Source organism: Acinetobacter sp. 1542444 (assembly GCF_000581835.1).
Taxonomy (GTDB): Bacteria; Pseudomonadota; Gammaproteobacteria; order Pseudomonadales; family Moraxellaceae; genus Acinetobacter; species Acinetobacter pittii.
Genome location: NZ_JEYA01000002.1, coordinates 57,672 through 169,994, shown reverse-complemented (window position 1 = coordinate 169,994; position 112,323 = coordinate 57,672). Strand labels below are relative to the sequence as shown.

General features: G+C 38.3%; 127 protein-coding genes, 1 tRNA gene and 3 pseudogenes (2 of these 131 running past the window's edge). 88 read left to right on the top strand and 43 right to left on the bottom strand.

The features are described from left to right. Window positions 1-1,405, top strand: the 3' portion of a protein-coding gene (gene clpB, locus J580_RS09830; protein WP_005070314.1) for an ATP-dependent chaperone ClpB. It extends 1,175 nt beyond the left edge of the window; the window shows 1,405 of its 2,580 coding nt (coding positions 1,176-2,580); the start codon falls outside the window, past its left edge; its stop codon occupies window positions 1,403-1,405. Between the two features lie 50 nt (window positions 1,406-1,455). On the opposite strand, the gene J580_RS09825 is transcribed toward clpB, so the two are convergent. Further along, window positions 1,456-1,950, bottom strand: coding sequence for a CinA family protein (locus J580_RS09825; RefSeq protein ID WP_032004027.1), 495 nt, complete (start codon window positions 1,948-1,950; stop codon window positions 1,456-1,458). 268 nt (window positions 1,951-2,218) lie between these two features. Here J580_RS09825 and J580_RS09820 point away from each other — a divergent pair, with 268 nt between their 5' ends. Beyond that, window positions 2,219-2,635, top strand: a complete 417-nt coding sequence (locus J580_RS09820; protein ID WP_017386366.1) for a hypothetical protein — start codon at window positions 2,219-2,221, stop codon at window positions 2,633-2,635. 18 nt (window positions 2,636-2,653) lie between these two features. Here the strand turns inward: J580_RS09820 and rlmKL are convergent, their stop codons facing one another. Then, window positions 2,654-4,864, bottom strand: coding sequence for a bifunctional 23S rRNA (guanine(2069)-N(7))-methyltransferase RlmK/23S rRNA (guanine(2445)-N(2))-methyltransferase RlmL (gene rlmKL / locus J580_RS09815; RefSeq protein WP_032004025.1), 2,211 nt, complete (start codon window positions 4,862-4,864; stop codon window positions 2,654-2,656). 239 nt (window positions 4,865-5,103) lie between these two features. Between rlmKL and J580_RS09810 the strand changes: the two genes are divergently transcribed. The 5 genes from J580_RS09810 to J580_RS09790 all read left to right on the top strand — a co-directional run bounded on the left by J580_RS09810 (window position 5,104) and on the right by J580_RS09790 (window position 10,351). Next, entirely contained in the window at window positions 5,104-5,448 is a 345-nt protein-coding gene (locus J580_RS09810; protein WP_032004024.1) for a hypothetical protein, read from the top strand. A gap of 124 nt (window positions 5,449-5,572) precedes the next feature. Further along, on the top strand, window positions 5,573-6,589 hold the full coding sequence (locus J580_RS09805) for an aspartate carbamoyltransferase catalytic subunit (RefSeq protein ID WP_032004023.1): 1,017 nt from the start codon (window positions 5,573-5,575) through the stop codon (window positions 6,587-6,589). A 12-nt stretch (window positions 6,590-6,601) separates the two neighbouring features. Next, entirely contained in the window at window positions 6,602-7,837 is a 1,236-nt protein-coding gene (locus tag J580_RS09800; RefSeq protein WP_032004022.1) for a dihydroorotase, read from the top strand. Window positions 7,838-8,050: 213 nt separating this feature from the next. Further along, the gene (locus J580_RS09795; protein ID WP_032004021.1) at window positions 8,051-9,478 is read left to right on the top strand and encodes an OmpA family protein; all 1,428 of its coding nucleotides are present in this window, start codon (window positions 8,051-8,053) and stop codon (window positions 9,476-9,478) included. Between the two features lie 93 nt (window positions 9,479-9,571). After that, a complete protein-coding gene (locus J580_RS09790; protein ID WP_032004020.1) occupies window positions 9,572-10,351 on the top strand; it encodes a Rossmann-like and DUF2520 domain-containing protein in 780 nt (259 codons plus the stop codon). A gap of 14 nt (window positions 10,352-10,365) precedes the next feature. Here J580_RS09790 and J580_RS09785 read toward each other — a convergent pair whose 3' ends face one another. From J580_RS09785 to trmB, 3 genes are all read right to left on the bottom strand, one after another. Further along, a complete protein-coding gene (locus J580_RS09785) occupies window positions 10,366-10,992 on the bottom strand; it encodes a glutathione S-transferase family protein (protein WP_017399349.1) in 627 nt (208 codons plus the stop codon). A 292-nt stretch (window positions 10,993-11,284) separates the two neighbouring features. Beyond that, complete coding sequence (locus tag J580_RS09780; protein ID WP_017399348.1) at window positions 11,285-11,659, bottom strand: hypothetical protein; 375 nt, start codon at window positions 11,657-11,659, stop codon at window positions 11,285-11,287. A 172-nt stretch (window positions 11,660-11,831) separates the two neighbouring features. Then, window positions 11,832-12,548, bottom strand: a complete 717-nt coding sequence (gene trmB, locus J580_RS09775; RefSeq protein WP_032004018.1) for a tRNA (guanosine(46)-N7)-methyltransferase TrmB — start codon at window positions 12,546-12,548, stop codon at window positions 11,832-11,834. 145 nt (window positions 12,549-12,693) lie between these two features. Here trmB and J580_RS09770 point away from each other — a divergent pair, with 145 nt between their 5' ends. After that, entirely contained in the window at window positions 12,694-15,132 is a 2,439-nt protein-coding gene (locus tag J580_RS09770; RefSeq protein WP_032004017.1) for an ExeM/NucH family extracellular endonuclease, read from the top strand. Between the two features lie 207 nt (window positions 15,133-15,339). Next, complete coding sequence (locus tag J580_RS09765; RefSeq protein ID WP_002121577.1) at window positions 15,340-15,951, top strand: glutathione binding-like protein; 612 nt, start codon at window positions 15,340-15,342, stop codon at window positions 15,949-15,951. Between the two features lie 60 nt (window positions 15,952-16,011). On the opposite strand, the gene J580_RS09760 is transcribed toward J580_RS09765, so the two are convergent. Both J580_RS09760 and ahpF read right to left on the bottom strand, forming a co-directional pair. After that, window positions 16,012-16,356, bottom strand: coding sequence for a hypothetical protein (locus J580_RS09760; protein ID WP_002121546.1), 345 nt, complete (start codon window positions 16,354-16,356; stop codon window positions 16,012-16,014). A 172-nt stretch (window positions 16,357-16,528) separates the two neighbouring features. Then, window positions 16,529-18,094 carry an alkyl hydroperoxide reductase subunit F gene (ahpF, locus tag J580_RS09755; RefSeq protein ID WP_031946971.1) on the bottom strand — a complete coding sequence of 522 codons (1,566 nt, stop codon included), beginning with the start codon at window positions 18,092-18,094 and terminating at the stop codon, window positions 16,529-16,531. Window positions 18,095-18,350: 256 nt separating this feature from the next. On the opposite strand from ahpF, the gene J580_RS09750 reads away from it, so the two are divergent. Both J580_RS09750 and J580_RS09745 read left to right on the top strand, forming a co-directional pair. Beyond that, the gene (locus tag J580_RS09750; protein WP_032004016.1) at window positions 18,351-18,569 is read left to right on the top strand and encodes a DUF1653 domain-containing protein; all 219 of its coding nucleotides are present in this window, start codon (window positions 18,351-18,353) and stop codon (window positions 18,567-18,569) included. 45 nt (window positions 18,570-18,614) lie between these two features. Then, on the top strand, window positions 18,615-19,202 hold the full coding sequence (locus J580_RS09745; protein ID WP_014206205.1) for an O-methyltransferase: 588 nt from the start codon (window positions 18,615-18,617) through the stop codon (window positions 19,200-19,202). Between the two features lie 65 nt (window positions 19,203-19,267). Here J580_RS09745 and J580_RS09740 read toward each other — a convergent pair whose 3' ends face one another. Both J580_RS09740 and ahpC read right to left on the bottom strand, forming a co-directional pair. Continuing rightward, window positions 19,268-19,483, bottom strand: a complete 216-nt coding sequence (locus tag J580_RS09740; RefSeq protein WP_005070287.1) for a KTSC domain-containing protein — start codon at window positions 19,481-19,483, stop codon at window positions 19,268-19,270. A gap of 194 nt (window positions 19,484-19,677) precedes the next feature. Next, window positions 19,678-20,241: an alkyl hydroperoxide reductase subunit C gene (ahpC, locus tag J580_RS09735; RefSeq protein ID WP_003652649.1), complete on the bottom strand. Its 564-nt coding sequence runs from the start codon at window positions 20,239-20,241 to the stop codon at window positions 19,678-19,680. A 352-nt stretch (window positions 20,242-20,593) separates the two neighbouring features. On the opposite strand from ahpC, the gene hrpA reads away from it, so the two are divergent. Beyond that, window positions 20,594-24,451, top strand: coding sequence for an ATP-dependent RNA helicase HrpA (gene hrpA / locus J580_RS09730; RefSeq protein WP_032004014.1), 3,858 nt, complete (start codon window positions 20,594-20,596; stop codon window positions 24,449-24,451). A 95-nt stretch (window positions 24,452-24,546) separates the two neighbouring features. After that, complete coding sequence (locus J580_RS09725) at window positions 24,547-25,653, top strand: beta-ketoacyl-ACP synthase III (protein ID WP_032004013.1); 1,107 nt, start codon at window positions 24,547-24,549, stop codon at window positions 25,651-25,653. A 100-nt stretch (window positions 25,654-25,753) separates the two neighbouring features. Here the strand turns inward: J580_RS09725 and J580_RS09720 are convergent, their stop codons facing one another. The 7 genes and pseudogenes from J580_RS09720 to benA all read right to left on the bottom strand — a co-directional run bounded on the left by J580_RS09720 (window position 25,754) and on the right by benA (window position 33,913). After that, window positions 25,754-27,010 (bottom strand): OprD family outer membrane porin, encoded by a 1,257-nt coding sequence (locus tag J580_RS09720; protein WP_032004012.1) that lies wholly within the window; start codon window positions 27,008-27,010, stop codon window positions 25,754-25,756. Window positions 27,011-27,054: 44 nt separating this feature from the next. Further along, window positions 27,055-28,413, bottom strand: coding sequence for an aromatic acid/H+ symport family MFS transporter (locus tag J580_RS09715; protein WP_032004010.1), 1,359 nt, complete (start codon window positions 28,411-28,413; stop codon window positions 27,055-27,057). 477 nt (window positions 28,414-28,890) lie between these two features. After that, on the bottom strand, window positions 28,891-30,084 hold the full coding sequence (gene benE, locus J580_RS09710) for a benzoate/H(+) symporter BenE (protein WP_032004008.1): 1,194 nt from the start codon (window positions 30,082-30,084) through the stop codon (window positions 28,891-28,893). Window positions 30,085-30,141: 57 nt separating this feature from the next. After that, window positions 30,142-30,927: a 1,6-dihydroxycyclohexa-2,4-diene-1-carboxylate dehydrogenase gene (locus J580_RS09705; RefSeq protein ID WP_032004007.1), complete on the bottom strand. Its 786-nt coding sequence runs from the start codon at window positions 30,925-30,927 to the stop codon at window positions 30,142-30,144. An 18-nt stretch (window positions 30,928-30,945) separates the two neighbouring features. Then, a complete protein-coding gene (gene benC, locus J580_RS09700; RefSeq protein WP_032004006.1) occupies window positions 30,946-31,962 on the bottom strand; it encodes a benzoate 1,2-dioxygenase electron transfer component BenC in 1,017 nt (338 codons plus the stop codon). 52 nt (window positions 31,963-32,014) lie between these two features. Continuing rightward, window positions 32,015-32,534, bottom strand: a pseudogene (gene benB, locus J580_RS09695) (benzoate 1,2-dioxygenase small subunit). Then, complete coding sequence (benA, locus tag J580_RS09690; RefSeq protein ID WP_002119889.1) at window positions 32,531-33,913, bottom strand: benzoate 1,2-dioxygenase large subunit; 1,383 nt, start codon at window positions 33,911-33,913, stop codon at window positions 32,531-32,533. Before benA ends, benB begins: the two are co-directional and overlap by 4 nt. A 106-nt stretch (window positions 33,914-34,019) precedes the next feature. On the opposite strand from benA, the pseudogene J580_RS23030 reads away from it, so the two are divergent. Both J580_RS23030 and J580_RS09685 read left to right on the top strand, forming a co-directional pair. Beyond that, window positions 34,020-34,149, top strand: a pseudogene (locus J580_RS23030) (hypothetical protein). Between the two features lie 44 nt (window positions 34,150-34,193). Further along, a complete protein-coding gene (locus J580_RS09685; RefSeq protein ID WP_000423274.1) occupies window positions 34,194-35,153 on the top strand; it encodes a LysR family transcriptional regulator in 960 nt (319 codons plus the stop codon). 49 nt (window positions 35,154-35,202) lie between these two features. Here J580_RS09685 and J580_RS09680 read toward each other — a convergent pair whose 3' ends face one another. From J580_RS09680 to J580_RS09650, 7 genes are all read right to left on the bottom strand, one after another. Further along, the gene (locus J580_RS09680; RefSeq protein WP_032004005.1) at window positions 35,203-36,084 is read right to left on the bottom strand and encodes a SphA family protein; all 882 of its coding nucleotides are present in this window, start codon (window positions 36,082-36,084) and stop codon (window positions 35,203-35,205) included. Between the two features lie 185 nt (window positions 36,085-36,269). After that, the gene (locus J580_RS09675; RefSeq protein WP_032004003.1) at window positions 36,270-37,331 is read right to left on the bottom strand and encodes an NADH:ubiquinone reductase (Na(+)-transporting) subunit F; all 1,062 of its coding nucleotides are present in this window, start codon (window positions 37,329-37,331) and stop codon (window positions 36,270-36,272) included. Between the two features lie 14 nt (window positions 37,332-37,345). Continuing rightward, a complete protein-coding gene (locus tag J580_RS09670) occupies window positions 37,346-37,708 on the bottom strand; it encodes a phenol hydroxylase subunit P4 (protein WP_005070265.1) in 363 nt (120 codons plus the stop codon). Between the two features lie 59 nt (window positions 37,709-37,767). Further along, window positions 37,768-39,294, bottom strand: a complete 1,527-nt coding sequence (locus J580_RS09665) for an aromatic/alkene/methane monooxygenase hydroxylase/oxygenase subunit alpha (RefSeq protein WP_032004001.1) — start codon at window positions 39,292-39,294, stop codon at window positions 37,768-37,770. Window positions 39,295-39,339: 45 nt separating this feature from the next. Continuing rightward, window positions 39,340-39,606 carry an MmoB/DmpM family protein gene (locus J580_RS09660; protein WP_031966460.1) on the bottom strand — a complete coding sequence of 89 codons (267 nt, stop codon included), beginning with the start codon at window positions 39,604-39,606 and terminating at the stop codon, window positions 39,340-39,342. A gap of 11 nt (window positions 39,607-39,617) precedes the next feature. Then, window positions 39,618-40,619 carry an aromatic/alkene monooxygenase hydroxylase subunit beta gene (locus J580_RS09655; protein WP_032004000.1) on the bottom strand — a complete coding sequence of 334 codons (1,002 nt, stop codon included), beginning with the start codon at window positions 40,617-40,619 and terminating at the stop codon, window positions 39,618-39,620. Window positions 40,620-40,640: 21 nt separating this feature from the next. After that, entirely contained in the window at window positions 40,641-40,928 is a 288-nt protein-coding gene (locus tag J580_RS09650; protein ID WP_000193471.1) for a phenol hydroxylase subunit, read from the bottom strand. Window positions 40,929-41,297: 369 nt separating this feature from the next. On the opposite strand from J580_RS09650, the pseudogene mobR reads away from it, so the two are divergent. Then, a pseudogene (gene mobR / locus J580_RS0104150) lies at window positions 41,298-42,967 on the top strand (phenol degradation transcriptional regulator MobR). A 56-nt stretch (window positions 42,968-43,023) separates the two neighbouring features. Here the strand turns inward: mobR and J580_RS09645 are convergent. Then, window positions 43,024-43,224 (bottom strand): heavy-metal-associated domain-containing protein, encoded by a 201-nt coding sequence (locus J580_RS09645; RefSeq protein ID WP_077164555.1) that lies wholly within the window; start codon window positions 43,222-43,224, stop codon window positions 43,024-43,026. Between the two features lie 166 nt (window positions 43,225-43,390). Between J580_RS09645 and J580_RS09640 the strand changes: the two genes are divergently transcribed. From J580_RS09640 to J580_RS09630, 3 genes are all read left to right on the top strand, one after another. Then, entirely contained in the window at window positions 43,391-45,862 is a 2,472-nt protein-coding gene (locus tag J580_RS09640; RefSeq protein ID WP_032003999.1) for a heavy metal translocating P-type ATPase, read from the top strand. Window positions 45,863-45,937: 75 nt separating this feature from the next. Then, window positions 45,938-46,339 carry a Cu(I)-responsive transcriptional regulator gene (cueR, locus tag J580_RS09635; protein WP_001020650.1) on the top strand — a complete coding sequence of 134 codons (402 nt, stop codon included), beginning with the start codon at window positions 45,938-45,940 and terminating at the stop codon, window positions 46,337-46,339. 27 nt (window positions 46,340-46,366) lie between these two features. After that, window positions 46,367-46,774 carry a GFA family protein gene (locus tag J580_RS09630; RefSeq protein ID WP_032003997.1) on the top strand — a complete coding sequence of 136 codons (408 nt, stop codon included), beginning with the start codon at window positions 46,367-46,369 and terminating at the stop codon, window positions 46,772-46,774. Between the two features lie 608 nt (window positions 46,775-47,382). Here J580_RS09630 and J580_RS09625 read toward each other — a convergent pair. Both J580_RS09625 and J580_RS09620 read right to left on the bottom strand, forming a co-directional pair. Further along, entirely contained in the window at window positions 47,383-47,739 is a 357-nt protein-coding gene (locus J580_RS09625) for a four-helix bundle copper-binding protein (RefSeq protein WP_017403103.1), read from the bottom strand. Between the two features lie 459 nt (window positions 47,740-48,198). Beyond that, window positions 48,199-48,528: a hypothetical protein gene (locus J580_RS09620; protein WP_005070242.1), complete on the bottom strand. Its 330-nt coding sequence runs from the start codon at window positions 48,526-48,528 to the stop codon at window positions 48,199-48,201. Between the two features lie 440 nt (window positions 48,529-48,968). Between J580_RS09620 and J580_RS09615 the strand changes: the two genes are divergently transcribed. After that, a complete protein-coding gene (locus tag J580_RS09615; protein WP_005802640.1) occupies window positions 48,969-49,562 on the top strand; it encodes a LysE family translocator in 594 nt (197 codons plus the stop codon). 48 nt (window positions 49,563-49,610) lie between these two features. Beyond that, window positions 49,611-49,829 (top strand): hypothetical protein, encoded by a 219-nt coding sequence (locus J580_RS09610; RefSeq protein WP_016141649.1) that lies wholly within the window; start codon window positions 49,611-49,613, stop codon window positions 49,827-49,829. Between the two features lie 253 nt (window positions 49,830-50,082). On the opposite strand, the gene xseB is transcribed toward J580_RS09610, so the two are convergent. Both xseB and xseA read right to left on the bottom strand, forming a co-directional pair. Next, window positions 50,083-50,277 carry an exodeoxyribonuclease VII small subunit gene (xseB, locus tag J580_RS09605; RefSeq protein ID WP_032003995.1) on the bottom strand — a complete coding sequence of 65 codons (195 nt, stop codon included), beginning with the start codon at window positions 50,275-50,277 and terminating at the stop codon, window positions 50,083-50,085. Continuing rightward, window positions 50,267-51,532, bottom strand: a complete 1,266-nt coding sequence (xseA, locus tag J580_RS09600) for an exodeoxyribonuclease VII large subunit (protein WP_032003993.1) — start codon at window positions 51,530-51,532, stop codon at window positions 50,267-50,269. Before xseA ends, xseB begins: the two co-directional genes overlap by 11 nt. A 255-nt stretch (window positions 51,533-51,787) precedes the next feature. Between xseA and J580_RS09595 the strand changes: the two genes are divergently transcribed. Together J580_RS09595 and J580_RS09590 are read left to right on the top strand one after the other, a co-directional pair. Then, a tRNA-Met gene (locus J580_RS09595) sits at window positions 51,788-51,864 on the top strand. Between the two features lie 175 nt (window positions 51,865-52,039). Then, on the top strand, window positions 52,040-52,273 hold the full coding sequence (locus J580_RS09590) for a hypothetical protein (protein WP_005070233.1): 234 nt from the start codon (window positions 52,040-52,042) through the stop codon (window positions 52,271-52,273). 166 nt (window positions 52,274-52,439) lie between these two features. Here J580_RS09590 and J580_RS09585 read toward each other — a convergent pair whose 3' ends face one another. After that, window positions 52,440-53,111 carry an XRE family transcriptional regulator gene (locus J580_RS09585; RefSeq protein WP_032003991.1) on the bottom strand — a complete coding sequence of 224 codons (672 nt, stop codon included), beginning with the start codon at window positions 53,109-53,111 and terminating at the stop codon, window positions 52,440-52,442. Between the two features lie 673 nt (window positions 53,112-53,784). On the opposite strand from J580_RS09585, the gene J580_RS09580 reads away from it, so the two are divergent. The 3 genes from J580_RS09580 (at window position 53,785) to J580_RS09570 (ending at window position 55,214) form a co-directional block, all read left to right on the top strand. After that, on the top strand, window positions 53,785-54,039 hold the full coding sequence (locus J580_RS09580) for a hypothetical protein (RefSeq protein WP_002119927.1): 255 nt from the start codon (window positions 53,785-53,787) through the stop codon (window positions 54,037-54,039). 209 nt (window positions 54,040-54,248) lie between these two features. Further along, the gene (locus tag J580_RS09575) at window positions 54,249-54,638 is read left to right on the top strand and encodes a hypothetical protein (protein ID WP_002119864.1); all 390 of its coding nucleotides are present in this window, start codon (window positions 54,249-54,251) and stop codon (window positions 54,636-54,638) included. 30 nt (window positions 54,639-54,668) lie between these two features. Next, window positions 54,669-55,214, top strand: a complete 546-nt coding sequence (locus J580_RS09570; RefSeq protein ID WP_032003990.1) for a glycoside hydrolase family 108 protein — start codon at window positions 54,669-54,671, stop codon at window positions 55,212-55,214. Window positions 55,215-55,309: 95 nt separating this feature from the next. On the opposite strand, the gene J580_RS09565 is transcribed toward J580_RS09570, so the two are convergent. Then, the gene (locus tag J580_RS09565) at window positions 55,310-55,927 is read right to left on the bottom strand and encodes a LysE family translocator (protein ID WP_032003989.1); all 618 of its coding nucleotides are present in this window, start codon (window positions 55,925-55,927) and stop codon (window positions 55,310-55,312) included. A gap of 239 nt (window positions 55,928-56,166) precedes the next feature. Here J580_RS09565 and J580_RS09560 point away from each other — a divergent pair, with 239 nt between their 5' ends. The 4 genes from J580_RS09560 (at window position 56,167) to J580_RS09545 (ending at window position 59,268) form a co-directional block, all read left to right on the top strand. Continuing rightward, window positions 56,167-57,099 (top strand): lauroyl acyltransferase, encoded by a 933-nt coding sequence (locus J580_RS09560; protein WP_032003988.1) that lies wholly within the window; start codon window positions 56,167-56,169, stop codon window positions 57,097-57,099. A gap of 343 nt (window positions 57,100-57,442) precedes the next feature. Next, window positions 57,443-57,658, top strand: coding sequence for a cold-shock protein (locus J580_RS09555; protein ID WP_005070223.1), 216 nt, complete (start codon window positions 57,443-57,445; stop codon window positions 57,656-57,658). Window positions 57,659-57,879: 221 nt separating this feature from the next. Continuing rightward, window positions 57,880-58,104: a hypothetical protein gene (locus J580_RS09550; RefSeq protein WP_005076883.1), complete on the top strand. Its 225-nt coding sequence runs from the start codon at window positions 57,880-57,882 to the stop codon at window positions 58,102-58,104. Window positions 58,105-58,458: 354 nt separating this feature from the next. Continuing rightward, on the top strand, window positions 58,459-59,268 hold the full coding sequence (locus J580_RS09545) for a pyrroline-5-carboxylate reductase family protein (RefSeq protein ID WP_032003987.1): 810 nt from the start codon (window positions 58,459-58,461) through the stop codon (window positions 59,266-59,268). Window positions 59,269-59,283: 15 nt separating this feature from the next. Here J580_RS09545 and J580_RS23015 read toward each other — a convergent pair whose 3' ends face one another. Both J580_RS23015 and J580_RS09540 read right to left on the bottom strand, forming a co-directional pair. After that, complete coding sequence (locus J580_RS23015; RefSeq protein WP_002117441.1) at window positions 59,284-59,400, bottom strand: hypothetical protein; 117 nt, start codon at window positions 59,398-59,400, stop codon at window positions 59,284-59,286. Between the two features lie 178 nt (window positions 59,401-59,578). Continuing rightward, window positions 59,579-60,064 (bottom strand): Lrp/AsnC family transcriptional regulator, encoded by a 486-nt coding sequence (locus tag J580_RS09540; protein ID WP_031944142.1) that lies wholly within the window; start codon window positions 60,062-60,064, stop codon window positions 59,579-59,581. Window positions 60,065-60,428: 364 nt separating this feature from the next. Between J580_RS09540 and J580_RS09535 the strand changes: the two genes are divergently transcribed. After that, window positions 60,429-61,196 carry a class I SAM-dependent methyltransferase gene (locus J580_RS09535; RefSeq protein WP_032003986.1) on the top strand — a complete coding sequence of 256 codons (768 nt, stop codon included), beginning with the start codon at window positions 60,429-60,431 and terminating at the stop codon, window positions 61,194-61,196. 284 nt (window positions 61,197-61,480) lie between these two features. Continuing rightward, the gene (locus J580_RS09530) at window positions 61,481-61,819 is read left to right on the top strand and encodes a hypothetical protein (RefSeq protein WP_002117449.1); all 339 of its coding nucleotides are present in this window, start codon (window positions 61,481-61,483) and stop codon (window positions 61,817-61,819) included. 262 nt (window positions 61,820-62,081) lie between these two features. Here J580_RS09530 and J580_RS09525 read toward each other — a convergent pair whose 3' ends face one another. Then, entirely contained in the window at window positions 62,082-62,585 is a 504-nt protein-coding gene (locus J580_RS09525; RefSeq protein ID WP_032003984.1) for an AAA family ATPase, read from the bottom strand. Window positions 62,586-62,739: 154 nt separating this feature from the next. On the opposite strand from J580_RS09525, the gene J580_RS23985 reads away from it, so the two are divergent. The 3 genes from J580_RS23985 to J580_RS09510 all read left to right on the top strand — a co-directional run bounded on the left by J580_RS23985 (window position 62,740) and on the right by J580_RS09510 (window position 64,577). Then, window positions 62,740-62,865 carry a YHYH domain-containing protein gene (locus J580_RS23985; RefSeq protein ID WP_005076872.1) on the top strand — a complete coding sequence of 42 codons (126 nt, stop codon included), beginning with the start codon at window positions 62,740-62,742 and terminating at the stop codon, window positions 62,863-62,865. A 90-nt stretch (window positions 62,866-62,955) separates the two neighbouring features. Further along, window positions 62,956-63,378: a hypothetical protein gene (locus J580_RS09520; protein WP_032003983.1), complete on the top strand. Its 423-nt coding sequence runs from the start codon at window positions 62,956-62,958 to the stop codon at window positions 63,376-63,378. Between the two features lie 638 nt (window positions 63,379-64,016). Beyond that, window positions 64,017-64,577 (top strand): TetR/AcrR family transcriptional regulator, encoded by a 561-nt coding sequence (locus J580_RS09510; RefSeq protein WP_032003982.1) that lies wholly within the window; start codon window positions 64,017-64,019, stop codon window positions 64,575-64,577. A 67-nt stretch (window positions 64,578-64,644) separates the two neighbouring features. On the opposite strand, the gene J580_RS09505 is transcribed toward J580_RS09510, so the two are convergent. Both J580_RS09505 and J580_RS09500 read right to left on the bottom strand, forming a co-directional pair. After that, complete coding sequence (locus J580_RS09505) at window positions 64,645-65,580, bottom strand: metal-dependent hydrolase (protein WP_017481400.1); 936 nt, start codon at window positions 65,578-65,580, stop codon at window positions 64,645-64,647. 300 nt (window positions 65,581-65,880) lie between these two features. Beyond that, entirely contained in the window at window positions 65,881-66,114 is a 234-nt protein-coding gene (locus J580_RS09500) for a DUF2171 domain-containing protein (protein WP_014206240.1), read from the bottom strand. Window positions 66,115-66,363: 249 nt separating this feature from the next. Here J580_RS09500 and J580_RS09495 point away from each other — a divergent pair, with 249 nt between their 5' ends. Genes J580_RS09495 through J580_RS09480 form a run of 4 tightly spaced genes read left to right on the top strand, consistent with a single transcriptional unit; the run spans window position 66,364 to window position 69,374 of the window. Continuing rightward, window positions 66,364-67,377 carry an acyl-CoA dehydrogenase gene (locus tag J580_RS09495; protein ID WP_050675751.1) on the top strand — a complete coding sequence of 338 codons (1,014 nt, stop codon included), beginning with the start codon at window positions 66,364-66,366 and terminating at the stop codon, window positions 67,375-67,377. After that, window positions 67,365-68,159 carry a PIG-L deacetylase family protein gene (locus tag J580_RS09490; RefSeq protein WP_032003979.1) on the top strand — a complete coding sequence of 265 codons (795 nt, stop codon included), beginning with the start codon at window positions 67,365-67,367 and terminating at the stop codon, window positions 68,157-68,159. The genes J580_RS09495 and J580_RS09490 overlap by 13 nt, the downstream gene beginning before the upstream one ends. After that, window positions 68,134-68,733: a class I SAM-dependent methyltransferase gene (locus tag J580_RS09485; RefSeq protein WP_032003977.1), complete on the top strand. Its 600-nt coding sequence runs from the start codon at window positions 68,134-68,136 to the stop codon at window positions 68,731-68,733. Before J580_RS09490 ends, J580_RS09485 begins: the two co-directional genes overlap by 26 nt. Beyond that, window positions 68,730-69,374 carry a glycosyltransferase gene (locus J580_RS09480; RefSeq protein ID WP_032003976.1) on the top strand — a complete coding sequence of 215 codons (645 nt, stop codon included), beginning with the start codon at window positions 68,730-68,732 and terminating at the stop codon, window positions 69,372-69,374. Before J580_RS09485 ends, J580_RS09480 begins: the two co-directional genes overlap by 4 nt. A 4-nt stretch (window positions 69,375-69,378) precedes the next feature. Here the strand turns inward: J580_RS09480 and J580_RS0104140 are convergent, their stop codons facing one another. Further along, window positions 69,379-69,741: a DUF3592 domain-containing protein gene (locus J580_RS0104140; protein WP_050675750.1), complete on the bottom strand. Its 363-nt coding sequence runs from the start codon at window positions 69,739-69,741 to the stop codon at window positions 69,379-69,381. A 241-nt stretch (window positions 69,742-69,982) separates the two neighbouring features. Here J580_RS0104140 and J580_RS09475 point away from each other — a divergent pair, with 241 nt between their 5' ends. Continuing rightward, window positions 69,983-71,230, top strand: coding sequence for a mechanosensitive ion channel family protein (locus J580_RS09475; RefSeq protein ID WP_032003974.1), 1,248 nt, complete (start codon window positions 69,983-69,985; stop codon window positions 71,228-71,230). 86 nt (window positions 71,231-71,316) lie between these two features. On the opposite strand, the gene J580_RS09470 is transcribed toward J580_RS09475, so the two are convergent. Both J580_RS09470 and J580_RS09465 read right to left on the bottom strand, forming a co-directional pair. Next, window positions 71,317-71,721 carry a hypothetical protein gene (locus tag J580_RS09470; RefSeq protein WP_032003972.1) on the bottom strand — a complete coding sequence of 135 codons (405 nt, stop codon included), beginning with the start codon at window positions 71,719-71,721 and terminating at the stop codon, window positions 71,317-71,319. 148 nt (window positions 71,722-71,869) lie between these two features. Beyond that, the gene (locus J580_RS09465; protein ID WP_032003971.1) at window positions 71,870-73,120 is read right to left on the bottom strand and encodes an MFS transporter; all 1,251 of its coding nucleotides are present in this window, start codon (window positions 73,118-73,120) and stop codon (window positions 71,870-71,872) included. A gap of 111 nt (window positions 73,121-73,231) precedes the next feature. Between J580_RS09465 and J580_RS09460 the strand changes: the two genes are divergently transcribed. The 5 genes from J580_RS09460 (at window position 73,232) to J580_RS09440 (ending at window position 75,734) form a co-directional block, all read left to right on the top strand. Further along, the gene (locus J580_RS09460; protein WP_017481410.1) at window positions 73,232-73,678 is read left to right on the top strand and encodes a winged helix-turn-helix transcriptional regulator; all 447 of its coding nucleotides are present in this window, start codon (window positions 73,232-73,234) and stop codon (window positions 73,676-73,678) included. 85 nt (window positions 73,679-73,763) lie between these two features. Then, the gene (locus J580_RS09455) at window positions 73,764-74,093 is read left to right on the top strand and encodes a hypothetical protein (RefSeq protein ID WP_001210984.1); all 330 of its coding nucleotides are present in this window, start codon (window positions 73,764-73,766) and stop codon (window positions 74,091-74,093) included. A gap of 420 nt (window positions 74,094-74,513) precedes the next feature. Continuing rightward, a complete protein-coding gene (locus J580_RS09450; protein ID WP_032003969.1) occupies window positions 74,514-74,720 on the top strand; it encodes a hypothetical protein in 207 nt (68 codons plus the stop codon). After that, window positions 74,720-75,307: a hypothetical protein gene (locus J580_RS09445; protein ID WP_050675749.1), complete on the top strand. Its 588-nt coding sequence runs from the start codon at window positions 74,720-74,722 to the stop codon at window positions 75,305-75,307. The genes J580_RS09450 and J580_RS09445 overlap by 1 nt, the downstream gene beginning before the upstream one ends. 97 nt (window positions 75,308-75,404) lie before the next feature. Further along, the gene (locus tag J580_RS09440) at window positions 75,405-75,734 is read left to right on the top strand and encodes a hypothetical protein (protein ID WP_032003967.1); all 330 of its coding nucleotides are present in this window, start codon (window positions 75,405-75,407) and stop codon (window positions 75,732-75,734) included. A gap of 6 nt (window positions 75,735-75,740) precedes the next feature. On the opposite strand, the gene J580_RS09435 is transcribed toward J580_RS09440, so the two are convergent. Then, window positions 75,741-76,217: a hypothetical protein gene (locus tag J580_RS09435; protein ID WP_032003966.1), complete on the bottom strand. Its 477-nt coding sequence runs from the start codon at window positions 76,215-76,217 to the stop codon at window positions 75,741-75,743. 147 nt (window positions 76,218-76,364) lie between these two features. On the opposite strand from J580_RS09435, the gene J580_RS09430 reads away from it, so the two are divergent. Next, window positions 76,365-76,583: a YodC family protein gene (locus J580_RS09430; protein WP_032003965.1), complete on the top strand. Its 219-nt coding sequence runs from the start codon at window positions 76,365-76,367 to the stop codon at window positions 76,581-76,583. Here J580_RS09430 and J580_RS09425 read toward each other — a convergent pair whose 3' ends face one another. Next, window positions 76,584-77,090 (bottom strand): hypothetical protein, encoded by a 507-nt coding sequence (locus tag J580_RS09425; RefSeq protein WP_032003964.1) that lies wholly within the window; start codon window positions 77,088-77,090, stop codon window positions 76,584-76,586. It lies immediately after the preceding gene. 207 nt (window positions 77,091-77,297) lie between these two features. On the opposite strand from J580_RS09425, the gene J580_RS09420 reads away from it, so the two are divergent. Beyond that, a complete protein-coding gene (locus tag J580_RS09420) occupies window positions 77,298-78,176 on the top strand; it encodes a hypothetical protein (RefSeq protein ID WP_032003963.1) in 879 nt (292 codons plus the stop codon). A 93-nt stretch (window positions 78,177-78,269) separates the two neighbouring features. On the opposite strand, the gene J580_RS23800 is transcribed toward J580_RS09420, so the two are convergent. Next, the gene (locus J580_RS23800) at window positions 78,270-78,638 is read right to left on the bottom strand and encodes an Arc family DNA-binding protein (protein WP_050675748.1); all 369 of its coding nucleotides are present in this window, start codon (window positions 78,636-78,638) and stop codon (window positions 78,270-78,272) included. Window positions 78,639-78,751: 113 nt separating this feature from the next. Here J580_RS23800 and J580_RS09410 point away from each other — a divergent pair, with 113 nt between their 5' ends. The 40 genes from J580_RS09410 (at window position 78,752) to J580_RS09215 (ending at window position 110,572) form a co-directional block, all read left to right on the top strand. After that, a complete protein-coding gene (locus J580_RS09410; RefSeq protein ID WP_155762374.1) occupies window positions 78,752-78,907 on the top strand; it encodes a toxin-antitoxin system HicB family antitoxin in 156 nt (51 codons plus the stop codon). Next, a complete protein-coding gene (locus J580_RS09405; protein ID WP_032003962.1) occupies window positions 78,904-79,629 on the top strand; it encodes a phage antirepressor KilAC domain-containing protein in 726 nt (241 codons plus the stop codon). The genes J580_RS09410 and J580_RS09405 overlap by 4 nt, the downstream gene beginning before the upstream one ends. 80 nt (window positions 79,630-79,709) lie before the next feature. Further along, window positions 79,710-80,027, top strand: coding sequence for a hypothetical protein (locus J580_RS09400; RefSeq protein ID WP_032003960.1), 318 nt, complete (start codon window positions 79,710-79,712; stop codon window positions 80,025-80,027). Continuing rightward, entirely contained in the window at window positions 80,024-80,275 is a 252-nt protein-coding gene (locus J580_RS09395; RefSeq protein WP_032003959.1) for a hypothetical protein, read from the top strand. The genes J580_RS09400 and J580_RS09395 overlap by 4 nt, the downstream gene beginning before the upstream one ends. Window positions 80,276-80,363: 88 nt before the next feature. Further along, a complete protein-coding gene (locus J580_RS09390; RefSeq protein ID WP_032003958.1) occupies window positions 80,364-80,591 on the top strand; it encodes a hypothetical protein in 228 nt (75 codons plus the stop codon). After that, on the top strand, window positions 80,588-81,037 hold the full coding sequence (locus tag J580_RS09385) for a hypothetical protein (protein WP_032003957.1): 450 nt from the start codon (window positions 80,588-80,590) through the stop codon (window positions 81,035-81,037). The genes J580_RS09390 and J580_RS09385 overlap by 4 nt, the downstream gene beginning before the upstream one ends. A gap of 221 nt (window positions 81,038-81,258) precedes the next feature. After that, window positions 81,259-81,888, top strand: coding sequence for a hypothetical protein (locus J580_RS09380; RefSeq protein ID WP_032003956.1), 630 nt, complete (start codon window positions 81,259-81,261; stop codon window positions 81,886-81,888). Window positions 81,889-82,009: 121 nt separating this feature from the next. Then, window positions 82,010-82,321 (top strand): hypothetical protein, encoded by a 312-nt coding sequence (locus J580_RS09375; RefSeq protein ID WP_032003955.1) that lies wholly within the window; start codon window positions 82,010-82,012, stop codon window positions 82,319-82,321. Window positions 82,322-82,361: 40 nt separating this feature from the next. Next, window positions 82,362-83,009, top strand: coding sequence for a putative metallopeptidase (locus J580_RS09370; protein WP_032003952.1), 648 nt, complete (start codon window positions 82,362-82,364; stop codon window positions 83,007-83,009). A 46-nt stretch (window positions 83,010-83,055) separates the two neighbouring features. Continuing rightward, window positions 83,056-83,538 (top strand): DUF2280 domain-containing protein, encoded by a 483-nt coding sequence (locus J580_RS09365; protein WP_032003951.1) that lies wholly within the window; start codon window positions 83,056-83,058, stop codon window positions 83,536-83,538. Continuing rightward, complete coding sequence (terL, locus tag J580_RS09360; protein WP_032003950.1) at window positions 83,516-85,042, top strand: phage terminase large subunit; 1,527 nt, start codon at window positions 83,516-83,518, stop codon at window positions 85,040-85,042. Before J580_RS09365 ends, terL begins: the two co-directional genes overlap by 23 nt. 8 nt (window positions 85,043-85,050) lie before the next feature. After that, window positions 85,051-86,385, top strand: a complete 1,335-nt coding sequence (locus J580_RS09355) for a DUF1073 domain-containing protein (protein WP_032003949.1) — start codon at window positions 85,051-85,053, stop codon at window positions 86,383-86,385. Continuing rightward, on the top strand, window positions 86,330-87,145 hold the full coding sequence (locus J580_RS09350) for a phage minor head protein (RefSeq protein ID WP_032003948.1): 816 nt from the start codon (window positions 86,330-86,332) through the stop codon (window positions 87,143-87,145). The genes J580_RS09355 and J580_RS09350 overlap by 56 nt, the downstream gene beginning before the upstream one ends. Before the next feature lie 60 nt (window positions 87,146-87,205). Next, window positions 87,206-87,457, top strand: coding sequence for a hypothetical protein (locus J580_RS09345; protein ID WP_032003947.1), 252 nt, complete (start codon window positions 87,206-87,208; stop codon window positions 87,455-87,457). Window positions 87,458-87,523: 66 nt separating this feature from the next. Next, window positions 87,524-88,222, top strand: a complete 699-nt coding sequence (locus J580_RS09340) for a hypothetical protein (RefSeq protein ID WP_032003945.1) — start codon at window positions 87,524-87,526, stop codon at window positions 88,220-88,222. A gap of 62 nt (window positions 88,223-88,284) precedes the next feature. Further along, a complete protein-coding gene (locus tag J580_RS09335; protein WP_032003943.1) occupies window positions 88,285-89,481 on the top strand; it encodes a DUF2213 domain-containing protein in 1,197 nt (398 codons plus the stop codon). A gap of 18 nt (window positions 89,482-89,499) precedes the next feature. Beyond that, window positions 89,500-89,970 carry a hypothetical protein gene (locus tag J580_RS09330; RefSeq protein WP_032003942.1) on the top strand — a complete coding sequence of 157 codons (471 nt, stop codon included), beginning with the start codon at window positions 89,500-89,502 and terminating at the stop codon, window positions 89,968-89,970. A 3-nt stretch (window positions 89,971-89,973) separates the two neighbouring features. Beyond that, window positions 89,974-90,954, top strand: a complete 981-nt coding sequence (locus J580_RS09325) for a major capsid family protein (RefSeq protein ID WP_032003941.1) — start codon at window positions 89,974-89,976, stop codon at window positions 90,952-90,954. A 12-nt stretch (window positions 90,955-90,966) separates the two neighbouring features. After that, entirely contained in the window at window positions 90,967-91,341 is a 375-nt protein-coding gene (locus tag J580_RS09320; RefSeq protein ID WP_032003940.1) for a hypothetical protein, read from the top strand. 9 nt (window positions 91,342-91,350) lie between these two features. After that, window positions 91,351-91,734, top strand: a complete 384-nt coding sequence (locus tag J580_RS09315) for a DUF4054 domain-containing protein (RefSeq protein ID WP_032003939.1) — start codon at window positions 91,351-91,353, stop codon at window positions 91,732-91,734. A gap of 9 nt (window positions 91,735-91,743) precedes the next feature. Further along, window positions 91,744-91,935 (top strand): hypothetical protein, encoded by a 192-nt coding sequence (locus tag J580_RS09310; RefSeq protein ID WP_032003938.1) that lies wholly within the window; start codon window positions 91,744-91,746, stop codon window positions 91,933-91,935. Window positions 91,936-91,942: 7 nt separating this feature from the next. Further along, window positions 91,943-92,425 carry a hypothetical protein gene (locus J580_RS09305; RefSeq protein WP_032003937.1) on the top strand — a complete coding sequence of 161 codons (483 nt, stop codon included), beginning with the start codon at window positions 91,943-91,945 and terminating at the stop codon, window positions 92,423-92,425. After that, window positions 92,418-92,861 (top strand): hypothetical protein, encoded by a 444-nt coding sequence (locus tag J580_RS09300; RefSeq protein ID WP_032003935.1) that lies wholly within the window; start codon window positions 92,418-92,420, stop codon window positions 92,859-92,861. The genes J580_RS09305 and J580_RS09300 overlap by 8 nt, the downstream gene beginning before the upstream one ends. A 62-nt stretch (window positions 92,862-92,923) precedes the next feature. Continuing rightward, entirely contained in the window at window positions 92,924-93,691 is a 768-nt protein-coding gene (locus J580_RS09295) for a hypothetical protein (protein WP_032003934.1), read from the top strand. A 5-nt stretch (window positions 93,692-93,696) separates the two neighbouring features. Next, a complete protein-coding gene (locus J580_RS09290; RefSeq protein WP_032003932.1) occupies window positions 93,697-94,017 on the top strand; it encodes a hypothetical protein in 321 nt (106 codons plus the stop codon). Between the two features lie 35 nt (window positions 94,018-94,052). Beyond that, window positions 94,053-94,277 carry a hypothetical protein gene (locus J580_RS09285; protein WP_031380325.1) on the top strand — a complete coding sequence of 75 codons (225 nt, stop codon included), beginning with the start codon at window positions 94,053-94,055 and terminating at the stop codon, window positions 94,275-94,277. A 76-nt stretch (window positions 94,278-94,353) separates the two neighbouring features. Continuing rightward, window positions 94,354-94,929 carry a hypothetical protein gene (locus J580_RS09280; RefSeq protein WP_032003931.1) on the top strand — a complete coding sequence of 192 codons (576 nt, stop codon included), beginning with the start codon at window positions 94,354-94,356 and terminating at the stop codon, window positions 94,927-94,929. A 68-nt stretch (window positions 94,930-94,997) separates the two neighbouring features. After that, on the top strand, window positions 94,998-97,772 hold the full coding sequence (locus J580_RS09275) for a tail protein (protein WP_032003930.1): 2,775 nt from the start codon (window positions 94,998-95,000) through the stop codon (window positions 97,770-97,772). Window positions 97,773-97,782: 10 nt separating this feature from the next. Then, on the top strand, window positions 97,783-98,436 hold the full coding sequence (locus J580_RS09270) for a DUF2460 domain-containing protein (protein ID WP_032003929.1): 654 nt from the start codon (window positions 97,783-97,785) through the stop codon (window positions 98,434-98,436). Continuing rightward, window positions 98,433-99,290 (top strand): DUF2163 domain-containing protein, encoded by an 858-nt coding sequence (locus J580_RS09265; protein ID WP_032003928.1) that lies wholly within the window; start codon window positions 98,433-98,435, stop codon window positions 99,288-99,290. The genes J580_RS09270 and J580_RS09265 overlap by 4 nt, the downstream gene beginning before the upstream one ends. Before the next feature lie 60 nt (window positions 99,291-99,350). Beyond that, on the top strand, window positions 99,351-100,058 hold the full coding sequence (locus tag J580_RS23795) for a hypothetical protein (RefSeq protein ID WP_032003927.1): 708 nt from the start codon (window positions 99,351-99,353) through the stop codon (window positions 100,056-100,058). A gap of 15 nt (window positions 100,059-100,073) precedes the next feature. Then, complete coding sequence (locus tag J580_RS09255) at window positions 100,074-101,123, top strand: exo-alpha-sialidase (protein WP_032003925.1); 1,050 nt, start codon at window positions 100,074-100,076, stop codon at window positions 101,121-101,123. Beyond that, on the top strand, window positions 101,116-102,033 hold the full coding sequence (locus tag J580_RS09250) for a hypothetical protein (RefSeq protein ID WP_032003924.1): 918 nt from the start codon (window positions 101,116-101,118) through the stop codon (window positions 102,031-102,033). Before J580_RS09255 ends, J580_RS09250 begins: the two co-directional genes overlap by 8 nt. Window positions 102,034-102,484: 451 nt before the next feature. Continuing rightward, complete coding sequence (locus J580_RS09245) at window positions 102,485-102,910, top strand: C40 family peptidase (protein ID WP_032003923.1); 426 nt, start codon at window positions 102,485-102,487, stop codon at window positions 102,908-102,910. Further along, the gene (locus tag J580_RS09240) at window positions 102,907-105,396 is read left to right on the top strand and encodes a phage tail protein (protein WP_032003922.1); all 2,490 of its coding nucleotides are present in this window, start codon (window positions 102,907-102,909) and stop codon (window positions 105,394-105,396) included. Before J580_RS09245 ends, J580_RS09240 begins: the two co-directional genes overlap by 4 nt. Window positions 105,397-105,718: 322 nt before the next feature. Next, entirely contained in the window at window positions 105,719-106,777 is a 1,059-nt protein-coding gene (locus J580_RS09235) for an acyltransferase family protein (protein WP_032003921.1), read from the top strand. Between the two features lie 325 nt (window positions 106,778-107,102). Further along, window positions 107,103-108,281: a hypothetical protein gene (locus tag J580_RS09230; RefSeq protein WP_032003920.1), complete on the top strand. Its 1,179-nt coding sequence runs from the start codon at window positions 107,103-107,105 to the stop codon at window positions 108,279-108,281. Window positions 108,282-108,350: 69 nt separating this feature from the next. Then, a complete protein-coding gene (locus J580_RS09225) occupies window positions 108,351-108,740 on the top strand; it encodes a hypothetical protein (RefSeq protein WP_032003919.1) in 390 nt (129 codons plus the stop codon). Between the two features lie 118 nt (window positions 108,741-108,858). Further along, window positions 108,859-109,632, top strand: coding sequence for a DUF4882 family protein (locus tag J580_RS09220; protein WP_032003918.1), 774 nt, complete (start codon window positions 108,859-108,861; stop codon window positions 109,630-109,632). A gap of 394 nt (window positions 109,633-110,026) precedes the next feature. Then, a complete protein-coding gene (locus J580_RS09215; RefSeq protein ID WP_032003917.1) occupies window positions 110,027-110,572 on the top strand; it encodes a glycoside hydrolase family 108 protein in 546 nt (181 codons plus the stop codon). A gap of 196 nt (window positions 110,573-110,768) precedes the next feature. On the opposite strand, the gene J580_RS09210 is transcribed toward J580_RS09215, so the two are convergent. Continuing rightward, window positions 110,769-111,188 (bottom strand): hypothetical protein, encoded by a 420-nt coding sequence (locus J580_RS09210; RefSeq protein WP_032003916.1) that lies wholly within the window; start codon window positions 111,186-111,188, stop codon window positions 110,769-110,771. 3 nt (window positions 111,189-111,191) lie between these two features. Then, window positions 111,192-111,983 carry a hypothetical protein gene (locus J580_RS09205; protein ID WP_228131061.1) on the bottom strand — a complete coding sequence of 264 codons (792 nt, stop codon included), beginning with the start codon at window positions 111,981-111,983 and terminating at the stop codon, window positions 111,192-111,194. A 67-nt stretch (window positions 111,984-112,050) separates the two neighbouring features. Between J580_RS09205 and J580_RS09200 the strand changes: the two genes are divergently transcribed. Beyond that, window positions 112,051-112,323 carry the 5' end (the start) of an asparagine synthase C-terminal domain-containing protein gene (locus J580_RS09200; protein ID WP_081403606.1) on the top strand. It continues 378 nt past the right edge of the window, so the window shows 273 of its 651 coding nt (coding positions 1-273); the start codon lies at window positions 112,051-112,053; the stop codon falls past the right edge of the window.

The following is a 112,323-nucleotide window of genomic DNA, read 5'->3' as shown; positions in this document are numbered from 1 at the left end:
TGAGGCAGCTTCTCGTATTAAAATGGAGATTGACTCTAAACCTGAAGCACTTGATAAGCTCGATCGCCGTTTAATCCAGTTGAAAATGCAATTGGAAGCTGTGAAAAAAGATGAAGATGTCGGCAGTAAAGCTGAAGTCACTCATCTTGAAAAACAGATTGCTGAAGTCGAGAAAGAATACAACGATCTTGAAGAAATCTGGAAGTCTGAAAAAACTTTGGTAGAAGGTACTAAACAGGCTCAGGTGGAACTTGATAAAGCGCGTATTGCTTTTGAGAAAGCTCAGCGTGAAGGTGATTTGGCTGAGGCAGCACGTTTACAGTATGGCGTAATTCCAGAGTTGCAAAAACAACTGGAGCAAGATGAAGTTGCAGAGGAGAACGAAGAGCCAAAACTCATTCGTACTAAAGTGACTGAAAATGAAATTGCTGAAGTTGTGAGTGCTGCAACAGGTATTCCGGTTGCTAAAATGATGCAAGGCGAACGTGAAAAACTTCTTAATATGGAAGAGTTTTTACATGACCGTGTTGTAGGGCAAGATGAAGCAGTTGTTGCAGTGTCTAATGCCGTACGTCGTTCACGTGCAGGCTTGTCTGACCCGAATCGACCTAGTGGATCATTCTTGTTCTTGGGTCCAACAGGTGTTGGTAAAACTGAGTTGACTAAAGCACTTGCTAACTTCTTGTTTGACAGTGATGATGCCATGATTCGTATCGACATGAGTGAATTCATGGAGAAACATTCTGTTAGCCGTTTGGTTGGTGCACCTCCAGGATATGTGGGTTATGAAGAAGGCGGTGTTTTAACTGAAGCTGTTCGCCGTAAGCCATATAGTGTTGTGTTGTTTGATGAGGTTGAAAAAGCGCATCCTGATGTATTCAATATCTTGCTCCAGGTATTGGACGATGGCCGCTTAACCGATTCACAAGGTCGAGTAGTAGACTTTAAAAATACGGTAATTGTGATGACTTCGAACTTAGGTTCACAAGATGTACGTGAGCTAGGTGAGGGTGCAACAGACGATGAAGTGCGTACCATTGTAATGAATGCGGTAAGTCAGCATTTCCGTCCGGAATTTATTAACCGGATTGATGAGCTTGTGATTTTCCATTCACTCAAAAAAGCACAAATTCGTGGCATTGCCGATATTCAGTTGGATCGATTACGTTCGCGTCTTGTTGATCGTGACATGAGCCTAACTGTAGATGATACCGCTTTTGATTTATTGATTGATGCTGGTTTCGATCCTGTCTATGGCGCGCGTCCATTGAAACGTGCGATTCAACAACAGATTGAAAACACATTAGCACAAAAAATCTTGTCGGGTGATTTTGTCGCAGGTGATACTATTCTAGTTAAAGGCGAAAATGGGCATTTAGTCTTCGATAAAATGAAACTCAGCTAAGCTTTGTCTGCTAAAACCGAAAAGAGAATATGGAAACATATTCTCTTTTTTTATGGGGAATTAGTTTTTATGGTTGATGTGAGTAAAGCAATTATGGCATCGGAAACTTTCTGAGTTAATGTCTTTAACTTTTGTTCTGAGTGACCAGATAAAAAATAACGATAATGATAAATATGCTGTTGGTAAGAAATGCAAATAAAAAAGGTACCTACAGGTTTTTCTGGGGTTTCACTTCCGCCAGATTTTAATAGCCCAGTACAACTGACAATAATATTAGCTTGTTGAAATAAGCTTTGACCCAGCCTACACATTTCCTCTGTGACTTGAGGTGACTCTGCTGTGTAAGTCTCTATTAACTTTGGATCGATATTTAAAATACTAATTTTAATGCTTGGGTCGTAGCTAATTAAGCCACCCAGTAAAATATCTGCACCACTATTTTTGTGAATAGAAAACTGACTTGTTAAATAACCCGAACTCGCACTTTCAATAAAAGCAATTTTGAGCTGGCGATCTTCTAATAGTTGGCAGCACTGCTGAAGCATTATTTCACCTCGAATGGTGTTTATTTATAAATAAAATCAATTTACAGATAAATTTTAAAATTACAGTAAGTGATTTAGCAGTGTCGTACAAGTCTGAGATAAAAATCTATAAAACAACTTGAATATTCACTAAATGCTTGTGAAATATTTCAGGTTTTAAAATGATCAATGTTAATTGTCGGGAAGTCTATTTATAACATTGCGACATGTTTAAAAAATTGTTAATTTTGTTCGATATAACGAACAATAACAATTTAGGATAAATGCAATGAACAATAAACAAGGACCTGCGCTGTGTATTTTAGGTTTTATTTCGCTAATACCCATCAATGTATGGGCTGCGCAGCCTCTAAGTGAAGGGGCTTTGGCGACACAAACAGGGGCAGTAAATGCAGCTTTACCTGTGATTATTGCGAAAGCTCAAGACGATGCTAAGAAACCAATGATAGAACAACAACAAGCACGTCAGGTGTTAGGGGATAATTATTTACAACAAGTTCGATGGGATGCACTTAGAACAAGTGTACTTTCACCTTATCAAGAACAAAAACAAAATCATGTTATCGATAGTAAGGAAAAGAAGAAACTGGAAATGATGGCATTACCAGAAAGAGCAGATCGATTTACCAAATATGATTTTGAATCAAAAAATGTTCATGGCGAGGTTATTATTACCGTGAAGTAATAATAACCCCTAGTCTTATTAATATTGATCTAGGCCAGGATGTTGAATTTTCCATGCACGGTGGATTTTTTGATTACGTTTAAAATCAGGGCCAATGGTTTCAGAGGTGATTTCTTCAACCTGAAAAATAGCTTCGATTTCTTCGTCCATTTCAAAACCACGATAGTTGTTTGAGAAATAGAGCGTTCCTTCACTATTTAAACGGTTCATTGCACGTTTAATGAGTGAAACATGGTCACGTTGGACGTCGAAAGTACCATAGAACTTTTTAGAGTTTGAGAATGTCGGTGGATCGATAAAAATAAGGTCATATTGTTCGTGACCTTCTTTTAACCACTCAAAACAGTCGCTGGCAAAGAACATGTGCTGTTCATCTGCGTGATCTACAGTCAGGCCATTTAAAACGAAGTTTTCTTTTGACCAGCTTAAGTAAGTATTGGATAAGTCTACACTTGTCGTGCTTGCAGCACCGCCTAAAGCAGCATGTAAGCTTGCTGTAGAGGTATAGCTATATAAGTTCAAGAAGTGCTTACCACGAGCTTCTTGTGCGATACGTAAACGCATTTGACGGTGGTCAAGGAATAAACCTGTATCTAGGTAATCTGTCAGGTTAACTAAAATTTTAGCTTTACCTTCCTGAACGATAAAACGTTTTGAAGCTGTGCTTTGTTTTGTATATTGATTTGTACCAGTTTGGCGCGCACGTGTCTTAATAAAGATAGCATCGCGGTTTAAACCAGTAACTGCACGAATTGCAGCGAGTGCTAAATTAAAACGTTTTTTTGCTTTTTCAGGATCGATTGTTTTTGGTGGTGCATATTCCTGAACATGTAAGCGATCGCCATATAAATCTACAGCGACATTAAAGTCAGGTAAGTCTGCATCATACAAACGTAAGCAATAAACATTTTCTTTCGTTGCCCATTTTTTCAAGGCAGTCATATTTTTTTGCAAACGGTTAGCAAAATCTTGAGCTTCTTCCATTTCAATAGGTTGAGCTTGCCATGTTGCTAAGAATGGCTGAGTTACTTTTTCTGGCTTAATTGAACCAAAACGAATGTAAATTGGTAACTTACCATTCATTAAACGTAAGGTTTCAGGTGCTTCAAACGCTAAAACATCGGCTTTTTCAATTTGCGCTGCAATAATTGCTGCATATTGATTTGGGAAATGTTTTTGTAGAAGTGCAGATAAACCTAAGTAAAGAGAGCGGTTAGATGCTTTATCACCTAAACGTTCACCATATGGAGGGTTAGTCACAATAAATGCAGTTTTGCCTTCAGCTGAAAAATCAGGCCAGTCCGCTAAAGTACGTTCTTCAATTTGAATTTGACCTAATACTTTTTCAAAGCCTGCCGCAATAATATTTTCACGGGTGGCTTTTACAGCTTCCCAGTCTGCATCGTAGGCATAAAACTTAGGTAAAGGTAATTCAAGCGCCTTTTCATGACGTTCTGCTGCTTCAGCTTTGAGTGAAAGCCAAAGCTCGCGGTCATGACCATGCCAACCATTAAAACCAAAACGGCGAACAAGGCCTGGTGCACGGTCAGTCAAAATCATTAATGCTTCAATAATAAATGTACCTGAACCGCACATCGGGTCGAGCACAATCTCTGGCTTACGTTGTTGAAGCTGAGCTTTTTGTAAAATTGCCGCAGCAAGGTTTTCTTTAATTGGTGCATCCGTCATATAACGACGGTAACCACGTTTATGTAATGAATCACCTGATAAATCTAGGCAATATGTATGCTCAGTTTTACCTGCTAAAACATACAACGTAATTTCTGGTTGTTTAGTATCAATGCTCGGACGACGACCTACAGCTTCCATAAAGGAATCTACAACACCATCTTTTGCTCTAAGTGTTGCAAATTGAGTGTTAACCTTAATTTCACGTTCAGCATGTAAGCGAATAGCGAAGGTACTTTGTGGTGCAAAAATAAGTGACCAATCAAAGCTAATCGCACCTTCATAAAGCTCTTCTGCTACATCACGTGCATCGTGTGTATGTTCAAGTTCATAAGTATGAATCGGAAGTAAAACACGAGAAGCAAGACGCGACCACATACAGATGCGGTAAGCATGTTCAAGCGTTCCTTCAATGATTAAACGTCCTGCTTTACGTTCTGTCACTTTGGTGCCAAGCTGTTCTATTTCTTCTTGTAAGAGGGCTTCTAAACCATCAGCACAAGTAATCCAATAGTGGTTTAAACGTAAAGAGGTATTCATAAACTCGATTGACCAAAACATATAAATATTAACGATGCAAAGTTTAACTTATTTTGATGTGTAAAGGTTTTTAAATTATTGCAACCTATCATAATCCAACCAATAAACTGATTTTTAAAGATTAAAACAATTAAAGTGGTATGTATTTTGCTAACTCAATCCTATCAATGGTTATTTAATTAACAAACATAGCCAGTTTTTAACCATTTTATTATTTTAAATTGATGGGGTAATTATAAATGAAAGACATGATGGGGAATGGTTTTATTGCTAATGCAGATGCTTTCTCAGTAGCGACACAAATATATGTACGCATGCGTAGGGTGACGGGGCGAGTAATTGATGCAATGTACGTTGTCCAAAATAAAGATTATGCAAAATATGTCATTGCGCTGGCACTAGAAACAGAGGATGACGAATTAAAACGAAGTGTTGAGCGATTGAAATCGTTGGTTGATACAATACCAGAGCCTTCTCAAAAAGAAAAAATTGCTGTTGTTAAAGTCGATGAAGAGACGGAAATTACCGCTGAGGATATTTATCGGGCTCAAGTTCCGCACCATTACATTGGTGCATTAAGGTAATTGCCAATAAGGTTCTAAATTTTCTGGTCAATTTAGGGCCTTATTCTGTAAAGTTCTTCTGCGAAAAGAGCGGAATTCAGCTACACTATGCACGTTTTCGCGATTCGACCCATAGGAATCCATTATGCATATTGCAGCGTTGCATCAACCGAGCCAGGTTCAGCTCAATCAAGACGGAAATTTAAAACATTTTTTAACGATTGAGGGACTTTCAAAAGAAAACCTCACCAAGATTTTAGATACCGCACAAAGCTTTTTAGATGATAATAATAATTTAATTAACCGTCCGCTCTTAGAGGGATTGACGGTTATGAATCTCTTCTTTGAAAACTCCACACGTACCCGTACTACTTTTGAAGCAGCAGCAAAACGTTTGTCTGCCAATGTACTGAACATTGATATTGCACGTTCAAGTACTTCAAAAGGTGAAACTCTGCGCGATACGCTCTGGAACCTTGAAGCAATGGCAGCGGATATCTTTGTTGTTCGCCATTCATCTTCGGGTGCTGCACATTTCATTGCTAAAGATGTATGTCCAAAGGTCGCGATTATTAATGCAGGGGATGGACGTCATGCGCATCCGACGCAAGCGATGCTTGATATGCTCACCATTCGTCGTGAAACAAAAAAACCATTTGAAGATTTAAGCGTTGCTATTATCGGGGACATTAAACACTCTCGCGTTGCACGTTCTGATGTGGCTGCATTACAAACTCTAGGTTGTAAAGATATTCGTGTGATTGCACCGAATACATTATTGCCAGTGGGCTTTTCTGAATATGGTGAGAATGTCCGCTTGTTTAACAAGATGGATGAAGGTATTACCGATTGTGATGTGATTATTGCCTTACGTATTCAAAACGAACGTATTGACTCTCCAGCGTTATCTTCACAGTCTGAATTCTACAGAATGTATGGTTTAAACAAAGAACGTCTTGGTTTAGCTAAACCAGATTGCATTGTGATGCATCCGGGACCAATGAACCGTGGTGTAGAAATTGATTCAAGTGTTGCTGATGGAGATCAGTCGGTTATTTTGAAACAAGTAACCAATGGTATTGCAGTTCGTATGGCCGTATTGGCGTTATCAATGCAAGGCCAACTCCAAGAGCAAGGTTTAATTGAAGCGATTACGTTGTAAGGAATGGATCACATGAGTATTGTAAAAATTGAAAATGTACGTGTGTTAGACCCAATCCAGAAAACAGACAGCGTACAAACTGTATATATTGAAAATGGCAAGTTGGTTGCTCCAGTTGAGCAAGTTGAGCAAACCATTGATGGCCAAGGTAAATGGTTAATGCCAACCATGGTTGATTTATGCGCGCGTTTGCGTGAACCGGGTCAACAGCAACATGGGACATTGAAATCGGAAGGTAAGGCAGCACGTGCCAATGGTATTTTGCATGTGATTACACCACCTGATTCAAAGCCGATTGTACAAGACAACGGTGCTCTCATTCATGGCTTGATTGAAAAGGCTTGGCATGATGGTGGCATTCACATGCATATCATTGGTGCTCAGACCCAAGGTTTAAATGGTAAACAACCTGCAAATATGGCAGGCCTGAAAAAAGGGGGTTGTACTGCTGTTTCTAATGCAAATGCTGCTTTTGAAAATGACGATGTAGTTATTCGTACCTTGGAATATGCAGCGGGTCTTGGTTTAACAGTCGTGTTTTATGCTGAAGAGCCACAGATTGCTAAAGATGGATGTGCACACGAAGGCTTTATTGCTTCTCGCCAAGGTTTGCCGATGATTCCTGCAATTGCTGAAACTGTAGCAATTGCAAAGTATTTGCTTATGATTGAAGCAACTGGCGTAAAAGCTCACTTTGGTTTGTTATCTTGCGGTGCATCGGTTGAATTAATTCGCGCAGCAAAAGCAAAAGGTTTACCTGTGACTGCCGATGTAGCAATGCATCAGTTGCATTTAACTGAACACTTAACTGATGGTTTCAATTCACTTGCGCATGTTCGTCCACCATTACGTTCTGAGCAAGATAAAGAACTTTTACGTCAAGGCTTAAAAGAAGGCGTGATTGATGCAATTTGTACGCATCATGAGCCTTTAAGCAGTTCAGCAAAAATGGCACCATTCGCTGAAACTCAACCGGGCATTACTGCTTTTGATACTTATGTATCTTTAGGCATTCAGCTCATTAATGAAGGTTTATTTGAACCTTTAGAGTGGGTTGAAAAAGTGACTAGCGTACCTGCGCAGGTTGCCAATATGACTACGCGTTGGGAAGATGAAGCAGGATGGGTATTAGTAGATCCTGAATTAAACTGGACAGTAAGCAAAGACACGATTTTATCGCAAGGGAAAAATACTCCATTGCTGGGTCAAAACCTTACTGGTAAAGTAGTTCAAACTTTTGCTAACTGATAAAACGGTTATTTAAAGTAAATTTAAAATATAAACAGGTAGATCAATAAGATCTGCCTGTTTTGTAAATACTAGATGGAAATTTGTATATAAATTATTTAAAAAACAACAAAAGATTGAGCGCACATTAGAATAAAAAACTATCAGCAAAGAGAAGTATTTGAATAATCAAAAGTTGCTGGTTACGACGTATAAAATTCGGGAGAATAACCAATGTCGATAAACCCTATAGAACTGCTTAAAGAAAAAGTATCATCAACAATATTAGATAATCAGGATGGATACCTAGGCGAAAAATCGAATGCTTTATCTAAGTTTTATCCAATTTTACTTTCATTATTAGCTGCTAAACCTGATCTTATTGGACAATTAAAAAACAGTTTGGCTCCTTCATTATCAGACCTTTTTTCTCATAATGACCAAATCAAGAATACTGTACTGACTCATTTAAGTGGTACAGCACCAAATAATGAAATCGAAAGCACACTCAACAGCGCAATTAAACCTAGTCTTAATGCAATTTCGGACGTTGCCGGAAATGATCAACAGAGTATTGTAAATTATTTACGTCAGCATGCAGATACTATTCGTTCGCATTTACCGGGATGGGCAGTAGGTCTATTAGCTCCTTTAGGACTTGGTGCAGGTTTATCTTCAGTTCCACATGCAACTTCAGCAGCCCCACCATTAGCTGCAGCCAGTGAAAAAACAGGCAAATCTCGTGGGTTCCTCCCTATTATTGCCTTAATTATTTTGGGCCTTATCATTGCTTGGTTATGGCGTTCTTGCCAGCATAAAGAAGCTGTACCAGCACCTGAACCAACGGCTGCCAGTGGTGTTGAAGCAACTACTGCAGCCGCACCTGCGAGTTTAACTTTAAGCACAGATGATAAAGGTGCTGTGAGCCAGTGTCAGGCAGGTATCGGCGATCAAGGATTCTTAGCGACACTACAAACCCAAGTTAAGCAGGTTTTCTCATCAACTCAATATTGTAATGTGGATACCAGTCAAACTTATGCGGCTGGATTTACAGACAAAGATGCACTTGCTGGCGTGCTTGGTGCCTTAAAAGGTGTGCCAAATGCATCTTTAGAATGGATAGGTGACAAAATTACTTTGAAAGCAGGTGATGCAGCAGCGTTAGCAGCATTAACCGCAAAAGTAAAAGCTCTTGTTCCTCACACTGAAGTTGTTTCTACTGCACCAGAAACAGCTGAGCAATCTGTAAGCAATAGCTTAACTGCTTCGCAAACTGCTTTAGGTTCAATTGACCCGAACAATGTCGATGTAAATGCATTAGTAAAAGCACTTAACTTGCAAATCATTAATTTTGCGAGTGGCTCAAGCGATATTCCAGCAGACAATAAAGCTATTCTTGATCAAGCTGCAACACTTTTAAATAAAGTCAGTGGTGTGAAATTAAATGTAGGTGGTCATACCGACTCAACAGGCAACGCTGCGGCAAATAAAGCTTTATCACAAAGCCGTGCTCAAGCAGTAGTCGACTATTTAACATCTAAAGGTGTAGACGGGTCTAAATTAGTTGCACAAGGTCATGGCTCTGATCAGCCTGTTGCAGATAACACGACAGAAGAAGGACGCTTTAAAAACCGTCGTATCGAGTTTTCAGTAGCTCAATAATATTCTGATTTATGAAAAATTAGATATTTTAATTTGAAAAAAGCTTCTCATTTTGAGAAGCTTTTTTGTTGGAACAAATAGTGTTGGATTGATATGAAAATCAGTTTGATTGGGAGTGGGCGAGTTGCCTTTCATTTAGCAAAGGTACTGTTGGCTCAAGGTCATCACATCGTACAAGTCTATGCGCGTGATTTTGAGAAAACCCAAAAGTTTGCAGAGCAGTTTCAGGCAAAAGCATGTCAGTCACTTCGAGAATTTCAACCGGCCGATCTTATCATTTTAGCGGTTTCAGACAGTGCAATTGCAGATATTGTAAAACAAGTTCATGAATTGTTTCCTGAAACACTTATGGTTCATACCTCTGGTAGTACTGATATTGAAGTCATCAGTCATGTGCATAAAAAAGCAGGGGTATTTTATCCATTACAGACATTTAGCTTTGAAAGAGACGTCGATTGGCAAGCCACACCATTATTTGTTGAAGCGGTAACAGATGCGGATCAAGCAATACTTGTAGATTTAGCAAATAGCCTAAGTAAGAGGGTATATCAATATACCTCAAAACAGCGTTTAACTTTGCATTTAGCAGCAGTATTTGCCTGTAATTTTAGTAACTATTGTTTTGATATGGCAAAGCAGGTAGTAGATAAAGAGCAGGTCGACTTTAGTTTGCTCTATCCTTTAATTTTGGAAACAGCAAAAAAAGCGACTGAAAATGATCCAAAGCAAATGCAAACAGGGCCTGCCGTAAGGGGGGATCAAAATATCTTGACAATGCATCAAGGCTTATTGGCTCAAGCAAATCAAGATGACTTAAAACAGGTCTATCAAATTTTAAGTGATGGCATCGTGAAGCGCCATCACTCGGTTTAAAGCTTATTTAAAAATTAAGGTTCGCCGTTATTACCCCATTTTAAGAAACCCGCACGTTGATTTAAACGTTCAAAATATTGGTCAACATGCTTAAGCGTTGGATGGTCAAAAGGAGTGGCTTTCCAACGTTGTACAGACAGGCCAATTGGAATATCGGCCAAGCTAAATTGTGAACCAGCAACATAGGCCTGAGTTTTTGCGAGTTGTTGATCGAGAATCTGCATATGATGATTCCAGTCATCAATACCTTGTTGTAATAAGTTTGGATCTTGATGATCTGGTGAATGTCTCAACAGAGACATAATTGTATAAGTCCAGCTGTTATTCAGCTCGATTGCTTGCCAATCAATCCACTGGTCAACAAAGAATCTTTCTTTCGCTTGAGTAGGGTAAAGCTGATGTTCTTTATCGTAAGCATTGGCCAAATAACGGATAATACTGTTGGATTGCCAAAGGACTAAATCGCCATCTATAACAACAGGAATTTGACCGTTTGGATTTAATTGCAAATATTCAGGTGATTGAGCTGAACGAAAGCCTCGTCCCCAATCTTCTCTTTCATATTCAAGATTTAGTTCTTCACACAGCCATAAGACTTTGCGAACATTGATGGAGTTCTCGCGCCCTAAAATTTTTAACATAGTGTTTTCTGACTTCTCGTGAGTTTAAGTAATTAGTTGTTGAAGCGTTCATTTTTATATGTTTAACATGATTTATGAATATTAATAAGTCTAGAGAATAGATAAAGTGACATTTAAAGAAAATTATAATGAATGAGAGCTTTTTATTTTAGGGGGGAATAAAGGAAATACCTCAAGAGGGGGATGCTGGTACTTGGAAACAAAATGAGTATCCGGTTGTTACGTTGTTTGTATCCGCTTTTAGCAGGTAATAAAAAACCGCACTTCATTTCGGCGGTTCTTTGAATTTTGTTTATTTACATTTGTTCTCTGGCTTGTCTAATTGTTCGCGTAGCCATTCAGAATCTTCTCTTAGGTTTTCTTTAGTATATCCCATTATTCGAACTTCTTCTGAGGCTGATTCATATTCTTTAAATCTACTTAAAATAAAGTCAAAAAGTTCAATATTTTCTTTCCATCCTTTGCAATCTAGAGTTTTGAGTTTATTAGACCTAACTAGATCTTCTTGCTCAGTTTTTGCCTCTGTGGAAATGACTTGATTTCTGTCCGATTGTGTTTGAATGTATCGTTCCATTAACTTGTAATATTTAAGTTCAAAGTCTTCTTGAGTTGAGGCAAAGCAGCCACTTGATACAATTACACAAATTAGAAATGCGAAAGGCTTCATTGTTATTTTCTGTCTAGTTAAAATGGTGGTTATTATTATATTTATATAACTAATAATTCAAAAGTTATTTTCATTTAAATCTTTATACTCAGTTAATTTTTAATTCTACTTATTCACTAGATTGGTTTTAAAATAAAAAAGGCCTAGTAATAAACTAGGCCTTTTTTATTATTTACTTAATCTTCTTAAAGATAAAGTCATTAATTTTATGACCTGACTCAATACCACGGCGTTCAAACTTAGTCACTGGGCGCCACTCTGGACGAGGGTAGCTGTTGCCTTTACCCGCCAAGTTTTCAAGATCTGGACGGTTATCTAAAATATCAAGCATCCATTCAGCATACGGTTCCCAGTCTGTTGCTGCGTGGAATGTACCACCAAGCTCAAGTTTTTGTTCAACCAATTGCATACGCTCGTGAATAACAAAACGACGTTTGAAATGACGTTTCTTTTGCCAAGGGTCTGGGAAGTAAAGTTGTACGCAGTTAATGCTGTTGTCTGGCATTTCACGTAAAACCTGAATCGCATCTGCATCAAGTACACGTAAGTTTTTAACTTCTGCTATACCTGCTTCATAAAGACACTGAGCAATACCAGGTACGTGGACTTCAATACCTACATAGTTGCGTTCAGGGTTGGCTTTTGCCATAAGTACTAATGAACGGCCCATACCAAAACCGATTTCAACAGTTAAAGGACGTTCTGGATGTTCAAAGTGTTGGCGTAAGTCACCAACAGGATATTCCAAAATTAAATCGCGATGTTGTTCTAATGCCGTGCGTTGAGACGTATTAAGTGGTGCTGAACGACGCATAAACGTCACAATTTCACGGTGTTCAGGCAAATTGTCTAAGTCTGCAATTTGCGTTTCTAACTGATCGATCGACATAACCTTGGCAATATTGAAATTCAAATGCGGTATTTTAAGTCTTCATGTGGTCAAGTCAAATGTTTCGGTGTTTTTCTTCATGTAGATGTCATGTTCAATATTTAATCTAAGAATCTATATAAATTTCAAATGAACATATTTACTCATGAAAACTTTTCAATTACGCACACTTTCTGTGCTATTAGGGACACTTGGTGCTTTTACATATAGTCCTTGGGCACAAGCACAGCTCATGTTTAGTCAATATGTTGACGGCAGTAGTAACCGCAAAGGTTTGGAAATTTATAATCCAGATGGGACTACAGTTAATTTAGCCGACTATGAAATTCAACAATTTAATAATGGCGGTACAGCAAAAACAGCAACTTTCCGTTTACAAGGATCGTTAACCAGTAAGCAGAAGTTTTTGGTAGGCCGTTCTGAGTTGCAGGCTGAACTTGGTAGTAAAGTCAATCAGGTCGCTGCATTATCTTTTAATGGTGATGATGCCGTTGTGCTTGTGTACAAAGGCATACCTGTAGACCGTTTTGGGCGTATTGGTGAGCGTCCGGAAGCTGGATGGGGAACAGCCGTTTCAAGCCTCGGAAATAGTTTTAAGCGTATTGAAACTGAGAACCCAGTTTTAAGTATTGATGCAACCACTACATTTGATTTGGACCGTTCATGGTTGGCTTGGACAAACCGAAATGACTTTTCAAATTTATCGGGTTCTACAACACAGCCACCTGTTGAAACGGTGAGTTGTTCAAGCTCGGATACACCAATTGCTGATTTAGCAACCGCAGCACAAAACCAGACTTATACCGTACGTGGGGTGATTACAGCTGACTATCGTTATGCCAATGGCTTCTCTGGTTTTTATGTTCAGACACCAGACACAAAAGCACGTGCAAATGTCAGTAATGCTATTTTTGTTTATGTTCCAAATAGCAGCGTTGTAAAAGGTGGTCAAGTTGGCGATGAAGTTATTTTGCGTGGTCGTTTAACGACTTATCAAAATCAGCTACAGATCGATCAATTACAACAAGATATTCAAACTTGTAATAGCAATATGGTAAATCAGGTTCAGCCGATTAGCCTCGAACTTCCGTTTACTAGTTTAACAGGTGGTTCAACCCATTCTCCGCAGCGTTATCAAGGTATGTTGGTTAAATTACCTCAGACTTTAACGGTAAGCGAGAATTACAATTATGGTCGCTATGGTGAATTATCTCTAAGCTTAGGGCGTTTATATATTCCGACTAATTTATATCCTGCACTATCTCCAGAAGCTAAAGCTCTTGCTCAGAAAAATTTATTGTCGAAAATTATTTTTGATGACGGCTATAACAACCAAAACCGTACTCCATGGTTACCGACAAATTTTAGCGCTGCTAATACGCTACGTTCGGGTTATCAACTTAAGAATGCTGAAGGTATTTTAGAGTATCGTTTTAATGGTTGGCGTGTGCAACCTGTGCCTGGACGCAATCAACCTGAAGTAATTACTCAAACAAACCCGCGTCAAAGTGTCATTACCAAAAATGCCAATCACATCCGTGTAGCTTCATTTAACGTTTTGAACTATGACAATGGTGCAACTGGTTTTCCAACAGAACGTGGTGCAACAACACAAGCTGAGTTTGATAAACAGCACCGTAAAATTGTGAGTGCGCTCAAAGCGATTGATGCCGATGTTTACGGTTTAATGGAAATTGCGAACAATGGTTATGGGCCTAATAGTGCAATTGCCAATTTGACCAAAGCTTTAGGTAGCGACTGGAAATACGTTGTTCCTGAAAACTTAGACCGTTTAGGTGGTGATGCGATTGCGGTTGCTATTATTTATAACAGCAAGCGTGTTAAACCTTTAAATAAGCCTGTTGTGCTTGATTTGGGCGACAAGAACCGAACAACATTGGCGCAAAGTTTCCAAGCAGTTCGCGGCAATAAAACGTTTACTGTTATTCCAAATCACTTGAAATCGAAAAGCTGTAGCGGGGTGGATGCTAGCTCTATTGATGCAGACCAAAAAGATGGTCAAGGCTGCTGGAACCCGACTCGTGTGAAAGCTGTTGATCAAATTGTGCAGTGGTTGGCGAAAAATCCAACTCAAGTCCCTAAGCAAAATGCTTTACTTGTAGGGGATATGAACAGCTATGCAAAAGAAGAACCTATTTTGTCATTTGAAAAAGCAAACTACAAAGTTTTGCTTAATGACGCTAAGGTAGGACAGGGTGCAGAGGCATATAGCTATGTGTTTGGTGTTGCGAGTGATGCCAACGGTAATGGTGGAGCAGGTAATTTAGACCATGCAATTGCTGACGCAGCTCTATATCCAAAAGTAGTGAGAACCTTTGCATGGCATATCAATGCAGATGAGCCAACCGTTTTAGACTACAACGAAGAATATAAAACGGATGAGCAAAAGGCATTGTTCTATGGTGAAGATGCTTATCGTTCTTCAGACCATGATCCGGTAATTGTTGATCTGGATTTAAATGGTAAAGATTCAAGCCAGCCTGATGATGATAAGAAAAATGGTATTTTTGATTTCTTAACTGAATTAATGAATTGGCTTAGTCAGCTTTTTAAACGTAATTAATGGAAAAATTGCGTGACGTAAATGTGTTTTATCATATTTTAAACAATCGTCACGCAAGACAACTTGCAAGGAATAAATTTTTCAAGAATATTAGATGGTGTAAGTATTTTATAAGTTTACGCTTTTTTACAATTAAAGAATTGTGCAAACCTTGCAGGTTTTCTAGAAGCAATTTAAAACGTTAATATGAGATAACAAGGATCAGATATGAAATTATATTATTCGCCAGGCGCATGTTCTTTAGCTGCACATATTATTTTAAATGAAATTAATGTTGATTTTGACTTAGAACGAGTAAATTTAAAAACACATAAAACAGAAAAAGGTGCAGATTATTACGAGATTAATCCAAAAGGATATGTACCAGCTTTAGAAATTAACCCTGGTTTAATGTTAACTGAGAACGTTGCGATTTTACCTTTCCTTGCTCAGCACGATCCTAAGCAGGATTTAATTCCGCCATCAGGGATGGGCCGTGCGAAAGTATTGGAATGGTTGGGTTATTTGAACTCTGAATTGCATGATGCTTATGCAGTTTTCTTTGGGGCACCGTTAACAAGTGATGAAAAAACCAAAGCTTATGCAGAAATCGACCGTCTTTTAAAATATATCGATAACTATTTGTCTGAATCTGATTACGATTATTTGGTAAATGATAATTTTGGTCCAGCAGATGCTTATCTATTTGTTTTAACAAATTGGTCAAACTCAATTGAGCACGACTTAACACCGTATAAGCACATTATTGCATTACGTAATAAAGTTGCAGAGCGTCAATCTGTACAAATTGCGATGCGTGACGAAGGCTTAATTTCATAAAAGATTTTAAGAGCCAAAAAAAGCCCCTAATCAATAGGGGCTTTTTTATACTAAAGACGATTAGTGTTGAGCGTCTTTTTTCACTTCAGCAGCGGTATTTTCAACAGCTTGAGCTGTATCAGCAGTCGCTTTACGTGCAGTCGCTTCCGTTTCAGCTGCAGCTTTAGCAGTCGCATCAGCAGCGTGATCAGTTGCAGCATCGATCTTCTCAGCAGCATTATCAGTTGCAGTTGCAATATCATCAGCAGCTTTATCACCAGCAGATTTGATATCAGCACTTGCTTGTTGAGCAGCATTTTCTAAGTGTTCACCTGTAGTCGCGCCAGTTTCTGGAGCTTTATCTTTATTACAACCAACAAGGGCAACAGTCGCAGCAAGACCTAAAGCAACAAGTAATTTATTCATTGTGTTTTTCCTTCTAATTCATGGCATCCAAATATGGATGTCTAAAATATAAACATAAAGTAAATGATTAATAAAGATCGAAAATTGTTAAAAAGTTGTAACTCTAGTATTAAAAAAGCCTAGCATTTTGTAATGCTAGGCTTGAAATAAATAATAATAATTTTGACCGATTTTACTGCCCAGAACGGATGATGTAATCAAACGCAGAGAGCGATGCTTTAGCACCTTCACCTGTAGCAATAATGATTTGCTTGTAAGGTACAGTCGTACAGTCACCCGCAGCAAATACACCTTGCACATTGGTTTCGTTGCGGTCATTCACAATGATCTCGCCACGGTTGGTTAACTCAACTTCACTATCTTTCAAGAAGTCAGTGTTTGGCAGTAAACCAATCTGTACAAAGATCCCTGCAAGCTCGACCACATGCTCTTCATCAGTCGCACGGTCTTTATATTTAAGACCAGTCACTTGTGAACCGTCGCCTAACACTTCTGTACTTAAGGCATTCATAATCACTGTTGTGTTTGGCAAGCTATGCAATTTGTTTTGCAAGACTTGGTCAGCACGTAGTTTGGTGTCAAACTCAACCAGAGTTACATGCTCAACAATCCCTGCAAGGTCAATTGCTGCCTCAACACCTGAGTTACCACCACCAATCACAGCAACACGTTTACCTTTGAACAACGGACCATCACAGTGTGGGCAGTAGGCAACACCACGGGTACGGTATTCTTGCTCACCCGGTACATTCATTTCTCTCCAACGTGCACCTGTAGAAAGGATTACAGTTTTCGATTCAAGTTTTGCACCGTTTTCAAGTTCAACTTCAACCAAGCCATTTGCAGTCTGGTTGGCACCCGTGATTTTGCTGACACGTTGCAGGTTCATGATATCGACATCATATTCACGAACATGGGCTTCCATCTCGGCAGCAAACTTAGGACCTTGAGTCTTTTGCACAGAAGTGAAGTTTTCAATGTCCATGGTGTCCATGACCTGACCACCAAAGCGTTCAGCCACGATACCCGTGTTGATACCTTTACGTGCAGCATAGATCGCAGCCGTTGCACCCGCAGGACCACCACCAATCACCAATACATCAAAAGCATCTTTAGCATTGAGTGCTGCTGCATCTTTTTCAGCAGAGTTAGTGTCAAGTTTTGCCACAATCTCTTCAAGAGTCATACGACCTTGACCAATGTGCTCGTTGTCTTGGAATACCATCGGTACAGCCATGATTTTGCGTTGTTCCACTTCGTCTTGGAAGAATGAACCATCAATCATGGTTGCCGTGGTGTTCGGGTTGTAAATCGCGATCAGGTTAAGTGCCTGTACTACATCAGGACAGTTATGACAGCTTAAGGATACAAACACATCGAAGTTTGCTTTAAGGTTTAAACCTTTAATTTGATTTAAAACTTCATCCGACACTTTAGGTGCATAGCCAGAGACCTGCAACAGTGCCAAGATCAAAGACGTAAACTCATGACCCATTGGTAAGCCTGCAAAGAACACACGAGGCTGTTCACCTGCTTTAGCCACACCAAAGCTTGGACGACGTGTATTGTTACCGTCAAAACGGGCAGTCACTTTGTCAGAAAGCTCAGCGATTTCACTTACCAACTCTTTAATTTGAGCTGCTTTATCTGATTCATCTAAAGCAGCAACTAATTCGATTGGACTTTCTAGACGTTCTAAGTAAGCTTTTAATTGAGTTTTAATGTTTTGATCTAACATCTGTTTTTACTCCAATGCATCCAAATTCTTTCAATAGATGCATAGTACGTGAAAACACAGAATAGGTGAAACAGTATGTTTTTATAGATTTAATCGGTTTTTTGAATTGTTGAGGCTATTAATAAGTAAGATCAATAATTTATCTCTAAAATGTTCTTTTTTATGTTTTGTAGTGTTTTAAAGTGAAAGTATTTAAAAATTTATATATGTTATATGGCTGTAAAGATTTTATGTCATAACATTAAAAGGTACTTTCATGTCATTGCAACGCGGCATTTATCAGCATTATAAAGGTAATTTCTATCAAGTTTTTTCTGTAGCAAAACACAGCGAGACTGAAGAAGAGTTAGTCGTTTATCAGTGTCTTTATGGTGACTATTCAACTTGGGTACGTCCGCTAGAGATGTTTACTGAAACGGTGCAAATGGCTGATGGAAGTATCGTGCCGCGTTTTAAGTTAATTCAAAGCACTTAACGCAAACGACTTTTATATAAAATAACGATTTTAAAGGGTGAATATATGCCAAATACTTTTTTCTTACAAAGAGTTGCCGATTTATATGACACCTTTAAACGACATGATGCACAGCAGACAGATCGTTTGCTGCGGTATCGTAATATTGAGGCGGAGTCTGCAAAATTACTATCGCAATTTATTCGGATGCAGCAAGCTAAATCAATTTTAGAAATTGGGACTTCAACAGGTTACTCTACTTTATGGCTTGCTGAGGCTGCTCAAGCTACTCATGGAAAAGTAACCACGCTTGAAATTGATGCCAATCGTAGTAATGAAGCTAAACGCCATGCGACTGAACTGGCATTAGAGGAATTGGTAGATTTTTGGGTGGGAGATGCAGCCGACTATTTAAAAGAAACTCAGGAAACTTTCGATTTTATTTTGTTAGATGCTGAGCGACCTGCTTACGAGAATTATTGGCCAGATTTAAAACGGCTGATGAAGCCAAAAGGTGGAGTACTCATTATTGATAATGTTATTTCACATGCGGCTGAAGTCAGCTCATTCTTAGCTTTAATTAAAAAAGATGAAAATTTTATGAGCAGTATTTTGCCTGTAGGCGCTGGTTTATGCATTGTAGTGGCAAGGTAAGCCATTTAAAAATCTGATTTATTCATTCATAAAGGCCTGTTCAAAGCAGGCCTTATTTCATTATGTTATGAAGCATTCACTAAAGATAGGCGAGTAAAGTGTAAGTCGAATTCTAAATATTTATGTACAAAAGCAGCTTTGTCTGTTGATCGTAATAAGTTGTCATAGATAAATTCTGGTACAGGATGATAAAGTTCACCTGAACCATCGCTATAAAATATTTTTAGATGACGTGAAGTCGCATTGTATTTCCATGAAGTGACTGCCACAGTATTCGCCATAAATTTTTCCCCTTTTATTTCATATTACTTAAGCTCAAAAAACATCGGTTATTTATTCGACATTACTCAAACTTCGTGTAATGGGGAAGGACATAATTGTAAAAGTATCAGTAGAAAATGTGATGTGCTTATTCAAAACAAAAGAACCATCCGATGAGGGATGGTTCTTTGAGTTTTTAAAATCTAATAAGAGATTAGATTTTACCAACTAGGTCGATAGATGGAGCAAGAGTAGCTTCGCCTTCTTTCCATTTAGCTGGGCAAACTTCACCTGGGTGAGCGTGTACGTATTGAGCAGCTTTTACTTTACGAAGAAGTTCAGATGCGTCACGGCCGATACCACCAGCGTTGAGTTCAACGATTTGGATTTTACCTTCTGGATCGATAACGAAAGTACCACGGTCAGCTAAACCTTCAGATTCGATAAGAACGTCGAAGTTTTTAGAAAGAGTCCAAGTTGGGTCACCAACTAATGGATATTGGATTTTTTTGATTTCTTCAGAAGTGTCGTGCCAAGCTTTGTGAGTGAAGTGTGTATCAGTAGATACAGCATAAATTTCAACACCAAGTTTTTGGAATTCAGCGTAGTTGTCAGCTAAGTCACCAAGTTCAGTTGGGCAAACGAAAGTGAAGTCAGCTGGATAGAAGAATACAACAGACCATTTACCTTTAAGGTTAGTTTCGTTAACTTCAACAAATTGGCCGTTGTGGTAAGCAGTTGCTTGGAATGGTTTAACTTCAGTATTAATCAAGCTCATCATTGTCTCCATGATTGAGGTTTATATTTAAACTTGTTTACGAGATGTAGAATAAATAAAAATTCTTTATTGGGGAAATAGTATTTTTACATGACTAAAATCGGAAAATCGAATAAGTGATAAATTTACGATTTTTAAGTCCCCAAACACTGTATTCGATTTGACTGCAAAAACATGTAAATCAAATGACAGTTATCGTAAAAGAAACTTGCCTAACAACATGAAGTCTCGTTAGTCAAAATTCAAGGGTAAAATTTTAAAAAATTAAAAATATATAAAAAACCAACTGTTTTACCTTATGGTCATTAGAGCGTAAAATAGAGGATTGTTGTATTTTCAGGAAAATTTGTCTGTGCAGAATGATTTAAATATTGATCAGTGGGTGATGGCAAGAGATCGTTACCGTTTAAATCGTTTGCGTAAAGATAAAAAAGCCAATACAGCAGAGATTGAAAAATTATTTGAACAATCTAATACCAAAGTAAGGCAGCGATTTGAACGTCTCCCTAAAATTAAACTGAATCAGGATTTACCTGTTTCTCAATATGCAGACCGCTTAATTGATGCGATTCAAAAGCATCAGGTAATTATTGTGGCAGGTGAGACGGGTTCAGGTAAAACCACTCAGCTTCCTCAAATTGCAATGTTAGCGGGACGTGGCTTAACGGGAATGATTGGTCATACCCAACCACGTCGTTTAGCTGCACGTAGTGTTTCTCAACGTATTGCAGAAGAAGTCGGCGAAAAGCTTGGCGAGTCTATTGGTTTTAAAATCCGCTTTAATGAACAAGGTTCGCAGGACTCTATCGTACGGTTAATGACCGACGGTATTTTGCTTGCCGAGTTAGGTAATGACCGTTATTTGTCTAAATATGACACGATCATTATTGATGAAGCGCATGAGCGCTCACTCAATATCGATTTTATTATGGGCTATTTAAAGCAGTTACTGCCAAAACGCCCAGATCTAAAAGTTATCGTGACTTCGGCAACTTTAGATGTAAATCGCTTTAGTAATTACTTTAATGACGCACCTATTTTTGAAGTAGAAGGGCGTAGTTATCCTGTCGAAGTACTTTATCGCCCAATTTCAGAAATGAATATTGGCGGCAGTGATGACGATGAGTTTGATGATTTTGAAGAAAACCTTCCTCGTGCAGTTGTACAGGCTGTAGAAGAATGCTTTGCTGACGCAGAAGCAAAAGGTCATCCTGAACATGCCGACATTTTAATTTTTTCAAGTACAGAACAAGAAATTCGTGAGTTGCAGGAAACCTTGCAAAAGTACGGGCCAAGACATACCGAGATTTTACCTTTGTATGCGCGCTTAGCTGTTTCTGAACAACAAAAGATTTTTAGTCCGGGTGGAAAAGGCCGTCGTATTATTATTGCGACCAACGTAGCCGAAACTGCACTTACGGTTCCAAATATTCGCTATGTGATTGATAGCGGTTTTGCTCGTATATCGCGTTATAATTATCGTTCACGTGTACAACGCTTACCAATTGAAGCAATTTCTCAAGCCGCAGCCAATCAGCGTAAAGGGCGTTGTGGCCGTATTGCTCCAGGTGTGTGTATCCGTTTATATAGCGAAGAAGACTTTTTAAGTCGTCCTGAATTTACCGAACCTGAAATTAAAAGAACCAACTTAGCATCTGTTATTTTGCAAATGCAGAGTTTAGGGTTAGGTGAGTTAGAAAACTTCGATTTTATTGAGCCGCCAGATTTCCGCCTTGTAAATGATGGCCGTAAGTTGCTGATTGAGTTAGGCGCACTTAACGAGAAGAAAAATGAGCTGACCAAAGTCGGGCAAATGATGGCACGTATGCCAATTGACCCACGACTCGCTCGTATGATCGTGGGTGGTGCTCATTTTGGCGTACTCAAAGAAATCTTAATTGTAGTAAGTGCTTTAGCTGTTCAGGACCCGCGTGAGCGTCCAGCAGATAAACAAATGCAAGCTGACCAAAAGCATGCTTTGTTTAAAGAAGCAGATTCAGATTTTCTGTTTTATTTAAAACTTTGGGAGACTTTAAATCCTAAAGGCGAAGCAGGAATGTCTGAAAATAAACGCCGTCAATTTGCCAAGCAGCATTTCTTAAGCTGGTTGCGTTTACGTGAATGGAAACAGACACACCAGCAATTGGTTGAGTTAGCCGAAGGCTTAAAACTCAGCTTTAATGAAAAGCCTGCGAATTATGAAAACTTGCATCGCGCGTTGCTGACAGGTTTATTATCGTTCATTGCCAATAAAACTGATGAACGAAATACTTTTATGGCAGTGCGTCAGCAAAAGGCTAAAGTTTTCCCTGCGAGTACTTTGCATAAAACCAATACCTCTTGGGTGATGGCTTTTGAGATGGTCGAAACCTCTCAAGTGTACTTACGTACTTTAGCCAAAATTGACCCTGAATGGATTTTGTTGGCTGCACGTGATTTATTGAAATATCACTATTTCGAGCCACATTGGTCTAAGAAAGCTGGGATCGTCAATGCATATGCGCAAATTTCCCTGTTTGGTTTAATTATTGAGCCAAAGCGGTTAATTAATTTTGAGAAAGTTGATCAGCCTGCTGCCCATGAGATTTTCTTACGCGATGCATTAACTACTGGTAACTTGGGTACAGTTCCACCATTTTTAAAACACAACTTACTTAAGCTTGAAGAAGTAGAGCGAGTTGAAGATAAATTGCGTCGTCGTGATTTGGTGGTGGATGAAGAAACAATTTATCAGTTTTATGCGTCGAAAATTCCTGAGGAAATCGCGAGTCGCCGTAGTTTTGAAGACTGGCGTGCAACGGTAGAAGCAAATAATCCTCGTTATTTATTTATTGACGATGATGCGCTCTGGCTAAATGACCGACCAACAACGCAGCAATTCCCAGATCATCTACACAATGGACAACTACGTTTAGCAACGACATATCATTTTGACCCTAGCCATGATGAAGATGGTGCTACTGTTCAAATTCCTGTACAGGCATTGCCTCAAGTCGATGAAAATATTTGGTCATGGGGAATTCCGGGTTGGCGCCAAGATTTAATTGAGGCTTTACTCAAAGCTTTACCTAAAGACAAGCGTCGTAATGTAGTGCCTATTCCTGATACAGCTCGTAAGCTCATGCAAGGGGTTGATGCAGTACATTTACGTGAACATATTTTTAGTTATTTAGCTTTTGCCTTGCGTGGTGAGCAAATTACTGAAAAAGATTTCTCGTTTGAACGTATTGATCCATATTTGGTGCCTTTCATTAAGGTTATTGATGAAAAAGGTAAGCTGATTGCGAAAGGGCGTGATTTACCTGAGTTAAAAGCACGTTGTCGTGTAGAAACGCATCGTCCAGTGAAACAGCAAAAAGGTGAGTTTAAGGACTTTCCTGAAAACTTTACTTTCGAGGCTTCTCATAAAGTTACGGGCGTTGTAGTAAAGCAATATCAGGCTTTAGTTCCGACCAAGGCTTTTGCTGACCTCGAAGCTAAAGATGAGTCAGGCATTGTTATTCAAACGTTTAACGATCAGGCTGAGGCGATTAAACAGCATCGTGAAGGTATTATTCGTCTAGTCCATATGCAACTTGGCGATTTGGTTCGTCAGTTGAAAAAGCAGATTTCAAAACCGCTCGCGTTGGCTTATTCACCTTTGGGCGATAAAGCTAAGCTTGAGCAGATGTTGGTCTATGCAACCTTGCAGATGGCAATTACGACTCTGCCAATTAACGCAGATGAATTTAACAAACTGCTCGAGCAAGTTAAAAAGCAATTTTTGACCCATGGTCAGCAAGCACTTGAGCAGTTAAGTGATATTTACATTCAGTGGCAGCAAATCCGTCGTCAGCTTTTAGTGCTTGATCCAAACGTATTTGGACGCAGTATTGATGATATTGAAGATCAGTTAGATTTAATGTCACTTGGTAATTTTGTTTACTGCCAACCAGTCGATCTTTGGCAGGAATATCCGCGATATTTAAAAGCGCTGCTATTGCGTTTAGATCGATTGCCAAATAATCTACAGCGAGATCATGCCGCTATTGATGATGTCGATCCATGGATGGACAAGGTATTTAAATTCAAAAATAATCCCAAAATCAAAGAATTGTATTTGATGTTGGAAGAATTCCGCATTTCTTTATTTTCTCAACCGATGAAAACCAAGATGCCTATTTCGCCAACTCGACTGCAAAAGTTATGGGATCGTTTGGGAATCAGTTAAGATAGATCGGGGTCTGTTTATGTTGTTGTTTAGCCTACAACGCAATTTATAAATGAAAGATTAACAGACCCTATTCATTTTTTTAGGAGTTTTACATGGGCATTCGTATCACAGGTACTGGGTTATTTCACCCAACAGAAATCATTTCTAATGAAGAACTGGCCGACAGTTTAAATGCTTATGTGGAACAATATAACCAAGAGAATGCAGAGAAAATTGCAGCAGGTGAACTCGAAGAATTACGTGGTTCTAGTGCTGAATTTATTGAAAAAGCGTCTGGTATTAAGCGCCGTTACGTGATTGAGAAATCAGGTATTCTCGATCCAAATCGTTTGCGTCCTCGTTTATCTGAACGTTCAAATGATGAACTTTCACTTCAAGCAGAGTGGGGCGTCATTGCTGCGAAACAGGCAATGGAAAATGCAGGCGTAACTGCTGAAGATATCGATGTTGTGATTTTGGCATGTTCAAACATGCAGCGTGCTTATCCAGCAGTTGCGATTGAAATTCAGTCGGCACTTGGCATTCAAGGTTATGCCTACGACATGAACGTTGCATGTTCAGCTGCCACTTTTGGTTTGAAACAAGCGGCAGATGCAATTCGTTCAGGCGCTCGTCGTGTTTTATTGGTGAACGTTGAGATTACATCGGGTCACTTAGATTACCGTAATCGTGATTGTCACTTCATTTTTGGCGACGTTGCAACGGCTTCTATTATTGAAGAAACCACGACTAAAACTGGTTTTGAAATTTTAGATATTCATTTATTTACTCAATTTTCAAACAACATTCGCAATAACTTCGGTTTCTTAAACCGTAGCGAAGATGCAGTGGTTGACGACAAGTTATTCCGTCAAGATGGTCGCAAAGTCTTTAAAGATGTTTGTCCGTTAGTGGCAAAAATCATTAATGCGCAGTTGGAAAAAATGCAGTTAACTGCAAACGATATTAAGCGTTTCTGGTTACACCAAGCCAATGCCAACATGAATGAACTAATCTTGAAATATGTTGCTGGTAAAGAAGCTGATTTAAGCCGTGCACCAATTATTTTAGATGAGTTTGCTAATACCTCTTCAGCAGGCGTTATTATTGCTTTACACCGTACAGGCCACGAAGTAGATGATGGCGAATATGGTGTGATTTCATCTTTCGGCGCTGGTTATTCAGTAGGTTCGATTGTTGTACAAAAGCATGTTGCTTAAGTTACTAGATTAATTAAAAACGCTCGTAAGAGCGTTTTTTTATGAGTCAAAAATAATAAAGCGGACTAAAATTAGCCCGCTTCATTTGAATCAAAAATGATTAAAACTTTTTGGTGTAGTTTACAAACAGGCGATCTTCACCAAAGTCATTGCCATGTTTTACGTTGTAATCAATACGAATGTATTGAAGAGCGACGCCTTTTAAGAATGGCTGCTGAAACGCATAATTTAAAATCACATTCGATTCGGTTTCATGGTTTTTTTCACCATTGGCTACTTTAAAGTCATGGCCGTAAACATATTTCACCATCGCATTTAGGCCCGGAACATAATCTTTAAAGTCGTAGCCATACATCACATGATAAGACTTTTCATCTTCTTTAAAGAATCCAGTGGTATTCCAGTTAATGAAATAGGTCTCTGGTAAAAAGCCATCTGGTAGAGGGTAAGCCGACGCACCCATAATTTGTTGATAACCCAAACCAAAGGTATGGTTTTTTACTTTAAGAGTCTCTAGCACCCCAATGTTTTGCGCATCAATATCAAAAGTATTGCCATCATCTTTTGCATTGAAGTACTTAAATTTAGAAGTAAGAGCGAAATTAGGTTGTTTCCAATTATGCTCAAGCCCTACATAGTGTTTATTGTAGAGGTCTTCCAAATTACCAAAGTAATATTCACCCTTAAGTGACGGCGTGAATTGATAGCGCAAGTCAATATAATTTAAGCCATCAGATTCTTTAGTAATTCCATTTGATGTGAAAGAAAACTTTTTAAAGTCCTCTTCATTGCGTGGCGACACTTTTTCCACTCGGCCAATTTCGGCATAGAGCTGATCTGAAAGTTGCGACTTAAGATTGGTTCCCCAATATGAAGCAAGCAACTGACGGCTGGCATCCACAGCCGTTACAGGCAAATCTAGCCAGAGTTCACCGACACTTAAAAGAGTTTTGTCATATCCTAGTTTTAAAGTGGCGCCGTATTTTAAGAAGTCTGATGCTTGTGACTGAGTTTCTTTATTAAAAGGCAAAACTGTGTCAGCGACATGTTTGTCTGAACTCAAGCGCACGGCGTATTGTACCGAAGCATCTGCACCAATCGTAATTGGCTTGTCTGCAATTTGCAGCGGAGTGTCATGCATTTTCGACTTATAAAATAGCGATGCTGCATGAGACCAACTACCAGTATCTTTAAGTGCATCATTATCAAAATTACGGTTGATATAGGCATTTTTTAAAGTGAATTTCCATTCATCTTCAGTTTGCTGATTTGGATTTGCGGCCCATGAGTTACTGCACATCAGTAATAAAGTGGCAACGGCTAAAGTGTGTGGTTTAAAACGGTGAAATAATTCCATAATCCATTTCCAAAAAGATGCGCCAGTCCTCGGCGCATGTATTTTTACTGCTGGGTAAGCGTGTTTTGAGGGTTAAAAGTTGATGGCGTTTGTGCGGCAACAGAGGCTTTGAGATTGACCATAAATATTGCAAGTGCAGCAATCACACCTGGAATTGCAATCGCTAAGAAATTCATTTGGTGAGGAAGCTCAAGTGTGAGTAAGGCGCCAGTTAAAACTGGTCCAATAATCGCGCCAATACGACCAATTCCAGATGCCCAGCCCATGCCAGTTGAACGAAGTGCGGTTGGATAGAACTGCGCAACAAAAGTGTAGAGTAAGATTTGCGAACCAATGGTGGCAGCGCCAGCAATTGCAATCAGGCTATATAAAATAAATTGCGGACTATTAATGCCAAGTAGAATTAAAGCTGCTGATCCCACAATAAACATGATCGTAATAACAGGTTTTAAATGGAATTTATCTGCTAAAGCACCGCCACCAATTGCACCGACCATGCCGCCAATATTAAGTGCAAAGAGGAATAACATGCTCGCACCTAATGAGTAGCCCGCTTGCAGCATGAGTTTAGGTAACCAGCTTCCTAAGGCATACACCATGAGTAAGCACATAAAGAAAGCAATCCAGAACATAAATGTGCTGAAGGTACGGCCTTGTTGGAAAAGCGCACGGACAGGTGCATCTGTGGTTGTGCTTTCGTTTAACACCAGTTGTGTATTGGCTTTTACCTGCGTTTCTGGCGCAATTTTACAAACAATACTTTTTGCCTGCTCGCTATGGTTTGATTTCACTAAAAAGGTGAGAGACTCTGGCAAAAATTTCCAGATGAGTGGGAGCAGCAACAGGGGAATACCCGCAATTAAAAACATGATTTGCCAGCCTATGTCTTTCACGAGCCATGCACCAAGTAGAGCAGATGTCATGCCGCCAATTGCATAGCCGCTAAACATAATTGCGACTAAGGTACTGCGGATTTTTTTTGGTGCGTATTCAGTCATAAGTGCGACCACATTTGGCATAACGCCACCAATCCCAAGACCTGCGATAAAGCGCAAAATAGCAAACTCTGTTGGTCCTTTGGCAAAGGCACCCATAAAGGTAAATCCGCTAAATAAGGTGACACAAATCAGGATGGTTTTTTTACGCCCCAGTTTGTCTGAAAGTGTGCCGAAAATCATGGCACCAAACATCATTCCGAATAAAGCAGCACTGGCGAGTAAACCAGCTTCTACCGCAGTTAATGACCATTGTTGCATTAACAGAGGAAGAGCAACCCCATAAATAACTAAATCATATCCATCAAAAATAATAATAAGTAAACACCAGATTAAAACTTTCCAATGAAAAGATGTAAAACTGGCTTTATCAATTAACTCATTAATATTAACCTTGCTCGTATCCATTTTCTTCACCTCCAATTTGTGAAGCATCGCGTTATTTTTTAATAAACTATTTTGTTATTGGGCTAGAGTCAAAAACCTAATTGATATATCTTTATGTCTTTAAGGTATTGTACTTTTATTGATTTAATTATTTGAAAAATATGTATTTATTTTTATTCTTTTAGTTGGCTTTGTTGTGTCTTTAAAATAGGGTTAAATATTGTATTATGAGAATTTTAAGGATTTTAGAGATGTTTTTTTATAGATTTTATTGATGATAATCACAGCTAAAAATATTGCTAAATTTATATTAAAAATTGAGGTGAAAATATAAAAACAAAATACTAAAGTCTATTGTTTAATTATTTTGGAAATTGATCTTAAAAATGAAATTTAATTTATATTAAATAAAATCGCCAAATCAGGGTTAGCGAATTATTTGCATCCTGATTTGGCGATTGAGGCTTTATTTTAGTGGTAGGCGCTTAGATAAAAAACTTAATTTGTAGTTGGCTTTGAGCGTGGTGTGAGAATGAAATGGGCGATTACACCAATACAAATACCCCAAAAGACTGAGCTTAATCCAAGGAAATGCATGCCTGATGCAGTAGCTAAAAAGGTAATAAGTGCAGCATCACGTTGATTGTCATTCTTCATGGCAACAGAAATATTGGTGGCAATAGCACCTAGCAAAGCTAACCCTGCCAGTGCTGCCACCAACTCTTTAGGAAGTAAGCTAAATAGCATGACAATACTGCCAGCAAATAAGCCTCCTAAAATATAAAAAATTCCGTTGGCGATTCCTGCGATGTAACGTTTTTCTTTAAGTTCATGTGCATCTTTGCCCATACATAAAGCAGCGGTAATTGAGGCAAGCACAATTGTAATACCGCCGATGCAGGCAACAGCTAAAGAGGCAATACTGGTAACAGTAATAATGGGTTTGGCTGGTGTGTCGTAACCGCTGAGTTTCATAATCGCCATACCCGGTAAAAATTGTCCGGTTAGGCTGACTAAAATGAGAGGAACAGCGAGGTTGAGTGTTGAGTTCCATGTCCATTCTGGGCTAATCCACTGTGGAATAGCTAAACTAAAACTCACATCAACCGGATTCATTTTTCCTAAAATAAGGCTCAATAAAACTCCAGCAGCTAACACCCAGATCATGGTGTAGCGCGGCATTAAACGTTTGGCAATTAAAAAGACAATGAGCATGCTAAAGACAATAAAAGGCATGCTATTAGACGCGGTAAATAGGCCAATACCAAATTGAAAAAGAATACCAGCCATCATGCCCGCAGCGACATCTTGCGGAATCCACTTCAGTAACTTGTCGAAATAACCTGTAACGCCAATTAAAAAAATAACGATGGCAGAAGTAATATAGGCGGCTACCGCTTCATTCAACGAGACGTTTGGAAATAAGGTAACTAACAGGGCAGTGCCTGGTGCAGACCATGCGGTTATGACAGGCGTTTTATATTTAATCGAAAGATAAATACCTGAAACGGCAGCACCAATTGAGATTCCCCAAATCCATGACACCATCATGTCGGTGGACACATGAGCACGCTGAGCAGCTTGGAAAAAAATAATCAGTGGGCCTGAGTAAGAAATTAAAACCGCAAGAAAGCCAGCAACTGTTGCTGATATGGACCAGTCATTTTTTAATGTCTTTAACAGGGTTGCCATGTCTGATTGCCTCCATGCAAATCATGTTATTTATCCAAATATATAAAAAGATCAGGGTTAACCCTGATCTCCACCTCCGACCGGAATGACCGATCCCGTCATATACGATGCGTCATCTGATGCAAGAAATAAAATTGCATTGACTTGTTCTTGAATTGTGCCATAACGGCCCATAAATGTTCGATCTATTGTTTGATCAACTACTTGCTGCATCCAGTCTTTTTCATTTTGACTTAATGGATTGGCATTGCGTGGTACTTTCCGAGGTGGTGCTTCGGTTCCACCAGTCGCAACAGCATTGACACGAATTCCGTCTTTGGCATGCTCAAAAGCAAGTGATGCCGTTAAAGCATTTACACCACCTTTAGATGCAGAGTAGGGAATACGGTTAATGCCACGGGTTGCAATTGAAGAGACATTTACAATAACACCCGATTGTTGCTTAATCATGGCGGGTAACACGGCACGGCAACACCATAACGTTGGAAACAACGAGCGATTCACTTCCTTAATGATTTCTTCTTCGGAAAACTCTTCAAAAGGTTTCATCCAGATCGCGCCACCCACATTATTAATCAGGATATCTACCCGACCAAAATGTTCGATGGCTTTTGCAACTACTGCTTGCGCGCCTGCATAGGTTTCAAGGTCAGCATTAATCGTGACAGCATCGCCACCTGCACTCTGAATTTCTTTGAGAACGTCTTCAACATATTCAGAGCGGTCCGCCATGACGACTTGTCCACCTTCAGCTGCAACTTGTAGTGCCACGCCACGGCCAATGCCTTGAGCACTACCCGTAACAATCACGACCTTATCGGTAAATCTTTGACGGTTTGACATAGATAACTTCTCCACCTGTTAATTCGCAGAGAATTTTTCAAACAAGAAATTAGCAGGTTTGATATTTTCAGTTTCTAACCAGCCACGTACAGCTTCTACCATTGGTACTGGGCCACATAGATAAACATCGACATCGCCACCATTTAGCCATTCACTTTCAATATGACCAGTGACATAGCCTTTGCGTTCATGGTTACTCTCAGGGCTTGCGACCACAGTTCGATATTCAAACCATGGGAATTTCGTCTGCAATTCATTAAGTTTATCTAAAGCAACCAAATCAAAGTCATTGGTTACGCCAAAGACTAAACGAACAGGTTGTTCTGAACCTTTTTCTTCAAGCACTTGTAACATCGACATAAATGGGGCAATGCCAGTACCGCCTGCTAGCATAAGCACAGGACGCGCTACATTACGCAAATAGAAGCTACCGAATGGACCGGTAAATGTCATTTTGTCACCAGCTTGAGCATTCTTACTCAAGAATTCACTCATTTTGCCATTCGGTACGTTACGGACCACAAAGCCCGTTAAACGGTTGCCTGGTTTTGAGCTAAATGAATATGAACGTGTTTCGCCAGTTTCAGGAATTGCAACGTTAACGTATTGGCCTGCAAGGAAATGAATATCCGGTTGGCCATCATCAAGTTGAATGTCAAAAGTGATGGTTGAATCTGATAAGTTTTCAACGCGGGCTAAGGTGCCTTGGAAGCTATGAATTTCTGTTTTGCAAACATCTGACGACGCTTGAATTTGGAATACCGCATCTGAAGTTGGGCGACATTGGCAAGCAAGAATATAGCCTTGCTCAGCTTCTTCAGGGGTTAATGCGTCTTCAATATAGGTTTCTTCTGGCATGTCATAACTACCGGACTCGCAAAATGCGCGGCAAGTTCCACATGCTCCATCACGGCAATCCAAAGGAATATTAATTTTTTGGCGATAGGCTGCGTCAGATAGGGTTTCGCCTTGAGCTACGTTAATGAAACGTGTAACACCATCTTCAAATTGAAGTGCAACATTGTGGTTTGACATGGCATGTATCCTACAAAATATTTGAAACTTTTACCCTCAGTCAACAGTCCGTTTAACTGAGGGGGTATGTCTTAAAGGTGGTAGATATCAATCACTTGATTGATGTAGTCATTTTTCAAAACGACATACTTGCTCAAGATTTTTGGTTGATCACCTGAAAAATCGATCACATAACGTGACATACCGAAATAGCTATAATTTGTCTTGTAACGGAAACTCAAGGTATTCCAGTTAAAGCGAACAGTAACTTTGTCGCCGTCGCGCTCAACCACTTCAACGTTGGCAATATTGTGGCTTGTGCGTGTGTCCGGCATGGTTGCAGATGAGCGCTCGGTTTTAATACGGAACACACGATCTTCTAAACCTTGACGGTCTGGATAATAAATAAGTGAAATTTCAGATTGTGGATCTTCAGTTAATCTATCGTCGTCGTCCCAAGCTGGCATCCAGAAAGAAGCTTCTGGTGCATAGCATTCAAGCCAGTCATCCCATTGTTCATCATCTAAAAAGCGAGCTTCACGATAGAGAAACTGAGCAATATTTTCTAAAGTTGCTTTGTCTTGAGCACTCATGCTGTTTCTCCCTGATCAGCAATTTCTTTCTCTGATGCAATCGCATGTTTCATGGTGTGTAACCAATATTGATGTTGGGCAAGATACAGGCCTTCATCTTCAGTTTTGATCCCACTTAACATGGGTTTTAAACCAATTTCATTTGCTGCATCGTCTGGTCCATAAATCCAGTGTTTTGAACCACGGCACATATCATTCCACTCAAGTGCAATCCCTGCGTAGCCTGCCTGACAAGCACGAAATTCTTCTAAATCGTCTGGTGTTGCCATGCCTGATGCATTAAAGAAATCTTCATATTGACGGATACGACGTGCACGAGCTTCAGGTGCTTCGCCTTTAGGCGCGATACAGTAAATGGTGACTTCGGTTCTATTAACCGAAAGTGGGCGAAGTACACGAATTTGCGAACCAAACTGATCCATCAAATAAACGTTTGGATAGAGACAAAGATTACGTGAACGCTCAATCATCCATTTCGACATCGCTTCGCCGTATTTTTCGGTGTATTCGTCTGCTTTCGGGAAGTTTGGACGGTCTTCTGGGTTTGCCCATTGTGTCCAAAGCAACATGTGGCCATTTTCAAAGCCATACGAGCCACCGCCTTGTTTACCCCAAGAACCTGCACTCATCGCACGGATGTTATCGGCAGCTTGAGTTTCTTTACGGTGTTGAGTCGTTGCTGCGTAGTTCCAGTGCACAGCAGAAACGTGGTAACCATCGGCACCATTTTCAGCGGTGAGTTTCCAGTTACCTTCGTAGGTATAGGTAGATGAACCACGTAAAACTTCTAAACCATGTTCAGACTGGTCAACAATCATGTCGATGATTTTGGTGGTTTCACCCAAGAATTCTTCAAGTGAAGGAACATCGGGATTTAAGCTACCAAATAAGAAACCTTTGTAGCTCTCAAAACGTGCTACTTTTTTAAGGTCATGTGAACCATCTTGGTTAAAACAGTCAGAATAGCCTGCTTCACTTGGATCTTTAACCTTAAGCAATTTACCTGAGTTGTTAAAAGTCCAGCCGTGGAAAGGGCAAGTATACGTTGCTTTATTACCACGTTTGTAACGGCAAAGTTGTGCTCCGCGGTGTGAACATGCATTGATCATGGCATTGAGTTCGCCGTTACGGTTACGTGCAATAATGACAGGCTGACGACCAATGTAAGTGGTGTAGTAGTCATTATTGTTTGGAATTTGGCTTTCGTGTGCTAAGTAAACCCAATTGCCTTCGAAGATATATTTCATTTCGAGGTCAAAAAGAGCTTCGTCAGTAAACACTGAGCGATGAAGTTTAAATTCACCTGTATCGATGTTATCGACAAGTAATTCATCAATACGGTCAAGATGGCTAGTATTGATTACAGGAATACGTGGCATGTCCGTTCTCCGACTTTCCAAAAGTGTGGAAGTCACCAAGGCCTTAGCTACGATCTACAAGGTCTTGATATCCTAATATTTTCAATGAAGCGCATGAGTGCGCTGAGTGTTTAACCGTGAATTGATGAAGATGAATCACTGGAAGATTGGCAAGGAGGCTTTTTCACAAAGCAATTCATCACTTCATCGGTTTGTTGCTTGTATATACCTTAAAAGAATGGTTAAACTGTGTCTAAGACTGAATTTGCATTTTTTTATATCTTAAAGGTATGGAAACCTTATGGAACTAAGACATTTACGGTATTTTGTTGCGGTTGTTGAAGAGCAGAGCTTTACAAAGGCAGCCGAAAAACTATTTATTGCTCAACCACCTTTGAGTCGACAGATTCAAAATCTGGAAAGCGAGCTTGGCATTCAACTGTTTGAGCGTGGAAGCCGTCCTTTACAGACAACCCCAGCCGGACATTTCTTTTATCAGCACGCCCTTAAACTTTTGTCGAATGCTGAAGAAATAAAAAGTATGACCAAACGTATTGGTCTCATTGAACGTAGTGTGACGATTGGTTTTGTCGGGTCTTTACTTTATGGTTTGCTACCTCGAATCATTTATTTATTTCGCCAGCAGCAGCCGCATTTGAATATTCAGCTCATGGAGTTAAGTACCACTGAACAACTACAGGCATTAAAAGAAGGACGTATTGATGTTGGTTTCGGGCGTTTAAGAATTAGTGATCCTGCGGTGAGACGTATTCTGCTACGTAAAGAACGCTTGGTGGTTGCTGCGCATACGAGTCATCCGATTGCTCAGCGTACGGAAGGGGTTTATCTGGCCGATCTCATTGATGAAAAGATGTTTATGTATCCCACTTCACCGAAACCCAATTTTTCGACCCAGCTTTTGAATATTTTTGCCGAGCATAGTTTGGTTCCAAAAAATATGCATGAGATACGAGAAATTCAATTGGCTTTGGGCTTAGTTGCAGCGGGAGAAGGGATCTGCATTATTCCAGCAAGTGCCGATACCATTCGATTTCCACACTTAAACTATATTCCGATTTTAGATAACGGCGCGGTCAGCCCAATTTTTATTACAGCACGGGCAATGGACCGAAGTGAAGATTTACAGTCACTATTTGATTGTATTTATCAGGTTTATGACTTAGAAGGGATACCTTATCAACGGACTGTCTTTACACTCGATCAAAACCCGATAGATGATTCAAACGGTATCGATTTTTAAATAACGGAAGTGCATAGCCTCAAAAGTTGAAGCTATGCGTTGATGTGTTTTAGAAAGCCCAAATCAGTTTTAGCCAGCTGGTATGGCCTTCGGGACGATATTCGACTTCGGTTTCTTTTAGAAATTTGGCTTCAATAGACCAGTTCTTATCGGCATATTGAATGCCTGGACCAATTGCAAAAGCCTGTCCTTTAAACCCAATGTCACTTCCGTTTACTTTGTCATCTGTGGTTTGTTTAAAAGCATAGCCTTCAACAGCCACTTTGATTTTTGGGTTAATGCGATAACCCAAGCTATAGTCACCCGCAATGTATTGTCCAGATTGGTAGTCGGTTGCATCGTTACGCGTATTCCAGCTATAAGACAGTTTGGTAGAAAGGTCTAAACCTGCTGCGTTGGCATAACTATAGGCAATAATCGGTCGAATGGTGTGATAGTTTTTCCCAAGATTAGCTTCAACTGGATGTGTTGTACTTGGAGTGTCGTATTCTCCTGTCCCGAGCACAGTTTCTAGGGCTGCAATCCAGTGATGATTTCCTTGATGCCAGCCGAGCACGCCACCCAAAATCAAGTCTCCGAGACCTTGGTTTGAGTCAGCCATTCCATTTACTTTGAGTCTTAGATCAACCAATGGCTGGGCTGCATAAAACCCGAGTTGTCCATCCATAATTTTTTGATCGGTCATCCAGACCAACCGCGGAACCACGGCGTTGACATCAACATGGAACTGGTCGGGACCATTTTGAAACTCTGATGCGTGATAATTTTGATAATAACTGAGTAGATAAACCCCAGCAGGTGGTAAGGCACCCGCCATCATACCTTCGGCACCTAAGGCAAAAGAGTCCGAGCCGTTTTCTGTCGCAAATGCAGAAGGAAGGTAAAGGGCGCTGATTACACCACATATGATTGCAGCAATTTTGTTATTCATAGAATGTCCTATTCTGTGTTGTTTGGCTTGTCACTAAAAACGTTATTCCTTAACGGTCTTTAAAAGTTTGAGTCTGTTTAACCTGTAAACTTGGAATGCAGAACTCCTATGAGCCTTGTATTTTCTTTCGCTAAAGTGCCAATACAAAGCTCATTTGAAAAAGTGGATGATTTAATGGTTTGTCTTTAAATATGTTTGAATAAGGCCGAACGCGATTGTCCAGCAGCGCCATCTGCTGCACTTAAGAACCGTTCAGTGTGAATGTCCCGTTCGAATAAGCGGCTTTGCATGAGTGTTGAAATTGCCGAGTCGATCATGATGGGTGGACCACACAAATATGCTTTGTGTCCACCACATCGATTTTCAAAGTAATCGGCAACAGCCTCGTGCACAAATCCGGTAAATCCAGTCCATTGGTCTTCTGGTTTTGGTGCATTCAGGGCAGGGATATAGCGGAAGTTCGGATAGTCTTTTACGAGCTGTTCAAACAATTCTCGGTTGTATAGCTCTGCCAAGTCTCGTGCTCCTTGGAAGAGGTAAATCGTGCGACTATCTCCAGACTCAAGCAAATCTAAAATCATCGATTGTGGACTTGAAAGACCTGAACCACCCGCAATGAAAATGGCATTTTGATCATCTGACTTGCGTACGAAAAATTGACCATAAGGGCCTGAAATATCAAGCTGATCGCCCGTGGCAAGTTGTTTATGCACATAAGTGGTCGCTGCACCGCTTTCAACTTTACGAATATGCAGCTCAACAATGCCCACTTCACTTGGTGAATTGGCAATTGAAAACGCTCGAGTTCCTTCAATGTTTGGGAACTGGACATTGATATATTGACCAGCTTGGAACTCAATTGGACGATCTAGTTGTAGTCGGATTCCTTTAATGGTTGGCGACAGGTCTTTTATTTCAATGACTGTCGCTTGATAGTCTTGAACCAAATGACCTAAGAAATCTGGGTCTTCATCAACATCGGCTTCAATGATCATGTCGGACTGTGGTTTACAGCAACAGGCAAGCACTTTATTTTCATCACGTTCAATATCCATGAGCGCAAATGGCGAGGCTTCACCAACATCGTAAAAACCGTCGGTGACTTGAACCTTACATGTCCCGCAAGTGCCATGACCACAGGCAAAGGGTAACCAAACGCCTTGACGTAAAGCGGCATCTAAAATGGTTTGGTCTTCTTCTACTTCAATCGTTGTTCCGATCGGCTCAATGGTGACTTGATAACTCATGACACACCTCCGAATTAAACGTAGCTGTCGTTATAGCCATTTAATTCTGGCGTAACGAAACGAAGCAATGACTTATGCCCAAAACCAAGCTCTGCCAAGCTTTGTGTATTCTCTGGATTGATTGTTTGACCATCTAAAGTGTATTGCACTTTTGACCAATCAATTTTGGCAAAATCTGGATGTTGGGCAAAACCACCTGTAATTTGTTGCTCAATCAACTGTCCCAAAGTTTGTTGAGGTGAGGCAAGCATGGCATGCGCTGAGCAAAAAAGTGTGTGATGATCCCAACCCACGTAAAGTAAGAATTGATCGCCATAATTTTTTTGCAGATCAAGCGGTTCAAATTGATAGTTGTTGTGTATTGCGCGAACAGTCATGTTCAATCTCCTTATTTCCGATCAGGCAGCTTGATGACTGCCTGAACAATTCCTTGTGCTTAAGCTGCGTTGCCTTTCCATTTTTTCCAGCGCTGTTGATCTGGTGAACCTTCAATATCCAGATTATCGGCACCGACATTCATGCGGTAATAATCGCGGAGCATGGTTTCGAGGTCACCGCCACCACAGTTGCCTTGCAAAATTTGATTTACAGGTAGCCATGCTTGTATATATTTCTCAGGCTCGCGTTCGAAAATGTCATGACAGCCATCTGAACAGGTGTGGTAGCGTTCGCCTTGGTAGATGCTATGGCGATAACTAAACTGAGTTGGGTCATCACCCATTTCGGTAAAGGTCATTGGAATCTGACAAACCTGACAAAGCTGTGGTAAACCTGCGCTATAGAAGCGTTTACCCTCGGCTTCCATTTTGCGAGCCAGCTCCCATTTTGGACGGTAGTATTTATCGAAAGTTTCTGGATATTTAGCCGATAACCAATCCATTTCTTCGTCAGTTGGAATCCAAGTATGGAAACCGGCAGCATGACCAAAGTTATAGAAAATCCACCATGCCTGATGTGAGACATGCTCTTTTTCTTTCACAATGACATCGCTATATTTCGGCATGCGAATGCCATAACGGCTCAAATCTTTAAATAACGCACCGCCTGCCTGTTCAAAATAAACTTCCCAAGCTTCTTTCCAAGACATCACTTTGTTTGGCAGCATGTAATCCATCATCATGCCCACAATTGAAAGCAAACGCGTCCCACGCCAGAACCATTTATCAATCCATTCCTGCACAATCGGCACATTGTCTTCATGCTGTTCGAGCAAGAATTTTACGATTTCAAGACCAAGCGTCATGTGGCGTGCTTCATCTGACTGCGCACTAAAACCAAAGGTTACGGTTGCCATATCGCCGTTATAAGCTGCCCCCGACATAAACGGCACAAATAGCAAGTTGGTAAGTACATATTCAAAAGCAAAACTAATGGCTAATAAAAACTCGAAAGGGCCAGCAGAACGGGCATCTTCAAAAAATGATTTAGGCACAGACAAATACCAAACGCGGTCATGCATGTGCGCCCAATCCTGAAAACCATCAAAGAACTTGTTGTAATGGCTCATGGCATGAATTTGAGTCTGTACATGACGCAGCTCATCAATCGACTGCATCTGAGAAGCAATACGTGCTCCAATTCCACTAAACTGGCGGCCTACATGGGCATAGCCTTGATAAGCCTGATATTCAAGTGGGGTAACCGCCGTTAAAAAGAGTTTGATCGCATTTAAGTAGCGTTCATTGCTAACATTCATCTGACCATTGTTTTGAGCAAAGGCATCAAAAATGGCATAAAGTTTTTTCTCTTTTTCTGCCTGATATTTCCAGTAAGCATCCATGGTTAAACGGAATGGATCTTCCCATTTAGACCAGTCCGTAATTTTGATGCCTTCAAACTCTTCATAAGGGAAGGCATCTTTACGGTCAGCATAGGAAAAGGCCCAGTCCAGATCACGGGTTAATGCGCGGTAACGATCTTTAGCATTTAATTTTTTGCTGGTTTCTTTCGTTTGAGTTGTCATGATTGATCATCCTTAAATCTTTGTTAAACAACGTCTATGTTGTGATTAATTCCAATGAAGGCGGAAAGTATCGTCATCTTCTTCGACGTTGCCGCCCAGCGTAATCATGTTGAGTTGTAACGATTGGATGTCCCAATCTTGGCCTAGTTTTTCAGATACGGTTTCGGCTTTAATGACCAAATCAGTTTCACTTTCAATTCGGATCATGGCGGGGAAATACTGAATTGAAGCTTCAGGGTTATCTTCTTCAATCGCTTCGATGATGTAGCGTGAAGTATCGTTGTCTTGCAATGCGAGATAGACTTTAGACATGTTGCTTCTCCTTAAGCTTTTGCCAGTTCTGGTTGTAGGCCGAGTTTTTTTGCGCGTTCAATAACGGCATGTTCTGCTTGATCGACTGCATCTGCTGTTAAGGCTGCTGATGCCCAAGGTGTAAAGGCTGCTTTCACTTGAGCTAGAGACTCAGTGAACCATTCATTTAATAGCTGTTTGTTATGATCGGATTCTGCTGCGGCAGTTTTAATGACGGTGTCTGACCACTTACGTAAATCACCTAAAGTGTCTTTCATAAACTCAGTCAGCATGGCTAAGTCGCGAGCATTTTGAGTGACTAACCACTGATCAAACTGTTGATAGACAAGCTCTGTCACAAAGCCGTCAATCACAAGGTTTTGTAATAAGAAAAGTTTGAAGTAGTCTTGCTCGGTGAGGCTTTCTTCACACAAACGTCGTAAGCCTTGCCATGCAGGATGTTGCATCCAAGCCTGTTTTGCCTGTTGTAATGAATCTCCGCTATTACCATCTAAAGCTAAGCCAATCCGTGAGATGTACTGCGCTATCCCTAAATGATCCATTGCGGCATAAATACAAGCTTGGGTTAGCACGGTGCCATAACCATAGGCACTGCCAGACATCATGTGTAAGTTTGCAGTTTGTTCAATGTGGCGAAATGGCAATAGGCACTCAATGACCTTAGCTTTGACTTCGTCAGACAAATGTTCTGCAAGCTGACGTTTTTCAAAAAAAGCAAAATTACTTTCGGCGGTGTCTTGTAACCGCGCACGGTGTTGAACATAAGTTCCATAATAGAATTGACGTGGATCTTTAAATGCATACCAATCTTGCATTTGCAGGGCAGTATGGGTTTTATCATTTAAGGTCTTTTCAGGTTTCCACAAAGGACGATAGTGAAAGTTAGTTTCTGCCTGTACATCAAAACTTACTTCTTGATATCGAGTTGCTGGCTTACTACCAAATCGTCTTTCGATATAGGCGTAGTTCTGGCGAATAGGTTCGACATTTGATGTCTTGATTTCTAAAGTCATGGCTTTATCTCCTTATATTTTTTACATTTGATCATCGTGATCGTTGCTATTACGTTGCGTGCCGACTAAGGTTGCTTCAGTGCCATAGCGCCATTTTTCTTCCTGAGCATCATTAAAAGCTTGCTGTTCTTGGGTCATTTCAACCACTTGATTGGTCTTACAAAAATCATTAAATGCATGTTTAGGCAAAACCAGTTCCACAAATAGACTTGGGTCGTGAATGGCAAAATCGAACTCAATAAACTCTGCATTTAAGTCGCCAGTGACTCGAATATATTTGGTTAATGCTTCGACTTGAGGTTGCGTCATGCTGTACTCCATCAAGACATGGTCTTGAAATTGGTGAATGCTCCTTGCTCTCGCTATAAGCTTTACAAAAGCTATGCCAACTTTATTTTTATAATTAAAAACAATTGCTTAGAATTTTTATTAAAAGTGCAGCATTTTTAAAATTCACCATTTCATTAATTTTTTTGAATGGTGAAATAGAGATATTCATGATTTGATGAAAAGGGCCGTAAAAATTTCTTTTTAGATTTTTTTAGGCTTTAAATGGAGAGATTTAGAAATACTTTTTTAGTATGAAGTTATGTCTTTAAGGTACTAGGACATTTATCTGGTTCTTCGATAAGATGAGATAAAACCCAAATGTGTTTAATGGATTAAAACAGATCACTCATGGCTCGAGTAAAATACGATACAACGGGACGATACGCAGATCATCCGCAAGAAATTCACGATTTGCTGTCTAAATTGCACTTTGATACTGCCCACGGCCAAATCTGGTTTGATGAATATCGGATGCTGCTTTTACACACCAGCATTATGGGATATTTGCGTAAAGACTTAGCGCACATGATTGGACTTGAGCGGACTAAGCGTTTCTTTATTCGTTTAGGTTATCAAGCTGGGTTAAAAGATGCAGAAGTTACAACAAAAATGCGTCCCGATTTAAATGAACACGATGCTTTTATGGCGGGGCCACAAATGCATGCGGTTCGTGGGATGGGCAAGTACAGACCAACCAGCTCAATTTAAGCCACGATAAAAAACAGTTTTATGCCGATTTAAATTGGCTCAATTCTTTTGAAGCCGATGTGCATTTAGAGCATTTTGGCCCAAGTGATGAACCTGCGTGCTGGATGCTTCTGGGTTATGCGTGCGGCTACAGTAGTTTTGCGACGGGCATGACCATTATTTATCAAGAAATAGAGTGTAAAGCTTGCGGCGATGAGCATTGCCGTATTATTGGTAAGCCTTTAGAAGAGTGGGAAAATGCTGATGAACTGATTCAGTTCATGTCTCCCGAACCCATGGAAAAAGAACTGATTGCGTTGCAGGCTGAACTTTTTGAACTTAAAAAATCAATTTATAGCGACAGTGAAGCCGATTACCAATTATTTAGTTCTGTGGGTAAGTCAGCATCTTATAAACAGGTCTGTGCATTATTAACAAAAGCAGCAGGTTCGAAAGTTTCTATTTTGCTACAAGGCGAAACCGGCGTTGGTAAAGAAGCTTTTGCTCGAGGAGTTCATGAAAATAGCCAAAGAAAAGAGCAACCTTTTATTGCAGTAAACTGTGCAGCGATTCCACCAGAGTTAATTGAGTCTGAGTTATTTGGGGTAGAAAAAGGGGCTTATACAGGAGCGCATCAATCTCGCTTGGGGAAGTTTGAACGAGCCAATGGTGGTACGATTTTTTTAGATGAAGTGATTGAGCTTTCTCCTCGTGCACAAGCAGCACTATTACGCATTTTGCAGGAAGGTGAATTTGAGCGAGTCGGAGATTCACAGACACGTATTTTAGATGTCCGTGTAATTACAGCAACCAATGAAGATCTTGAGCAGGCTGTAAAAACAGGGCGATTTCGGGCGGATTTATATTATCGCTTAAATATTTTCCCAGTGCAGATCCCGCCTTTGCGAGAGCGCCGTGAAGATATTCCTTTATTGGTTGAACACTTTCTTCATCGCTTTGAAAAAATGTACGGCAAAACCATTCAGGGTGTAAGTGAAAAGACCAAAGTTTTTATGCAGCAATATGAATGGCCGGGAAATATTCGTGAGTTGGAAAACTTATTAGAAAGGGCTGTTTTATTAACGGATGATCAGCAGCTGATTAAGTTAAATGCCATTTTCCCACAGATCAAGCATGACCCTGAGCAGGCTGTAGTTGTTGAAACTGACTTTGAGCAATTATTAAAGGCAGAGTTTAATTTAGAAGAACACGAGAAGCAGTTAATTTTAACGGCTTTAAAAAAGGCAAATCATAATGTGTCTGAAGCGGCACGTTTATTGGGAATATCTCGGGCAGCATTAGATTATCGAATTAAAAAATTTCAGCTTTGAGCCAATATCAACAAACACAAAATAAAGGCCTAACTTTAAACGTTAGGCCTTATTGATTATTGCACTTTCGCTGGGAAACCATCTTCTTCAAGTGCTTCGGTAATTTTATCAACGCTTTCACTGCTTTCAACAGTCACGATTTTGGTTGCTAAATCTACATCTACTTTTGCATTTGGGTCGATGTCTTGAATCGTCGCAGTCACGCCACGAGCGCAGCCACCACAAGTCATATTTTCAATAAGTAGTTTCATGTTCATACTCCATCAAGAATGAGATGTTTGTTTGGATAACACTGAGTCTAAACCTTGTCATGATTGTAAGGTCAAGACCAAATTTTTAAAAAAATATGCTTGACCTTCCCATGATGGGAATCTGTATGCTCAATACAGAATATTAAATTTTGCAGATTTGCAGAGGTGTTTGATGGACTCAAAAACCACAAAATTGCCAGCATATAGTGAAACGCTCTCGATTGAGGGCATGACTTGTGCCTCCTGTGTAGGACGTGTCGAAAAAGCACTTAAGAAAGTTGAAAATATTGAGATTGCCAATGTTAATTTGGCAACAGAAAAAGCGGTTGTTTATTCAAATCAACCAATCCAGCGCGAAGTACTGGTTAAAGCAGTTGAACGAGCAGGTTATGATGTTCCCAAAGCTGCGCCAGTTGAGTTGTCTATTGAGGGCATGACCTGTGCATCTTGTGTTGCACGTGTAGAAAAAGCCCTTAAAAAAGTAGACGGCGTTCAACAAGCTACGGTTAACTTAGCAACAGAGCAGGCTTGGGTACAAGCAGATGCATCAGTCAATGTTGAAGACTTAATTCGCGCTGTTAAAAAAGCAGGTTACGACGCTAAAGCATCTGAAAAAAATCAAGATGAGCAACTCGATAAAAAAGCATCAGAGTTAGATCAGCTTAAAAAAAATTTGATCATTTCGATTGTGTTGGCCTTACCTGTGTTTATTTTGGAAATGGGTTCACATCTCATTCCAGCTTTTCACATGTGGATCATGGACACGATTGGCCAATACAATAGCTGGCTTTTACAGTTTGTTTTGACCACATTAGTACTCATTTTTCCTGGTCGCCGTTTTTATCAAAAAGGGATTCCAGCCCTATGGCGTTTAGCACCAGATATGAACTCGTTGGTTGCTGTTGGCACTTTGGCTGCCTACAGTTTCTCAGTCGTAGCAACTTTTATACCGCAGGTTTTACCACAAGGCACGGTTAATGTTTACTTTGAAGCGGCTGCCGTTATTGTCAGTTTAATTTTACTCGGACGTTATTTTGAAGCCAAAGCTAAAGGACGTACTTCGCAAGCGATTCAACATTTGGTAGGAATGCAGCCTAAAACAGCCCGTATTCAACGTGACGGTCAAGTGGTTGAAGTTGCTGTTGCTGAAGTGGTCAGTGGAACTATCGTAGAAATTCGTCCGGGTGAACGTGTGCCAGTCGATGGTGAAGTGGTTGAAGGGCACAGCTACATTGATGAATCTATGATTACGGGTGAACCTGTCCCAGTCGAAAAAGTAGTGGGACAACAGGTGGTCGGTGGTACGGTCAATCAAAACGGAACACTGAACATTCGGGCAACCGCAGTGGGTAGCTCATCTGTACTTTCACAAATTATTCGTATGGTTGAACAAGCCCAAGGTTCTAAACTTCCGATTCAGGGCTTAGTCGATAAAGTCACCATGTGGTTTGTACCTGTAGTGATGTTAATTGCTGCAATTACTTTCTTGGTTTGGTTTATTTTTGGGCCAGAACCTGCGCTCACTTTTGGATTGGTGAATGCCGTTGCAGTACTGATTATTGCATGTCCTTGTGCGATGGGACTTGCAACACCAACTTCTATTATGGTCGGTACTGGACGTGGTGCCGAGTTAGGTGTCTTGTTCCGTAAAGGCGAAGCTTTGCAGCTTTTACAAGAAGCGCAAGTAGTTGCAGTTGATAAAACGGGCACACTCACCGAAGGCAAACCGACACTGACTGACTTTAATGTGCAATCTGGCTTTGAACGTAAACAAGTGCTGACTTTAGTGGCTTCGGTCGAAGCTAAGTCTGAACACCCGATTGCTCTCGCGATTGTTCAAGCAGCAGAAAATGAAGGCCTAAACCTATTACCAGTAACAGCATTTAACTCGATTACAGGTTCAGGTATTGAAGCGGAAGTTTCAGGCCAAAAAGTACAAATTGGTGCAGATCGTTATATGCACCAACTTGGTTTAGATACCAGCTCATTCCAAGCGATTGCTGCTCAGTTAGGTGAAGAAGGTAAAACACCGCTTTATGTTGCTATCGATCAGAAACTTGCAGCAATTATTGCCGTGGCAGATCCAATTAAAGAAACAACCTATGCTGCGATTGAGGCCTTGCATCAATTAGGCCTCAAGGTTGCCATGATTACAGGAGACAACCGTCATACGGCGCAAGCAATTGCCAAAAAGCTGAACATTGACGAAGTTGTGGCAGAGGTTTTACCCGAGGGCAAAGTGGACACAGTCCGCCAACTGCAAAAACAGTATGGGCGCTTAGCTTTTGTTGGTGATGGTATTAACGATGCACCAGCCTTGGCGCAAGCAGATGTCGGTTTAGCTATTGGTACAGGAACAGATGTTGCCATCGAAGCAGCTGATGTTGTGCTCATGTCAGGTAGTTTAAAAGGCGTACCGAATGCAATTGCATTAAGTAAAGCCACCATGCGAAACATACGTCAAAACCTGTTCTGGGCATTTGTATATAACGTAGCCCTAATTCCAATTGCAGCAGGGGCATTATATCCAGCATTTGGTGTGTTACTTTCACCGATGTTTGCAGCAGGCGCGATGGCACTTTCTTCGGTCTTTGTTTTAGGCAATGCATTACGCTTAAAACGCTTTCATGCGCCAGTAGAGTAAGCGTGCTGAAAATCAACTTTTGGTTTAAGATCATGACAGCAGGTCTTAAACCAAATTTAATATTTGAGGTGTGAGATGAATATCGGTCAGGCATCCAAACATTCGGGCATTTCGGCGAAAATGATTCGCTACTATGAAGAAATCGGTTTACTTGAAGCAGCTCAGCGTTCTGCTTCTGGCTATCGCATCTATTCAGAAACAGACCTTAAAACTTTAAACTTTTTAAAGCATGCTCGAGAGTTAGGTTTTTCATCTGAACAGATGAAAGAGCTTATTTCACTTTGGAAAAATACTGATCGGCATAGTGCAGAGGTGAAAGCCTTAACCGTCAAACACATTGCCGAATTAAAGCAAAAAATTGCCCACCTACAAGAAATGGTTAATATTTTGCAGGCTTCTGCCGATGATTGCTGTGGCGACCAACAGGCTTCTTGTGCCATTTTAGATCATATTGAAAAAGGGGTGGGTGTAAGCTAAATCCCATAAAAATAAAAAGGTAAAATCATGATTTATACAGCTTCTTGTCTTTGTAATGGTGTTCAACTCAGCATTAATGCTGAATTAAATCCCATTATGGTTTGTCATTGTAAGCAATGCCAAAAAGCACAAGGGGCTGCTTTTGCTGCCATCACTCAAGTACAAAAAAGTGATTTAAACATTGTGCAGGGTGAAAACCGGTTACAGGCTTATTTTGCATCACCTAATAAAAAGAGAGTGTTCTGTAAAACTTGTGGTTCACCGATCTGGAGTGAACGTCTAGATAAGCCAGAAGTGGTACGCCTGAGGGTCGGACTTATTAATGAAGAAATATCGACGCCAGTCATCTCTCATGCTTTTGTCAATTCACAAGTGAAGTGGTATCCAATTTGTGATGACGCTCGCCAATATCCAAATGGGGTAGAAAACCCTTAAATATTAAGGATAGATCGTATTTTGTTCATTTGTAAAAAAACGTGAACAAGACTAGTCATGAATAAATAATGTGCTATAACTGTACCTAAGGTAATCGTAATATCTCCTCGATCCACAGGGAAACTTGGGACAGGGCAAAAGATACGATAAGACCTTACATATAGCTAGCAAAGAGCAAACAAGAGTTGGATAGACACAACGCTTACATTGCTCACCGTTGCAGAAAAGCCCGTGAAACGGGCTTTTTTAATGCCTGTAAAAAAGCTATTTCTTATTTGGAAATATCTTATACTTTTAAACTATTTATGAAAAAGTAATGTAAAAATAATAAAATATTTCAAATATACAGACTTTTCTGTATTGCAATTTATTTTTATTAAGGGTACATTTGGTTAACGGTTTAAAGTTCAAGTTTAATAATGAACTCATGGTCGTTGTGGGAGATCTAAGAGCCTGCATTTTCCCCAAGATGCGGGTTTTTTTTATGCCTGTAAAAAAGTAAAAATTGTAATCAGCTTAAATAAAAAATATCTAATTTACTGTTATCTAAAATATTTTAATTAGCCTACGATCTAAAGATTGCGTAGGCTTAAAGTTGTGAATACCACTTAGGAACGATATGCCAGACAAGCTTGTGCGCAAGCAAGACATGCTTTAGCACAAACTTGGCAGTGTTCGTGGTCATGTTTACTGCATTCTGCTGCACAAAGTTGACAAGCGTTCGCACAAAGTTGCATGGCTGATTCTGCTAGTTCAGAGTTTCTTAGTTCTAAAGACGTACAAAGTTGGCAGGTTTCTACACATGTCATGCAATGCTTAATACATTCACGCATCATACTTACATGTTCTTCTTGCAAACATGCTGCTGCACATGTTTTGCAGGCAATCATACATTCAATGCAGGCTTGAATTGAGGTAGAGGTATTACAAAATAAAGAAGAGTTGGTTTCTTGTTGAGTTTCCATAAAAGTTCTCCTGTCGAAGACTATTATTAAAAAACAGAATATTGTTATCTCTTTTCATTTTATAAAATCATTTGTTTGCTAGGTGAGTTTGAAATGAAAGGTCTACAAACGCTCAATAGGGTTTAACCTCGTATAAGAATGTTACATCTAGCTAATTCAGTTATAAATTTCAAAACTACTTGTCTAGTATTAGATTTAAAATTTGATTCGATATAATACTTTTGGCTAATTTCTTATTGTGTGAAAATTGTGCAAATTATCAGTGTGAACTTTAAGGGCACACGAAATGGAAAACGTTAATCAATTTGCTCACGGAGCTGAGCATGAAGTCCACATACATTGCAAACGATCATTAAGCACTTTAATACTGAGTATGCTCGTATTAATTACAACTGGTCGTTAAAAGAAAAAGCACCTGAGGGTGCTTTTTCTATATGAGTTTAAAGTAAATACCTTTAATTAAGAGTCTATAAAGCCACGCCGTTTTTTGTAGGCTTTACGGTCATAAGAAGGGATGTTTGATTGCTGGAGATCAATCGCGAGTTGTTTCTTGCGTTGAAACTGGACTTCACTTAGAAGAGCAGCATAAATTTTGGGACGATCAGTTTTAAACTTTTCTACATCCAACGGAATCGTATCTTCATTCTTAACAATGTACAGCACAGAGCCATTGCCATTCGTTTCATAAACCGTCCAACCAACTCGTACGATGTAGAGTCCGGTTTTCTGATTCTTACCTAAATAAGATTTAAAACCATCTGGATGAGGGCGAACATAAGCATTCATCATGCATCCTCCATCATCTGATTTATTTGATGAAAGCGACAATCAAAGAATTGATGGGGAACGGGACATCATATTCAGTAAAATCACGATTTCTAGTTGTTTATATATTGATCAATTTCCAAATTTCAAGTCAGAAAAAAGCGTTTATTAAATAAGCTGAATAAGAAATAAATATTAAAAATAACGGCTTATTTTTCTGTGAAAAAAGCTTGATTTAATTGTTTAGCGAGCATAAAAAATAGCGCTTATTCTATGTTTCTGTGATCGATTTTGCATATTTAAAATTATTGAAATAGTAAGTGAATTTGTAGTCAGGTGGAGTTAATTGTTTGTTTTAAAATTAAAAAAATAAACTTCAATATTTCTTGTTACAACCATTATGTCGACAATAGATATTCCTTTTTGACATATTTCGCCTAGCATAATTAAAGAGTTCGTTGCCTATGGTATCATTTATGTTTATTGGACTTGTGGTCACCATTTTGTTGACTCCAGGCCCAACAAATACATTGTTAGCCTCGGCTGGAATACAAGCAGGGGTGAAGCAGTCTCTTAAACTTATTCCTGCTGAAGTGATGGGTTATCTCATTGCAATTACTTCATGGGGTGTTTTGCTTGAGTCAGTTTCACATTTTATCCCTTGGCTTCCTGCCTTATTAAAGTTAATAAGTGCAACTTTTATTCTCTACCTTGCATTTAAACTTTGGATAACATCAACAAATGACATCAAATTAGACAGCCCACTAATTACGCCTAAGGCTTTATTTGTTGCAACACTTTTAAATCCTAAAGCTTTACTCTTTGCTTCTGCTATTTTTCCACATGCAGCATGGGAAGTGCTTCACGTTTATTTTGTGCATATTGCTATTTTTTTATCATTAATTACACCCATTGCATTTTTATGGATTGCTTTTGGAACCGTATTAATTTCAAACAAAGTAACTTGGTTAAACCAACGTAATTTACAACGGACGGCTGCATTTATTTTAACTTTTTTTGCGATGCCAATCGGCTATTCTGCGATTAGCTCATTTTAAACTTAACCATTTATTTATATTAAAAAATTTATTTTTCAGGAGATTTTCATGACAAGATTAAAAGTAATTATCAAGGACCAGTTTGATAAAGAATCAATTGCTTTGGCAAAAGTTAGACCCATGAATGACCATGCGCTTGAGCTTCATAAAAGCGTTGAACATATTGAAATTAATGATGATATTATTTTACCTAATATGGATTTGCTCTATGAAAACCCTAAAGATGGCAAAATTTATCAGTTAATTGGCCCATTCAGTGAGGAATAACTCTTAAATTAAATTTAACAATAACCATGAGCAGAGTTTGTATTTTGTATGGTCTTAATAGAAGTCATTTAGTTAAGAGATGGTGAAAATTAAGCCAAACTAACGTATAGACACAATTAAAATATTGAACATCTAAAATGGTTATGGGACTATGCCTGTGTAAAAATGTGACCTAATCCACATTTTTGCATTTCAGGATTAAGTGGATTTCACTAAGCCCATTCCTTCAATGAGAAGTAGGAGTGGGCTTTTTTTATTCTTTAAATGTCTCATCTAGAGCTTGTTGAACGGCTTCAATACGTGACTTGCATGCTTTATAAGCCGTAATAGATTCTTCAACAATTTTCATTAAATTATCGATATCCGGGTTTTCCTGAGATTCAAGTAATTCGGCATTTTTCTTCAAAATGTCATGACCCTCTTTAAACGTTAATTCTTCATTCTTCATTTGGAATTACCTGCGTAATGTTGGCTTCAACCACACCATCTTGCATCTCAATAGCAAGGGCGGGGCTTGAAATTTGGTGTATAGAGCGAATCGCTTTTCCTTCTGATCTAACAATTGCATAGCCCTTGGCCTGAACCTGTTTCGGGTTTTGCAAAAGAATTTCTTTCATCAAAGATTCGATTTGGGCTAATGAAAATTTAACTTGTTGCTGAGAACTAAACTGAATACGTTCTTTCATCTGGTCAAGCAAACGATGTGCCGAGCTAAGTTGATTCTGTGCGGATGACTTAATCTGATGAAGCAGCTGATCATTCTTGCTTTGATAGGTCGTGATTTGATGCTGAGAAAGAAGCTTAATAGTTTGCAGGCTATCTACTGCTTCTTGTACGCGTTCAACAATGTGGTTTCGGATACCAGCAATCACTTTACTGGGTGTATCAAATGAGCGATGCGCAATTTCATCAAGAATAGTACGGTCTTTTTCATGCCCGATGCCTACCCAAATGGGTACAGTGCGTTTGCAAAGGAGGGCGGCAAGTTCATAATCATTTAAATAAGCTAAATCATTCACCGATCCACCACCGCGAATAATCACAATCAAATTAGGTGGAAAGCTAAACGCGCTGGCCCATTGTCTTAAACCTGAAGCTAAAGATTCAATCAAACTGGTTGCAGCCGTGTTTCCTTGAAAAGTAGCGGTGTGATACACAAAATGACAAACCCCATTTCGCTCAAGTGCATCTGCATCTTTTTTAAAGTCACCAAGGCCTGCAGCATTTTGAGGAGCAATGACTAAAACATTTTGAATATCAAAAGGAGTGGGAAGAAGTTTATTTTTATGGATTAAACCTTCTTGAGTAAGTCGTTCAATAATTTGCTGATAACGTTTAGCAATTTCACCCAATGTAAAGCTTGAGTCAATCTCTTCAATGTTGACCGAAAATCCATATTGAGGATCAAAACGTGCTCTAATTTTGATGAGTACATTTAAATCACTTGAAATCTCAATCCCAGTTTCACGTTCGAACTTTAAAACAATTTTACTCGCTGAAAATTTCCAGATTGTGGCTTTACAGCTGGCAATAACTTTATCAGTCTCTGCATCTTTTTCTGCGAGCTCTAAATAGTAATGACCGCCCTTAATATTTAAATTTCGAATTTCTGCTTTTACCCAAACTGGCTCATCAAAAGCCACACGTATGACTTCCTGAACTGTGCCGAGATATTCACTAAGGGAAAACTGAGGTTCAGACATACGAACTAAAAATTAAAGGGCCAAACTAGATAGTATAAAAGCCATCCAACCAAGGCAATTGTTGTCTATGAATATCGGGTTCTATTTAAAATAAATACAACAATTTAAAGAATTAAAAATTGAAATTGATAGGTGAATTTAGACTGAATGGTTAAAATGAAAAAATAATAAAAAGAGAATTGTTAATAATTACAACCGATTAAAAAATAAAGTTTGCTTTATAAAATATATGAGCGTATAAAGCTTACTTCCAATTGCGGGGTGGAGCAGTCTGGTAGCTCGTCGGGCTCATAACCCGAAGGTCGTTGGTTCAAATCCGACTCCCGCATCCAAAAATATTATGCTCTGTGATGTACCACTTTTCATAATACGAAAATTATGAAAAGCAATTAGCTTATAAATAACCCTATATAAAGCTAAATATTAAATTCTAGACGAAATGTCCATACCCTAAATCTAGCGTTCTAATTACATACCGTAAAATCACATGAGCTCAGTGATGAGTGAATGATTGTGAATATAGTAAATGAGTGGCACATTGCCACAGCCGTAAATGGCAACGAAATTAATGTGAGGATTGTTCCTCATGTGCGTAAACAAAACTCTCTCGATGGATATCGTTGGGTCGAAGTTGGTAAAAAAATTCAACTTCAATCTGGTGAAGAAATTGAGTTAAACCAAGATGGTAAAAGCTTCTATACCGGGTTTAATCAACTTTATCGTTTAAATACATATTGTTGATAAAACCATGGTAATAAAGCGAGAGAACCTATCTCTTTTAAAGGAGATAGGTTTTTTTATGTCTATACGTTATATAAATAATGTTATATAAATAATTAAAGTTATAAAAAGGCTGAAAGGATTAAAAAAGCTCGTATTATTATTTTAATTATATTTAATAACTAAATTAGCCTGCTCGCCAGAACTGTCGCCCCATAACCTTAAAGTTTTTACCGTTCTCTTCAGTGACACGTCGATCTCTAAATTTTTCATTTAAACTGTGCAAAATTAAAGAACCATCTGCCTCTTTAAAAATCTGTTTAATCATTCCTTCACCGGCAAAGTAAACCGCATAAATCTCGCCATCAATGACTTCAGTCTGTGAGATATCAATGCCGACCAAATCTCCATCTTTAATGTAGTCGGTCATGCTGTCGCCTTTAGCTTTAATAATACGCATGCATTCTTGTGCAACACGTTTTTCTTTAAAGAATGAAGTAGGGAATGGAATTTTTCCATTAATAGCATCAAAGTGAAATTCAATAGATTCGCCGGTCCCGCAAGAAAAGTTAGCTTCTACAACTTCAATCCAAACATATTGATCGGTAGATTCTGCACTCACCACAGTCGGGCTAAATACATCACTTTCTCTAAAAGAGTCTTCAGTATTCCCAGTCGTTAACCAATAACCATCCACTCCTAAAAATTGGGCAATTAAAGGAAGAAATGCAGATTTTAAATTTTTCCCTGACTCTAAAGCCTGATAGGCAGGTTGTGACATCTTTACAGCTTCTGCCACTTCAGCCTGAGTTTTTTTGGCTTTAATTCTAGAGTCTTTTAAACGGTCTTTAAGAGCCATAATGGTTACACCAGTAAACTTATAACAAATATATAACTTAAGTTATATAGAGTAAAACAACTATAGTTATTGACTAATAATAACTATAGTTATAATATCAGTTATATCTCAAGATGAATAGAGAAAATTTAAGTGGTGCCTAAGTCACTATTTATCGCTTTATCAAAGCTTTGAGATGGAAGCTAAATTTATTTTGTTTCTAGAGGTAGCAGAATAAAAGGGAGATAGCTGAATTATTATTTGCAAACAGGCTATCAAAACAAAAATTGGAATAAAAAAAAGCCCGATTCCGTGGATCAGGCTTAATGTTCGTCGATAAAGGGTATCAAGAACATGAAGAATTTAACAAAGATTGTGAGACCTAACAAAAGTTTCCGATATACGGCAAAGCCTTATATGAACTTTTTGGTCAAAAAATTAAGGCGTGTAAAAAGCTTAAATCCACAAAATTTAATACTTTTTTACATTTTTAGAAAAGGAAATATTTATTTATAAATTAGTGGCTTAATTGCAGATAGTTTGGTTCTTTATGATTGTTGTACCAGATGAAACGTTTTGAACACACATTTGTAGCCATAGCTTAGCTATATTGCTCAAAGAATGTATCAAAACCTCAAGAATAACAAACGATAAAGACGCCTTACTAACGAGTACATTGAGTTGGAGATAGTGAATGACTACAGCAATGCAGAACAGAGCTAAACAACTTAAAAATGCAAAACGTGGAGGGTATATCCCGACAATTGCCAAAGACGTAAACAAATATAAGGTACAAAAAATAAAAAGGGCACTTGAGGAGGCCAAGCAGATTGTAAATGAGCTTGAAGATGACGCATTCGAATTCGATGATCAAGTCTCTATGCAAAAAGCGATTGGTGCAATCACAGTGATTGAGTTGATTGAACAAGCCTTAAACGGTGCACACTAACAGGCTTTAGCATACAAACATTCTTTCTCGGACCCCTGAAATAAATGGGGTCAAGGATAAGTTCGTCTTGCAATTTAGCGCTGCTTTAAAGCGTTAGTGTTTTTTATTGACTGTAATAAAGAAAACGAAGGGATTAATAAACATTGAAAACCACAAACTAGTCAACGTAATGAGTTTTCAAGTTTTACCCTTTAGCGCAGGACAAAGTTATGGAAACAGTTTCTAGCAGTGGGTTAGCCACATTTTTAAATTTTTATAGTATTGCAATTATGGTGGCTCTGGCAGTCAGCTTAGTTGTCGCAGTTGTATTAATGATGCGTTTTCCTCGTTCTCCACAAGAATGGATTGTTGCTCTCATCTGTACAGTAGTTTCAAGCCTGACAGGCGGCTCATTCATTATTATGAAATGGAACCTGCATGAATGGGTATCCGATATTTGGGGAATGATCACCCTATCTGGATTCTTCTTCATATGTGGTTTACCGGGCTGGGCTATTGTGAGATGGATATTTAACTTCATCAATAAACAAGAAGGTAAAACGATTGTAGAGGTCATCAAAGATCTAAAAAAAGCAAAAGATGATCTTCAAAATAGCTAAAGACAGCTTTAAATATAAAGGTAGAATAAAATGAATATTGATCAATATTTAGAAAAAGTTATCAGCCGTGAAGGCGGGTATGTTAACCATCCATCAGATCATGGCCATGCGACTAAATTTGGCATTACAGAAGCAGTCGCTCGATCGAACGGATATCAAGGCAACATGCAAGACTTGCCCTTAAGCGTCGCTAAATCTATTTATAAACAAAAATACTGGCTTGAACCCCAGTTTGACCAGATTAATGCAATTAGCCCAGCTATTGCAGAAGAGTTACTGGATACAGCTATAAATTGTGGCGTCAATTTTACAAAGCCTTTATTACAACGTGCTTTAAATCTGCTGAATAAGGAGGGGAAGGAAGGTTGGCCAAACCTTGCGGTAGATGGCCAGTACGGGCCTCTAACTTTGCAAGCACTGGCGACCTACTTAAATAGACGTAATAAAGAGGGTGAAAAAGTACTCGTGCGTATTTTAAATATTATGCAAGGGCAGCATTATATTGAAATTACCGAGAACAACCCTAACTACGAAGATTTCTTTTATGGTTGGATATTAAACAGAGTAACACTCTAAAATGTATTAGAAGAGAACATGTTTAAAGATCTAATGAGTTAAAAAGCCTAACCACGAGTTAAGGCTTTTTAACAAACAATAGGTCGAGCAATGCTTTATTGTATGATGAGTAAAATGGCAAGTAGAAAGAAAATAGCACCACTAATTTTATTGAGTATCGTGAAATTATTTCCAGCTAACATTTTCTCTTTAAAAATTGAAGAGAAGTTTGCGTAAACTAAATGAATTAAAAAACCAATAAAACAAAAGGTTAAAGAAAGAATTAAAAATTGATTTAAAATCTCTTTCTTGATATCAATAAATTGAGGGAAGAGTGCGATAAAAAATACGATTGTTTTAGGATTAAGCAAAGATGCAAATAGGCCCTGATAAAACAATTTAGATTTACTTACAGCTTTATCTTTTTGTTGATCGGTCATTAACTCTTGGGTTGCAAGTTTTTTAGTGAAGTTTTTATATCCGAGATACATTAAATAAAATGCACCAATAAACTTTAAAACCGTAAAAATAGTAGGGTTGCTAGTAATAATAAGTCCTACACCGCTGGCAGAAATTACAGCAATTACAAACATACCAATAATTAAACCACTTATTCCAAACAAAGCAGTTTTAACACCATAGTTAATTGAATTTGTGACAGTAAATAAAACTCCCGGTCCTGGGCTTAATAGGGTAAGAAATGCTATTGTTATAAATACTAAAAGACCGCTCACGCTGATATATCCTATTTATCAATTGAGGCAAGATTGTGCGGTTACTTTAAATGAGAAAATAATCGTTGTATACAGAAGGTTATGTATATTTAAGCCTTAAATAGATTAAATATTTAAAATATAGATTTGTATAAATAAATAGGGCATATAAAACTATAAAAGTGAAAGCAACATAAACACACAACGTTAAAAATTGAGCATGTTAGTATACTAAGTCTATACCTCAAGAAATCTATAGTATGACGAAAAATGAACGGCAGTTTAAATCTCGCGAGTTTCAATTTTCCTTTTTAGCGTTTAAATATTGGGGTATATGGTTTTTAGCTTTTATTCTAATGTTATTTGCGATGTTACCCTGGGCTATTCAATGGCGCCTTGCTGATTTTCTATCAAAAATAGCGTGGAAATCTTTAAGTTCTCGAAGAAAAACGACACTACGTAATTTACAAGCATGTTTTCCAGAAAAAACACCTTTGCAAATTGAGGCAAAAGCTAAACAGGTTTTTGTTGATACTTTAACGGGTGTATTTGAGGCTCTAAATGCTTGGTATTGCCCAAATTGGTTTAAAAGCCGTGTCCACATAGATGGTTTAGAAAATTTAACCAATAATCAGGAAAATGGCGTACTTTTATTAGGTACCCACAGTACGCTTTTAGATGCAGGTGGAGCGGCGTGTACTTTATTCTTTAATATGGACGTGGTTTACCGACCTCAAAACAATCCGTTTTTAGATTTTCTGATTCATCGTAGTCGTGCGCGAGTGTATAAAAACCAAATTGCTCGAGACAACATGCGTGGACTCATACAAAACCTTAAACATGGTCATGCGATATGGTATAGCCCAGATCAGGATTTTGGCTTAAAACAAGGCGTAATGGCATCATTTTTCGGTATTCAGGCAGCCACTGTTACAGCGCATCGCAGACTAATGGATATCTCAAAAGCAGCAGCCGTGCCTTTATATTTTTACCGTAGTGGTGATATTCGTAATCCGCAATATCATGTTTTAGTAGAACCTAAATTAGAAAATTTCCCAAGTGGCTGTGAAGTCAGTGACGCTGAAAGGGTAAACAAGATTATTGAAAACCAAATTCGCATTGCCCCTACACAATACATGTGGTTTCACCGACGCTTTAAAACACGCCCTGCTGGTGAACAGAAATTCTATTAATGGCGTCAGTAACTCAAGAATTAAAAGTACTTCTTTCAATTAAAATATAGAATATTAGATTTTTAATTGAAAGGATCTTTAATCAAATCAAGATGAAAGATGTTGAGTCAACACTATAAAATTTTTCTTGCTTTAATTATTTTGAATATCGATTGCAAATGATTTTGAAGCGTGTATAGTCGAGCATAACTAACAAAATATTCTTGTCATCATAAATTTCTATTTCGCAGTTTTATTTATAAGTCTTCGGTTCATTCAGATATTTAAGTTTTCACGTCTATTTTTTAGTTAAATTGGTTTCCCCAATAATAAGTTATAATATTTTAAAATTTAGGATAAATATATGTCTACTTCTACTGGTACAGTAAAATGGTTCAATGAAACTAAAGGTTTTGGTTTTATTGCGGCTGATGAAGGTAAGGATATTTTCGCTCATTTTACCGATATTCAAACACAAGGTTTTAAAGTTCTCTTAGAAGGCCAACGTGTTGAGTTTACTGTAGTACAGGGTAAAAAAGGCCCACAAGCTTCAAATATTGTGATTCTTCAGAATTCATAACTTCATAGAGCGACTAGAGTTGTTTTAAATATATTATTTAAATAGAATATGTTTAAAGCTAAAGCGCTTTAGAAGAGTTTAAAAACCCACTCTATCTTGTGGGTTTTTTATAAGTTTTAATTAAACTTATCTTTAAAAATAAAAAGCAGAATAAAAATATGCTCTTAAAAGTGCTTCTAAATTTTTTTTAAAATATAAGTAATTAGGTGTATGGTACTAAAATGGATATTTGTATTGGCGGTATTTTAGACGGTCAAAAGATAGAAAATCATAATGATTTTTTTAAGATAGAAGAGCACTATTCGGACAATAGCTCTCAGTATGTTAAACAGCATTTCCACCTATTTGGAAAAATTTTTACCTTTTGGGTGTGCGAAGATATTGATTTACAACAGGCCATCAGAAAAGCCGAGAGAATTTTAGCGAACAAGAAAGAAACTCTTTAGTTGTTTGAACTAGAACACTTCAGTGTCTTGTTTTCGTTTAATGATTTTCTTATTAAGTAATAGATATTCTTTATATTAGCTTAATAAAATTCGTTACAGATTTTTTTACAATACTCTTGTATATGTTACATAGATTAACATTTTTTTAGTGGTATTTACTAACAATAGTAATACATTAGGCTTAATCTAAAGTTGTTTTATTTATTGCGCGAATAAAACAAAACCCACTTTAATAATATATTTTATTAAAGTGGGTTCTTTATTCAGACGGCCATCATTAATTCAATATACATAATTAAATTATAGATAATATTTGTTGTTATAAACCTCTCTTAAGAAAGGAAAACATTTTAAATGTTAAATGCAGTACAACCTAATATTTGTTTTATTGGCAGTAGTAATTTAGCTTTAGCGTTAATAGGAGGGTTGGTTTTAAAAGGATTTCAAAAAGAAAAAATACACCTCATTGAAGAGAAAAAGATTAATGATACAAATGCTTTGAAGCAAAAAGAAAATGGACTAAAGAAAGCTGAAATTGTTGTTTTGCTACTAGAGCCTAAACAGTTAAAAGAGATACTTATACCGCTAAAAAAATGGTTAGCCAGTAAAATCATAGTTTCTATGATGGCGGGAGTAGATATTGCAAACTTGACTCGTTTTACGGGTTCAAAAAAAATTGTTCGTGTAATTTCAAATCCACCAGTGCTGACGCATACGGGGACACATGTGCTTATTGCTTCAGAGCAAATGGACCAGCTTGATAAAGACCTAATCGAAATGCTGTACTCTGCAACGGGTCAGACTTTTTGGGCGCCGTCTGAAACGCAGTCAGACGCAATTATTGCTTTGTCTGGTTCTGGACCTGCTTACTTTTTCTATATTTTAGACAGCATGATAAAGACAGGGGTTTCTTTAGGACTTGATAAACAATTTGCTCTAGATTTAGCACTCCAAGCGGCTAGCGGCGCAGTTGAAATGGTCCGTAAAAGTAATGTCCCGCCAGCGGATCTGTGTGGTAAGGTGACCTTGGCTAACGGGATTACCGAATCAGCACTCAGAATGTTTGAACTAGGAAATCTATCTGATGATATACGTTTAGCTATGAAGGCAGCATATCATCGTAGTAAAGAAATCACTTCAGAAATTATTACTGAGGTGAGTTAAGTATTCTTTAGCAAACTAGGCTTTTAAAAAGTATTCCCAAATAACGAAGCCTAAGCCAAACCCAATAAACGAGTAGAGAGTAATAATAAAGAATACAAAACTGGCCTTATTTTTTTTCTTCAAAATGTTCATGGCGATGCCTCCAATTCAGATTAATTACATTTTGAAGAAGTGAAGGCTGTAATCATAGATACAGAATTTTTTAAAAAAAATATAACAGAGCTATCATCTGTTATATTTTCTAGGTTTTCCCTTAATAAAGATTTTAAAATCAATAGATTAAAGATTTAAATGTCAGCGTTTAACCTTTTTATTCAATTAACATTAAATCGGCTGTATTAGCAGATTTGAGAGGGCGTAGGGCAAAGGTCGAACGAGTGTGGCGTATTCCTTTAATTGAATAAAGTTTCTTTCTTAAAAATCGTTCGTAATGGTCAGCATCTTTGACTGCCACTTTAACCAGATAATCGTAGTCACCTGTGACGAGATGCGCTTCTACTACTTCAGGTATATCTGCTAATGCTTCGCTGAAATTTTCTAGCATTTCGTCATCATGGCGCTCTAAAGTAATTTCAATAAAAAAGACTTCATGAATGCCAATCGCTTTTTGGTTTACGTTTACCGTATATCCTTCAATAATTTTTAAAGTTTCCAGACGTTTCAGTCGAGTCCAGCATGGAGAAGATGAAAGACCTACTTCTTCGGCCAGTTGAGCTACAGTTAAACGGCCATTTCCACGTAATGCAGATAAAATTTTCCGATCTATACGATCTAGTGTGTATTCTGTTCTGTTCAAAATATAAACCAAAGAAGAATCTTCTGATAAAAATTAATATACTTCATTTTTATGCTGTGAATGTTTAAAAATTTTAAAAAATACAGGAAACATTTTGAGCAAAAGGTACATACACTATTTCTATGCATCGAACCTTTCTGGATAGAGGTTGGGATGGAGCAAAGAGCACTGTTTCAGTAAGGGTGACTAAACAGTGCTCTTTGCGGATTTCTTATTAATCTTTAAATCTATTTTTATTAACTGGCATGACATATCAAAACAAATCAAATAATAACTTTTATTTATCAATTGAAGAAAAACTAATCATTATTTTTTATCTAACTTTTCCTTTAATGTAATTCCATTACAAAGGAGGAGCAAGGTTATGATCACCCAGCATGATATAAATCAAAAACAATATCAAAATAAATCTCTCGACTATTTAAATAGCCAAGCTCATTCTGAAGGTATTGAATTTAATAAATTTATTAATGAAATTCAGAAAGTTGAAAAAGCTGTAGTCCTTGATTTAGGCTGTGGTGGTGGGCATGTTTCCTACAATGTTGCTCCGCATGCGGACCTTGTTTTTGCTTACGATTTATCTCATGAAATGTTAGACACTGTGTCTAAGACGGCGCGCCAACGCAAATTAAAAAATATCTTTGTGCAGCAGGGCATTGCTGAGGACATGCCTTTTAGCGATCAGCAGTTTGATGTGGTCATTAGCCGATATTCTGCGCATCACTGGCAACATGTTCCGACTGCCATGAAAGAAGTAAACCGCGTGCTTAAGCCAGATGGTATTGTTATTTTTGTAGACATTATTAGTTCTAGCTCGCCTATATTAGATACATTTTTACAGACCATCGAAACGATTCGAGACCCAAGTCATGTACGAAACTATAGTGTGAAAGAGTGGGTCTATTTTATTGAAGATGCAGGCTTTGATTTAGTCGGCCTAGACAAACAAACGCTTTCGTTAGACTTTGATAGTTGGGTAAAGCGCATGAAAACGCCTGAAGATCAAATCAAAACTTTACGTTATTTGCAGGAAGGTTCATCTGACCTTGTGAAGAAATATTTCAAAATTCAAAATGACGGTAGCTTTGAAAGCCATGTGGGTTATTTTGTCTTTAAGAAATTAGGGTTTTAACGTAGTGTTATGAATAAGGGTTTTAGTAGATTAGAAATGGATTAAATATCACTAAAACTCTTTTTCCGATTAACTCGAATAATATTAAAGATGGTTATAAAACAAATTTAATATCATTCACTTGATAAAAATTAATCACCCAATTTTATTAAGGTGATTAAGTATTCAAAAGAGAGGAGGGTTATCCCATTTTCTTTATTATTAATAGACACTTATAAATAATTATTATTTAATACGCCCGCAATATTATCACTAATACTTTTAATAACTTTGTCGGGGAAATAATGCGTAATATTTTAGTAACGATTTTCACTTTATTCTTAGCAACATCAATTTATGCTGCTCAAGAGTCTAGAAATCTTCTAGAGCAAACTCAGTGTGAGAAAGCAGTGGAACTGCATGGTTTTTTAAGCCGTGCTCAGCTTGATTGTAATTATCACTATTATTCAGAAGAGTTAAAGGATGCTGCCGCAAAATGTACTAAACATGACCTTGGTGAAAAATACGGTAGAGAGGTTATGAAATTTGGTATGAAGGAATTTGAAGAACGTAAGAAAGCGGATACACAGGGTCACTTTTGCCATAAGGTTTTAAAAGAGTTCCCAAAATATATTAAACAATAAAAAATAAGGTTTTAAAAACCGATTCTAGCAAGCCGATAAGATGGATTTAATTATCCATTTTATCGGTGTATCAACAAATATAATCTGCCAATTAAAATAGAAAATAAGTTTCAAAAAATCCACCCAATATCCGATTGACACTTGAAATCTCTCTTATTATTCTCTGCGGAGGAACGGAGGCGGGACGCTTAGTGCGTGCTAGTTCCTAGATGACTGGTCTGTCAACCCACCTCCGTTCTTTCATCATGATTTCATAAATGAATTAATTGTTTTTAAAAATAGTCTGAATAATATTTATAGCTTTTGAAAAGTTATTAAAAGGAATAGTCTTTTTAGAGAGTTGAGCATTACTACTCAGAAATTTTTCTAAACGTTTATCAAAACTATGTGAAAACCAAATCAGCTCTAATGTATTTTTTAGAGTTTCTTTGGGTTTCTTGCGTGTAACTATAGACTTTAAATAACGTTGTAAAAGCCTTATTGTTCTTAAATAAAAAGGAACTTCCATTTTTAAAATTAAAGAGCATTCAAGAAGTAATGGAAGTAAGCGTTTATCGTAAGCTCCTTCTACAATCCAGCTATCCTGTAAGGCGATTTCTTGAGTACCACTTGAGATTGCTTCTTCCGAATTCTTTATAAACTCAGTTCCACTTATATTCCAGTAGATCTCATCAAACTCATAAGTTGATATGTTTAATTCATCAGCTAATTTCTTAGTGATAGTTGTTTTACCAGCGCCAGAAGGGCCTACAATACAAATTTTCATGGTTTATCTTTTTAAAGGGATATTTCAACAAAATAGTTATAAATAGAAACTAGACTAAAGTTTATAAGTCACTCATCTGTTTTATCAAAGCTTAATAATTTTATTTTGTACAATAAAAACTCAATTATAATTCCGACTTGAAGGAAATAAACTCATGAAAAAACTTTTATTCATTTGTCTAATCGGTTTAGCAGTTACACAGGTTAATGCTCATTCTGGGGGTACAAACTCTAAAGGATGTCATACGAATAGTAAAACTGGTGACCATCATTGTCATTAAATAAGGGTATGAAAGAGTAAGCTGATTTCTGGTTTACTCTTTTTAATATCTTTAGTTTTGTATTTTTTATGAATAATAAGAGGAAAAAGAATGGAAATGATATTGGGAGTATTTGGCTTATTGGTTTTATTTTTAATATTAAGTAAAAAACATAAGAAGAAAAATCTCACTGGTGAAAGATCAATAGTCTATTTAGTTGATATTGTTGGGGAGCAATCCTATCAAGCAAATTTAAGAAAGATTGCTGGGCCTAAACAAGAAAAGTCAAAATATGTAGAAGTAATGGCTAGAGTTGTTTCTGAACCTTTTAATGCTTATGACAAGAACGCAGTTAAAATTGAAATTAACGGTTTAACAGTTGGCTATTTAAGTAGAAATGATGCCAAACTATTAGCTGGTAAAGTGATAAATAAGACTGTGCCAGCTTTAATTAATGGTGGTTGGCTTGATAACGATAGTGAAGGTAGCTATGGCGTAAAACTCGGTATTCAAAGTCTTAATGAATTAATATAACGAATTGCATTTTTAAGTTTTACTTACATTTTAAAATCTAAAAAAATAAAAGCATTCTCTAAGGTATTAATAAATCTTTTTACTCATGTTTTTAAAGCTTTATTTGTAGCCAATATCACATTGACACCTAAAACCCCTCCGATTATCCTTTGCTTGCTGGCCACATTGCCAGTCGGCTTTGACAGGCCGCATACCCAAAGCACACGAAAAAGTCTCTCTTTTTTGTGGGCATCCCTGCGTGCCCCCTCTGCGGCGGAACGGGAGGGGGACACCTTCGGGTGTGCTGATCTTTTGGGTATCAGTCTGTCAACCTTCTCTCGTTTCGCCACCATTATTTGACAGTAATGTGGTGAAGCTTCTTTATACCCAAAGGAGTCCGCTATGCGTACTATTTCTTCTTTATTGGCTTTTGCCAAAGTCTCTCTATTCATACCACTCGAGCAATCTATAAAGCGGTTCAATCGACTCTAGGTTTTCTACACCTTAAGAATCTAAAACACAGCAACTATAAAACTTGAGATAGGTCAGCACGCCATTTTGTGCGGCTTTTGCATGCCTGTTTTTAGCACTCATTTTAAGAGTGACGGCATTTCTATCTCATTTACACACAACAAAAAATTATTTTAAGCGGTATATCTATGCCAAATTTACAATCTTCCTTTAAAGCATTAAAAGTGCTTCACGTAGCAAAAGACTTATTTAATCAATATGGGTTTCATAAAGTTGGTGTCGACCGAATTATTAGTGAAGCCAAAGTTTCCAAAGCCACTTTTTATAATGCCTTTCACTCAAAAGAACGGCTAATCGAGAGGTGTATCAGTTTTCAAAAAGACACGCTAAAAGACAAAGTGTTTTCCATTCTCTATTCTTACAATGGACTTATGGTGCTGGATAAACTTAAGCAAATTTACTTTTTACATGCGAGTTTAGAAGGACCATATCATTTACCCTTTAAGGCATTGTTTGAAATTAAAAGAGTCTATCCCAAGGCCTATGGCGTTACGATTGAGTACCGAACTTGGCTCATCAATGAAATTTATAAACTGCTTTTAACCGTTAAAACTACCGCCTCAGTCGAAGACGCTTACATGTTTTTATTTATGATTGACGGGGCAATGTTCCGACTTTTTGAAAAAAACAGCATCGATGAAAGCGCGCTAGTTCGATTGTTTCTTTTTAATCTGTGTCGGTCTAGATAATACTTAAACGAAAGAAAGCCTCCCAAAAAGAGGCTTTACTTTGTATTGAAATAAGCGCTTAGTTCAATTACACAGGTTTTGCGGCCTGCGCCATTCCTTCAAAATATTGAACCGCAGGCGAGCGAGCCATATAAGCTAAAGCTTGCTCCGTATCTCCTTCATGAATTGGGTTAAATTTTGGTGAAACCCATCTTAACGTCGCTTTCCACAAATATTTAATGGTCGGTAAGTTGTCTGAGCGAGTTGCGGTTTTTTCAAATTCACGAATAATTTTGAAGTAGCCACGGCGCATCAATTTTTGAATATCTTCGTGTTCTAAATCTTGCTTACCTAAACTACGGGCAAAGTCAGCAAGGAAGTAAATAAACAGTGGAAAAACGGCCGCCATAATCACTTGGCGCGACACATAAAATCCAAACTTGTTTGTTAAAAGGTGTTCAAATAAATCGTAAGCAACACAGCGATGTTCTACTTCTTCAGCCAAATGCCAACGGAACAAATCTGCCATAGCAGGGTCAGCTTGGTCCCAAGTCTTACTATCCAGCGTCCACTGACCAATGGTTCCCGTAAAGTGCTCGATTGCAGCAATCACGCCTACTCGGAAAAGTAACCAATATTCATCAAGCTTTTCGCCTTTTAAAAATGGTATGCCTAGAGGTTTGTCACCCAACAAAATATTAAAAACAAAATGGGCACGGTTGAGTGTTTCTTGAATGTCGTAACCATTTTCACGTAAGAAGTCCTGTGCTTTTTCATGGGCACGTGCATGAGCAGCTTCTTGACGGACAAAGCCAATCACTTCTTGTTTTAATGTTTCATCGGTAATCAAGGGTAGGGTTTTATTAAACACACGGCAAAACCAAAACTCACCAGCCGGCAAGAGCATGTTGATGCCATTGGCGACATGTGAGCATAGCGGATCATTCGGCATCCAACAGACCGATGATTCGGTAAAATCGAAATGGACCTTTCTTGCTTTAAGCTGATGATTCCCTGTGATCATATACGTCACCCTATTCATAATTGTTCATTTAATGCGAATGGACAATTTTTAGCATTAAGTAAAATTGATCACCATGTGCTTAAGGGACAAAATGAGACTCAAAAAGGTTTATAGAGATAAAAGCAGCTCTGTTAAAGATTGGGTATATTTAACACAACACGAGGGTAAGCTTTTTTATTTTAAATATGAGATGAATAAAAAAAGCTCCTTAATAAAAAGGAGCTTTGGTTTTTATAATTTAAATTTTTAATTATAAATTTATTTTATTTTAATCTAGCTAAAACTAGCTAGCTTAGAAGTTTAGATCGCTTGCCACTGATCTTTAACTTCCTCTGAATTTTTATTCAGAATAACTTGGTCTTCTTTTACTTCCCCAATCCATCCTGTAGGAATAAGGTGATGTTGACCACTTTCGTCTCGGGTGAGTTTTAACTGGTTTTCACCTTCAAGATGATCGACAGTACCTACTTTAGTACCACAAGAAGCAATAACATCTGCGTGTTTTTTAATATCATTAATATTTAAAGTGTTCATTTTAGACCTCTTCTTTGGAAATAGAAAAACGGTAAGAACTAAACTACTTTAAATAATCGATTAAATGTTGAGTTTTTAATAAACCTTACATGATCGGATTATAAGTTCACTTAACCGTGATATTTGAGTAACAATGAAATAATTAGATATAAAACTAATAATATTTTTCTTTTTATTACAATTTATATGTTTATCTATACAGAAATCTTTAGTTATGGTTGGGTTAAGTCTTATAAATAATTATTTGCAATGAATATTAAAATACCTATAAACATGACGATACTGAGCAGTTTGAGTGAATTTGAAGCTGCCCTAGCTGAAGATAAAAGTAAGCTTCGTATAAATTTACTTTTTCAGCTTGTAAATTTAACTCAAAATTTGCCTCATCCAGCTTCGGGTCAAACCTATCAACGTTGGCAACTTTTTGCGCAGATTGCTGGAGTCGACTTAAGTCTAGCCAAGCTTTTTGAGTCTCATTGTGATGCTTTAAGTATTTTAAATGAATTGGGTTATCAGCAAGAAATAGATGACCAGACTTGGGCAGTTTGGGCAGCAGACGGTGGACCAGCACCATTGCAAATAAAAGACAATCTTTGTAATGGCATAAAACCTTGGTGCTCTGGTGCTGAATTTATTCAAAAAGCTTTAATAAGTTATAAAGACCAACAAGGGCAGGCGCAGCTTTGTATTGTCGACTTAAGTCATCCATCCATTACAACCGATCTAAGCCACTGGCACGCTGTAGGCATGCATGCGACACAGACTGCACAAGTTAGCTTTGAAAATACACCTGTTAAACTGATTGGTCAGCCAAACAGTTATTTAAAACGTCCAGGTTTTTGGCATGGTGCAGCAGGTGTAGCGGCCTGTTGGTATGGTGCCGCCGTGCGTCTAGCTAACTTTTTGCAAGAAAGCTGTCAGGCAAATCCGAATCCTTATAAAAAATTGTATTTAGGTGAGGTCGCTCAGCAACTAGAAATCACTAAGCAGTATTTTCAATATGTGGCCAAGCTGATTGACCAGAAACCAACGCTAAGTCATGAGCGGGAAATTCGAATATTGCGTGCCCAAACAGAACAATGCTGCCTGAGCATTATTGAGCGAGTAGGGAAAGCTTTAGGCGCACGTCCTTTTTGTGAAGATGCAACATTTGCTCATCTCATGGCAGATTTACCTGTGTTTATACGACAAAGTCATGCTGCTTTTGACTATGAACAAATTGCAGAACTCTGTGTGTCGGAGCAAAGCCTATGGGAACTTTAAAACATCCTTTGGTTGAAGACCGCGTTATTTTTGGTGAGGGGACAGCCAAAGAGCAATGGTTAAAGGCATTTAAAGAACAACCGTTAGCAGCTTTAGATCTTGAGCTATTTCGCTCAAAAAGAGTAGTAATTGTTGCGCCACATCCGGATGATGAAATACTTGGCTGTGGCGGATTAATGCAGCAGCTGATTACACTGAACTGCAAGATTTTGGTGTTAGCGGTAAGTAACGGCACCCAAAGTCATCCTAACTCTACAAAATATCCTCCGGATCAGCTCAATATTCTTCGCCCGCAAGAAAGCTTGGCAGCCTTAAATTGCTTAGGGGTAACAGAGTCAACCGAGCGTGTAGAGCTTAATTTGTTAGATGGCCAGATCCATTTGCAAACCGAACAACTGTGGCAGAGTTTAGACAAGTTAATTCAAGCCGAAGATATTCTAATTTGTAGCTATGAATTTGATGGGCACCCAGACCATGAAGCAGTGGGTAAAACCGTACAAGCCTATGCAACTGCTAAGCAACTACTCTGTTTACACGTATTAATTTGGGCTTGGCATTGGGCACAGCCTTTAGACCGACGCATTGATTGGCACCGAGCAAAAGCATTTTCCTTAACACAAGAACAGCTAACTAAAAAACATCAAGCAATTTTGCAGTTTAAAACCCAACTTGAAGCAGATGAAACTACGGGTAATGCTGCGGTTCTCTCTCCAAGTGCGATTAAACGTCTTTTAATGCCTTATGAGGTTTATTTAAGTGATTCATTCTCGCGTGTACTTTGAAGATTTATATCGTCATAACAGTGATCCATGGGGCTATGACGCTCACTGGTATGAAGCTCGTAAAAGACAAATTTGTCTCGCACTGCTGACAAAACCCCGCTATTCAAAGGTGCTAGAAGTAGGCTGTTCAAATGGCCATTTAAGTTTTCATTTGGCACAAAGAGCTGAGGAGTTAGTGTGTATAGACGTCTCTGAGTGTGCTGTTCGCTTGGCTTCCGAGCGTTTAAAAGAATTTGAGCATGTCATTGTTGAAAACAGAAAAATACCCGAAGACTACTCGATTCAAAAATTTGACCTAATTTTAATTAGTGAGATGGCCTATTACTTATCCAAGGATGAATTGCATCAGTTTATTGAAAAGTTAAAGCATAGTTTAAATGATGATGGCGAGATTCTGTGTTGTCACTGGCGTCATGAAATTCAAGATTTTGAGTTAAACGCCGAACAAGTGCATCAAGCTTTTCAGCAACATTTCCCATTTCATCATTACCTCAGCTTAAACGACCTAGACTTTATGATTGATCTGTGGACGGCGAATACTTCCTCTTTAGCACAGCAGGAAAAACTAAGATGAAAATAGGTATCGTCATTCCAGCACATAACGAAGAGCACTATCTATCTGCCTGTTTGCAATCTATTCAGGTCGCCATAGATAATATTTCTGGTTATGAGGTAGAAGTGCTTGTTGTACTTGATAACTGTACAGATCAGTCGCGGTTGATTGTCCAAAGTCATCAGATTAATTGGATTGAATGCAACTATGCATGTGTAGGGCAAGCGAGGGATTTAGGAATCCGTCATTTAATCAGGCGTGGCGTCACTTGGATTGCATGTACTGATGCAGACACCGTGGTGAGTCCAGATTGGCTACGCTATCAAATCCAGCATCAACCCACAGATGCAATTTGCGGCACTGTGACGCTAGATGATTTTAGTCATCTCTCTATAACGAAACAGCAGAAATATTTAGCGCACTATAAAGATCAGATGGATCACGCGCATATTCATGGGGCAAATTTAAGTTTTAGTGCAGAGGTCTATCTTTTGGTTGGTGGCTTTGAGCCTATTTCATGTCATGAAGATGTATCACTAATCAAAAAATTGATCCATCATTGTTGCAATATTACTTGGAGCAATCTGGTTCGAGTAACTACAAGTAGTCGTTTAAACGGACGCGCACCTCAAGGTTTGTCGTACTTTTTAAATAATCTCTAATGACCTAAATCATCACTTCGCCCAATATCGAAATATTCTTTAAATTTTTAGGATCATATTTAATATTAATAATGCTACCGACTTTATATTTATGTTGATCTTGCTTAGCAATAAGCACCTTTAGATTTTCAGTAATGATTTGGCCTTGCTCAGTTTGGAATTTTAATTTGATATAGCATAAAGGGCGATATTGCACCTTAGCTAATGAGTCTTGAAAATATACGACCTCGGCAGAAGTCATCTTTCCTCGTTTATAAATTAAAAATCTTTGAACCTGACTTTTAAGAAAAAATGTCCAGACAATATAGGTAAAGAATAAGCTGAACCAGACCACTCCAATAAAAGTAAAAAAGTCAGAAAATTTCACTCAATACAACCAGAAGCCTTCGTTTAGCACATTATTCTAAAGGAGCTGATAGCTTCGATCTACTTTCTAGAATCAATCTTAAACATAAATAGGCAAGGGGGTGAAATTAAGCGATTCGATTTAAATTTGAGTGGGTATATAACTTAGTTGTTGTATTTATGACTACATATGTAAACAAACCTTATGAGAAACGTTCTTAACCCCTAAAATTCTAGAAAAGAAAGTTTTAAGGTGTATAGGTTTGGATTTTTTAAATTTTTTCCGTGATATTCGGGGTGAGTTAAGCCAATATCCTTGGCTAGAGATGTTTGTTTCACTCACTATTTTGATTTTATTTGCAGCAATAGCAAATTTTATTGCTAAACGCATTATTGTTCGGGGCGTTCGTCATTTAGTCACAAAACTCAAATCTCCGAATCAATCTATTTTTGCTCAGCATAGCGTTATAAAGAAATTTGCAAATATTGTTCCTGCCGTTGTGATTATGAACGGTATTGCAACGGTTCCTCATCTATCTCCGAAGTTTATTGCTTTTGTGGAGATGGGCGCGCAAGCATTCATTTTTCTTACACTCGCGCTTACGATCAGCGAGCTGTTAAACATCTTTAACCTTATTTATCAGCGTAATCCGAAATCTAGAAATAAGCCGATTAAAGGTTACTTACAACTGGTTAAACTCATTTTATTTGTTGTGTGTGGCCTCATGATTTTGGGAACATTCCTTAAAAAGGATGTGTTCACTTTACTTGCAGGTTTTGGTGCAATGGCAGCGGTATTAATGCTGGTTTTCCAAAACACCATTTTGTCTTTGGTGGCGAGTGTACAAATTGCCTCTTATGACATGGTGCGTATTGGCGACTGGATTGAAATGCCATCACTCAATGCAGATGGTGATGTAATTGATATTTCACTGCATACCGTGACTGTTCAAAATTTCGATAAAACCTATACCACCATTCCAACCAATAAGCTCGTGACCGATACATTTAAAAACTGGCGAGGCATGAGCAATTCGGGTTGCCGTCGAATGAAGCGTTCACTTTTCATCGATCAAAGTAGCGTTCATTTCATGAGTGATGAAGAGCAACAAAAGCTCAAAGACTTTTTATTGCTCGATCAATACTTAAATGCAAAGAATTCTGAAATTGAAGAATTCAATAAGCATTTAAGCAATCAATCTCGTTACAACAAGCGCCGTCTAACCAATATTGGTACATTTAGAGCCTATGTTGAATTTTACTTACGTCAGCACAAGGGTATTGCTCAAAATCAAACCATTATTGTTCGTCAGTTACAGCCGACAAGCCAAGGGTTGCCGTTAGAAATTTATGCATTTACCAACACGATTGCATGGGTTTCTTATGAAGCGATTCAGTCAGATATTTTTGACCATTTAATTGCGATTCTTCCCGAATTTGGTTTACGTGTTTACCAAGCACCTTCGGGTCATGATTTGCAAAGATTAACGGCAGAAATTCACCCCAGTTAAGTTTTAAGCTGTAAATAACAGCGCCTAAACTATTTTAAAAAAGCTCCCAGACGGGGGCTTTTTTTACTCATACTCTTCACAAAAGATTAGCCGGCAAACCAAATATTCTGATGATCACACATGGGACTCAAATGCCTAATACGTAGATTGTCTTGCTCAAAATCACCAATACTTCCAGTAATATCTAATCTATTGCCTAAGCCGATCTGCTGACCTTTATAACTTAAAGTGCTTTTTTCAGCATCCCACTGAGCGCTATGTTCTGGAAAGACAATGAGTATATCTTTCACATAAAGACATCCTTGCTTTAACTCTAAGTTTCCTTTTAAGCGTGCTGAACCAGAGAAACCATCGTACTGATAGGCTGGGAGTTTCACAGCATTTGTACTGTCGTTTGCTTCTTGTTGGTGGCATCCTGCAACAAGGGCAAATACAGCCGTGTAAAGCAATTTATTATTAATACCCAATTTTGTTCCTATAGGGATTTGCATATATTTGATAGTAATTGTCTAAAGTTGCATATCAATCTTTAGATTGTTAATGAAGATTTCATTCTATTACCGTTCGAACTTAAGATTTAAAGACTAAACTTTCTTATTCATGGGTTTATAAAACTTTTGATTATTATATTTTATTTATTTACATATTGTTATCTTTTTCATGAGTGATTTGAGGCATGATATGGCGTGTCATCCACCAAAATAATAATGTCAGAAGGCTAACACCTGCACCGAGTGCACATACACCAAGCCAACCAGCATAAGCATAAGTCGCTGTTGTGCTGATTGCACCTAATCCACTACCTACCGCATAAAAGAGCATGTATAGACCAACAAGACGGCTATGCGCTTCTGGACGAGTACGAAAAATCATACTCTGGTTGGTCACATGCAGAGCTTGTCCGCCCAAGTCTAGCAATACGATGCCAATCACAAGTGCCCAGAGCGAGTAGGCCATGAGTGAAAGTGGGCCCCATGCGAGCAGTAATATTAATAGTGCCGCCAAGCTTGTGCGCTGAGCATATCCACGGTCTGCCCAGTAACCTGCACGTGCAGCAGCCAAAGCACCAATCACTCCAACGAGTCCAAAAGACCCAATTACAGTATGCGAGAAGCTATAAGGCGGGGCACTTAACGGCAGTACTAATGCGCTCCAGAAAATATTAAATGCCGCGAACATGAGTAAAGCTAACACACCGCGCACTTGTAGCACTTTTTCTTGGCGTATTAGTTTTAACATAGAGGCTAGAAGCTGCGGGTAGCGCATGGCACTGGGGTGAATATTTAAATGAGGCAGACGTTTCCAAAGCGGCAATGCAATCATGAGCATGATGAGGGCTGCACAGAAGTACACGCCGCGCCACCCCGCCACATCACTAATTCCCCCTGAAAATACACGGGCAAGCAGTAACCCAATGAACACACCGCTCTGTGCAGTACCGACCGCATGGCCTTGCTCATGTGGGAGAGCAGCACTCGCAGCATAGGCAATAAGCCCTTGAGTCATGGCTGTGCCGAGTAAACCTACCGCAAGCATTCCTGCCAAAAGAATAATCGTAGAATGAGCAAAGCCAACCACTAACAATGCAGATATTAAGGCAATTAACTGTAGAGCCATTAACCGACGCCGATTTATCAAATCACCCAACGGCACTAAAAACACTAAGGCTAGGGCACAACCTATTTGAGTAGCCGTAACCACACCACCAATGGTGGCATGACTAACATTAAAGTCACTCGCCAAAATGTCGAGCAAAGGCTGCGCATAATAGACATTTGCTACGCTTGCACCACTAGCTATAGCAAACAGCAAAATTACGCCACGAGGCATGCTTGGAAGCGGTTTATCACTTTCGGCGGATGAAGTTGAAGATGCAAGAGAAGCTTTCATGGCTCTAAACTCACTCAAACTAGTTTTAAAATGCAACTGGTTGAATATTAAGCCTGCTAGTTTTAAAATGCAACTAGATGGCTTATTGCTGATGATTGGTAAGGAAACTCGATGACGAACTCTAAATTGTTAAAAGATGAACCTTGTCCTGTTGCACGTTGCGTCAATCTCATAGGAGATCGCTGGTCACTGCTTATTGTGCGTGATGCTTTTGATGGAATGCGCCGTTTTGGAGATTTCCAGCGCAGCTTGGGAGTGGCACGTAATATTCTTTCTGATCGCCTAAAAAAATTAGTCGATGCTGGTGTTCTTGAACTACAAGATGCTTCAGATGGCACCGCTTATCAAGAATATGTATTGACCGCTAAAGGGGAGAGTTTGTTCCCAGTGATTGTGGCTCTACGACAATGGGGAGAGCACAACCTATTTGAAAGTGGAGAGCGCCATTCTCTGTTAATTGATAAAACTACAGGTCAGCAAATTCCACTTATGGCACCAGTCGCGGCAGATGGAACAGTGCTGAGAGCTTCTAATACTCAAGTGCAAAAGGTGAAATAAAAGAAGAGAAAACAAAAATAACCTTTTTTAACTTAAATTTGGGCAGATTAGTTGCTAACCTTGCGCGTCAAATTAAGGTGAGATTATGAGATTTATATTCCTCTTTATAAGCGCAGTTTCAATTCAATGTTATGCAGCATCAGAAGCAATGGAACTTCATTACTGTGAAACTGTGAAAAAAGCAGCGAGTGGCGTGATGGATGCTAGACAACATGAAGTGCCCGCTAAAGAGTTACATGACATCGCCAATCATCTTGAAGAGCAACAAGCCAAACAACTTTATCAAGAGCTTATCAAATCTGCATATTCTTCAAAGCTATTTGAAGATCCTCTCATTAAGTCAAAAGCTGTCGAGAACTTCCAAACCACATGGCATGAACAATGTTTGGCAAAAGAATTAGCTAAAAATATGTGAGTGTTAGGGGGAAATGTGGAAATCGATTATTAACCCCAGAAAACTTAATTAAACTAGGACTGCTATTCCATAAATCTGATGATTTAAGAAAAGTTAGACAGTTTACTGAGAAGTACAAAGCTTAAGCTTATTTATATAGACGATATGTTCTTGGATGAGGCGCATAAGAAGGCGACGCAACGAGCGACGAAGACTTAAGCACTGACTTTTGGTACATAACTTAGACTCTGCGACGTAGCTTAGCGGTGTTGTTGACACATAATGCGGTCAAGTGATTGACATTGGCGCTACGATTCTGTATTGACACTTTTGTCATTACTAAATATGATGACTGCATACACCTCTTGGTCGCTGAATCTATTTCGCTAGATTTCATACGCTGCATCCAAGAGGTTTTCTGTCATTATCTGGAGGTGATGGATGAAAAGATCGGCTTATATGTTTACAAAAGAGTTAATTGCAGAAGTTCGTGAAGAAATGACAAAATCTTCATTTTCTGAATACAGAACTATTACTAATAAATCAATTCCTAAGCAAACTGCTGATTACGTAAGTAAAGTTCATTTATCACGAGAAGAGATGAATGAAGCTTATGCTAAAGCTAGGGCATTTGGAAAAACTGCGTAATGTCAGCTGATATACAGCTATTTCCTTTATTAGAAGTTAATCCAAATTATAATTGGATTTATAAGCGATTGGTCCGTAACGAGAATGATCTTGTTGGTGCAATCGCTTATGTTTTGTATAAAGAACATAAAATCGAATTTATTCGTCGCATTGAGCAAGAAACAGGTGAAGATCCCACTAAAGAGCAATGGGTCGAGTTTCACCGTGTCTCTTGTCTTGATAGCACTCTTTCTGGCTTCCAAAAACGAGCAGAAGAGCTTGTTAATGAGTTCTTAAGAGGAGCACTAGCGTCATTTGCTCAAGAAATTGAGGAACAAGCGGATGCTAGAATGGAGGAAAAGGTTCGCTTATTAACACAGCCATTAGTCGATAGTTTTACGACGTTAAAAGGTAGTGTGGACTCCAATCATAACGTGGTTCTAAGCGAAATTACGAATAAAAAATCAAAGAGCAATCGGTTAGGTGAGGCATTTCTCAATATCTTATATGGTGCATTTGTGATCTTATTAATTGGTGGCGCTGTGATAGGTTATAAAGTGATATCCAATTTAACGAGTAAGGCTGAAAGCATAGCCGGACTTAAGTAATAACAAACCACTCTCGGGTGGTTTTTTATGAAGGCCTATATTTCCTGTTCAGTAAGAAACTTTCTGTTATCCTCTCTTCATTCATGAGGAGAGAATAATGAAAAAGATATTCAAGATTATTATTTATTTTATTGGGCTATGGATTTTTGCAACTTTAGCAAAGGAAAATATCTATATATTGATTTTTGGTATTGGAGTAATTCTTTGGCGGGGTCTGGATCAACTTGAAAAGAAAACGAATGAAAACTCCATGAATTTTCTAATTAGAATTGAAAGCCTTGAATCTAAAGTGCAAGAACTAGAAGTAATTAATGAATACAGCGAAAAGGATATAGAATTTTTAAAAGATGAGATTAGGGAATTAAATGAGCGTATTTATACTTTGGAAAAACCTTTTCAAAGAAGTGAATTTGACCATCTAGATTAAAGCACTCTAGGGTGCTTTAGCCAGCCGATTCACTGCAGCTTGAATAATATCGGGTAAAAGCTCTTTTTTAGGACCTTCACGATCAGCAATAATTTTTACAATATTTTCACTAGTTAGAATCCAACAATCATTTGGAATAAATTGAATCTGAGGTTTTCCATCAAAATGATTGATAGTTAAAAACATCCTATGTGAGTGCATTATTCTAGTAATTATTGCCCTTACAATCTCTTCTTCAGGATACTTTGGTTTTTCTGGTACTTCACCCCCTAGTCGGGCGATTTCATCATGTAAACTCCAGTAATAGGTCATGATTTGATTTCGAGTTTCCGTCTCAAGTAAATCAAAAGAAGATGATTTATCAGTTTGAATAGATACCTCATTGGTTCCTGTTGAATATGAAGTTGGTGCACCACACTTAGGACATGCATAAGCAAGATTGCTAAATTTTTTCTCACATTCTTTACAGTTGATTAAAGCCATTTCTCTTTCTCTAGAACAGTTTTTAGAATCTATAAATCTACTTTGTAATGATTACAGATTGATTTTCTTGTTCTTTGGCATTTAACAATATCCATAGGTGGGGTATAGTTATATCTTCTAAAACTTATAAGCTTAAGAGTTAATAATATGAGTAAGTTTAATATTGGAGATGTCGTTTATTTAAAATCTGGTAGCCCAGCGATGACAGTGAATAGAATATTTGAAGAACGTGGAAACGTTGAGTGCGTTTGGTTTGTTGAAAATGAGCAGAAGCAATTTATTTTTAATGAGGATACATTAATTCCTAAGAATCCTCATCCATCACATATGGAAATATCAAGTGGTACAGACTGGACTAATTTTTAATTAAGATAGACCCAGATATGATGAAATTATTATTAATGCACTAGGTATATTTTCCAGTCCCGCATCAAGTAGCTTAGTAGTTAAATGCTTAATACTCTCTGCTGGCAATTCATCAATAGTGTCCAACATTGTTTTCTTCTTCTCTTCTGGTAGATCAGCACGGTTGATATGATTTGCTAATATAGCTTTTAAAGTGTTAGCTTCAAATTTTACAGTCACAATATTTAAAATTGCTGAAAGCCCACCATCATTTGCAAGAAAATCCATACCTTTATGTGTAATTGTTGGTAATTCAAATTGCAGACCAAAATTCCCACCGAATCCTGTTGTTTTCATCAAGCTTTTATCTTCTACTAAACCATGCTGCATAAGATAATACAAATTTACGATAACTTGTTTGTATCTTTCTGAATTATAAGAATAATCTTTATCTAAATTATAATATCCTGGATAAGTAGAACTAAGTTTAGTAAGTAATTCGAGTTGAAGATCGCGATCTAGAATCATAATAAGTCCGCTGAACTATTAATATGCTATTTGGTGAAATACATTGAATTTTAGAAGTCAAAGATAATTTGATAATCATCCAAAGTGTTCTAAATCTCCTCAAACCATACAACACGTTATATAGAAATTCTACCCCACAAGTGACTCAGGTTGGGGTATATTATTAAGCTATTAATAAATCTTTGTATATGATTTATCTGGGGTAACATGGAAAAATATACGATTGAGGAATACTCCTATAAAACATTAGACGATATCTCAAACAGACTACAAAGGGTTCTGACTGGATTGAAATTTAGGGTTGATGTGAGTCAGCAATTCAGAACTTTATTAAAACAACTAGAATTACCTAAATTCCGAGCCTTGGTTAATGAAACCATTGAGAAGTTTGGAGACATTTCATTATTTGAAAAGGTCTTAGATAAACAAATAAGTTCTAAGTTTGAAAAGTATGGTCGTGTAGACCATGAAAAAGCTTTTATAATTAGTCTATATCTCTATGCAATAAATCTAAGATTTAAATTAGAAGAAAATTTTGAGCTTGTGGAACCAGTTTATTTCTATAATCTAGTGTTCAATGAGATACCAGGTTCTAAAACATCTAAAAGAAAAAAGTTGAGCTTAAAAAATATAAATTTGAAATTAAAAGAAATTGAAATAGTTTTTAATAATCCGAATGGTTCAGGGATATTTTCCCTATCACATTTAAGATTAGCTACATTTTTTTGGCAGCTATGTGCAGCAAAAATTCTTATTAATAAATATAGTGATAATCTTTTTTTTCTAAAATTTTTAATTACAACTGATGTCAGACTTGAATCATATATTCAAAGTCATTTTGAAGAAGAGGAGCAGATTGAATATGTAGCTCAATCGAAGGGTGGAAAGGCAAAAGCAAAAAAATTAAAAGAGAGCAGAGATCAAATTTTTGAGGAAATAAAATGTCTTTGGGACACAGGGAAGTGGGATAAAGTAACAACCTTTGCTTCAGATATTCATGATCTTGAAGAAATAAGTTTGCCTTATAGCACTGTATACAACTTTACACGTAAGTATAAAAAAATGAAAAGTGCTAGCACAATTTAAAATGTACTAGTGTACTTCTTTGAATAACCTAATAAAGCATTCAAACTAGCCTCATCCCCATGATGAGGCTTTTTATTGATTTTCAAAAAAGTATTACTTTTTATAATCTGCAAGGGCATTAAGTAAATTATTTATTTGAGATTCATAGCTTTGATTCATAAATTGAATTTGTTTTTCATACATATTTAGGTGTTCACGATATGTTTTTTCTAAGTTTTCTAAAGTCTTTTGATGTGTTTGGTATTTAACTTCAAGAGATGCATATTCAATTTTTAGTTGCTTAAGTAAATCTTCAATGAATTTATCAGTGGCATTATTATTTTGTTGGAAGCTTTCTTCTAGTCTAGAAACCATTTCTGCACTTTGCGAGCGGTTATTTTCTTCGGCAGCTTTTTCAATTTTTTCTTTCAATTCAGGAGGAACACGTAATCGAACAATAGTGTGATCAGCTTGGTTACTCATAAATGACCTCGTAAGCCACAAATTGTGGCAAATATTTTAGTTAACTTATTTACATTACCACAAAGTGTGGCTATATTAATTAAATGCCACAAATTGTGGCAATTGGAGGTATTATGAAATTTAAAGAATTTATATATGTAAAAGTTCGCTTGGAAATTGATGCGCACAAACAACTCAAAGAAAAAGCTGAGTGTGAAGAACGTTCAATGAACTATCTTATCAATAGGGCAGTCAAGTTATTACTAAGCCAAGAAGGAATAAAAGAATGAATGCAATTGTCTCAATACAAGCCCAGTCTATGAACAGTTTGGAAATTTCTGAATTGGTCCAATCTGAGCATAGAAATGTAAAAGTCTCAATTGAGAGACTTATACAAAAAGGTGTTATTCGAAATACTCCAATGACGAATTTCGAAAAAATCAATAACTTAGGGTTTGTTTCAAAAGTTGGTGTATATGTTTTTGAGGGTGAACAAGGCAAACGTGACAGCATTATCGTGGTTGCTCAACTTTGCCCAGAATTTACAGCTCGTTTAGTAGACCGTTGGCAAGAGCTAGAAGCACAAGTAGCAAAACCTGTAGACCCAATGCAGCTATTGTCTGATCCAAATCTTTTACGTAATGCTTTACTGACTTATTCAGAAAAAGTGATTGAACTGGAGCAGAAAGTTGAGGTTATGCAACCTACCGTAGAAGCGTTTGACCGAATTGCTACGGCTGATGGAAGCTTATGTTTAACCGATACTGCAAAAGCATTACAAATGCGTCCTAAAGACTTTATTTCTTTACTTAACCGTAAACAGTGGATTTATAAACGTGCAGGCGCTACTCACTATTTAGGATATCAAGACAAAGTACAGTCAGGTTATTTAGAACATAAAGTGATGGAAGTAACACGTGGAGATGGTTCAACCAAAATCACAGAGCAGGTGAGAGTAACACCAAAGGGATTAACCAAGCTTTCAAAGCTTCTAGGAAACAATCATGTTTAATTTAGGCAATAAAAAAGCCCTTCAAAGAATTCTTGGCGGAATTAAAGGGCTTTGGATTGCTAACACTTGGAGTATTAACGATGAATAGTATGGTCCAAATAACTAACAATAGCAACTTTGAAGCATTATTGACCTTCGAAGAAATCGAAAAATATGAGACAAATGAAGTTGGAGTAATGCGACGTATTACATTGGCCTCATTAACTCAATCATTTAATGAGCTTTTGCACTCTACATTGAATAGTGAGGGTGACGGTGAAGCATTTTTAGAGTTATTAAATTGCTCATCCAATTGTGTTGAGTATTTTAAAGAAATGCTTCAGCTCGCTGAACAGGCCCAAAAACGCTTAGCTATGGTTGGATATGCCTATCTTGAACAACAGGAGAAAGCAAAATGACAATAGTGATTAAAGAACCTGTTGCAGTAGTAGAAGCTGATCTAAAGCATATGATTCAACTGATAGGCTTTGCCAGCGATATGGCAGAACAGCTTAATGTGATGTGCAAGATTATTGAAGAAAAAGCTGATAAGGGTAGTGATATAAAAAGTCTGGCACACGTAGCTCGATGTTTTGCAGAGAGTTGGGCGAATACGTTTGATTGTGATCGTGAAGATTACGAAAATAGGTATTTTTCTAAAGTATAGATATCGAAGTAATATTTATAGCAATAAAGCCAGTGTTGACAATTGTCAACATTTGGCTATAATTTAAGCCATAGTAAAAGGATTATGAATGAAAAAGCATCCTAATAAACATATTCGAGAGGCAATCGAATATGCAATTGAAAATGGTTGGGATGTTGTAGAAACGGGGAAATCAGGGCATGCATTTTGTCGGTTGAAATGTGTACTTGGTCATGCAGAGCACCAAATGAGCGTCTGGAGTACTCCTAAAGACCCGGAAACACATGCAAAGCAAATCCTTCGTAAAGTTAAGCAATGTAATGGAGATGAACTATGAATACTTATCACTTTACCGTTGTGGTACGTGATGCTCGTTCAGATCTAGCAGACCTTGAAGATAAATTTTTTGAGGCAGGTTGTGATGATGCATTACTTTGTAGCTACAACGATACTATATACCTAGAGTTTGATCGAGAAGCTGAAAGTGCAGTAAAAGCAATTCGCTCGGCACTAGAGAATATTCGTTCTTTAGGATTCTCAGATTTAGTGGTTGAAGAACAAGGTTTTTCAGTACTGTCTGAAATGGCGGATCGAGCGGGTATGAGCCGACAGGCTCTTTCATTGTATGCTCAGAATAAGCGTGGTGATGGTAACTTTCCTAAGCCAATGTATGGGTTATCTTCTAAATCAGCAATGTATTCTTGGCCGGAGGTTGCCACTTGGTTATTTAATCAAGGAAAATTAGAAAAAACTCACTATGAAGTTGCGAAAGCATCAATTTGATCTATTGACCTTGATCAAGGCAAGTGTTATTTTTGCATTATAGTGGTCGAAGTGTAAATATTATTACCACACTGGTGGTTATTCGATTACCTAACGCGACAGATATATTTTCTGCGTAGTTACTACCACACTGGTGGTTAAAGAGAAAAGCTCATCGAAAGGTGGGCTTTTTATTTATACGAGTAAATAATAAAAGATCCAATTTTATAGTGGGATAAGATATGGATTACGAAAAACTTATTACATTAGCTTCAAAGTTCTACTCACGTGAAAGTTTAAGAAAAACACATGAAGAAGAATCTGCCAACTTAGAGAATTTTGTCCAAAAAGTAAAAGAAATTAATAATCCTTCTGATGATGAAGATTCTATTGAATCAAAATTATTAGCTAATCGATTGAATTCACAAGTAAGAGCTTTAACTGGAGCAAATATTGCTTATTATGATGAATTTATTTTATTAAGTAGTTATTTTGATCCAAATACATTCATTAAGGATTATCGCGTCTATGCACAAAATAGAGAAGCTTTTAAATTAAAACTTAGCTCAGATCAAAAGTGTGTAAAAGAAATTTTGATTAATAGTAAAGGGCATAAAAATAGAGTCAAAAATTACAGGGGTATTATAGTTGGCTTTATTTTGGTAATTGGATTTTACAGAATTTCTATTAGTCCTGTACTGCAAAAATGGTTGAAAAATGAGTGGCATTTACCAGACTTAGCCCAAGGTATTATTGTTCAGGGAATTGTATTTTTCTTTATAACGGTAGTATTTAGAATTTTTCTTGATTATGAAGCCTATAAAGCTTTATTGCACAAAATAAAAGAAAAAAATTCAGAAACCACTAATTAGTACACAAGAAATCCCGCTAAATATCGATTATTGGCGGGGCTTTTTATTTTCAATTTAATCTTGAAATTCATCATTTAAAGCTTATATAGATAATTCAAACAATTAATAAATAAGGTTTAATATGTCTAAAAATGCACTTTCAGATTTAGCTAAAGTTATTGTAAATAACTTCTATATGAAAACTAAAGACACTAGTAATTTAAGCGGTTCATATATTGGTGACATCCTCTTTGAAGTGGTTGAGGCAGATAGAGATCTTGGTGGACTCGGCTATCCTGTAGAAATGTATTTTAATAATAGTGGTATGACTATTACTTTAAGTACAACTAAAAAAACTGAGACTTTTACTTGGGATCAAGTACCTAAAGGGGACAATAAAAAGGAAGTTGTCGAATTTATTGAACGAATCTTAAGAGATTATTTCTACGCATAAGAAAAGGCCGCATAAGCGGCTTTTTTAATGGATTCAATTTATGAAAAACGAAGTCGGCTTTCATGTTCCTGTTCGTCCAATGCCTCCCGAATGGATTTTTGAAATGGGTACACCAAACTTTGTCCCAGCTCCAGAATTGTGGGAATGGATAGGCAAGGTATTTCTAGACCCAAAATCTAAATTATTTAACCCTGACCATATGCATTTACGTTCATTTAGATATCCCGATATTGCTGTGATGTGGGTGAGATCTGGCTTTAAAAAGCAAGGACGTCAGGTTATCGGTACAACTGAAAAAGTTATGTTCAATGCTGGTGGGTGGAAGAAAGAACGACAAGAAGAACAATTCATCCAGTGGTTTCAACATATTCCTGAATATCTCATTACTTTTGATGCTTCTTATTCACGTATTGCTAGCGATGTGAACTTTTGTGCTTTAGTTGAGCATGAGCTTTATCACATAGCACATAAGAAAGACGAGTGGGGAACACCGGCATATAACAGGGAAACAGGTATGCCTAAATTAGCTATACAAGGACACGATGTTGAAGAGTTTACGGGCGTTGTACGTCGATATGGAGCAAGTGAGGATGTCAAAAGAATGGTTGAAGCAGCTAATACAAGACCTGAGATGACGCGTGCTGATGTTCATTATGCTTGTGGCACTTGTAACTTAAAGGTGGTTTAAATTTTTTTGCCACTCTACTTGGACGTACTTGGACGGATAGAGATAAATGGCAAGGCTAAATAAACGGGTAAAACTCTATATAGTACGGTCACTTGCCATGTATGAGACACCCAGCGAAACAGCAAAAGGCGTCCAAGAAGAATTTGGAATTACAGTAACCAAACAGCAATGTGAAGCATACGACCCGACAAAGAAGACAGGGCAAGATTTAAGCGAAGAATTTAAAAAAGAGTTCTATAGAGTCCGTAAGGAAATGAATGACAACCTTAGTGCTATTCCGATCGCCAACATCGCATACCGCCTTAAACGCTTACAACGATTCATTGACCTAGAACAATTTAAAGAAAACCCTGTCATTGTGCCGAGCTTAATGGAACAGGCGGCTAAAGAAGTCGGTGGTCTTTATACCAATCGCAAAGAAATAACCGGCGCTGGTGGTGGGCCACTCCAAAGCGAGAACGTAACCCAAGTTGTTGCAACGCCTGAACAGATACGGCAGGGGTTAGATGAACTCAAAGGTAAATACTAAGCTGCTAGAAATGCAGTTAGAACGGGAGCTCTGTGAGAAAGAACATTTATTCTTTACACGGCGTTTTTTCTTGCCCCGTATGGGCTTTAAGTTTTCGGTCAATTGGCATCATGAATATATTGCCGACAAGATTGACGAAGTAATAGCTGGCAAGGTTAAGAACTTAGTTATTAACGTTCCACCCGGAAGCGGTAAAACTGAATTACTTACAAACCTTATTGCCCGTGGAATAGCGCGTAATGCTCGCTCCCGCTTTTTGTATTTATCTTTCTCGCAGTCACTTGTAGAAGATGTATCGGCAACAGCAAGAAACATTGTTAAGTCGGAAGACTTTCAGAATTTATGGCCTGTAAAGATTTCTACCAGTACGGATGCAAAATCTAGCTGGAAAACTACTGTTGATGGTTACGATGCTGGTCATGTTTATTCTGCTTCAATGGGTGGGCAGGTCACTGGTCGCCGTGCCGGTACATTAGCGGATGAAGGCTTTACCGGTGCAATTATTCTGGATGACCCATTAAAGCCTGAGGATGCTTTTAGCCAGACCGCAAGACGTAAAGCTAACCGAAAGATCTTAAATACGGTCAACTCGCGTAAAGCTAAATCTGACACGCCAATTATTCTGATCATGCAGCGGTTACACGTTGAAGATCCGACTAACTTTGTGATGACGGGTAATGTACCTGGTGAATGGGAACAGATCAGTATTCCTGCACTTATCGATGATGAGTACATCAGTAAGTTGCCTGAAAAAATACAGAGCAAAATTCCACGCAATGTTGAGCGAGATGCGAAAGGCCGTCAAAGCTATTGGCCATTAAAAGAATCATTGCAATCGCTATTGCAACTCGAAAAAGGTGGACAGGATAAAGATGGCGCAACAGTATCCCGTTATACGTTTGCAAGCCAATATCAGCAAGCTCCTAAAAAGCTGGGTGGTGATCTTGTTAAATCTGAATGGTTCCCGCGATATTTGGAATTACCAGTTCTTAAGTGGCGTGCAATATGGGCAGATACAGCTCAGAAGATCAAGAAGCATAATGACTTTTCTGCGTTCATATGTGCTGGCCTTGGCTATGACAACAACCTTTACATCATTGATGTAAAGCGCGGCAAATGGGAAGCACCAGCACTATTAAAAGTAGCTAAGGATTTCATTAAAAAACACAAAGATGGCAATACCCAAATCGGCAAGCTTCGATATATGGCTGTAGAGGATAAGGCGAGTGGTACCGGATTAATTCAAACCATTGCTAAAGAAACAACATTACCTATCCGGGCTATTCAGCGTGGCGATGACAAGCTATCGAGGACTATGGATGTAATCCTATATGTTGAAGATGGCCGAGTCTTATTACCTGCAGAAGCATCATGGCTATTGAACTACGTTGAAGAGATTGAAGGGCTCACTGCTGATTGGTCACATGACCATGACGATCAGTGGGATCCGACAATTGATGCTATTAACGATTCAATAGCGAGCAAGCCAACTGTTTTTGATTAGAGGAAATTATGGCTGAAGATAAAAAGTCCGATGCAATTGGCGATGCAGGGGCGTATACAAACTTTGTCTCAAATATTGGTACCGAACGGGACAAAGCTTCTCACGGTTCATTCGTTAAGAAAGTAATTCCTGATGAGCAATTAGAAGCAGTGTATCAACACTGGTTAGCTAAGCGAATCGTCAACCGTCCTGCAAGTGACATGCTTCGTGCTGGTTGGTTCTATGAAGGGATTCAAGACAACGATTTATTGAAGCTTAAAAAGGCGTGTAAGGCTTTTAACTTAGATGGGGTGCTCTTATCTAGTCTAGTCCTTTCTCGCTTATATGGCGTTTGCTATGTGCTTCTAGGTACAGTAGACGGCGGCAACTTAGATCAACCATTTGATTTAAACAAGTTAGGAGTTGGTCGTTTGGAGTTTTTCACGGTCCTGAAGAAAAAGCAGATTGAAGCCGATACTTCAAAGTACTTACCTCCAAATGAAGCAGGCGGGCTACTAAAGCAACCTGAATTTTACAAGCTTAAGCTCGATGGGAAGTCTAACCAACTGATCCACCACACGCGCTTGATTAAATTTGGTCATGCTGATGTGGTCAATGAAGAGCCAGTCAGTGTTTTACAGGAAGTTTATGAAGATCTGCTAGATCATGCTGCTGTAAAGAAAGCTACTGCTAGTCTAGTCCATGAATCAAAAATTGATGTGATTAGAACTCCGCATTTGGTTGATAAGATCAAAGAGGATCTAAAAGGTGTAGCAGAACGTTTTCTTAGTGTTGGGTTGCTTAAAGGTCTAAACGGCATGATCGTTTTGGATAAAGAGGAGGAGTATGACTCTAAATCTTATAGCTTTGGTGGCTTACCTGACCTTATGCGTGAATATTCGATACAAACTTCTGGAGCTGCCGAAATGCCATATACGGTTTTATTCGGTCAATCACCAGCGGGAATGAATGCAACAGGTGAACATGACGCACGCAACTATTATGACAGTATCGCAACTAAGCAAACATGGTCATTAAAACCATTCATGTTAAGGCTTCTAGGAGTGATTGCTCAAACTACATTTGGTCGTCAGATTCCAACTCTGGACGTTGTGTTCAATCCTCTATGGCAGTTAGACGCTAAGGTTCGTGCCGAGGTTGAGAAAGCTAACGCAGAACGTGACGATAAATATCTTCAAATGGGTGTCATTACAGAGCCACAGATAGCAAGACAGCTTGTTATTGACGGTGTTTATTCAGTGATTGATGAAGAACATATCAAAGAGCTTGAGACAATGGTGAAGCCTGATGACGACGATAATACAGATACTGAAACCGCACCTCCAGCAAGCAAAGAAACGTAAGAAAGGTCGTAAAGCTTCTAAGCCCCGAGCAGTGCATGTAAATCGCCGTGTAGAGCTTTATTACACACGGCAATTACTAGCTATTTCAAAGTACTGTCAGGAACAAACTAAAGAATTGGTAATTCCTACGGTTGGACAGAATATCGGTGATGCTTGGTTCTCGGACATGATGACGGCGTTTAGGGAAAAGCTCACAAAGTATGTTGTTGAGGTTTCTCGACCATTGGCCACAAAGGTTGTGACTGACACCCAAAAGGAAGTGGACAAGCAAATTGCGGAGCACACCAAAACAATTATTGGTGTGGATCTAACCCCGTTTTATCGAGCTGCTGATATTCAGAACGAGGTAGATCTAAACATTACGGCCAATGTCAGTTTGATTAAGTCTATTCCTCAGCAATACGCCGATAAGCTTGAAGTGCTAATTACCAATGCTTTGCAGACTGGCCAAACAAATGAAGAGTTGGCCAAAGCTATTAAGCAGTTAGGGTTATCAACTGATTATCGTGCACGTCTTATTGCTAGTGACCAGATGGGCAAGATTAACGGCCAGATTAACCAAGCCCGACAGCTTTCAATGGGTGTTGAGACATATACATGGCAAACGGCTAAAGATGAGCGTGTGCGGCCAGATCATCAACATAAGCAGGGCAAGACTTTCAGATGGGATTCACCACCAGATGGTGGACATCCCGGTCAGCCTATCCGATGTCGATGCGCGGCTTTACCCAACTATGAGGATATTTTGATTGATGTATAGAATAATTAAATTTTTTTATATATATTTAGGTCTTAACTTTATAAAACAAAGGAAAATCAAGTGACTATAAATGCATTATTTTTAATTCCACATAGTAGTGTATTGCGTGATTCTGGCCAAGTAAGTTTAAAGGCTAAATTGAACTTTATACCAAAAGCTGGGGAAGAAATTAATTTGAAGTATAATGATTATTCACATCAATTAATTATTTCACAAGTGGTACATCATATAAAAGCTTTTGATTTGGATACGGATACATCAATAGTTGAACAGGAAGCATATCATTCTATTGATGTGCATTTTGAAGATTAATTTTTCTTTTATTTACTATTTAATCCAATTTATTTGGATTAAATAGTATTTGGGTACAGCATTTTTATGAAGAAGATTTTATTTGTTTTTTTGATTTTAACTTCTTGTTATACTATTGGGGCAGATGTTGATAATACTTTGCTTCTGAAAAATTTAGAGGCTGCAAATACTCAAATTGAGGTCTTAAAAGCTCAAGTTGAGGTTATGAAAAGTTATCAAGACAAGTTTCTAACAACTGTATATTGGTCTTTAGGTACTGTACTGGGGATCGTTATTTTATTGATAGGTTATAACTGGTTTACTAATTTTAAAAGTCAAGAAAAGGAAGTTCAAACTTTAAAAAATTTTATTCAAAATGAATTAAATCAAAAGAAAGTAATGCTTACTGAAGATATGGACAAGAAAATAGGTGAAACGCTACGCAAACAAAATGATAGAATTTGGGGAGAAATACATAGACTTAAATATGAAACTATTTTGAGTGAATTTAAATATAAGAAAGACTTAAAATTATATTCGACATGTATATTGAATGTTAGTGAATTAATGATAGTTAATAAAGAAATTTCGAGCAATTTTAGAACTCAACAAATTTTGGATTTATTGGTAGAAATCCTTGAATTAGCTGATAAAGAAAATAAGCAATATATTTTAAGTTCTGACATTTTATCTACTATTCATAAAACGTTAAATATGGTTGGAGATGAATATTCGATGATTAAGAATAAGGTGAATAACCTTATTAAGAAGATGCAAAGTAAATAAGTTTTTAAAATTTAATATCTGTTTTTTGCCACCTTCGGGTGGTTTTTTATTGAGCGCAATTTATGAAAAACATTTACCGCTTCAAGATTGGTGACTTTGTGCCAAGTGAATCGACACGCTCATTTACCAAAGAAGGGTATTTGAAATGTGTAAATGTGCGCCTGGGAAAAGCACCTCAGGTACGTCAGTACTATGCGTATGAGTTCCCAAACTTAGAAGGCTTTTCAGCAGATCAGACTATTCACGTCTATACATCCGCAGAAGAACTATTTAAGCCAGCAGCGATTAAAAGTTGGGATGGTGCTGATGCTACAGATTATCACCCACCCAAGAATGAAATAAATGCTGCTAATTGGAAGGACTACCACATTGGCTATTGTGAGAATGTCCGCCAAGAAGGCGAATATCTATTGGGCGATTTGCTCATTAAAGATAAGGACAGCATTGATTTAATCCAGAACAACGAGCGATTAGAAATGTCGCTGGGTTATGGAGCCACATTAGTTTTAGAGCAGGGCACGGCGCCAGATGGCACGGTGTACCAAGCAAAATTTATCAATTTTATTGGCAATCACGTAGCACTCGTTAAATACGGTCGCTGTGGTGGTGATTGCCGCATCGGTGACCAAAAGCAAACTCTACCAGAGGGGAAAACAATGGAAGTAATTGTAAACGGTATGCGTTTTGACATTGGCGATAACAAGCCTTTGGCAGACGCATTGAAGATCCAGCAAGAGCAGCTCGAAAATTTAAAAGCTGCAAAGCTTAAAGTCGGTGATAAGCAATTTTCAATCGGTGATGAACTAAATGCTGTTCAAGCGGTTGTAGATCAATTGCATACCGATAAAACCACGCTTGAGCAGAAAGTCGGTGATCTGGAAAAAAACCAGATGACACCTGAAAAGCTAGAACAAGCTGCAACCGAACGTGCTGCTGTGATTGCCGATGCTAAGGCATTGGTACCAACAGTTAAAACCGAAGGCTGCACATGCGAGCAAATCAAACGCGATGTAATTGCGGCTAAAGCGGGGGATGCGTTGGTAACTGCTTTATTAGGTAGCGTTTCGGTAGGCGATGCTAAGCCTGATCAGATCGATACAACTTTCCGCGCTTTGTCTGCTGTGAAAGGTACTCACCCATCTAATCCTGTTGGTGATGCACTTCATAAGCAACAAAACATTCAAGCAGGTGATGGCAAACCAGATGATGGAGAGCCTAAACCTAACAACAAAAAAGAAGCTTGGAAAAAAAGCTTCTAAGAAACTGGAGAGATGACAATGTCTTTAACCCCTCAAGCTATTCCGGGTTTGCGTGCACGTCTGCACATGCCTGAAGAAATTCTATCTTTACCGGTTGCTGGTACAGGTGTCGTAAGTGACGGTGAAGTGGTCGTCCAGTCTACTGATGGAAAAACAGTTAGCGCGGTAACTGGAGCAACCAATAAAAAGTTTGGTGTAGTAGTTTTTCAGCACGTCGGTAAAACAGGAAAAAATGCGTTAGGTAAAGAAGCCTATCAAGCCACGGATTGTGCACCTATCATGCAGATTGGTTCAATTTGGGTAAAACCTACTGCACCTGTAATTGATATCAATGCAAAGGTATATGTGCGTACCGCGAACCCGACTACCCAAGCGCCGCTGGGTTCACTTTCTTCTGCAGCATTGGATTCTACGGAACTTCCTAATGCCTCTTGGGAAACCATCACTAGTACTGATGGATTAGCACTTCTTCGATTACGTGGAGCATAATCAATGTCAAAACAATTAGAACAAATGAAAATTCGCTTAACGGCAGTTGCACATGGTGTGCAAATCGCCGTTGGTGATGCCTTCAATTTAGATAACTTTGCCAAGTTACTATTAAAGCTTGAATCAATTGATGAAATGACACCGCAACTTGCTGAAGCTCAAGCTTACGCAAAGTACTTACCAATTGAAGGGTTAGAAGGTGCAGTTGTGGGATCCGCAAGTGTCTTACAACGTAAGAAAGGTGTCGGCCGTGGTAAACGTTTCTCTGGTCTTGGCAACGATGTACCACTAGCAGAAGTTGTTTATGATGAAGTAAAACTCACCGTACAGCCTGGTGTTATTGGTTATGAAATCAGTATCTTTGATGCGGCAGCAGCCTTGAAAGCTGGTATTCAGTTAGCGACCGATAAAGTTGAAGCTGCGCGTTTGGCTTATGAAAACCATATGAGTGATGTGGCTTGGTTTGGTGAACCTGAAACAGGGTTACTGGGATTTTATAACCAGACAGGTGTAGAGGTCATTACTTCAACATTAGATTATGCAACAGCTACAGTTGAAGCGGTTCTTGCAGACATTAACAAGGCGATTAAAGGTGCTACCAATGCATCTAAGTTTGATAGCAGTGTTCAGCCTGATACTTTCGTGATGCCTGAGAATAAGTTCACTATCCTTGCTAGCCGTATCGTTCCAGATTCTGCAGGTAAGACTTTTCTTGAATACATTAAGGAAAAGAACACCTTTGCAATGCAAGGTAAAACACTAACGTTTACTTCTGAAAGTACGCTTGAGAGTAAAGGCGAAGGCGGGACAGACCGCAGCATTATTTATCGCCGTGATCCAAGCTGCATTACTTTCCGTTGTAATGAACTGGAATTCTTGGCAGCTCAACCTATCAATTATGTGATGCGTACACCAGGACACTATATGTATGAAGGTGTCTATTTAAAACGTGTCGATTCTCTCCGCTACTACGATGTTGAATAAGGAAAATTAAACATGCCAAAAATTACTTACAGCGGCTCTCAGGCCGCTTTTTCTTTTGATGGGATTCAAGTCGGTCTGGGTCAAACTGTGGAAGTTAGTGCTGCGGATCTCACACGTATTTCTAAAGGGAAGGCTTTTAAGTCACTTGTAGAAAAAGGTGAACTTGAAGTTCAGGAAATCCCAGATGATGAACCAAAAGCAGCAGGTAAAACAGGCGGCCGTGGTGGTAAAGGTGGAAAACAGAATGATGCTGCAGGTGATAATGTTAAAGCAGATGAAGCTGCTTTGGCCGCCGTGAGAGCTGAATTAACTGCACTTGAAGTAATGTTCAGTGATGATGAAACACTTGAGCAATTACAGGCGAAGTTAGATCGGGCTAAGGAATAAGGTGGACCTATGGACGTACAAACCTTTCGCCAGAAATTCTCTACGGATACGGGTTTAGTCAATTTGTCTGATGCAAAGATTCAGGATGCATTAGAAGAAGTAGATCTGGTCGTTTCTCAAATTGAGTTTGGTGCATTAAAGGAACGTGCTGTAGGTCTGTATGCAGCACATATTCTTAAAGTTGGAACCATTAGCGGCAATGGTGCTGCTTTTGGTACCGCCTCGAGCATGACAATTGCCGGCCAAAGTGTGAGTTATTCACGATCATCGAAGGAGGCTTTCTATGATCTCAGCATGTATGGCCAGCGCTACCTTGCACTAAAAAATTCCATTCCAATCGATGATGAAGGCACAAATCCTAATCGTTTAGGCGTTGGCGCTTTTGTCGTATAGGAGAATCCCATGCCTTTTAAATATCAGGCACCCCAAGGTTATAAGCCAACAAAAATTGTTATTGCTGGTCAGAACCTTGATATCAAAAACGGTGTTTTAGAATCTGAAGACGACATTATCCATATTTTAAAACCCTTGGGTTTTGAGCGTTATGTTGAAGTGGTTGAGCCAAAGAAATCAACGGCCTCTGCTAAAGAGTAATTAAGCTATGAGCGATTATCGTGTTGATAAGCAAGTCAACTTTGATGAGATGAATAATCACGTTAGGTTTGAAATAAGACACACGATTAACGCTCTTACTTTGCGCTTACAGCGGATTGTTCAGGAAGACATGTTGAGTGGTCAACGGCTAAAAGTTCAGTCTGGCCGCTTACGTGGTTCCGTTTCGTCCAAAGTGGATGAAGATAAGGATTCGATAGAGGGAACGGTAGGAGCTGGCGGTGCTTTGGTACCTTATGCCTTTGCTCATGAGTTTGGCTTACATGGATCTATGGGCGTTAAGGCTCATCTTCGAACAATCAAACAGGCTTTTGGTCGACCTATCTCACCAGTTCAGGTCAATGTGAAGGCTCATTCAAGGAATGTTCGTTTTAGAGAACTGCGATTCATGCGTGATTCTTTAGATATGGTGGCCAAGATAGTGCCGAAAAATATTGATGCAGCAATTGAGCGAGGTTTAGCAGGTGGATAGCGAAGCAATCTATCAAGCGTTGTTTGATCGGTTAAGTACAAACGTAGAAGGATTGGTTACGGTCAGTCGCCGTCTACGACACTTTAACCATGTGACACCAGAACAGCGCCCAGCCATGTTTATTACACAAGGTAATCAGCAAGAAGTACCGGTACATGGTTTTGATTCAAAAGTTGAACTAGCCGCTGAGGTCTATCTCTATATCCATGAGGCTGATAGAGCTAAACCTCCGTCATCACAGATGAATATTTTCATCGATCGTGTACGTGAAGCTATTCAGCCAGAACATCCGGATTTCAGCGAATATCAAACCTTAGGTGGTTTGGTCGAGCATTGTTGGATCGAGGGCACAATCGAAGTATATGAAGCAGTAGAAAATATGCTGGATGATCAGGCGATTGCAATTATCCCTATCCGGATCCTCACCACCAATTAACAAAACATTCATTTAATGACCGCCTCTATGGCGGTTTTGTCATTTTAGAGAGGTCAAAATAAATGGCTCAATATTTATTTGGTGCCGGCAAGATCTTTGCTACACCGATTCAAGATGTTTATGGGCAACCGATTAGTAATTCTACGCCTGTAGAAGTAGGGGTATTACAGTCTGTTGGTGTCGATATTAGTTTCGATTTAAAAGAACTCTTTGGCCGTGGACAGTTCGCCGTAGATGCTGCACGTGGTAAAGGCTCAATTAAAGGCAAAGCATCATTCGGGCGAATTAACGGAACCCTATTAAATTCTATTTTCTTTGGAGGCGTTGTTGCTGAAGGTGGAATCGAAACAGTATCTCAAACCATTAATGGTGAAATCGTTCCTGCAGGTGGCTTAGTTACTCCAGTAGTTCCAAATAGTGGAACCTTTGTAAAAGACTTAGGTGTAACTGATGGAAAAGCTATTCCACTCAAGCGTGTAGCGTCAGCGCCAACGGCTGGACAATACAGCGTAGATGCAGCAACAGGGGCATATACTTTTGCTACAGCGGATGTGGGGAAAGTAGTTTTTATTAGCTTCCGTTATTCGGCAACGGTCGCAGGGGGCAAGTCAATCACCGTATCTAACTTAGATATGGGCTATACACCTGAATTTGCCTTAGATCTTCAACGAGATTACAAGGGCAAATTCATGCACATGAATTTCTACCGCTGTACCAGTAACAAGCTTGGGTTTAGTTCAAAACAGGATGATTACGACATCCCTGAATTTGAATTTCAGCCAATGGCCGATGATCTTAACCGTGTTTTCAAAATCGATTTATCGGAGTAATACAAATGCAATTTAAGCAAGTTGAAAACCCGCGTGGTAATAGTAAAGAAATTGCTGGTCAGACTTGGATTTTTGCTCCTGCACCATTGGGTACACTTGAGCGATTTCAAGAACAGTTAAATTCCAACAATGTTCCTGTATCAGTGATTGTTGATATGGCTCATATCTGTTTAAAGCGAAATTATCCGGATATTACCCGTGACTATGTTGCAGATGAGCTCTTAGACATGGCCAACATGGAAGAGGTTTTATCATTAGTGACCAAAACCTCAGGCCTAGACTACTCGGGTAATACCACGGGCACGGGTGAAAGCTCGGGGGAATAAACTGGGAGGAGCTGTACACGCATTTAGTGCTAACTATGGGTAAAGATTACGACTATGTACGTAGTGAAATTGATCTACCAAGATTAAGGGCATTAAATGCGTATCAGCAAAATAACCCTCCCACAAATATCGGGGTGCAACGGCTTTGTCGTATTTTGGAAACTTTTATGGGAATTGATGAAAGTCAGCCAGTTAATACTGAATCAGAAGACGATGACGATTTAATTGAGGTTTTAAGCAATTTTCCTCAGGGCGGTTAAGGCCGCCTAAGATTTTTTAAGAGACATTAAATAGGCAATTTGGTATCTTTGTTAATACGTTTATAGGGTATCAAATATGATTAATAAAATATTAATAGGAATTCTTGTATTAGCTCTTTCTGCAATTCTTTATATAGTTGGGAATTATCTTTATATGCAATATGACAGAAATGAACACTCAAAGGAATATGAAACCAACTCTTATAAAATAGATAAATTAATAAAAAATAAAGCAACAAAAGATCTAAAAACCAATGACTTGGTCTTTGTTTGTGAACTAAGAAAATCATTGTGGCATACTACTGTACCTTTTGAAACTATTCAATTAGCTGCTGAAGATAATAGTCCGAAATATAAAAAGTTTGTTAGGGAAGTAACACAAGATATATTTAGAGATACGCAATTGAAAGCTTTTGTAAAGGGGAAGCAATCAGAAGTAGACTTAGAAGTTGTTGGTAGTTTGTGCACGCTTTTAAACTCTGAGACTGGTTCAAGTAGATCGCTTTATAATAAGCTTTTATCTCAAAAATATAATATTGATCTGGAAAGCGGTTCGCTTAGTTATGTTGATATTTCTAAAGTAACCCAAGAAGATCTTGATGAATATCTAAAGGCAAAAAAAGCTGAAGAAAATATACGTCTGAAATTTTAAAATCATTTTAAATTTTAATATGAACCCACTCTAAGAGGTGGGTTTTTTTATGCCTGAGGAAAACTGAAATGGCGAATAACCGCGTAGAAGTTCATATTGGTGCTAAGACCTCTGAGCTTAAAAAAGGTATGGATGATGCTGAAAAAATTGTCACTGAATCTGCCAAGCAAATTGAAAATACTACTAAAGGTGTGAACTTTAAGTTTAATCTTTCGGGAATTAAACGCCAGTTTGATGATGTTTCAAAGTCAATTGCAGATGGTTTTAATAAACAGATTGGGGATGCCTTAAGCGGGTCACGATTAGGCTCGGCTTTTGATGGTATTACTTCCAAATTAGGAGCTCTGCGTGGTGGTGCACTGGTTGCAGCTGGAGCGGTTGCAGGGCTGGCAGTAGGTGGTACTGTAGCAGCTACAGCGGGTTTAGCAACATTGGCAATTGAAGTGGCCAATAATAATGTTGAACTTGCGAGATTCTCAGCCTTAGCAAATACCTCAATACAGTCATTTCAGGGATTATCTGGCGCGGCACAAACCTTAGGTTTTTCACAAGAAAAACTCTCAGACATGATGAAAGATTTCAACGAAAAGATCGGTGAGTTTGCATCAGTGGGTTCTGGTGGGGCTAAAGACTTTTTTGAGCAAATCGCCGTTAAAACGGAGTCGGGCGCCGAGGGTGCTAAAAAGCTCGCTGAAGAAATGTCCAAGATGGATGGTGTAGAAGCCTTACAGACATATGTTGATAAGCTGGAAGAGGCTGGAGTCAACCAGCAACAAATGTCTTTCTATCTTGAGAGTATGGGCTCAGATCTCACTGGATTAATCCCGATTTTGCAAGATGGCGGTAAGCTTTGGAAAGAATACCAGTCTGCTATGGAAGAAGCAGGGATTATTACTGGTGAAGAGGCAATTCAAAAATCCATTGAATTAAAGGCTCAAACTGAAGTACTTCAAATGCAGTACACCGGCTTAAAAAATCAATTGGCTCAAGCAGTGATGCCAGCTTTAAGCGGTGTAATTAGTCATTTCATGAATGGTACTACAAAAGGTGGAGCATTTACCGGAGTTATTCAGACATTAGGCTCAGTTGCTAAGGGTGTTGCAGTTGTTATTGTAGGGCTTGGAGCTGGATTACAAAATCTTGTGCGTTTAATGTCTGGTGTGATGAGTAATCTAAGGACTATTGGAAGTACTGCCGTAAACTTTGTAAATGCGGATGGGATCCTGGCTAAAGGTAAGGCTCTGGCTGGTGGAGTTAAGGCAATCTGGACTGAAACTAAAGATACTGTGGTTGATATTGCTGGTACTACCAAAGCCGCAATTAATTCAGCTTCTAATATCTTTAGTGGAACACCGTCATTTGATCGTTTATCTCAAGCCAAAATAGATATCCAAAATGCTCAACTTGGTAGTAGAGGTGGCAGTAAAGGGGTTACTTCTGGTATCGGACAAAATAAGGCACTCAATCCTGATGGTGGTAAACCAGATAAGGCAAAGCAGGGTAAATCTGATGCTGTGCGCCAAGCTGAACAAGCAGCTAAAGCACTTGCTGATATTCGGTATAAATATGCATCTGAAGAAAAGAAAATCGCTTTAGATCTGCAAAAGGCATTAGATGAGATTGAAAAATCTAAAATGTCTGAAGCTGAAAAAGCCGCTGCCAAAGTCAAAGCCGAAAAGGATGCCTCAGACAAGATCATTGCTATACGTTCAAAAGAGTTTGAGGAATATAAAAAAGCTCGTGAAGAACAGATCGACAATTATCAACAGCAAGCACAGCGCCTTTATGAAATTGAAGCGGCACGGATCCAAGCTGAATATGATGCCAAGAAAATTTCAAATGTTCGCAAAGTTCAATTAGAGAAAAAGCTCGAAGATCAATTACGTGAAATTAAACGGCAAGGTCTTTTAGAGCGTTTAGCACTTGAGAACGAGCAAACTGGAATTACGGGTAAGCAGGGCAATCAAAACCAAATCACAAATAATATTTCTGATTTGGAGACAGATCAGAAAGTTGCAAATACCCAGTCAATCGGCTTAATCAGTGATGCGGAAATGAAAGACTTTGAAGATAAGTTCGGAGGCTTCACTTCTCGACTTTCTAACCTTTGGGATCAGGGCATTCAGTCACTTATGAATGGTACTTTGACTTGGAGCAATGCAACCAAGGCTGTACTTGCTGATATGGGCCAATTCGCATTGCAATCCGCTACTAAAGAGCTACAAGGTTGGCTCAGAATCCAAGCTATTAAGCTAGCGCGAAAGCTTGGGTTTGTCGGGGCAGAAACAGCTGCTGAGGCTTCGGGTCAGGCTGCACAAACAGGTGCAACAATCGCAGGGGAAGCAACACGAACCGGTGTTACTGCTGCAGGTGGTTTAGCTCGTTTAGGTTTAAAAGCTGCAGAAGCTATCAAAGGAATCATGATGTCAGCATGGGAGGCAATGGCCGGAGCTTTTAAAGCCATGGTTGCCATTCCATACATTGGTCCAATTCTGGCCGTCGGTGCCGGTGCTGCTGCGTTCGGTTTAGTTGCTGGTTTGGCTGGTAAGATTAAATCTGCTCGAGGTGGTTACGACATTCCATCAGGTGTAAATCCAGTTACTCAGCTGCATGAAGACGAAATGGTTTTACCTTCACAACATGCAAATACCATTCGTGAAATGGGTAAAGCCATGCGTAGTGGTGCAAGTTTCGGTGCGGCTGCCGCGGCCGAAGGTGGGGGAGGTGGACCTGTAATCAACCTTGGTTTCCTTGATACCAAAGGTGCAGATCGTTGGTTAAAGAAAAACAGTAAAGCCGTTGCGGACAGTTTAAAGGGTTATCGCCGTAATTTTGGTAAATAAGGAGGTATAAGTGTCAAACGTATTATTTCCAGAATTACCCGGTCTTGAGTGGGATGCTTCAATTACGCCCATGTTCAATACAAAGATCATGACTTCAATTAATGGCCGAGAGCTCCGTGCGAGCTTTCAGGCCGCTCCTAAATATGAAATCTCGTTGTCTTACGCATTCTTGCGGGAAAATAAGGGAAGAAAGGAATTGCAGCAACTACAAGGGTTTTATTTAGAACGTCGTGGGGCTTTTGATTCGTTTCTTTACAAGATGCCTGATGATAATCAGTTTGATTGCACCTTTGTAGGGGATGGGGCTACAACTTCATTCCAACTTTATAAGGATATGTATACAAGTCAATTGCCACTCGGAAATACCGAAGAGCAAATGGTCGGTGAAGTGGATCCCAACATGTGGAATCAAACACCAGTTAAGCCGATGTGGGATGCGAACACATCGAAACCCATGTGGAATGCTGCAACAGCAAAAATCACTTCAGATGGTAAATATATTTTATCTCAACCATTAGAAGCTGGAATTGAGATAACTATCTCAGGAACCTATTTTTATAGATGCCGCTTTAAAGATGACACTCAGCAGTATGTCAACTTTATGCATAAGTTATGGAAGGCGAACAAGGTTGAATTAATCGGATCCTTAGGAACTAAGATATGAGACAAGCATCACCCAAACTTATAGCCTTGTTGGATGCTGATCAATTCATTATGGCGGATCTGTACACCATCACCACTATACAAGGCATTGAATATTGCTATACCAGCTATGACGTCAATTTGACCGTGCAAGGTAAGGAGTTTCGTGCTGATGGTCCAATCATTAGCCGCGAAGGTACCAACCTTTCTTTAGGAATAGAAGTTGATAATTTGTCTATCAAAATTGAAACCAATGAAAGCGCTAAATTTGGTGACGTACCTGTAGCACAAGCATTTCATAACGGTGTTTTAGACGGCGCTCGCTTTAAGCTTGAACGTGTATTTATGGATATGCACACTCCAACGGATACAACTGCCGGCACCTTGGTTTTATTTGAAGGCCGTATTGTTGAGCCAGAACTCGATCGTTATGAAATTAACGCTAGTGTGGTTTCAGAAGTGGATGACTTAAAACTACAGATGCCGAGAAACTTATACACACCAGGTTGTTTAAATACCTTATTTGATAGTGCGTGTGGATTGTTAAGTGCAGATTTTGCCGTGAATACGACAATTGGAGCGAATAGTTCTCCTAGTCGCATCCTGTGTGATTTAAGCCAGCCGCAAGGTTGGTTTACTCAAGGAGTTGTGGAGTTTCTAGAAGGAGCGAATGTTGGTATTAAGCGTACTATTCGTTTGCATGAATCGGGTGCATTGCTTCTAACTCTGCCACTTCTTGATATGCCAGCAATTGGAGAAACAATCCGCGTTTATCCGGGTTGTGACAAAAGACTTGATACTTGTACTAACCGCTTTAATAACCGTGCTCGCTTCCGTGGTGCGCCGTTTGTACCTGTACCTGAAACATCAATTTAATGACTTTATATTTAATCAAAGCCCTGTTAATCACAGGGCTTTTTATTTGGGATAAATATTATGGCAGTTCCTAATAAAGATGCCTTGATTGGACCTACGGTCACAGAGGCACAATTTAAAACCAATCTTGGCGCAATTGTTGATTTCATTAAACCAATCGAATCTCAAAGCCCCAACTATGCAACAACTGCTTTGTTGACTGCTACAAGACCAGTTGAAAACCAAAGTTATGCAAAAGCCTTAGATACAGGGAAGGTCTGGTTTTGGAATAAACCAGCTGGGGCAGCAGAAGGAAATTATTGGACCAGTACAAATCTGAGCGAGCTTGATCAAGCCAAGAAATATGCAGATAACCTCATTCAAGTTGATCCCGCGAAACCTTTGCATCGTTTTTCAGATGCAAATGGCGAAGTAATTATGCAAATTCTTGATGATGGTACTCTTGAGGTTATTGATTTACGTGTGAATGGGATTGATTTCGATCCGAGTTCCATTGCTTCGATCTCAGAAACAATCAAGACAGATGAGGTTGAAATTCTTCACCGCTTTTCAGATGCAAGTGGGCTACCAGCATTAACTATTGATTCAAGAGGCAGACCAATTGGTGGAAAACCTTTTGATCTAGGAATTGATGCAATGTTTGCGAATGCAACTACACCAGAAGAGCTAAACCGGATTGGCTTGTATCATGACTATGTAAAATCACTTGGATCAACCCCGTACAATTTTAATATTACAGTTGCAACGAAGGGAAGTGGCGAAAAATAGCTAAGAATGCCAGGGATGGTTCAAATCAGTAAAAACCGCATTTTTGTGGCATATACGATTTATCGGGATGAGTCTACGGCTGACCAAACACATGCTGAAATGCACGGCAAGTTTATTAATTTTGATTTAGTAAATAAAACAGCATCAATTGATGGTGACACCGTAGTTTTTCCTGTCATGGCAGTAGAGAAAGCTCATAGACATCCATGCTTTGCTAAAGTTTTAAATAAACAAACTGGTAAATATCGATACATCTGCTTGTTTAACACTGGAACTCAGTTGCTTGGTGATAGTGAATTGAACCTCGTCTATTCAGATGACGATTGCAAAACATGGTCCACAATTCAGACACTAATGTCTGAAAGCACAACGACAGAGCCCTTTTATCTTATCCCATGTTCAATTGTGACAATACCTAGAGGAATTTTTTCTGGACGCCTTGTCACTGCAGTATTCAGACAAGCCCCTGATCAATCGACAAGTGAAATAGCAATCCTATATTCAGATAATTCGGGGGAGACGTGGAAGATAGGTGGAAAGTTGGCAAATGGAACATTCAACACACCAGAGGTAACATTTGGGTTTCTTAATGAAACAATGGTTTGCTTAGATGCCCAGGGCAACCTTTTATTAGGTATTCGAAATGAAGGTTATAACAATTTAAACCAAAGGGTGATGCTCTGGGCTAGAAGTTACGATGGTGGCAATACTTTAGTTATTGAAGATAAGCCGCACTTAGTAACAGCTATGTCGGAGGGTTCAATTCTTCAAGCCGCCACCAGTTTGCATGAAGGAATCCCCAAAATCCTCTATTCATATCCATCTCAGCCAAATTTGGGTGCTACTGGTTATCAACGAAGATACCTGCGTGTTGCCCTCAGTTATGACAATGGAAAATCATTTCCAATTGAATATACACCAGACGTTTTATCTACTTGGACAGGCTATTCACATCTAATTGGACTGTCTGATCAAGATTTTGTACTCGTACAAGAGCGGGGGCCTAATCTTGAGACAATTTATATAAACTTTTTTAATATCGCGGAGATGTTAAGCCATGTCTAAAACATATTACAGTAATAAGAAGTTCACAGGCCTTAGTTCTTTTGGTATTGCGTTGGATGAGATTACAACTGATGCAGATAAGATGGACTTCTTAGTACGTCAATTGGATAGTATAAATGCGGATACATCCTATTTGACGACAATGACAGCTCCAGGAATCTTTAACACATTAAAAAATCATGTAACTCGCGTTCAAACAGAGGGCGGAAAAATTGGCAGTATGGCCAAAACAATCAAAGCCATTGTATTTATAGCTAGAAATGCGTTAGCCAATTATGTGGCAGCAAGTATAGCCTTTGGCTACAAAAACGCAGGAAGTTATCTTGACAAGGTCTATAGTTTGTCTGGGACAAATTTTGATTTTAAAAATGATAGTGTTAATACTGCAGACAAGGATTTAGATTTAGATACAGTAGTTAACTTAAATAGTGGATTTGCTACATTTGCGGCGCCAAGTACATTTACTGCAGCATCTTATTTATTGTCAATGTCTGCGAAAACCAGCACATCTACGTCTAATGTACAGATATCAATGCGGGATACAGCAAATACTAGTGGACACACAATTGTAATGTTGAGAGAGGATACTGCTACAAATACGTGGATTGGATGCAGCAATAGTTCCTTTGTCTATAATGAGTCTCCACAGGCTGTTCCAGCTCCATATACACCTTTCTTAGGTAAAAGTGGGCGATTCGCAATTAGTGGAACTCAGGTAATTTCGTATAATGGAGGAATCTATAGTAAAGCTGTTAATGTTATTGATTTTACTTCTATTCCACTTTACCCAGCATTCGCTGTAGGTCGAGCAAGCGCAATTGTAAAGTCAAGTCATATGGCCGAAATGTGGTGGATTCCTAATGGTACGCAAGCGTTGGCTCACCTTCTCAATACACATTTAACTATGTAAATTAGATTAATTGTCTTAAAATCTTTTTGAAATTCTGATCGTTAAATTAGAACATAGTTAAAATATGAAAAGATTTGAATCACTTGATTGGTTGCGGGGAATAATTGCCTTTGCAATCATGATTTATCATTATATATGAGAAAAAAATTTATTAAGGTTGGAAACAAAGCTATTACGCTGGATACAAAAGCAATTCAACAGGTTGATTAAATGTTAGTAAAACTAGTCTTTTATATGTCCTTGATTCTCTCACTCTTATTACTTGTAATGGGAGTAGTGACATTAAATCTATTGATAATAGTTGCAGGTGTTTTATTAGTCTTTGCTACATTCCTAATTAAAAGCATTTTTAAAATTAGATTCTTTAACGCATATTAGAGTCTAATTTATTTCTAATAAGCCCTTACTCCAGAGTTGAGGGCTTTTTATTTGTTTATTTTGTTGATGGCTTATGAAAAACATTGAAGCAGTTCAAGAAGCTTTAACGTGGCTCGGCACCCCATATCATCACCAAGGCCGTGTAAAAGGCGTGGGCGTGGATTGCGGAACTTTGATCTGTGAGGTCTACGAAAAAGTAGGGCTCATGGACCATTTAGATCCGCGGCCCTATCCAGCAGATTGGCATATGCATCAAATGGGGCAGCGTTACTTAGAGCTTATTCTAGGTGTATGTGATCCGATTGAAGGTCCACCACAACCGGGTGACATCGTTTTATATCATTTCGGCAAGTGTATTAGTCATGGTGCAATTGTCATTGAGTGGCCTCAGGTCATTCACAGTTATATCCATCAAGGAGTCATAATCCAAGATGGAACAAAAGGAAGTTTAGCCCGGCGAATTGCCGGGTTTTTTCGTATGAAGAGGCTAAAAGAATGAGTGGTGTTTTTGGTAGTACAACAATTAGTACGTCTGATACACGTATTAACTCTATGCGGATTCAACAATCAGCGTATGGGCTTTGTCAGCCTTTGGTTTACGGGAAAACCCGCGTAGCTGCCAACATGTTTTGGTACGGTGATTTTCTAGCAACGCCTCATACTACGGTTGAGAAATCAGGCGGTAAAGGGGGGAGCACTAAAACCAGCAATACAACATTTAGTTATAGTGCTTCGCTTATGCTTGGTTTGTGCGAGAACCAGATTAAAAAGATTGGCTTGATATGGGTTGATAAAGAACAGTACATTACAAAGCAGGAAGGATCTATTACATTAGATCCAATCGACCAGCTAAAGTTTGAATTGTTCGATGGCAATAATAATCCGCCGTGGGGGTGGTTAGTTTCAAAACATCCTGATCAAGCAATTAACTATCCATATTTAGGATATGTTGCATGTGCTAATTATGAGATGGGGAATAGTGCCAGCCTTTCAAATCATAACTTTGAGGTGATTAGCACAATTACCTTATCAGAAACTATTGATGATGCTAATCCAGCTGATGTGATTGAAGATTTTATTACTCATCCACGCCATGGGGCAGCACCTAATTTAAACATGGCAGATTTAGAAGAGTTCCGTACTTATTGCCGAGCAGCAAATCTTTTAATTAGCCCCGCATTCACAGAACAACGTGCAGCTTATGAAACAATTAATGAGATTGTTGAGGCTGTAAATTGTGCCGTGGTACCTAGTCCAGATGGTTTGAAGATCCGTTCTTATGGCGATTCAGCAATTACTGGAAACGGCGTTACTTTTACACCGGATCTCACTCCGGTTTATCACTTAACTGATGATGATTTCATTAGTGATGATGAGCCAGTTCGAGTACGCCGTAGCCGTGATACAGATGCTTATAATCACGTTCAGATTGAATACATCAATCGCTATAACCAGTACAACACAGAAACCACTGAGGCCAAGGACCAAGCCAACATTGAGATGTTTGGCCTACGTACCGAGGATCCAGTAGAAAGCCATTATTTTTGTGAGCCCAAAATAGCTCGCCATGCCGCACAGCTTCGCTTACAACGATTGCTTTATGTGCGTAATGAATATGAGTTTACCTTAGGCTGGAAGTATTGCCGGTTAGAGCCAATGGATATTGTCACTATTACAGATGAAGCATTAGGCTTAAATCAATTTCCTGTACGTATTACACGTATTGAGGAAGACGAGTTCGGTGAATTAACTATTACGGCTGAGGAACTTGCTGTAGGTTCAAGATCTGCCATTGAATATGATTCACAAGCATCTAATGGTTATCAAGGCGGTAATGAAGAACCAGGTAATGTGAATGCTCCAGCTATCTTTGAACCTCCGCTGGATCTAACGGACGGTAAAAATCAGGTATGGGTTGCGGTGTCTGGTGGCATCAATTGGGGTGGCTGTAATGTATGGGTAAGTCTTGATAATACGACTTATGAAATGATTGGAACTATTTACGGTTCTGCTCGATATGGCCAATTAGTAACGGCCATTGATGCCGAAGACATAGCTTTGCAAGTTGAACTCAATACAGTCAGTCAGATTTTTAGTGGAACCTTAGAGGATGCTCAAGCTGACCAAACACTTTGTAAAGTCGGTGACGAGTATTTCAATTATCAAGTGGCCACTTTAAACGGATCCGGTCTTTATACATTGAGTGATGTTCTACGTGGACGTTTTGATGATGCACAAAATCATAATGTAGGGGAGCCGTTTGTACGACTAGATAAGGCTATTTTTGAGTATGGATTTAATGAAAATTTAGTAGGTAAACAGATCTTCTTGAAGTTCACTAGCTTTAACGGTTTAGAGCGTAAAGAGCAAACATTAGATGAGGTAACAGCTTACAGCTATACATTATATGGCGGACGTCCTGCTGGTGTTAAAGGTCTTTCACTTCAATCGCCGTTTGTAGGCACTACATTTAAAGTTCAATGGCAGAGCGCAACCGGTGCAGATGGCTATCGTGTGCAAGTTTGGTCGAACGGGGCAATGATTCGGCAGGTTGATACAACTAATACGGATTATAGCTATTCAATTGAAGAGGCTAAGACTGATGGAATAGGCCGTGCTTATACAATTCGTGTAGCCAGTAAAACTGGAGATCAGATCAGCACGTATGCTGAATTAAGCATTAGCAATCCGGTACCGCCAGTGCTTTTAAATGTTTATACCTCAGCAACTATTGATTCAGTCACAGTGACATGGGTACCTAGTGAAGTTCCAGACCTGAAAGACTATGCTGTTTGGCTCAGCAGTACTTCTAATTTTGATCCAACACAAACACCGCCTTCGTGGACCGGTACTGATTTAACAACCACAATTGGAGACTTACAACCAACAACTCCATATTACATTCGAGTTGCTGTACGTGATGTATGGGAAAACACAATCTGGAACTACTCAAATCAGCTTACTCAAAGTACTTCTGAAGGATAGTAAGTAATACTTTGAATAAAATTTGATAAATATATTCTATGTTTTTAGTGTTCTATAGTTTATTGTTAACGCAATTCATTAAAACTTTATTTTTATTTGAGATTTAATAGATATATATAAACAATAAAACTATAGTAACCATATTGATCCTTACAATAGTGGTGGTGGTAGTTTGGTGTGTAGTCAATAGAGACCAACCAAGCCCAATTCCAAAACCATTCGACTCAGTTCAAAACTAATATTTTTAACTATGTAAAACTAATTTATTGTCATAGAATCATTTCAAATTTTGTGACAGTTAAATTAGAACATAGTTAAAAATATGAAAAGATTTGAATCACTTGATTGGTTGCGGGGCATAATGGCCTTCGCAATCATGATTTATCATTTAGTGAGCTGGCAGCTTTACCAAGCTCCAGATCATCCGCATGCAGGAAGTGTATTAGGTAATTTCGGTATTTATGGTGTTTCAATCTTCTTTGTGCTTTCAGGATTAAGCATGGGGATTGTGTACAATAATTACATTAAGGACTTTAGCACTTCCTTTGTATTCTTTATTCGACGTCTATTTAGACTATTACCTTTGCTTTGGATAACCATTGCGGTTGTAGTCGCCGCAGGGTTTATCCTAAAAGGTGAATTGGATATTTATAAAGTTTTCCTTAACATTACTTTATTATTTGGTTTTGTTGCACCAGGGGAATATATAAATATTGGCGCTTGGAGTATTGGTAATGAAACATTCTATTATGCTTTCACACCTTTCCTTATCATGCTTTATGCCAAAAATAAGCAATTAGGTAATTTAGCTGTTTTGGGATTAGTTGCTGTAGGAATGTATTTTGCTTTCTCTGTTTTAGATCCAAGTAAAACTTTATCAGCTCAGTGGCAAACCTACATTAATCCATTTAATAACTTTTTCTTATACGCGTGTGGATTAGCTTTGTATTATAACTTTCATGATATAAGCATGAAGAATATTGCAAATGTTTTGGTTGTAATTTCTATCGCTGTTTTATGCTTTTATCCTGTGGCTGGTGACCAGATTAATATTACTACTGGTATCAACCGTGTCATTTTTGCTGTGGCATCAATCGCTTTGACACTTGGTTTTTATAAGTTAGAAATTGATCTTCCTAGTTGGTTTGCTAAACCTTTTGCAAACTTAGGTGAAGCTACATATGGAGTCTATTTACTACACCCAGTCGTCTATATGTTTGTTAATAAAATAGTTCACCAACCAATGCTGTGTATTGTTGTTACCTCAATTGCTACAATCATCGCAGCCAATATTTCTTATAGAGTTTATGAGAAACCTTTTATCAAAATTGGTAAGAAAGTTACTTCATCGGAAGTAAAAAGTATTCAGCAAGTTAGCTAAATTTTTACTTTTCAGCTAAGCACCCTCTGGGTGCTTTTTTATTGTCCAAGTATCAGATTTTAAGAAAAATAATTTTGAAATATTTAAATAATTAGTTTATTTTATATATGAACAACTAATCTATATATTTTTTAATTACTAATAATTTAAATGTTATGCCGGTCTTTCAAATCTGCTTAATAAATATACAAAATCATCAAGTATTTGCATATTAGTTAAATTTACACAATTGGTGAGTGGTTGGACCTTTGTTAAATTAAGTGAAAAAAATAAACGTTCTTGTTAATATGTTTAACAATTCAAATAGTCAATTACTCTTGCTTAAATGAACAATAAAGTTTTTCTGTACTTGGCGGTATTCTGTATTTCTATAGATAGTTACTTCCGCTTGCGTGGCATAGCCGGCATTGGCTTTCTTTTGATTTATCTTTTGACTATTAAATTTGAAGCTAAATTTAATAAAACTTTACTTATCCCAACAGTAATCATGTTGGTTGGGTTCATTGTTTATACATGTTTGGCTTTTTTATTCCCAAACATATACCTGCAAATTCCTGATGATAGAGATACATTCTTTTTCAAAGTATTAGACCGGCTCTCATTAATCATTCTTGCATTAATGATCTTTTGGTCCTTCAATAAGGTTAATTACGCATTAATACTTAGGAAAGTAGCTCTATTTCATATATTTTATCTATTAATACAATTCGTTCTTTACTATGGGGTTGGACTGAAGTTTGATCTGTTAGGAATATTTGGCATTGAGCAGCGTACATCAATGGATTATAGCGGTTCGACAGTATTCCGACCTGCCGGTCTTTTCTGGGAACCATCTAACTTTGCTGCTTATACCTTGGCATTGTATCTACCGTATCTGGTTAAAAATAGTAACTTTCAAAAGAAAGACTTTCTTCTACCAGTTTCGATTATTTTGACTTTATCCTCAGCTGCCTTCTTGGTTGGCTCACTGCTTTTGGTCACAATGTTACTAAAATCAGGCTTAATTAAGCGACCAAAGATTCTTTTTACAGCACTTATTATTGGGTTGCCATTAGTTTATTTTGGCTATAACTCTCAGAAAGACCGATTCTCAGATGGCGTATCTGATAACGCTAATACTATTTTACGAACTAATTTGGTTGAATACGCTTGGGAATCTCGACTTAATAATCCAGTTCTTTTAATTGGTGGTACAGGTCTATACTCTTACGATCTATACATCTATAAAGAAGAACAATACGCATATGGGCGAAATATTGCCTCCATCCAAGATGCTACACTCTTTGTATTTACTTATCTTTTAACAGGGGTAATTGGGCTATTTTTATTAATTTTACTTATCTTAAATGTTAAAGGTTTTAGTAATAAGCTTTTTGTTTTAACTTTTATGCTTACTAAGATTTCCTTCTTATTTCCAATATTCTTGTTCTTTATTTATATGGTTTTCGAAGAAAAGATCAGTAGACGAAATGCTGAAAAGGTTAAAGTAGAAACAACTACATAACCACCAAACCAAATACACAGACCCCGCATTCGCGGGGTTTTTTATTGTCTAATTTTTCTGGAGAGATAAATGGAACCAGTTTCCACTAGCGGTTTAACAGCAATTTTAAAATTTTATGGCGCAGCAATTATGGTGACTTTAGCGGTCGCATTAGTTGCCGCAGTAGTATTGATGACACGTATGCCTCGCTCACCTCAAGAATGGGCGGTAGGACTTATTTGTACAGTCGTATCAAGTTTGGCGGGCGGCTCATTCATTATCGTAAAGTGGGGACTTCATGAATGGGTGACTGATGTATGGGGAATGATAGCACTAGGTGGCTTCTTCTTTATTTGCGGTATTCCTGGCTGGGCTTTAGTTCGCTGGATCTTTAACTTTATTGATAAACAGGAAGGTAAGACCATTGTTGAAGTAATCAAAGAAGTTAAAAAAGCCAAAGATGATATTCAAAATAGTTAACCGCCTTCGGGCGGTATCATTAAATAGTTCATATATATTTCTGTCATCTGTCGGAATTAATCAAATGATTTAGAGACCTGTTTATACTGAATGTTCAAAATAAAAATAGGGTAACGACGTGAAAAATATTATTTTAGCAACAATAATGGGCTTCAGTGGAATCAGTAGTGCATTTGCTGAGTGTACATATAGCTTTGATGCAACATTAGCCCAATTACAATCTTTAGGTAATACTTCTGTTCAGAAGTTCCCAACTATTACAGGAAATAAGTTTTCCTATAAGACATCTCAGCAAAGTTCTATTTACACAGCTTTCAGTCAAGATTATCTGAAAAGGGTATTAGCCGCAAATGACTCTCAAGCTATGCTCTATACACGTGGTGACAAAATACTACCGACAACCGGAATAATAGCTTTTGAATATAAAATTAAAGTTCCTACACTAGGTAATACTGGTTATGTAAATATTTTCCCCGCTTTATCGGGTGGAATCATGCAGAATGGTAAGGCTGTAAATTTTATAGTTGCTTACCAACATGGGCCGACAACTAATAATTTTTATATTCAAACTACATCAAATGATAGTGCGTTAATTTCTAATGGTTTTAACTTAGCTCCAGAAGTTACTTCTGATGGTTATCAAAAAATTGGTATCTATATTAATCAGAACTCTAATCAAGTTGGTTTAGTTTTTAATGGGGTTAACAAAGGTTATTTTGCAACGTTCCCTTCTAAACTCGATAATCTATATTTTTCATTAACCTCTAATTTTTATGATTTAGCAGCAACTGATGCGAACAAAGATGTTTCGATCGAGTTCCTACTGGATCAATCAAAAATTACACAAACTTATCCAACAGGTACTAAGGATATTTGCGGAGTAGCTTTGTAAAAAAGCGAATTAACTAATTTTTCTCAACGACCGCCTTCGGGCGGTTTTTTATTACATGGAAATCAGGCCGGAGGTAACTCATCACTAAGTTTTCTATGATCAAAAATCAAAAACCCCAGTGTTGGCGCACTGAGGTTTTTTATCAACTTAACCTGAGCTAGATTAAGGAGAAGATATATCTATATGGAGCATTTTAAACCAATAGTGGAGCTTATGAAAGTATCTATTGAAAAGTACGGCTTATGGCAAACAATAGTTGCATTTATTCTTTTGTTTTCCATACCAATATTAATGTGGAAGTTGGATGTAATAATTGCTTCTATAAAAGCATAAACCAACTTGAAAAGACTGCGCCACCTTCGGGTGGTTTTTTTACGTCTATAAGGAAAGTGAAATGAACATTGAACAATATCTTGATGAATTGATTAAGCGTGAAGGCGGGTATGTAAATAATCCTGCGGATAGAGGAGGGGCAACCAAATATGGTATTACTGAAGCAGTTGCTCGAGCAAGCGGATTTAAGGGCAACATGAAAGATTTACCGCTTGAAGTGGCCAAAGCCATTTATAAAAAGCTGTACTGGACGGCTCCGCGATTTGACCAAGTGAATATCGTTTCTTCTGCAGTAGCTGAAGAGCTTCTAGACACTGGTGTGAATTGTGGTACTGGTTTTGCAAAACCACTTTTGCAACGTGCTTTAAATCTTTTAAACAACCAAGGCAAGGCAGGGTGGCCAGATCTAACTGTAGATGGAATTTACGGTCCAGCTACTATAAATGCGCTTAAGACTTATCTGGCTAAGCGCGGTAAAGAAGGAGAGAAAGTATTAGTGCGAGTACTTAATATCATGCAGGGCCAGCGTTATATTGAAATCTGTGAGCGCAACCCCACACAAGAGCAATTCTTTTACGGTTGGATCGCTAACCGCGTTTCACTATGAAGGTTCTGGTTTTGCTGAACATCTTATTAGCTGGATGTTCAGCTCATACGATGAAAAGAGAATTGAGCCTCTTGCAGAATTTCATGAATTTCCTTGGTGTATCACATAGTGAATTTTTTGATAATTTAATCAAAACCAGAGGCAAAGATAACTAATAAAAAAGGGGCTTTTCGCCCCTTTATTTTAAACTTCTGTTTTATTTATTTTTGAAAACATAAATACTACTAAAAATTAAGAACATAGCTTGAAATAAAAGCCATATAAGTGTTGAGTAATTTGAACACTTAGTGATGGAATCATAAATAATCTCTTTATAAGATACAGTTTCCATCATGTTTAGTAGTATTAATTCAGCTAATAATAGAACCAGAGAAACAATAGTATAAAAATATTTATTTCTTATAAAAATTAAGATTATTGAAAATATGATCGATAATAGGCCACACATCCCTAACATTGATGGATCATTAGCCGATACTCCATTTAACTCTTTAAAATAGGTAATAGTGCCAATAGCAATATATTCATTAATACATAAATCTTGACCAAACTTATCAATCGTATATCCACCAATACCCGATAAGAATAAAAATAATATAGCCACATATCTAATCATAATTTATAAACTCAATTTTAATGATGGATCAAATTTCCATGTTTTAACTTGTAGTTCTGGATCTGCACGGCAAGTTCCTTGGCATCCATCTGGAATTGCTATTACGTCATCATTAAGAGCTAATTTTATAGCTTCTTGCCATTTCCATGAACGAGCATAGACAGCTTTTTCAAGCCTTTCTTTTGGAATTTCTCCCTTTATCCAACTTCTTAAAGCCTTTTCACCCGCATTATAAAAAACAGTTGACTCTTGTAGTGTTAATTTCCGTCCCAATATGTTTCCACCACGGACCACATTTTTTGCTACTAGATCCATAGCTACAGTGGCATCAGTACAGATCACAACAAAAGTTTCATAGAGCCAGTCTGGATTCCTTTTATCAATGTTCATCAACTCTGCTGCTAAGCCAACTTGCATCTCTCCAAAGCCATAGCTGTTATGAGGATAGACTTCACCTAGATTAAGATAAAAGGATAAGAGGTTCTTTCTATAAGCCCATACACCATGCATTTTTTCTTCAAATATAATAGATGCAACGATCTGAGGATCTATGCCATTTTTAGCGCCAGCTGTCTTAATTTCATTCCTCAAATAAGCAACCATCCTTAAACCTTCAGGTACAGGATAAGTAGTTGGTATAGTTCGATTTTGAACTTTATGCTTATCTTCTTTTTCGGTTTTATCCTGAAATAGTTTAAGTTGATATTCAGTTATTAAGGGGTTTGAATTGGCTTCTTTTGTATATGTATGACCATAAATTTTAACTTGAGGATTATATTCAGTTCCCGAAGGCAAAAATATCTTAAAAGAAACAGTTGTTTTTACAGCATCTTCTTGTTCATTTAACTCAAAAAATACAGCAATGACAATGATTATTTCGGCTCATTTGGGAGACTGCATACTTATCGCAGCCGATAAAAGAGCCATGACTTATGATTTAAGTTTAAGATTATTAAGAACATCTCATGATGATGAGGCGAAAATAAAGTTATGGTGCCGTGGTGCTATTACAGGTACAGGAGACAGTTTATTTACTAATTTATTTGATGGAAAATCTTTTTTTTATAGTACATTTATACAGTCATTAAAAATGAATGAATTTTTAAGGGATAGTTATCAAACAGCTCTAAATAAT

What these genes read in the sequence shown, in the direction of transcription:
- J580_RS09650 (WP_000193471.1), bottom strand. Translation starts at nt 40,928, where the DNA reads ATGACGCAACCTCAAGTCGAAGCATTAACCAAATATATTCGAGTCACT.
- J580_RS09765 (WP_002121577.1), top strand. Translation starts at nt 15,340, where the DNA reads ATGAAATTATATTATTCGCCAGGCGCATGTTCTTTAGCTGCACATATT.
- J580_RS09380 (WP_032003956.1), top strand. Translation starts at nt 81,259, where the DNA reads ATGGATTACGAAAAACTTATTACATTAGCTTCAAAGTTCTACTCACGT.
- J580_RS09410 (WP_155762374.1), top strand. Translation starts at nt 78,752, where the DNA reads ATGAAATTTAAAGAATTTATATATGTAAAAGTTCGCTTGGAAATTGAT.
- trmB (WP_032004018.1), bottom strand. Translation starts at nt 12,548, where the DNA reads ATGTCGATCGATCAGTTAGAAACGCAAATTGCAGACTTAGACAATTTG.
- J580_RS23795 (WP_032003927.1), top strand. Translation starts at nt 99,351, where the DNA reads ATGGCAGTTCCTAATAAAGATGCCTTGATTGGACCTACGGTCACAGAG.
- J580_RS09670 (WP_005070265.1), bottom strand. Translation starts at nt 37,708, where the DNA reads ATGACTGTTCGCGCAATACACAACAACTATCAATTTGAACCGCTTGAT.
- J580_RS09405 (WP_032003962.1), top strand. Translation starts at nt 78,904, where the DNA reads ATGAATGCAATTGTCTCAATACAAGCCCAGTCTATGAACAGTTTGGAA.
- J580_RS09510 (WP_032003982.1), top strand. Translation starts at nt 64,017, where the DNA reads ATGCCAAATTTACAATCTTCCTTTAAAGCATTAAAAGTGCTTCACGTA.
- J580_RS09465 (WP_032003971.1), bottom strand. Translation starts at nt 73,120, where the DNA reads ATGAAAGCTTCTCTTGCATCTTCAACTTCATCCGCCGAAAGTGATAAA.
- J580_RS09655 (WP_032004000.1), bottom strand. Translation starts at nt 40,619, where the DNA reads ATGACTTTAGAAATCAAGACATCAAATGTCGAACCTATTCGCCAGAAC.
- J580_RS09440 (WP_032003967.1), top strand. Translation starts at nt 75,405, where the DNA reads ATGAAAAAGATATTCAAGATTATTATTTATTTTATTGGGCTATGGATT.
- J580_RS09660 (WP_031966460.1), bottom strand. Translation starts at nt 39,606, where the DNA reads ATGTCTAAAGTCTATCTCGCATTGCAAGACAACGATACTTCACGCTAC.
- J580_RS09420 (WP_032003963.1), top strand. Translation starts at nt 77,298, where the DNA reads ATGGAAAAATATACGATTGAGGAATACTCCTATAAAACATTAGACGAT.
- J580_RS09550 (WP_005076883.1), top strand. Translation starts at nt 57,880, where the DNA reads ATGGATATTTGTATTGGCGGTATTTTAGACGGTCAAAAGATAGAAAAT.
- J580_RS09305 (WP_032003937.1), top strand. Translation starts at nt 91,943, where the DNA reads ATGAGCGATTATCGTGTTGATAAGCAAGTCAACTTTGATGAGATGAAT.
- J580_RS09370 (WP_032003952.1), top strand. Translation starts at nt 82,362, where the DNA reads ATGAAAAACGAAGTCGGCTTTCATGTTCCTGTTCGTCCAATGCCTCCC.
- J580_RS09760 (WP_002121546.1), bottom strand. Translation starts at nt 16,356, where the DNA reads ATGAATAAATTACTTGTTGCTTTAGGTCTTGCTGCGACTGTTGCCCTT.
- J580_RS09725 (WP_032004013.1), top strand. Translation starts at nt 24,547, where the DNA reads ATGGGCATTCGTATCACAGGTACTGGGTTATTTCACCCAACAGAAATC.
- J580_RS09255 (WP_032003925.1), top strand. Translation starts at nt 100,074, where the DNA reads ATGGTTCAAATCAGTAAAAACCGCATTTTTGTGGCATATACGATTTAT.
- J580_RS09810 (WP_032004024.1), top strand. Translation starts at nt 5,104, where the DNA reads ATGAAAGACATGATGGGGAATGGTTTTATTGCTAATGCAGATGCTTTC.
- J580_RS09230 (WP_032003920.1), top strand. Translation starts at nt 107,103, where the DNA reads ATGAACAATAAAGTTTTTCTGTACTTGGCGGTATTCTGTATTTCTATA.
- J580_RS09665 (WP_032004001.1), bottom strand. Translation starts at nt 39,294, where the DNA reads ATGACAACTCAAACGAAAGAAACCAGCAAAAAATTAAATGCTAAAGAT.
- J580_RS09495 (WP_050675751.1), top strand. Translation starts at nt 66,364, where the DNA reads ATGAATATTAAAATACCTATAAACATGACGATACTGAGCAGTTTGAGT.
- J580_RS09215 (WP_032003917.1), top strand. Translation starts at nt 110,027, where the DNA reads ATGAACATTGAACAATATCTTGATGAATTGATTAAGCGTGAAGGCGGG.
- J580_RS09820 (WP_017386366.1), top strand. Translation starts at nt 2,219, where the DNA reads ATGAACAATAAACAAGGACCTGCGCTGTGTATTTTAGGTTTTATTTCG.
- J580_RS09790 (WP_032004020.1), top strand. Translation starts at nt 9,572, where the DNA reads ATGAAAATCAGTTTGATTGGGAGTGGGCGAGTTGCCTTTCATTTAGCA.
- J580_RS09330 (WP_032003942.1), top strand. Translation starts at nt 89,500, where the DNA reads ATGTCTTTAACCCCTCAAGCTATTCCGGGTTTGCGTGCACGTCTGCAC.
- J580_RS09285 (WP_031380325.1), top strand. Translation starts at nt 94,053, where the DNA reads ATGGGTAAAGATTACGACTATGTACGTAGTGAAATTGATCTACCAAGA.
- J580_RS09610 (WP_016141649.1), top strand. Translation starts at nt 49,611, where the DNA reads ATGACAAGATTAAAAGTAATTATCAAGGACCAGTTTGATAAAGAATCA.
- J580_RS09535 (WP_032003986.1), top strand. Translation starts at nt 60,429, where the DNA reads ATGATCACCCAGCATGATATAAATCAAAAACAATATCAAAATAAATCT.
- J580_RS09490 (WP_032003979.1), top strand. Translation starts at nt 67,365, where the DNA reads ATGGGAACTTTAAAACATCCTTTGGTTGAAGACCGCGTTATTTTTGGT.
- J580_RS09240 (WP_032003922.1), top strand. Translation starts at nt 102,907, where the DNA reads ATGAGTGGTGTTTTTGGTAGTACAACAATTAGTACGTCTGATACACGT.
- J580_RS09615 (WP_005802640.1), top strand. Translation starts at nt 48,969, where the DNA reads ATGGTATCATTTATGTTTATTGGACTTGTGGTCACCATTTTGTTGACT.
- J580_RS09825 (WP_032004027.1), bottom strand. Translation starts at nt 1,950, where the DNA reads ATGCTTCAGCAGTGCTGCCAACTATTAGAAGATCGCCAGCTCAAAATT.
- J580_RS09530 (WP_002117449.1), top strand. Translation starts at nt 61,481, where the DNA reads ATGCGTAATATTTTAGTAACGATTTTCACTTTATTCTTAGCAACATCA.
- J580_RS09235 (WP_032003921.1), top strand. Translation starts at nt 105,719, where the DNA reads ATGAAAAGATTTGAATCACTTGATTGGTTGCGGGGCATAATGGCCTTC.
- J580_RS09430 (WP_032003965.1), top strand. Translation starts at nt 76,365, where the DNA reads ATGAGTAAGTTTAATATTGGAGATGTCGTTTATTTAAAATCTGGTAGC.
- J580_RS09250 (WP_032003924.1), top strand. Translation starts at nt 101,116, where the DNA reads ATGTCTAAAACATATTACAGTAATAAGAAGTTCACAGGCCTTAGTTCT.
- J580_RS09365 (WP_032003951.1), top strand. Translation starts at nt 83,056, where the DNA reads ATGGCAAGGCTAAATAAACGGGTAAAACTCTATATAGTACGGTCACTT.
- J580_RS09470 (WP_032003972.1), bottom strand. Translation starts at nt 71,721, where the DNA reads ATGCAAATCCCTATAGGAACAAAATTGGGTATTAATAATAAATTGCTT.
- J580_RS09740 (WP_005070287.1), bottom strand. Translation starts at nt 19,483, where the DNA reads ATGGCGAATACTGTGGCAGTCACTTCATGGAAATACAATGCGACTTCA.
- J580_RS09310 (WP_032003938.1), top strand. Translation starts at nt 91,744, where the DNA reads ATGCCTTTTAAATATCAGGCACCCCAAGGTTATAAGCCAACAAAAATT.
- ahpF (WP_031946971.1), bottom strand. Translation starts at nt 18,094, where the DNA reads ATGTTAGATCAAAACATTAAAACTCAATTAAAAGCTTACTTAGAACGT.
- J580_RS09500 (WP_014206240.1), bottom strand. Translation starts at nt 66,114, where the DNA reads ATGAACACTTTAAATATTAATGATATTAAAAAACACGCAGATGTTATT.
- J580_RS09750 (WP_032004016.1), top strand. Translation starts at nt 18,351, where the DNA reads ATGTCATTGCAACGCGGCATTTATCAGCATTATAAAGGTAATTTCTAT.
- J580_RS09225 (WP_032003919.1), top strand. Translation starts at nt 108,351, where the DNA reads ATGGAACCAGTTTCCACTAGCGGTTTAACAGCAATTTTAAAATTTTAT.
- J580_RS09585 (WP_032003991.1), bottom strand. Translation starts at nt 53,111, where the DNA reads ATGGCTCTTAAAGACCGTTTAAAAGACTCTAGAATTAAAGCCAAAAAA.
- rlmKL (WP_032004025.1), bottom strand. Translation starts at nt 4,864, where the DNA reads ATGAATACCTCTTTACGTTTAAACCACTATTGGATTACTTGTGCTGAT.
- J580_RS09720 (WP_032004012.1), bottom strand. Translation starts at nt 27,010, where the DNA reads ATGGAATTATTTCACCGTTTTAAACCACACACTTTAGCCGTTGCCACT.
- J580_RS09620 (WP_005070242.1), bottom strand. Translation starts at nt 48,528, where the DNA reads ATGATGAATGCTTATGTTCGCCCTCATCCAGATGGTTTTAAATCTTAT.
- J580_RS09555 (WP_005070223.1), top strand. Translation starts at nt 57,443, where the DNA reads ATGTCTACTTCTACTGGTACAGTAAAATGGTTCAATGAAACTAAAGGT.
- J580_RS09480 (WP_032003976.1), top strand. Translation starts at nt 68,730, where the DNA reads ATGAAAATAGGTATCGTCATTCCAGCACATAACGAAGAGCACTATCTA.
- J580_RS09785 (WP_017399349.1), bottom strand. Translation starts at nt 10,992, where the DNA reads ATGTTAAAAATTTTAGGGCGCGAGAACTCCATCAATGTTCGCAAAGTC.
- J580_RS09445 (WP_050675749.1), top strand. Translation starts at nt 74,720, where the DNA reads ATGTCAGCTGATATACAGCTATTTCCTTTATTAGAAGTTAATCCAAAT.
- J580_RS09625 (WP_017403103.1), bottom strand. Translation starts at nt 47,739, where the DNA reads ATGGAAACTCAACAAGAAACCAACTCTTCTTTATTTTGTAATACCTCT.
- J580_RS09715 (WP_032004010.1), bottom strand. Translation starts at nt 28,413, where the DNA reads ATGGATACGAGCAAGGTTAATATTAATGAGTTAATTGATAAAGCCAGT.
- J580_RS09275 (WP_032003930.1), top strand. Translation starts at nt 94,998, where the DNA reads ATGGCGAATAACCGCGTAGAAGTTCATATTGGTGCTAAGACCTCTGAG.
- J580_RS09315 (WP_032003939.1), top strand. Translation starts at nt 91,351, where the DNA reads ATGGACGTACAAACCTTTCGCCAGAAATTCTCTACGGATACGGGTTTA.
- J580_RS09520 (WP_032003983.1), top strand. Translation starts at nt 62,956, where the DNA reads ATGGAAATGATATTGGGAGTATTTGGCTTATTGGTTTTATTTTTAATA.
- J580_RS09245 (WP_032003923.1), top strand. Translation starts at nt 102,485, where the DNA reads ATGAAAAACATTGAAGCAGTTCAAGAAGCTTTAACGTGGCTCGGCACC.
- J580_RS09435 (WP_032003966.1), bottom strand. Translation starts at nt 76,217, where the DNA reads ATGGCTTTAATCAACTGTAAAGAATGTGAGAAAAAATTTAGCAATCTT.
- J580_RS09335 (WP_032003943.1), top strand. Translation starts at nt 88,285, where the DNA reads ATGAAAAACATTTACCGCTTCAAGATTGGTGACTTTGTGCCAAGTGAA.
- J580_RS09350 (WP_032003948.1), top strand. Translation starts at nt 86,330, where the DNA reads ATGACGACGATAATACAGATACTGAAACCGCACCTCCAGCAAGCAAAG.
- J580_RS09425 (WP_032003964.1), bottom strand. Translation starts at nt 77,090, where the DNA reads ATGATTCTAGATCGCGATCTTCAACTCGAATTACTTACTAAACTTAGT.
- terL (WP_032003950.1), top strand. Translation starts at nt 83,516, where the DNA reads ATGAACTCAAAGGTAAATACTAAGCTGCTAGAAATGCAGTTAGAACGG.
- J580_RS09780 (WP_017399348.1), bottom strand. Translation starts at nt 11,659, where the DNA reads ATGAAGCCTTTCGCATTTCTAATTTGTGTAATTGTATCAAGTGGCTGC.
- benA (WP_002119889.1), bottom strand. Translation starts at nt 33,913, where the DNA reads ATGCCACGTATTCCTGTAATCAATACTAGCCATCTTGACCGTATTGAT.
- J580_RS09290 (WP_032003932.1), top strand. Translation starts at nt 93,697, where the DNA reads ATGCAATTTAAGCAAGTTGAAAACCCGCGTGGTAATAGTAAAGAAATT.
- J580_RS09455 (WP_001210984.1), top strand. Translation starts at nt 73,764, where the DNA reads ATGAGATTTATATTCCTCTTTATAAGCGCAGTTTCAATTCAATGTTAT.
- J580_RS09390 (WP_032003958.1), top strand. Translation starts at nt 80,364, where the DNA reads ATGAAAAAGCATCCTAATAAACATATTCGAGAGGCAATCGAATATGCA.
- J580_RS23985 (WP_005076872.1), top strand. Translation starts at nt 62,740, where the DNA reads ATGAAAAAACTTTTATTCATTTGTCTAATCGGTTTAGCAGTTACACAG.
- J580_RS09295 (WP_032003934.1), top strand. Translation starts at nt 92,924, where the DNA reads ATGGCTCAATATTTATTTGGTGCCGGCAAGATCTTTGCTACACCGATT.
- J580_RS09770 (WP_032004017.1), top strand. Translation starts at nt 12,694, where the DNA reads ATGAAAACTTTTCAATTACGCACACTTTCTGTGCTATTAGGGACACTT.
- J580_RS09645 (WP_077164555.1), bottom strand. Translation starts at nt 43,224, where the DNA reads ATGAACATGAAACTACTTATTGAAAATATGACTTGTGGTGGCTGCGCT.
- J580_RS09805 (WP_032004023.1), top strand. Translation starts at nt 5,573, where the DNA reads ATGCATATTGCAGCGTTGCATCAACCGAGCCAGGTTCAGCTCAATCAA.
- J580_RS09745 (WP_014206205.1), top strand. Translation starts at nt 18,615, where the DNA reads ATGCCAAATACTTTTTTCTTACAAAGAGTTGCCGATTTATATGACACC.
- J580_RS23800 (WP_050675748.1), bottom strand. Translation starts at nt 78,638, where the DNA reads ATGAGTAACCAAGCTGATCACACTATTGTTCGATTACGTGTTCCTCCT.
- J580_RS09580 (WP_002119927.1), top strand. Translation starts at nt 53,785, where the DNA reads ATGACTACAGCAATGCAGAACAGAGCTAAACAACTTAAAAATGCAAAA.
- J580_RS09545 (WP_032003987.1), top strand. Translation starts at nt 58,459, where the DNA reads ATGTTAAATGCAGTACAACCTAATATTTGTTTTATTGGCAGTAGTAAT.
- J580_RS09450 (WP_032003969.1), top strand. Translation starts at nt 74,514, where the DNA reads ATGAAAAGATCGGCTTATATGTTTACAAAAGAGTTAATTGCAGAAGTT.
- J580_RS09325 (WP_032003941.1), top strand. Translation starts at nt 89,974, where the DNA reads ATGTCAAAACAATTAGAACAAATGAAAATTCGCTTAACGGCAGTTGCA.
- J580_RS09685 (WP_000423274.1), top strand. Translation starts at nt 34,194, where the DNA reads ATGGAACTAAGACATTTACGGTATTTTGTTGCGGTTGTTGAAGAGCAG.
- J580_RS09680 (WP_032004005.1), bottom strand. Translation starts at nt 36,084, where the DNA reads ATGAATAACAAAATTGCTGCAATCATATGTGGTGTAATCAGCGCCCTT.
- J580_RS09560 (WP_032003988.1), top strand. Translation starts at nt 56,167, where the DNA reads ATGACGAAAAATGAACGGCAGTTTAAATCTCGCGAGTTTCAATTTTCC.
- J580_RS09375 (WP_032003955.1), top strand. Translation starts at nt 82,010, where the DNA reads ATGTCTAAAAATGCACTTTCAGATTTAGCTAAAGTTATTGTAAATAAC.
- benC (WP_032004006.1), bottom strand. Translation starts at nt 31,962, where the DNA reads ATGTCAAACCACAATGTTGCACTTCAATTTGAAGATGGTGTTACACGT.
- J580_RS09575 (WP_002119864.1), top strand. Translation starts at nt 54,249, where the DNA reads ATGGAAACAGTTTCTAGCAGTGGGTTAGCCACATTTTTAAATTTTTAT.
- J580_RS09385 (WP_032003957.1), top strand. Translation starts at nt 80,588, where the DNA reads ATGAATACTTATCACTTTACCGTTGTGGTACGTGATGCTCGTTCAGAT.
- J580_RS09280 (WP_032003931.1), top strand. Translation starts at nt 94,354, where the DNA reads ATGATTAATAAAATATTAATAGGAATTCTTGTATTAGCTCTTTCTGCA.
- J580_RS09640 (WP_032003999.1), top strand. Translation starts at nt 43,391, where the DNA reads ATGGACTCAAAAACCACAAAATTGCCAGCATATAGTGAAACGCTCTCG.
- J580_RS09795 (WP_032004021.1), top strand. Translation starts at nt 8,051, where the DNA reads ATGTCGATAAACCCTATAGAACTGCTTAAAGAAAAAGTATCATCAACA.
- J580_RS09395 (WP_032003959.1), top strand. Translation starts at nt 80,024, where the DNA reads ATGACAATAGTGATTAAAGAACCTGTTGCAGTAGTAGAAGCTGATCTA.
- J580_RS09505 (WP_017481400.1), bottom strand. Translation starts at nt 65,580, where the DNA reads ATGATCACAGGGAATCATCAGCTTAAAGCAAGAAAGGTCCATTTCGAT.
- J580_RS09355 (WP_032003949.1), top strand. Translation starts at nt 85,051, where the DNA reads ATGGCTGAAGATAAAAAGTCCGATGCAATTGGCGATGCAGGGGCGTAT.
- cueR (WP_001020650.1), top strand. Translation starts at nt 45,938, where the DNA reads ATGAATATCGGTCAGGCATCCAAACATTCGGGCATTTCGGCGAAAATG.
- J580_RS09675 (WP_032004003.1), bottom strand. Translation starts at nt 37,331, where the DNA reads ATGAGTTATCAAGTCACCATTGAGCCGATCGGAACAACGATTGAAGTA.
- J580_RS23015 (WP_002117441.1), bottom strand. Translation starts at nt 59,400, where the DNA reads ATGAACATTTTGAAGAAAAAAAATAAGGCCAGTTTTGTATTCTTTATT.
- benE (WP_032004008.1), bottom strand. Translation starts at nt 30,084, where the DNA reads ATGGCAACCCTGTTAAAGACATTAAAAAATGACTGGTCCATATCAGCA.
- J580_RS09320 (WP_032003940.1), top strand. Translation starts at nt 90,967, where the DNA reads ATGCCAAAAATTACTTACAGCGGCTCTCAGGCCGCTTTTTCTTTTGAT.
- J580_RS09705 (WP_032004007.1), bottom strand. Translation starts at nt 30,927, where the DNA reads ATGTCAAACCGTCAAAGATTTACCGATAAGGTCGTGATTGTTACGGGT.
- J580_RS09570 (WP_032003990.1), top strand. Translation starts at nt 54,669, where the DNA reads ATGAATATTGATCAATATTTAGAAAAAGTTATCAGCCGTGAAGGCGGG.
- J580_RS09630 (WP_032003997.1), top strand. Translation starts at nt 46,367, where the DNA reads ATGATTTATACAGCTTCTTGTCTTTGTAATGGTGTTCAACTCAGCATT.
- J580_RS09210 (WP_032003916.1), bottom strand. Translation starts at nt 111,188, where the DNA reads ATGATTAGATATGTGGCTATATTATTTTTATTCTTATCGGGTATTGGT.
- J580_RS09460 (WP_017481410.1), top strand. Translation starts at nt 73,232, where the DNA reads ATGACGAACTCTAAATTGTTAAAAGATGAACCTTGTCCTGTTGCACGT.
- J580_RS09525 (WP_032003984.1), bottom strand. Translation starts at nt 62,585, where the DNA reads ATGAAAATTTGTATTGTAGGCCCTTCTGGCGCTGGTAAAACAACTATC.
- xseB (WP_032003995.1), bottom strand. Translation starts at nt 50,277, where the DNA reads ATGAAGAATGAAGAATTAACGTTTAAAGAGGGTCATGACATTTTGAAG.
- J580_RS09800 (WP_032004022.1), top strand. Translation starts at nt 6,602, where the DNA reads ATGAGTATTGTAAAAATTGAAAATGTACGTGTGTTAGACCCAATCCAG.
- J580_RS09340 (WP_032003945.1), top strand. Translation starts at nt 87,524, where the DNA reads ATGAAGAAGATTTTATTTGTTTTTTTGATTTTAACTTCTTGTTATACT.
- J580_RS09265 (WP_032003928.1), top strand. Translation starts at nt 98,433, where the DNA reads ATGAGACAAGCATCACCCAAACTTATAGCCTTGTTGGATGCTGATCAA.
- J580_RS09400 (WP_032003960.1), top strand. Translation starts at nt 79,710, where the DNA reads ATGAATAGTATGGTCCAAATAACTAACAATAGCAACTTTGAAGCATTA.
- ahpC (WP_003652649.1), bottom strand. Translation starts at nt 20,241, where the DNA reads ATGAGCTTGATTAATACTGAAGTTAAACCATTCCAAGCAACTGCTTAC.
- J580_RS09590 (WP_005070233.1), top strand. Translation starts at nt 52,040, where the DNA reads ATGATTGTGAATATAGTAAATGAGTGGCACATTGCCACAGCCGTAAAT.
- xseA (WP_032003993.1), bottom strand. Translation starts at nt 51,532, where the DNA reads ATGTCTGAACCTCAGTTTTCCCTTAGTGAATATCTCGGCACAGTTCAG.